At 36.7% G+C, this 115,343-nt stretch carries 105 protein-coding genes and 1 pseudogene (1 of these 106 running past the window's edge); 18 read left to right on the top strand and 88 right to left on the bottom strand.

From position 1 onward, the window contains the following. The 5 genes from hprK to KQI49_RS13175 all read right to left on the bottom strand — a co-directional run. On the bottom strand, positions 1-760 hold a 760-nt coding region (hprK, locus tag KQI49_RS13155), incomplete at its 3' end, for an HPr(Ser) kinase/phosphatase (RefSeq protein WP_216489621.1). A 125-nt stretch (positions 761-885) separates the two neighbouring features. Then, positions 886-1,245, bottom strand: coding sequence for a phage holin family protein (locus tag KQI49_RS13160; RefSeq protein ID WP_216489622.1), 360 nt, complete (start codon positions 1,243-1,245; stop codon positions 886-888). Then, the gene (locus tag KQI49_RS13165) at positions 1,245-1,439 is read right to left on the bottom strand and encodes a PspC domain-containing protein (protein ID WP_216489623.1); all 195 of its coding nucleotides are present in this window, start codon (positions 1,437-1,439) and stop codon (positions 1,245-1,247) included. The genes KQI49_RS13160 and KQI49_RS13165 overlap by 1 nt, the downstream gene beginning before the upstream one ends. 795 nt (positions 1,440-2,234) lie before the next feature. After that, positions 2,235-2,906 (bottom strand): bacillithiol biosynthesis deacetylase BshB2, encoded by a 672-nt coding sequence (gene bshB2, locus KQI49_RS13170; protein WP_216489624.1) that lies wholly within the window; start codon positions 2,904-2,906, stop codon positions 2,235-2,237. Between the two features lie 27 nt (positions 2,907-2,933). Continuing rightward, positions 2,934-3,290 (bottom strand): YojF family protein, encoded by a 357-nt coding sequence (locus KQI49_RS13175; protein ID WP_216489625.1) that lies wholly within the window; start codon positions 3,288-3,290, stop codon positions 2,934-2,936. A 524-nt stretch (positions 3,291-3,814) separates the two neighbouring features. Between KQI49_RS13175 and KQI49_RS13180 the strand changes: the two genes are divergently transcribed. Beyond that, positions 3,815-4,717 carry a cation diffusion facilitator family transporter gene (locus KQI49_RS13180; RefSeq protein ID WP_216489626.1) on the top strand — a complete coding sequence of 301 codons (903 nt, stop codon included), beginning with the start codon at positions 3,815-3,817 and terminating at the stop codon, positions 4,715-4,717. A 54-nt stretch (positions 4,718-4,771) separates the two neighbouring features. On the opposite strand, the gene uvrA is transcribed toward KQI49_RS13180, so the two are convergent. The 31 genes and pseudogenes from uvrA to KQI49_RS13330 all read right to left on the bottom strand — a co-directional run bounded on the left by uvrA (position 4,772) and on the right by KQI49_RS13330 (position 35,688). Further along, the gene (uvrA, locus tag KQI49_RS13185; protein WP_216489627.1) at positions 4,772-7,648 is read right to left on the bottom strand and encodes an excinuclease ABC subunit UvrA; all 2,877 of its coding nucleotides are present in this window, start codon (positions 7,646-7,648) and stop codon (positions 4,772-4,774) included. Positions 7,649-7,655: 7 nt separating this feature from the next. Then, positions 7,656-9,638: an excinuclease ABC subunit UvrB gene (gene uvrB / locus KQI49_RS13190; RefSeq protein ID WP_216489628.1), complete on the bottom strand. Its 1,983-nt coding sequence runs from the start codon at positions 9,636-9,638 to the stop codon at positions 7,656-7,658. A gap of 301 nt (positions 9,639-9,939) precedes the next feature. Continuing rightward, positions 9,940-10,104 (bottom strand): annotated as a pseudogene (locus tag KQI49_RS18925) (cupredoxin domain-containing protein); the annotation flags it as partial. Between the two features lie 5 nt (positions 10,105-10,109). Next, complete coding sequence (locus tag KQI49_RS18930; RefSeq protein ID WP_216489629.1) at positions 10,110-10,322, bottom strand: cupredoxin domain-containing protein; 213 nt, start codon at positions 10,320-10,322, stop codon at positions 10,110-10,112. A gap of 68 nt (positions 10,323-10,390) precedes the next feature. After that, entirely contained in the window at positions 10,391-11,563 is a 1,173-nt protein-coding gene (locus KQI49_RS13200; protein WP_216489730.1) for a PDZ domain-containing protein, read from the bottom strand. A 394-nt stretch (positions 11,564-11,957) separates the two neighbouring features. Then, positions 11,958-13,415: a S41 family peptidase gene (locus KQI49_RS13205; protein WP_216489630.1), complete on the bottom strand. Its 1,458-nt coding sequence runs from the start codon at positions 13,413-13,415 to the stop codon at positions 11,958-11,960. Positions 13,416-13,594: 179 nt separating this feature from the next. Beyond that, positions 13,595-14,959 carry a murein hydrolase activator EnvC family protein gene (locus KQI49_RS13210; protein WP_216489631.1) on the bottom strand — a complete coding sequence of 455 codons (1,365 nt, stop codon included), beginning with the start codon at positions 14,957-14,959 and terminating at the stop codon, positions 13,595-13,597. 42 nt (positions 14,960-15,001) lie between these two features. Then, entirely contained in the window at positions 15,002-15,895 is an 894-nt protein-coding gene (ftsX, locus tag KQI49_RS13215; RefSeq protein ID WP_216489632.1) for a permease-like cell division protein FtsX, read from the bottom strand. Continuing rightward, entirely contained in the window at positions 15,885-16,571 is a 687-nt protein-coding gene (gene ftsE, locus KQI49_RS13220; protein ID WP_216489633.1) for a cell division ATP-binding protein FtsE, read from the bottom strand. Before ftsE ends, ftsX begins: the two co-directional genes overlap by 11 nt. A 300-nt stretch (positions 16,572-16,871) precedes the next feature. Continuing rightward, positions 16,872-17,210 (bottom strand): cytochrome c551, encoded by a 339-nt coding sequence (gene cccB / locus KQI49_RS13225; RefSeq protein ID WP_216489634.1) that lies wholly within the window; start codon positions 17,208-17,210, stop codon positions 16,872-16,874. A gap of 243 nt (positions 17,211-17,453) precedes the next feature. Next, positions 17,454-18,558 (bottom strand): peptide chain release factor 2 gene (prfB, locus tag KQI49_RS13230; protein WP_253286831.1). Its coding sequence is split into 2 segments (ribosomal slippage): positions 17,454-18,485 and positions 18,487-18,558, totalling 1,104 coding nucleotides; the frame shifts between segments, so codons are not numbered across the junction. A gap of 76 nt (positions 18,559-18,634) precedes the next feature. Beyond that, a complete protein-coding gene (gene secA, locus KQI49_RS13235) occupies positions 18,635-21,151 on the bottom strand; it encodes a preprotein translocase subunit SecA (RefSeq protein WP_216489636.1) in 2,517 nt (838 codons plus the stop codon). Positions 21,152-21,390: 239 nt separating this feature from the next. Continuing rightward, positions 21,391-21,570 (bottom strand): hypothetical protein, encoded by a 180-nt coding sequence (locus tag KQI49_RS13240; RefSeq protein ID WP_216489637.1) that lies wholly within the window; start codon positions 21,568-21,570, stop codon positions 21,391-21,393. 321 nt (positions 21,571-21,891) lie between these two features. Further along, positions 21,892-22,449 (bottom strand): ribosome hibernation-promoting factor, HPF/YfiA family, encoded by a 558-nt coding sequence (gene hpf, locus KQI49_RS13245; protein WP_216489638.1) that lies wholly within the window; start codon positions 22,447-22,449, stop codon positions 21,892-21,894. A gap of 137 nt (positions 22,450-22,586) precedes the next feature. Next, positions 22,587-22,940: a flagellar protein FliT gene (fliT, locus tag KQI49_RS13250; RefSeq protein ID WP_216489639.1), complete on the bottom strand. Its 354-nt coding sequence runs from the start codon at positions 22,938-22,940 to the stop codon at positions 22,587-22,589. Continuing rightward, positions 22,940-23,338 carry a flagellar export chaperone FliS gene (fliS, locus tag KQI49_RS13255; protein WP_216489640.1) on the bottom strand — a complete coding sequence of 133 codons (399 nt, stop codon included), beginning with the start codon at positions 23,336-23,338 and terminating at the stop codon, positions 22,940-22,942. The genes fliT and fliS overlap by 1 nt, the downstream gene beginning before the upstream one ends. Positions 23,339-23,360: 22 nt before the next feature. Continuing rightward, complete coding sequence (locus tag KQI49_RS13260) at positions 23,361-24,845, bottom strand: flagellar hook-associated protein 2 (protein ID WP_216489641.1); 1,485 nt, start codon at positions 24,843-24,845, stop codon at positions 23,361-23,363. 15 nt (positions 24,846-24,860) lie between these two features. Then, on the bottom strand, positions 24,861-25,211 hold the full coding sequence (gene flaG / locus KQI49_RS13265; RefSeq protein ID WP_216489642.1) for a flagellar protein FlaG: 351 nt from the start codon (positions 25,209-25,211) through the stop codon (positions 24,861-24,863). Between the two features lie 62 nt (positions 25,212-25,273). Next, on the bottom strand, positions 25,274-25,501 hold the full coding sequence (gene csrA, locus KQI49_RS13270; protein ID WP_216489643.1) for a carbon storage regulator CsrA: 228 nt from the start codon (positions 25,499-25,501) through the stop codon (positions 25,274-25,276). Between the two features lie 2 nt (positions 25,502-25,503). Beyond that, positions 25,504-25,953 (bottom strand): flagellar assembly protein FliW, encoded by a 450-nt coding sequence (fliW, locus tag KQI49_RS13275; protein WP_216489644.1) that lies wholly within the window; start codon positions 25,951-25,953, stop codon positions 25,504-25,506. Between the two features lie 28 nt (positions 25,954-25,981). Continuing rightward, complete coding sequence (locus tag KQI49_RS13280; protein ID WP_216489645.1) at positions 25,982-26,545, bottom strand: DUF6470 family protein; 564 nt, start codon at positions 26,543-26,545, stop codon at positions 25,982-25,984. A 92-nt stretch (positions 26,546-26,637) separates the two neighbouring features. Next, positions 26,638-27,555: a flagellar hook-associated protein FlgL gene (gene flgL, locus KQI49_RS13285; protein WP_216489646.1), complete on the bottom strand. Its 918-nt coding sequence runs from the start codon at positions 27,553-27,555 to the stop codon at positions 26,638-26,640. 8 nt (positions 27,556-27,563) lie between these two features. After that, the gene (gene flgK / locus KQI49_RS13290) at positions 27,564-29,051 is read right to left on the bottom strand and encodes a flagellar hook-associated protein FlgK (protein ID WP_216489647.1); all 1,488 of its coding nucleotides are present in this window, start codon (positions 29,049-29,051) and stop codon (positions 27,564-27,566) included. Positions 29,052-29,084: 33 nt separating this feature from the next. After that, positions 29,085-29,573, bottom strand: coding sequence for a flagellar protein FlgN (locus tag KQI49_RS13295; protein WP_216489648.1), 489 nt, complete (start codon positions 29,571-29,573; stop codon positions 29,085-29,087). Positions 29,574-29,618: 45 nt separating this feature from the next. Then, positions 29,619-29,882 (bottom strand): flagellar biosynthesis anti-sigma factor FlgM, encoded by a 264-nt coding sequence (gene flgM, locus KQI49_RS13300; RefSeq protein ID WP_216489649.1) that lies wholly within the window; start codon positions 29,880-29,882, stop codon positions 29,619-29,621. A 97-nt stretch (positions 29,883-29,979) separates the two neighbouring features. Continuing rightward, complete coding sequence (locus KQI49_RS13305) at positions 29,980-30,393, bottom strand: TIGR03826 family flagellar region protein (RefSeq protein WP_216489650.1); 414 nt, start codon at positions 30,391-30,393, stop codon at positions 29,980-29,982. A 77-nt stretch (positions 30,394-30,470) separates the two neighbouring features. Beyond that, positions 30,471-31,145, bottom strand: a complete 675-nt coding sequence (locus KQI49_RS13310) for a ComF family protein (RefSeq protein WP_216489651.1) — start codon at positions 31,143-31,145, stop codon at positions 30,471-30,473. Further along, a complete protein-coding gene (locus tag KQI49_RS13315) occupies positions 31,142-32,278 on the bottom strand; it encodes an ATP-dependent helicase ComFA (protein WP_253286832.1) in 1,137 nt (378 codons plus the stop codon). Before KQI49_RS13315 ends, KQI49_RS13310 begins: the two co-directional genes overlap by 4 nt. 429 nt (positions 32,279-32,707) lie before the next feature. Then, positions 32,708-33,550 carry a DegV family protein gene (locus KQI49_RS13320; RefSeq protein ID WP_216489652.1) on the bottom strand — a complete coding sequence of 281 codons (843 nt, stop codon included), beginning with the start codon at positions 33,548-33,550 and terminating at the stop codon, positions 32,708-32,710. Between the two features lie 210 nt (positions 33,551-33,760). After that, the gene (locus KQI49_RS13325; RefSeq protein WP_305852333.1) at positions 33,761-34,453 is read right to left on the bottom strand and encodes a response regulator; all 693 of its coding nucleotides are present in this window, start codon (positions 34,451-34,453) and stop codon (positions 33,761-33,763) included. Positions 34,454-34,533: 80 nt separating this feature from the next. Continuing rightward, positions 34,534-35,688, bottom strand: coding sequence for a sensor histidine kinase (locus KQI49_RS13330; protein WP_216489653.1), 1,155 nt, complete (start codon positions 35,686-35,688; stop codon positions 34,534-34,536). Positions 35,689-35,929: 241 nt separating this feature from the next. Here KQI49_RS13330 and KQI49_RS13335 point away from each other — a divergent pair, with 241 nt between their 5' ends. Beyond that, positions 35,930-36,571, top strand: coding sequence for a YigZ family protein (locus KQI49_RS13335; protein ID WP_216489654.1), 642 nt, complete (start codon positions 35,930-35,932; stop codon positions 36,569-36,571). Positions 36,572-36,746: 175 nt separating this feature from the next. Here KQI49_RS13335 and nagB read toward each other — a convergent pair whose 3' ends face one another. From nagB to KQI49_RS13375, 8 genes are all read right to left on the bottom strand, one after another. Next, positions 36,747-37,475 (bottom strand): glucosamine-6-phosphate deaminase, encoded by a 729-nt coding sequence (gene nagB, locus KQI49_RS13340; RefSeq protein ID WP_216489655.1) that lies wholly within the window; start codon positions 37,473-37,475, stop codon positions 36,747-36,749. Further along, a complete protein-coding gene (gene nagA, locus KQI49_RS13345; protein ID WP_216489656.1) occupies positions 37,475-38,656 on the bottom strand; it encodes an N-acetylglucosamine-6-phosphate deacetylase in 1,182 nt (393 codons plus the stop codon). Before nagA ends, nagB begins: the two co-directional genes overlap by 1 nt. 233 nt (positions 38,657-38,889) lie before the next feature. After that, a complete protein-coding gene (locus KQI49_RS13350; RefSeq protein ID WP_216489657.1) occupies positions 38,890-39,054 on the bottom strand; it encodes a hypothetical protein in 165 nt (54 codons plus the stop codon). A gap of 252 nt (positions 39,055-39,306) precedes the next feature. Then, complete coding sequence (locus tag KQI49_RS13355; RefSeq protein ID WP_216489658.1) at positions 39,307-39,636, bottom strand: helix-turn-helix domain-containing protein; 330 nt, start codon at positions 39,634-39,636, stop codon at positions 39,307-39,309. A 465-nt stretch (positions 39,637-40,101) separates the two neighbouring features. Then, positions 40,102-40,617 (bottom strand): signal peptidase I, encoded by a 516-nt coding sequence (gene lepB, locus KQI49_RS13360; protein WP_216489659.1) that lies wholly within the window; start codon positions 40,615-40,617, stop codon positions 40,102-40,104. A 38-nt stretch (positions 40,618-40,655) separates the two neighbouring features. Next, positions 40,656-41,291, bottom strand: a complete 636-nt coding sequence (locus tag KQI49_RS13365) for a hypothetical protein (RefSeq protein ID WP_216489660.1) — start codon at positions 41,289-41,291, stop codon at positions 40,656-40,658. 55 nt (positions 41,292-41,346) lie between these two features. Continuing rightward, positions 41,347-42,123 (bottom strand): hypothetical protein, encoded by a 777-nt coding sequence (locus KQI49_RS13370; protein ID WP_216489661.1) that lies wholly within the window; start codon positions 42,121-42,123, stop codon positions 41,347-41,349. Between the two features lie 36 nt (positions 42,124-42,159). Continuing rightward, a complete protein-coding gene (locus KQI49_RS13375; RefSeq protein WP_216489662.1) occupies positions 42,160-42,600 on the bottom strand; it encodes a hypothetical protein in 441 nt (146 codons plus the stop codon). 459 nt (positions 42,601-43,059) lie between these two features. On the opposite strand from KQI49_RS13375, the gene KQI49_RS13380 reads away from it, so the two are divergent. Together KQI49_RS13380 and KQI49_RS13385 are read left to right on the top strand one after the other, a co-directional pair. Beyond that, positions 43,060-44,004 carry an LCP family glycopolymer transferase gene (locus KQI49_RS13380; protein WP_216489663.1) on the top strand — a complete coding sequence of 315 codons (945 nt, stop codon included), beginning with the start codon at positions 43,060-43,062 and terminating at the stop codon, positions 44,002-44,004. Between the two features lie 94 nt (positions 44,005-44,098). Further along, positions 44,099-46,117, top strand: coding sequence for a penicillin-binding transpeptidase domain-containing protein (locus KQI49_RS13385; protein ID WP_216489664.1), 2,019 nt, complete (start codon positions 44,099-44,101; stop codon positions 46,115-46,117). Positions 46,118-46,237: 120 nt separating this feature from the next. On the opposite strand, the gene KQI49_RS13390 is transcribed toward KQI49_RS13385, so the two are convergent. The 12 genes from KQI49_RS13390 to KQI49_RS13445 all read right to left on the bottom strand — a co-directional run bounded on the left by KQI49_RS13390 (position 46,238) and on the right by KQI49_RS13445 (position 59,231). Next, positions 46,238-46,678 carry an IDEAL domain-containing protein gene (locus KQI49_RS13390; RefSeq protein WP_216489665.1) on the bottom strand — a complete coding sequence of 147 codons (441 nt, stop codon included), beginning with the start codon at positions 46,676-46,678 and terminating at the stop codon, positions 46,238-46,240. Positions 46,679-46,822: 144 nt separating this feature from the next. Continuing rightward, complete coding sequence (locus KQI49_RS13395) at positions 46,823-47,272, bottom strand: hypothetical protein (protein WP_216489666.1); 450 nt, start codon at positions 47,270-47,272, stop codon at positions 46,823-46,825. Positions 47,273-47,422: 150 nt separating this feature from the next. Continuing rightward, positions 47,423-48,460 (bottom strand): hypothetical protein, encoded by a 1,038-nt coding sequence (locus KQI49_RS13400; protein ID WP_216489667.1) that lies wholly within the window; start codon positions 48,458-48,460, stop codon positions 47,423-47,425. 303 nt (positions 48,461-48,763) lie between these two features. Continuing rightward, positions 48,764-49,129, bottom strand: a complete 366-nt coding sequence (locus tag KQI49_RS13405; protein WP_216489668.1) for a DUF779 domain-containing protein — start codon at positions 49,127-49,129, stop codon at positions 48,764-48,766. A 65-nt stretch (positions 49,130-49,194) separates the two neighbouring features. Further along, the gene (gene exaC / locus KQI49_RS13410) at positions 49,195-50,715 is read right to left on the bottom strand and encodes an acetaldehyde dehydrogenase ExaC (RefSeq protein ID WP_216489669.1); all 1,521 of its coding nucleotides are present in this window, start codon (positions 50,713-50,715) and stop codon (positions 49,195-49,197) included. A 216-nt stretch (positions 50,716-50,931) separates the two neighbouring features. Then, positions 50,932-52,728 (bottom strand): ABC transporter ATP-binding protein, encoded by a 1,797-nt coding sequence (locus KQI49_RS13415; protein ID WP_216489670.1) that lies wholly within the window; start codon positions 52,726-52,728, stop codon positions 50,932-50,934. Continuing rightward, a complete protein-coding gene (locus KQI49_RS13420; RefSeq protein ID WP_216489671.1) occupies positions 52,725-54,461 on the bottom strand; it encodes an ABC transporter ATP-binding protein in 1,737 nt (578 codons plus the stop codon). Before KQI49_RS13420 ends, KQI49_RS13415 begins: the two co-directional genes overlap by 4 nt. Continuing rightward, entirely contained in the window at positions 54,458-54,922 is a 465-nt protein-coding gene (locus tag KQI49_RS13425; RefSeq protein ID WP_216489672.1) for a MarR family winged helix-turn-helix transcriptional regulator, read from the bottom strand. Before KQI49_RS13425 ends, KQI49_RS13420 begins: the two co-directional genes overlap by 4 nt. A gap of 403 nt (positions 54,923-55,325) precedes the next feature. Continuing rightward, positions 55,326-55,508, bottom strand: coding sequence for a cold-shock protein (locus KQI49_RS13430; RefSeq protein ID WP_216489673.1), 183 nt, complete (start codon positions 55,506-55,508; stop codon positions 55,326-55,328). Between the two features lie 299 nt (positions 55,509-55,807). Then, the gene (locus KQI49_RS13435; RefSeq protein WP_253286833.1) at positions 55,808-56,542 is read right to left on the bottom strand and encodes a Cof-type HAD-IIB family hydrolase; all 735 of its coding nucleotides are present in this window, start codon (positions 56,540-56,542) and stop codon (positions 55,808-55,810) included. 32 nt (positions 56,543-56,574) lie between these two features. Beyond that, on the bottom strand, positions 56,575-57,750 hold the full coding sequence (locus KQI49_RS13440) for an MDR family MFS transporter (RefSeq protein ID WP_216489675.1): 1,176 nt from the start codon (positions 57,748-57,750) through the stop codon (positions 56,575-56,577). A 272-nt stretch (positions 57,751-58,022) separates the two neighbouring features. After that, entirely contained in the window at positions 58,023-59,231 is a 1,209-nt protein-coding gene (locus KQI49_RS13445) for a CynX/NimT family MFS transporter (RefSeq protein ID WP_216489676.1), read from the bottom strand. A gap of 162 nt (positions 59,232-59,393) precedes the next feature. Here KQI49_RS13445 and KQI49_RS13450 point away from each other — a divergent pair, with 162 nt between their 5' ends. Beyond that, the gene (locus tag KQI49_RS13450; protein WP_216489677.1) at positions 59,394-61,454 is read left to right on the top strand and encodes a methyl-accepting chemotaxis protein; all 2,061 of its coding nucleotides are present in this window, start codon (positions 59,394-59,396) and stop codon (positions 61,452-61,454) included. Between the two features lie 398 nt (positions 61,455-61,852). Here KQI49_RS13450 and KQI49_RS13455 read toward each other — a convergent pair whose 3' ends face one another. The 15 genes from KQI49_RS13455 to KQI49_RS13525 all read right to left on the bottom strand — a co-directional run bounded on the left by KQI49_RS13455 (position 61,853) and on the right by KQI49_RS13525 (position 80,088). Next, positions 61,853-62,692 (bottom strand): STAS domain-containing protein, encoded by an 840-nt coding sequence (locus tag KQI49_RS13455; RefSeq protein WP_371817572.1) that lies wholly within the window; start codon positions 62,690-62,692, stop codon positions 61,853-61,855. Between the two features lie 246 nt (positions 62,693-62,938). Then, on the bottom strand, positions 62,939-64,918 hold the full coding sequence (locus tag KQI49_RS13460) for a TRAP transporter permease (protein ID WP_216489678.1): 1,980 nt from the start codon (positions 64,916-64,918) through the stop codon (positions 62,939-62,941). Between the two features lie 184 nt (positions 64,919-65,102). Next, complete coding sequence (locus KQI49_RS13465) at positions 65,103-66,098, bottom strand: TAXI family TRAP transporter solute-binding subunit (protein ID WP_216489679.1); 996 nt, start codon at positions 66,096-66,098, stop codon at positions 65,103-65,105. 739 nt (positions 66,099-66,837) lie between these two features. Continuing rightward, a complete protein-coding gene (locus tag KQI49_RS13470; protein WP_216489680.1) occupies positions 66,838-68,463 on the bottom strand; it encodes a zinc ribbon domain-containing protein in 1,626 nt (541 codons plus the stop codon). A 317-nt stretch (positions 68,464-68,780) separates the two neighbouring features. Next, positions 68,781-69,854 (bottom strand): DUF871 domain-containing protein, encoded by a 1,074-nt coding sequence (locus KQI49_RS13475; RefSeq protein ID WP_371817573.1) that lies wholly within the window; start codon positions 69,852-69,854, stop codon positions 68,781-68,783. Between the two features lie 192 nt (positions 69,855-70,046). Further along, a complete protein-coding gene (locus KQI49_RS13480) occupies positions 70,047-71,426 on the bottom strand; it encodes a PTS transporter subunit EIIC (protein ID WP_216489682.1) in 1,380 nt (459 codons plus the stop codon). 15 nt (positions 71,427-71,441) lie between these two features. After that, the gene (gene murQ / locus KQI49_RS13485) at positions 71,442-72,332 is read right to left on the bottom strand and encodes an N-acetylmuramic acid 6-phosphate etherase (protein ID WP_216489683.1); all 891 of its coding nucleotides are present in this window, start codon (positions 72,330-72,332) and stop codon (positions 71,442-71,444) included. 186 nt (positions 72,333-72,518) lie between these two features. After that, entirely contained in the window at positions 72,519-72,992 is a 474-nt protein-coding gene (locus KQI49_RS13490; RefSeq protein WP_216489684.1) for a flavodoxin, read from the bottom strand. Positions 72,993-73,356: 364 nt separating this feature from the next. After that, on the bottom strand, positions 73,357-74,520 hold the full coding sequence (gene rodA / locus KQI49_RS13495) for a rod shape-determining protein RodA (RefSeq protein ID WP_216489685.1): 1,164 nt from the start codon (positions 74,518-74,520) through the stop codon (positions 73,357-73,359). Positions 74,521-74,613: 93 nt separating this feature from the next. Continuing rightward, positions 74,614-75,729, bottom strand: coding sequence for a putative lipid II flippase FtsW (ftsW, locus tag KQI49_RS13500; RefSeq protein ID WP_216489738.1), 1,116 nt, complete (start codon positions 75,727-75,729; stop codon positions 74,614-74,616). 231 nt (positions 75,730-75,960) lie between these two features. Beyond that, a complete protein-coding gene (locus KQI49_RS13505) occupies positions 75,961-76,317 on the bottom strand; it encodes a hypothetical protein (RefSeq protein ID WP_216489686.1) in 357 nt (118 codons plus the stop codon). Between the two features lie 75 nt (positions 76,318-76,392). Beyond that, positions 76,393-77,823, bottom strand: coding sequence for a phospholipase D family protein (locus KQI49_RS13510; RefSeq protein WP_216489687.1), 1,431 nt, complete (start codon positions 77,821-77,823; stop codon positions 76,393-76,395). Positions 77,824-77,950: 127 nt separating this feature from the next. Beyond that, positions 77,951-79,207: a DUF438 domain-containing protein gene (locus KQI49_RS13515; RefSeq protein WP_216489688.1), complete on the bottom strand. Its 1,257-nt coding sequence runs from the start codon at positions 79,205-79,207 to the stop codon at positions 77,951-77,953. Positions 79,208-79,607: 400 nt separating this feature from the next. Next, positions 79,608-79,871: a type II toxin-antitoxin system RelE family toxin gene (locus tag KQI49_RS13520; RefSeq protein ID WP_216489689.1), complete on the bottom strand. Its 264-nt coding sequence runs from the start codon at positions 79,869-79,871 to the stop codon at positions 79,608-79,610. Further along, entirely contained in the window at positions 79,864-80,088 is a 225-nt protein-coding gene (locus KQI49_RS13525) for a hypothetical protein (protein WP_216489690.1), read from the bottom strand. The genes KQI49_RS13520 and KQI49_RS13525 overlap by 8 nt, the downstream gene beginning before the upstream one ends. A 170-nt stretch (positions 80,089-80,258) precedes the next feature. Here KQI49_RS13525 and KQI49_RS13530 point away from each other — a divergent pair, with 170 nt between their 5' ends. Further along, positions 80,259-82,328 (top strand): thioredoxin domain-containing protein, encoded by a 2,070-nt coding sequence (locus tag KQI49_RS13530; RefSeq protein WP_216489691.1) that lies wholly within the window; start codon positions 80,259-80,261, stop codon positions 82,326-82,328. Positions 82,329-82,361: 33 nt separating this feature from the next. Here the strand turns inward: KQI49_RS13530 and KQI49_RS13535 are convergent, their stop codons facing one another. Beyond that, complete coding sequence (locus KQI49_RS13535; protein WP_216489692.1) at positions 82,362-86,630, bottom strand: S8 family serine peptidase; 4,269 nt, start codon at positions 86,628-86,630, stop codon at positions 82,362-82,364. 383 nt (positions 86,631-87,013) lie between these two features. Here KQI49_RS13535 and KQI49_RS13540 point away from each other — a divergent pair, with 383 nt between their 5' ends. Further along, a complete protein-coding gene (locus KQI49_RS13540) occupies positions 87,014-87,151 on the top strand; it encodes a hypothetical protein (RefSeq protein ID WP_216489693.1) in 138 nt (45 codons plus the stop codon). 238 nt (positions 87,152-87,389) lie between these two features. Here the strand turns inward: KQI49_RS13540 and KQI49_RS13545 are convergent, their stop codons facing one another. The 3 genes from KQI49_RS13545 to KQI49_RS13555 all read right to left on the bottom strand — a co-directional run bounded on the left by KQI49_RS13545 (position 87,390) and on the right by KQI49_RS13555 (position 90,512). Beyond that, on the bottom strand, positions 87,390-87,629 hold the full coding sequence (locus KQI49_RS13545) for a DUF362 domain-containing protein (RefSeq protein ID WP_216489694.1): 240 nt from the start codon (positions 87,627-87,629) through the stop codon (positions 87,390-87,392). 336 nt (positions 87,630-87,965) lie between these two features. Next, positions 87,966-88,292: a CHY zinc finger protein gene (locus KQI49_RS13550; RefSeq protein ID WP_216489695.1), complete on the bottom strand. Its 327-nt coding sequence runs from the start codon at positions 88,290-88,292 to the stop codon at positions 87,966-87,968. A gap of 48 nt (positions 88,293-88,340) precedes the next feature. Continuing rightward, positions 88,341-90,512 carry a DNA topoisomerase III gene (locus KQI49_RS13555; RefSeq protein ID WP_216489696.1) on the bottom strand — a complete coding sequence of 724 codons (2,172 nt, stop codon included), beginning with the start codon at positions 90,510-90,512 and terminating at the stop codon, positions 88,341-88,343. A gap of 229 nt (positions 90,513-90,741) precedes the next feature. On the opposite strand from KQI49_RS13555, the gene ytaF reads away from it, so the two are divergent. Next, positions 90,742-91,362, top strand: a complete 621-nt coding sequence (gene ytaF / locus KQI49_RS13560; protein ID WP_216489697.1) for a sporulation membrane protein YtaF — start codon at positions 90,742-90,744, stop codon at positions 91,360-91,362. Positions 91,363-91,446: 84 nt separating this feature from the next. Here the strand turns inward: ytaF and KQI49_RS13565 are convergent, their stop codons facing one another. Then, the gene (locus tag KQI49_RS13565; protein ID WP_216489698.1) at positions 91,447-91,974 is read right to left on the bottom strand and encodes a GNAT family N-acetyltransferase; all 528 of its coding nucleotides are present in this window, start codon (positions 91,972-91,974) and stop codon (positions 91,447-91,449) included. A gap of 618 nt (positions 91,975-92,592) precedes the next feature. Here KQI49_RS13565 and KQI49_RS13570 point away from each other — a divergent pair. Continuing rightward, the gene (locus KQI49_RS13570; protein ID WP_216489699.1) at positions 92,593-93,453 is read left to right on the top strand and encodes a CvfB family protein; all 861 of its coding nucleotides are present in this window, start codon (positions 92,593-92,595) and stop codon (positions 93,451-93,453) included. A 45-nt stretch (positions 93,454-93,498) separates the two neighbouring features. Here the strand turns inward: KQI49_RS13570 and KQI49_RS13575 are convergent, their stop codons facing one another. Then, positions 93,499-93,786, bottom strand: coding sequence for a hypothetical protein (locus KQI49_RS13575; protein ID WP_216489700.1), 288 nt, complete (start codon positions 93,784-93,786; stop codon positions 93,499-93,501). 289 nt (positions 93,787-94,075) lie between these two features. Here KQI49_RS13575 and KQI49_RS13580 point away from each other — a divergent pair, with 289 nt between their 5' ends. Continuing rightward, positions 94,076-94,858, top strand: coding sequence for an HAD family hydrolase (locus KQI49_RS13580; RefSeq protein ID WP_216489701.1), 783 nt, complete (start codon positions 94,076-94,078; stop codon positions 94,856-94,858). Positions 94,859-94,893: 35 nt separating this feature from the next. On the opposite strand, the gene KQI49_RS13585 is transcribed toward KQI49_RS13580, so the two are convergent. From KQI49_RS13585 to queF, 3 genes are all read right to left on the bottom strand, one after another. Then, positions 94,894-96,219 carry a uracil/xanthine transporter gene (locus KQI49_RS13585; RefSeq protein ID WP_216489702.1) on the bottom strand — a complete coding sequence of 442 codons (1,326 nt, stop codon included), beginning with the start codon at positions 96,217-96,219 and terminating at the stop codon, positions 94,894-94,896. Between the two features lie 368 nt (positions 96,220-96,587). Further along, positions 96,588-98,081, bottom strand: coding sequence for a glycerol kinase GlpK (glpK, locus tag KQI49_RS13590; RefSeq protein ID WP_216489703.1), 1,494 nt, complete (start codon positions 98,079-98,081; stop codon positions 96,588-96,590). Between the two features lie 129 nt (positions 98,082-98,210). Further along, on the bottom strand, positions 98,211-98,705 hold the full coding sequence (gene queF, locus KQI49_RS13595) for a preQ(1) synthase (RefSeq protein ID WP_216489704.1): 495 nt from the start codon (positions 98,703-98,705) through the stop codon (positions 98,211-98,213). 264 nt (positions 98,706-98,969) lie between these two features. Between queF and KQI49_RS13600 the strand changes: the two genes are divergently transcribed. Further along, positions 98,970-100,094, top strand: coding sequence for an amidohydrolase (locus tag KQI49_RS13600; RefSeq protein WP_216489705.1), 1,125 nt, complete (start codon positions 98,970-98,972; stop codon positions 100,092-100,094). 286 nt (positions 100,095-100,380) lie between these two features. Here the strand turns inward: KQI49_RS13600 and KQI49_RS13605 are convergent, their stop codons facing one another. The 5 genes from KQI49_RS13605 to KQI49_RS13625 form a co-directional block, all read right to left on the bottom strand. After that, positions 100,381-100,584 carry an alpha/beta-type small acid-soluble spore protein gene (locus KQI49_RS13605; RefSeq protein ID WP_216489706.1) on the bottom strand — a complete coding sequence of 68 codons (204 nt, stop codon included), beginning with the start codon at positions 100,582-100,584 and terminating at the stop codon, positions 100,381-100,383. A gap of 373 nt (positions 100,585-100,957) precedes the next feature. Next, the gene (locus KQI49_RS13610) at positions 100,958-101,122 is read right to left on the bottom strand and encodes a hypothetical protein (RefSeq protein ID WP_216489707.1); all 165 of its coding nucleotides are present in this window, start codon (positions 101,120-101,122) and stop codon (positions 100,958-100,960) included. A 112-nt stretch (positions 101,123-101,234) separates the two neighbouring features. Further along, the gene (locus KQI49_RS13615; protein ID WP_216489708.1) at positions 101,235-102,182 is read right to left on the bottom strand and encodes a dipeptidase; all 948 of its coding nucleotides are present in this window, start codon (positions 102,180-102,182) and stop codon (positions 101,235-101,237) included. 11 nt (positions 102,183-102,193) lie between these two features. Then, positions 102,194-102,907 (bottom strand): gamma-glutamyl-gamma-aminobutyrate hydrolase family protein, encoded by a 714-nt coding sequence (locus KQI49_RS13620; RefSeq protein WP_216489709.1) that lies wholly within the window; start codon positions 102,905-102,907, stop codon positions 102,194-102,196. A 21-nt stretch (positions 102,908-102,928) separates the two neighbouring features. Beyond that, positions 102,929-103,960, bottom strand: a complete 1,032-nt coding sequence (locus KQI49_RS13625) for an asparaginase (protein ID WP_216489710.1) — start codon at positions 103,958-103,960, stop codon at positions 102,929-102,931. A 247-nt stretch (positions 103,961-104,207) separates the two neighbouring features. Between KQI49_RS13625 and pflB the strand changes: the two genes are divergently transcribed. The 3 genes from pflB to KQI49_RS13640 all read left to right on the top strand — a co-directional run bounded on the left by pflB (position 104,208) and on the right by KQI49_RS13640 (position 108,367). After that, the gene (gene pflB, locus KQI49_RS13630; protein WP_216489711.1) at positions 104,208-106,445 is read left to right on the top strand and encodes a formate C-acetyltransferase; all 2,238 of its coding nucleotides are present in this window, start codon (positions 104,208-104,210) and stop codon (positions 106,443-106,445) included. A gap of 96 nt (positions 106,446-106,541) precedes the next feature. After that, complete coding sequence (gene pflA / locus KQI49_RS13635; RefSeq protein ID WP_216489712.1) at positions 106,542-107,300, top strand: pyruvate formate-lyase-activating protein; 759 nt, start codon at positions 106,542-106,544, stop codon at positions 107,298-107,300. A gap of 20 nt (positions 107,301-107,320) precedes the next feature. Next, complete coding sequence (locus KQI49_RS13640; protein WP_216489713.1) at positions 107,321-108,367, top strand: 2,3-butanediol dehydrogenase; 1,047 nt, start codon at positions 107,321-107,323, stop codon at positions 108,365-108,367. Between the two features lie 102 nt (positions 108,368-108,469). Here the strand turns inward: KQI49_RS13640 and KQI49_RS13645 are convergent, their stop codons facing one another. Next, positions 108,470-109,090 (bottom strand): DUF3298 and DUF4163 domain-containing protein, encoded by a 621-nt coding sequence (locus KQI49_RS13645; RefSeq protein WP_216489714.1) that lies wholly within the window; start codon positions 109,088-109,090, stop codon positions 108,470-108,472. A 389-nt stretch (positions 109,091-109,479) separates the two neighbouring features. Between KQI49_RS13645 and KQI49_RS13650 the strand changes: the two genes are divergently transcribed. Then, positions 109,480-110,343 (top strand): Cof-type HAD-IIB family hydrolase, encoded by an 864-nt coding sequence (locus KQI49_RS13650; RefSeq protein ID WP_216489715.1) that lies wholly within the window; start codon positions 109,480-109,482, stop codon positions 110,341-110,343. 167 nt (positions 110,344-110,510) lie between these two features. Here KQI49_RS13650 and KQI49_RS13655 read toward each other — a convergent pair whose 3' ends face one another. Continuing rightward, entirely contained in the window at positions 110,511-111,893 is a 1,383-nt protein-coding gene (locus KQI49_RS13655; protein WP_216489717.1) for a leucyl aminopeptidase family protein, read from the bottom strand. A gap of 111 nt (positions 111,894-112,004) precedes the next feature. Beyond that, a complete protein-coding gene (locus KQI49_RS13660) occupies positions 112,005-112,925 on the bottom strand; it encodes a helix-turn-helix transcriptional regulator (RefSeq protein ID WP_216489719.1) in 921 nt (306 codons plus the stop codon). A gap of 390 nt (positions 112,926-113,315) precedes the next feature. Between KQI49_RS13660 and modA the strand changes: the two genes are divergently transcribed. The 3 genes in view from modA to KQI49_RS13675 are tightly spaced (at most 54 nt apart) and all read left to right on the top strand, a layout consistent with a single transcriptional unit that may run on beyond the window. Further along, positions 113,316-114,116 (top strand): molybdate ABC transporter substrate-binding protein, encoded by an 801-nt coding sequence (gene modA, locus KQI49_RS13665; protein ID WP_216489721.1) that lies wholly within the window; start codon positions 113,316-113,318, stop codon positions 114,114-114,116. Between the two features lie 5 nt (positions 114,117-114,121). Next, a complete protein-coding gene (modB, locus tag KQI49_RS13670; protein ID WP_216489740.1) occupies positions 114,122-114,799 on the top strand; it encodes a molybdate ABC transporter permease subunit in 678 nt (225 codons plus the stop codon). Between the two features lie 54 nt (positions 114,800-114,853). Then, a protein-coding gene (locus KQI49_RS13675; protein ID WP_216489722.1) for an ATP-binding cassette domain-containing protein crosses the window boundary here: on the top strand, positions 114,854-115,343 show its 5' portion. 140 nt of this gene lie beyond the right edge of the window; the window shows 490 of its 630 coding nt (coding positions 1-490); its start codon is at positions 114,854-114,856; the stop codon falls past the right edge of the window.

Below are 115,343 nucleotides of genomic sequence, written 5' to 3' on the forward strand. Positions count from 1 at the left end.
TTTTTAATGTTTCATCTTCTAAACCTAGTCGATCATACTGTTTTTTCTGATCCCATAATTCCAAGTTAATGATCATTGATATTTTCTTAAAGTTTCGGACCGCTCCAGCACCAAATAACGTCATCACATTAATGATGCCTAATCCACGTATTTCCAATAAATGCTCAATCAAAGGAGGTGAATTACCTATAAGTGTATCATAATCTTCTTGGCGAATTTCTACACTATCATCAGCCACAAGTCTATGTCCTCTTTTGACTAACTCCAAGGCCGTTTCACTTTTACCAACACCACTTTGGCCAGTAATCAATACACCTACACCATAAATATCTACAAGAACACCATGTATGGCAGTGAAAGGCGCAAATTTAATTTCCAAATAATTTGTCAACCGACTAATGACTCTCGTCGTTTTTCTAGGTGATTGTAAAATTGGAACGCCCGCATAATTAGCGGCTTCAATCATTTTTTCTGGGACTTCCATACCTCTGGTAACAACAATTCCAGGAGTCACGTCTGTGCATAATTGATGAGCCCTGTTATGCTGTTCTTCATCATTTAAATCCAGAAAGTAAGCCATTTCAGTCCGACCTATAAGTTGGAGACGTTCTTTAGGATAAAATTTAAAATACCCCGTCATTTCTATACCCGGACGGGAAATATCGCTCGTCAGTATTTCTCTATGTAAACCATCTTCTCCTGCTATTAGTGTCAAGGTGAAGTTTTCTAGTAGATCTTGCGTTCTTACGATTGTAGACATTCTCTTACCTCCAATTTGCAAACTAACTGTTATTTATTGTAGCATATTTTCACAATATGAAGTAAACCAAAGTTTAAGTCATTGGAGATTCAGATGCTAAAAAAATAAGAACGTAAGTCAACTACTTACGTTCTTAATGTTTCTCTGACTAATTGATTTAATAATAAATTTAGAACTGAAATAACAATCGCTGCAACAATAGCAACGCCAAATCCATCGATAACAAATGTTGGCCCCATGACACTTTGTGTAATCATTAACGTGACAGCGTTAATCACAAATAAGAAAAGTCCAAGTGAGATGACCGTGATAGGTAATGTGAAGAGGACCAATATTGGTTTAAGAAAAGTATTGAGAATGGATAAGATAAAGCTTGCGAGTAAGGCAGTTCCAAAGCTCTCTATATGGAAAGATTCAAAAATCTGTGCTACGGCTATGAGTGCAACAGCATTTAGCACAATCGATAAAAACCAGCGAAGTAACATTAATGCACCTCACCTTCACTTGGTATTATAAAGGTCGCTACTAGATACACGATACTTACTGTAAAGAAACTAATAAACAATAAGATTACAAATAGCAACCTGACAACAGTTGGGTCTATATTAAAGTATTCCCCAATTCCAGCTAAAACCCCAGCAACCATCCGGTCTTTAGTCGAACGATATAAGCGTTTCAAAACAGTCGCCTCCTTTTCCTCAATCATCTTACCAAGAATTAAATCCTGTCTACCCTCATTCTATTCCCCAATACCCATTGTATTATTCAAATAAATAACTGGTTCTTAGCAGATCATCCTTATTCTATAAAAAACTTAGTCGAACAACCAGGTCAGTAGCGTAATATCCATAAACTGCGCAGTAACTAATGGGCTGTGTTCAAAGCAAGCGTAATCACGACCGTCTGGGATCGCTCCGGGCGGATGCTTTCCGCGGTGCCAGGAAGAATTGAAGTTCATTCTTCCCACCTCAGCCTCCTCAGAAGCAAAGAACGCTTCTTGCGGGGTCTTCGGACTCGTGGGACTGCACTATCGTTCGTCCCATCGAAAACCATTTGCTTTTCCCGCAGGACAAGAAAAACTTCGGCAGCTTTGCATCGCACGAAGAAAATGGTTTCAAATTTTCGAGGAGTCACCGCCCTGCGCTCACCCATACTATTAAAGTTGTTTGATGCTATTATTAAATGTTTTTACACAATGATGGTGCACTGAAATCAGCGGAGGAAATACACGGAGACTCCTAGGGGAGCTATGGTTTTCGGTGGTGCGAGCATTCACGCGCAGTTCCAGAGGCACGGTGAGACCCCGAGATGCGTTAGCATTCGGAGGCTCACCAGCCGCCCTTGGAAAGCGATGTGTATTTCCGTAGCGAGGGACTAACACTTACCAATTGTTTCAAAGTGCCGGCAGAGTTACTCCACATTATATATCTATTCTGACATTATTTATAATCTACTATCATAATTACCAAGTTTATTAATCATTATATTCCCAGATATAAAATTGTTCTTTACTCATTCGCTTTTGAAATGCTTTTTTCTCTTCAATCGCGTCGGGAGTTTCGCCGCTGAATGTGTTTATCATTCCGCCGGCTTGAGACTTATGTTCAAATATCGCTTCTAACTTTTTGTCAAAGACCTCTGTCACGTCATAAGTAATATCGGGTGAACCCAACTCATCCACGAATCCTTTTGAAATAGCTTGAGCCCATACTTCTGGACGTGATTCTTTATCCATTAATTTTACAGCTTCGATTGTTGCTGCACCAATAGCATTATGATCAGGATGAACCGCGTAGTCAGGATAATGTGTAATAATAAGAGTAGGTTTAATATCTTCTAAAATACCTTTAATATGACCAGCCATTTCTTGAACATCTTCATACTCCATCGTTTTGTCCCGATAACCTAATAATCTATAATCTATATCTAAAACCTTACATGCGTTTGCTAATTCCTTTTCACGGATAAGAGGTAGTGTTTCTCGATTAGCAAAAGGAGGGGTTCCCATGTTTCTTCCCATTTCACCTAGAGTACCACATAAATAAGTAACGGGGATCCCTTCATTTCTAAGTTTAGTAATTGTTCCTGCCGCTCCAAAAGATTCATCATCTGGATGTGGGTATACTACAACAACATTCTTTTCCATTTATAAATCACCAATCCTTAATTATCTCTAATAATCAAATGGTGTTTCACTAATTTGTAAAGCCACCATGAGTCGTCCCTGATTATCGTGTCCAGCTAAAAGCAACTTAGACTTATCGTATATCTCCCAGTCCGTCAGACCTTCAGCATAAACCCAACCTTTTTCAAGTTTTAATCCAACGCGGTAGGCCTTGCTATTGTCGCTTACGATTTTTGCTTGGGTAAATTTTGTAGTTATATTGCGTGCATAAACGCCCACATTATATGCTTTATCATTTACATGACTTGCATAAGCACCATTGGTCGTTTCTATATGCATATAAACATCTTTATTAACATATTTGTCTAATTCTTCTTGAACATTTTTTATGTCAATTGGTTCCATTTAATTTAATCCCCCTATTTCTCTTTATTTTAACATTACCTAAATGATTCAAAACCGTCAAAAGTTTCATCTTATACTCTCAATCTTTCTCGGAAATCTTAGATTATGAATACGGGATAAAATACATAGCACCAGTTTACTTTTTGACGCACTGCTCCAGAGAAAACTGGATTATCAAGCCTTCAACAAAATTTATTACTACGTATTTGATATAAAGTGACACCTCCATATTGGGCTATTCTCTTTCATTTCGACCTATGCTTCTTCGTTTCGAACTATGAGTCTTTATCTCCACCTATGCGTCTTTATCTCGATTTATGTGTCTTGGTCTATGCATCTTCATCACGAACTATGCACCTTCGTTTCGAACTATGCGTTTTTCAAGGTAGTTTATACCTTTTATGTATCAACTGCTGTCTTCAAACATTTATATGCAATGTTTGAAGATTCAATAAGAATTGGTTGTAGTAGACGGGGTAATATAATGTTTGTTAAGATTAAAACGACATAAGGTAGGTGAGATAATGAGAGAAAATACTCGGGCGGTAATGATTGCTACATGGGTTGGAATTATTGTAAATACCCTACTTGCTATTATGAAAGGTATAGGTGGCTTTATTTCTGGCAGCCGAGCTTTATTGGCAGATGCCCTCCATTCAACTTCAGATATTGTTGGCTCAATTGTTATTTTATTCGGAGTCAAGATTGCCGCGAAACCCCCCGATAAAGAGCACCCATATGGCCATGGCAAAGCTGAAAATATTGCTTCTATTATCGTTGCACTGCTGCTTGTCGTTGTGGGGATTGAAATAAGTCTGTCATCGGCCAAAGTTTTTTTCGGAGAGACGCCTATAGCTCCTGGCAAACTTGCATTAATTATTCTGGTTATTTCACTTTTAGTTAAAGAAATACTCTTTCATTATAAATATTATCTAGGTAAGAAGTACAATAGTGCCGCCTTGATTGCTGAAGCCTGGCATCATCGTTCAGATTCACTTTCATCTCTTGCAGCCTTAATTGGAATTATCGCTGCCATGGTAGGTGAAAGATACGAATTAACATATCTCATCTATGGAGATGCCGTAGCTGGAATATTAGTATCATTTATCGTTATTAAAGTAGGATATGACTTGGCCAAAGATTCTTCACTTATTATGATGGAAAAAGTCTTAGACAAAAATGAAATCTCGGATTATAAACAGACCGTATCAGAAATTAATGGTATCTTAAGGATCGATGAAATCCTTGCCCGAACACATGGTAGTTATGTCGTTATGGATATAAAAGTAAGTGTAGATCCAGATTTAACAGTTAAGCAGGGACATGATATTGCAAAAAATGTGAAACAATATTTAATGAAAAACTATAAAGAGATTGCTGATGTCTTTGTCCATGTTAACCCTTTTCTTGAAAATGATGATGATTAAAAAATCCCCCAATCTTTGTAAGATGGGGGATTGCTTGTATCTCATATACCACAATTATTTTGCCGACATTTCTTCTTTAGTTTGTAGTAATTTTTTCATTCTTTCCTGGTCGCGTTCCAAAACGGGTTTCAAATAATGTCCCGTGTACGAGATGTCAGTAATAGCTATTTCTTCAGGTGAGCCTGTAGCGATGATTTGACCGCCACGATCACCACCTTCTGGACCTAAATCAATAATGTGATCGGCTGTTTTAATCACATCAAGATTATGCTCAATAATTAAAACGGAGTCACCATTATCCACCAATCTTTGCAATACATTTAGCAACCGTTGAATATCATCCATATGAAGTCCTGTAGTAGGCTCATCCAAAATATAAAATGACTTACCATTTGATCTTCGGTGAAGTTCACTAGCTAATTTTACCCGCTGCGCTTCCCCGCCAGATAAGGTTGTTGCGGGTTGGCCCAACTTAATATACCCTAGCCCTACATCAAAGATTGTTTGTAATTTCCGCTTGATTTTTGGGATATTTGTGAAAAAGTCAAGAGCCTCTTCAATAGTCATATCCAACACGTCGGCAATGTTCTTCCCTTTATATAGAACTTCCAAAGTCTCTCGATTATATCGCTTACCATGACATACTTCACAAGGGACATAAACATCCGGCAAGAAATGCATTTCAATTTTAATTATTCCATCTCCACGACAAGCTTCACAACGGCCACCCTTTACATTAAAACTAAAGCGTCCTTTTTTATAACCGCGAACTTTCGCTTCATTTGTTTGAGCAAACACATCACGGATATCATCAAAGACTCCTGTATATGTTGCTGGATTCGAACGTGGTGTCCTACCTATCGGTGACTGATCAATTTCAATCACTTTTTCAATATGCTCGATGCCTTTAACTTCTTTATACTTCCCTGGTTGATGTTTACCACGATAAAGCTCTTTGGCGAGAGATTTATACAATATTTCATTTACCAATGTACTTTTTCCTGATCCAGAGACGCCTGTCACAACAGTAAACAGACCAATCGGAAACTTGGCGGAAATGTTTTTTAAGTTATTTTCTTCAGCTCCAATAACCTCTATATATCTATCGTCACTCTTACGACGGATTTTTGGTAAAGGAATAAACTTCTGACCCGATAAATACTGTCCAGTTAAAGATTTTTTCGTCTTCATTATTTTTGCTGGGGTGCCGCTAGCGATGATTTCACCACCATGCTCTCCAGCTCCAGGTCCGATATCGATTAACCAATCTGCCGCAAGCATCGTATCTTCGTCGTGCTCAACAACGATAAGTGTATTATCTAAGTCTCGCATTCCTTTTAAAGTTTCTATCAAACGATCATTATCGCGTTGATGGAGACCGATGGACGGCTCATCAAGTACATATAAAACACCAGTAAGTGCAGAGCCAATTTGAGTTGCCAGCCTAATCCGCTGAGCTTCTCCACCAGAGAGGGTACCAGAAGACCGGGACAGCGTTAAATAATCGAGTCCTACATTATTTAAGAAGTCAAGACGATCACAAATCTCTTTAAGAATTAACCTAGCTATCTGCTCTTCTTTTTCGGTCAATGTGAGATGACTAAAAAAGTCTTTCGCCTCATTGATTGAATAATCGGTTACTTGGCTAATGTGTAGACCATTAATCAACACAGCCAGTGCTTCTTCGTTTAATCGATAGCCATCACATGTAGGGCAATTTTTTACAGCCATGAATTTTTCTAAAGTTTCTCGGATAAAGTCTGATGTCGTTTCGCGATAACGACGGCCAATATTATTCATAACACCTTCAAAATGAATCATACTATCGCGTGATTTGCCAAAATCATTTACAAAATAGAAACGTATCTTATCTTTCCCACTGCCATATAGAATTTTATTCATTTGCTTTTTGGGAAGATCTTTAACTGGTATATCCATATCAATGCCATAATGGTCACATACACTCTTTAGTAATTGAGGGTAGTATTGTGAACTAATAGGCTTCCAAGCATCGATTGCATGTTGATTTAAGGTCAACTCCCAATCCGGGATAACGAGATTAAGGTCAACTTCTAGGTTGGTGCCTAATCCATCACACGTTGAACATGCGCCAAAAGGACTGTTGAATGAAAATAGACGTGGTTCGAGTTCACTAATTGAAAAACCGCAAATTGGACAAGCATGATTTTCACTGAACAGTAATTCCTCTTGATCTATAACGTCGACAGCGACCGTTCCTTCACCTAATCTCAAAGCGGTCTCCAATGAATCACTAAGACGGCTGGATACACCTTCTTTGACAATGACTCGATCTACAACTACATCAATGGAGTGCTTTTTATTCTTTTCCAACTTTATATCTTCCGTTACTTCACGCATTTCTCCGTCAACACGTAATCTTACGTAACCTTCTTGCTTTAAATCTTCAAGGACTTTAACATGTTCTCCTTTACGTCCTGAAATTACTGGTGCAAGAATCTGTAATCGCGTTCGTACGGGATATTCTAAAATACGGTCAACCATTTGTTCTACAGTTTGTGAACTAATTTCGATGCCGTGGTTAGGACATGTCGGTCGGCCAATACGCGCAAACAATAATCTTAAATAATCATAAATTTCCGTAACTGTTCCTACAGTAGAACGTGGATTTTTACTAGTTGTTTTTTGGTCGATTGATATGGCTGGCGATAGCCCTTCAATAGTGTCAACATCTGGTTTATCCATCTGTCCTAGAAACTGCCGGGCATACGCCGATAAAGATTCCACATATCTTCGCTGTCCTTCCGCATAAATCGTGTCAAAAGCGAGAGACGATTTTCCTGATCCTGATAAACCAGTGACGACAACGAACTTATTTTTTGGTATTTTCACATCTATATTCTTTAAGTTATGTGCTCTAGCTCCTTGAATTTTTATTGATTTACTTGGCATTAATATGTCATCCTTCCGCTTTAAGTGTGAATATGATGTCACGGAGTTCAGCTGCTTTTTCAAAATCAAGCGATTTCGCTGCTTCTCTCATTTCTTTTTCCATATTCTCCAGTGTCTTTTCCTTTTCCTCTTTTGACAGTTTGGTTAAACTCTTTGCCTTACCGTCGTAAACTTCATCATCTTCAGCTGCTACAGTTGCACGAATGACGTCACGCACATCTTTTTTAATTGTCTTAGGTGTGATACCATGTTCTTGGTTATATTCCGTTTGAATAGTTCGACGTCTATTTGTTTCATCAATTGCGACGCGCATTGAGTCCGTTATCTTATCAGCATACATGATGGCTTCTCCTTTTTCGTTACGGGCTGCGCGCCCCATGGTCTGGATAAGTGAGCGTTCAGACCTTAAGAAGCCTTCCTTATCAGCGTCTAAAATAGCAACCAAGGACACCTCAGGGATATCAAGCCCCTCACGTAAAAGGTTAATACCTACGAGTACATCATATTTTCCAACTCTTAAATCACGGATAACCTCAATACGTTCCAGGGTTTTTATTTCAGAATGCAAATAAGCGACCTTCATACCAAGTTCCTTTAAATAATCCGTTAAATCCTCCGACATTTTCTTAGTTAACGTCGTGATTAATACGCGCTCATTTCTTTCAGTTCTCTTATTAATTTCACCAATGAGATCATCAATCTGCCCTTCAATAGGGCGAACCTCTATTTTAGGATCAAGAAGTCCTGTCGGTCGAATAATCTGTTCTGTCACGTCAGGAGCATGTTCCATTTCATATGGACCAGGAGTTGCTGAAATATATATTAGTTGGCTCGTTTTTTCTTCAAATTCTCCAAACTTCAGAGGCCGGTTATCTAGAGCAGACGGCAGGCGGAATCCGTGATCAACCAGTACCTGTTTCCTCGCTTGGTCTCCATTATACATGCCGCGGATTTGCGGTAGTGTCGCATGTGATTCATCCACAACACATAAAAAGTCGTCTGGAAAATAATCAAATAACGTATAAGGCGTTGCACCCGCTTCTCTCAACGTTAAATGCCGGGAATAGTTTTCAATGCCTGAACAAAAGCCCATTTCTTGCATCATTTCAATATCATAATTTGTCCGTTGCTCAATACGCTGTGCCTCGAGCAACTTACCGTCTTCACGTAATACTTTCAAGCGTTCTTCAAGTTCTTTTTTTATATTTTCAATCGCAAGTTTTAATTTATCTGCACGAGTAACGTAGTGTGAAGCTGGGAAAATAGCAATATGTTCACGGTCTCCTACTATTTCTCCAGTCAATGCATCTACTTCTCGAATACGATCAATCTCATCACCGAAGAATTCAATTCTCACACAATGTTCTTCCCGAGATGCTGGAATAATCTCAACGGAATCCCCACGAACCCTAAATGTTCCGCGTTGAAAGTTCAAATCATTACGCGCATATTGAATATCGACAAGATCACGTAATAACTCGTCTCTATCTTTCTCTAAACCGGTTCTAAGAGATAAAACATGGCTCCTGTATTCTTCAGGAGAACCTAGACCATAGATACATGACACACTAGCAACGATTAAAACATCGTTCCGCTCAAACAGCGCTGATGTTGCGGAGTGACGTAGTTTATCAATTTCATCGTTAATACTAGCATCTTTCTCAATAAACGTGTCTGTCGAAGGCACGTAAGCTTCTGGTTGATAATAATCATAAAAACTAACAAAATATTCTACAGCATTGTTTGGAAATAGTTCCTTAAATTCACTATACAACTGTCCAGCCAACGTTTTATTATGAGCGATTACAAGGGTAGGGCGGTTAATTTCTTTTACGACATTGGAAACAGTAAAAGTTTTACCCGTTCCTGTTGCTCCTAATAAGGTTTGATGTCGTTGATTTGCCCGTACCTTTTCAACCAACTCTTTAATGGCTTTAGGTTGGTCACCACTCGGTTGATATGGCGAGACTAGTTCAAACTGGTTTTCCATCGTATGACCTCCGTTCAAGTAGTCCTTTATCTATAAAAAGAGATTTGTTCTCTATTGGTATACTTCAGTCTTTAAGTTAACGAGATAATTCTATTTTAACATAACAACGAACAGATATTCGATTATTTTGCACATTACTTATATTATACCCGTTTCTGCTCACTAGAAGTCAATTGTCTCAAGTTACTCATAATAAAAGACCCTCTTACACTTTGAAGAGAGTCCTCGTTATTTAATAGATTAGCTTCTTATTCGTTACTTTAATATTTCCTACAGCTCTTTTAGTGGCATGATTGAACTAAAGGGTCACAAAAGAGTAATCCCCTGGATCTTTTACAGTAAATTCTACAACCGCTCCAACACTGGCTGGTAACATCACCGTCTGCATGCCTTCCATATGGTTAGCTGGATTACCATCCATGTATACGTCTTTCATAATTGAACCGATAACATGAAATGAACTGACTACAATTAATGACCTGGTACTGCCCCATTAAACGTCCAAGCTTTGTAAGTATTTCCTGGTTCAATTTCAATATCAGTTATTTGAGATATCAATTTCACATAAACGTCAGTTCCATCCCGTTCCATTTCCAGAGGGACAGGAGGTTGGTTCAAATCCTGATGTGGTTCGATGAGATTTGCGTCAGTCTTTTCAGCATTAGTAGTTTCGTTTGTTAACATATCACATAAAGGGAAAATAATAGTGAGCTTTTGGCTCACTAGCTAAGGAAAATTAAAATTTAAAAGTTTTATTTTTCTCTATAAGGCTTATTTGTAAAAATAAGACCTAATTTATAATGTTCGCCTTCGTAAAACGCACTTTGAATAAAACGAACTTCCCCATTAACGTCTAAGATTTCAATTTTGAAAAAGGATCCACTATTTTGCAACGCTTCATAGAATTCATTACTGTTAAGAATTAGTGTATCATTTACTTTTATAATCTTTTCCCCTACTTGGATACCCAGTCGATCTGCTGGAGTATTAGGAATAACACTAAGCACTTTCAATCCATTGTCTTCTTGATAAAAGTAAGGGTGATTGTTTTTATCTTTCATCCGTTCACGATAATTAATAATTTCATGACCGACAATAGCGGCCAACACTGCAGCTAAGGATAACCAAGACACATAGTAACTAAAACCTGCCAATAAAATAACAAAAATGGCTAATAATAATACTCCTCTACCGATTCTCTTAGAAACGACTCTAGGTAATTCTGTTCTTAATTTAATATCATATCCAATTAAAAATGGAAATAAAATGATACTAAATGTTTCGTCGCCAATTGGTAGAATTGGCCAGTATGGTTCAACCGGTGTAATTAGTCCACTAGGTATTAAAGCAAAAAATGGAATGAGACTTAGCCTCTTTATCTGTTGTTGTCCTATCCATCCCCCCCGTTTCCCCTGAATAAGTGAAGGGAAATTATCATTAGGTCTGCTGTTAATAATCATAAGAGCTTCCACAATTAGAAATAGGCCTATTAAAATAGCTAAACCTGTAAAATTTATATTAGAAAATAAGTTTTTATTAAAGTAGGATTGCTGATCCCAAAACGCAGGTATAAATAACAGTACTAAATATGTAATACCTATCGTATAACTCGGTGATAACATAGTGAATCGAAGCGATAAACTTAATAAAATAATTATAATACATAAAACTATTAACGTTTCATAGGAAAATACAATCCCTATACCAACTAATAAAATTGATATGATAAGACCAGATATGAGCGAAATTCCCCACGTATTTTTCCATTCTGAAAAAACATCAAACACGCGGGAACCGAAATCAACGCGTTCCTGGTGTATTCTACGGTAACCTGCCAGCAAAGTTAATAATAAAAACCAGTAAAATAAGGGATTAATAAAAAACCGACCAATTCCTATAAAAAATTCAATTAACCACGACTCCATCACTGAATTCCCCACCTCAATATCAAAAAGCTATGATTATACGTCACATAATAGATTATCATTCTACTAGTATACTTGATATAGCCTGAAAATGCTCGATTTATTTAACTAAATAAATTATCGTCATTGTAACATAATGCTTAATCGTTACCTCGCCTAGTTTGTGTTTTCAGTCGAGGCTATGCGCCTTTTTCTGGTCTATGCCTCTTCATCCCGGGCTATGCGCATACATATCAATCTATGCGCCACTTTTGGAAAGAGGAGCGTATTTACTGCATTTTTAAAAAACTTGTCCATAGATTCTCTTTATAACATGGTGAATTTAATTTATACCAGTATTGGTGAAGTTCAAAAATAAACCCCATGTTCACTAAACATAGGGTTTATTTAATATTTAATATAATGTGTCGAGTGCTTTCTCTAATTGTTCATCGTCTTTACCCTCGCGAATATTTTCAATAAGTTTTGCTTCGATGACGCCAGCTGTCTCTTCATCAATTTCACCAGTTTTCTTTAAATCATTATCCTGTTGAAACTTTTCCACAGCTGTTTGTGTTTCTTTATTAAAATAGCCATCTGTTCGTCCAGGATCATACCCTAATCCTTTTAGCATAACTTGAATATTTTCTAAATTATCACTTGCTGTATCTAGTTTTAATGTTTCTTCCAATTGCACAGGATTAGCATAATAATAGTCTGGTTGATCTATTTCGACTGTCGGCTCTACACCGTCTTCATTAATCCAATTACCTTCAGGAGAAAGCCACTTATAAAATGTTAATTTCACCGTACTTCCATCACCAAGTGGAACAGCTTGTTGAACTGTGCCTTTACCAAAGCTAGTAGTTCCTACAATATCATAGCCTATTTCTTTCATTGCTACTGCAAGAATTTCAGAAGCGGATGCACTACCTTCATTAACTAGTACATTGATTGGATAGTCTTTCTTTTTATCTAATTCAGTATAATACTTCTCTTTATTGCCTTCTTTGTCTTCAATTTGAATATAAGGAATATCTTTAGGTACAAAGAGTTCCAAAATATCCTCAACTGAATTTAATAACCCACCCGGGTTTCCTCGAACGTCTATGACAAGTCCATCAATTTTTTTACTTTCAAGTTCTTCCAATTGTTCATTAAATTCTTCAGCAGTATGTTCTGAGAAATTGGTGACTTCAAGGATACCAGTTTTCTTACCGTTACTCTCATCAAGTTCTGAATACACTGTCTCGATTGGAATTTTGTCGCGAACAAGTGTAACTTCAAATGGTTTACTTGCCCCAGAACGTTGAATCGTCAACACAACTTCTGAACCTTTTTCACCTCGTATTTTATTAACTGCTTCGTTTAAATCATATCCTTCTAAAGCTTCTTCATCTACCTTTAAAACCTCATCATTTGGTCTAAGACCTGCTTTTTCCGCTGGTGAATCTTTAATGGGTGCGACGATAGTAACATTGCCATTTACCATACTAACTTCAGCACCAATTCCTTCAAAAGAAGACTCAATTTGTTCATTAAACTCTTCCATTTCCTCTACATCCATATATGTACTATACGGATCATCAAGCGAAGTTAACATGCCTTGTATAGCACCTTCAATGAGGTCTTGATCACCGATGTCCTCGATGAAATGCTCCTTTATTAAACTATAGGCTTGTGAAACCTTTTCCATGTCCTCTGGTGAGTCACTATTTTTCTCATTTGAAAATGGTATTTCTTTACCAGGTTGTCCTCCTGGATTTGCTGACTGATTACTCTGTGCTAAATTAACACCTAAATAAGCCCCTATAAAGCCTAATAATAGGGCTGATATCAAAACAATTCCTATTTGCTTTTTGTTTAGCTTCATTCTTTCACCCCAAACGTATGTTAGACACAATTATTACTAATACTGAAAAGCATATCATGTTATCGGCCTAATGACTATGGATATATTCTAAATCAGGATATATCTTTCAAAAAAAGACATCTCACTTTTTTGTGTGATGTCTTTTTTATTTTATGCTTAAAATTTTAGGACATGTGTAATTAATTAATAAAACCCATAGGATTGGATGGATTTCTCCAGCCACCTGGATGAATTTCAAAGTGTAAATGTGGTCCTGTTGAACGGCCTGTGTTTCCAGTGTGACCTATTATCTGTCCTTGTTTTACAGATTGTCCAGACGAGACAGATGTAGAGCTTAAGTGTCCATATAATGTTGTATACACTTTACCATCTATATAATGGTCGACCATGATTGTTGTCCCATAACCGCTCATCGTTCCTGCAGTTCTGACGTTTCCTGATGCCGCTACCTTTACAGGAGTTCCAATTGGCGCACCAAAGTCTACCCCCGCATGAAGTCTTCCCCATCTATGTCCGAATCCGGAAGTTATACCATTGCCGACTGGTCTAATAAAATCCCCACCTCCACTTGGAGTTTCAGCAGGAGTTGCTTTTCCTTCAGATCCAGAGTTATTGGAAGTGTTATTTGACTTAGCTTGTGATTGTTTTCTTGCTTTTTCTGCTGCTTCTTTTTCAGCTTTTTCTTTTGCTAACTGCTCCAACTCTTTCTTTTCACTTTCTGCAAGTTCTTTTGCCTTTTGAATTGAATCTGATTGAGCATCAACAAGTTTTTGTTCTTCTTCCAAGGTCAAGTTATACTCTTCCAACTCATCATATTCTTCTTCAAGTTGAGCCATCAATGTTTCTTTTTTATCTAGTTGACCATCTAAATCTTCTTTTAAGGCAACCAATTCTTTTTTCTGATCCTCTAAAGCTACCTTTTTATCTTCTACTTCTGATTTTTTTGTTTCAACGGATACTTGCTTTTCTTCTAAATCCACCTTATCCGCTTCATGTTCTTCCATAATCGTTTTATCTTGATCCATGATTGTGTTGACCGCGGAAGATCTATTTATAAAGTCGCTGAAGCTTTTAGAGCCTAAAATAACCTCTATGTATTTCATGCTTCCACCATTTTTTTGAATAGCTCTCAATCTATTTTTCAATAAATCATCTCGCTTGGCAATCCGTTCCTTTAATGTTGATATTTCTTTTTTGAGTTTATCAATTTCATCACCAAGTTCGGTGATTTTCTTATCTGTAGTATCAATTTCCTTTTCTTTTGAATCAATATTTTTTCTTGTTTTTGTTAATTTATCGTCAATCTCATCTATTTCACTTAAGACGTTATCTTGTTCATCTTTATTATCGTCCATTTTACCTTTTGTACTTTCTTTGTCTTTCTCTAGGTCACCTTTTTTATTTTGTAATTCACCATGTTCTTTCTCTAGTTCATTAATCTTTTCATCTAAATCTTTTTGCGAAGCTGCCTTGGTAATATTGCTACCCCCGAAGACAGATAATGTTAAAACAGCGACAAGAATAAATAAATATCGTCTTTTCAATTACTAGTTCCCCTTCCCTCTGTAACATATTATCTTCTTTTTTTATACTCTTAAGAACTTGCGGACACTCATCACGCTTCCCCAAATCCCAATAAATGCTCCGATTGAGATGATTAAGAGAGAGAGCTGCCATGCAAATGGATTGAATGGTAATAATTCTACAAAACTAAACGTTATCTGATGGCTTAAATTCGTATCAATATAATAATAGCCGCCTATGATGACAGCTATAGGTAACAGTGAGCCGAAAACACCCAGTAACATACCTTCTATAAAAAATGGCCATCTAATAAACCCGTTTGCTGCTCCTACAAGTTTCATAATCCCTATTTCTCTACTACGTGCCATAATTGTCAGTTTAATAGTATTGGAGATTAAAAAGATAGCAGTAAATACAAGACCAATGATTAGAACAACACCAATCGTTCTAGCATATTTATTAAATTCAAAAAGTCTTTTTACAACGTCTTTTCCGTAGATGACCTCATCAACACTATCAAATGTTTCTATTTTTGAAGCGACCGTTTCTGTTTCATTAGGATGTTTAGCTCGGACAATAAAAGCGTGGCTAAGAGGGTTATCTTGTTCAAATAACTCCCAAGACTTTCCTTCTTCTCCCATACTCTTTATCAGATTTTTAAGCTCGTCCTCTTTAGATGAGAAAACGACAGTATCTACTTGATCTATTTGTTCAATTTGCTTACCAAGGACTTTAATTTGTGCATCATCTGCCGTTCGGTCAATATGCACACTAATTTCTACATCTTCTTCAATATTTTCAGCCATTTGATTTAAATTCAGCATTAATGCCAAAAAGGCACCGACCAAAATTAAGGTCACTGTAACTGCAGCTATAGAAGCTACTGACATCCAACCGTTTCGAAATACATTTTTAAATCCTTCTCGTAAATGTCTCTTTATGTTTCTAAATTTCATAGCCGTATTCACCTCGGTCTTGGTCCCTTACTATTCGACCGCCCTCGATAGCAATTACTCGTTTTTTTATAGTGTTTACAATTTCTTGGCTGTGCGTTGCCATAATAATCGTTGTTCCTCGCGAATTGATTTCTTCAAATGTACGCATAATCCCCCATGACGTTTCAGGATCAAGATTCCCTGTTGGTTCATCCGCAATGACAATCTTCGGTTGATTGACTATTGCCCGGGCAATAGAAACCCTCTGTTGCTCACCACCGGATAATTCATCAGGGATAAAACGTGCTTTATTTTTCAGACCGACAAGTTCCAATACGTCCATAACTTTAGTGCGGATGACTTTCGGATACTCACCGATGACTTCTAGAGCATAGGCGACATTTTCGTATACAGTTAACTTGGGGAGTAATTTGAAATCCTGAAAAATGACACCCACATTTCTTCTTAAGTATGGTACATCTTTTTCTTTTAACTCGCTTAGATTAGTGTTGTTTATTATTATGGTGCCTGATGTGGCTTTCTCCTCGCGATAGATCAATTTAACAAAGGTTGACTTACCTGCACCACTCGGGCCAACAATATAAACAAATTCTCCTTGATCAATTTGAACATTAACACCTTGGAGAGCAGTAACCCCATTCTCATATTTTTTATGTATGTCTTTCATCAAAATCATTTAATTATCACCTTTAATTATATTTGCTGATTTTTTAAGCATTATTAGTAACTATCTTTCTAAGTTTCTATAAGTAACTATTAACTAGTATAACATCTTTCGACTACTTTTTTAGACATAAAATTATTACATTTTCATTTCAACTCAATGGATTTTAGTCGGATTTTGTTACACGCGGAAACATATGGGGATTTTTGGTAATTATTTGCTGAAAGAAGGTAATCTATGTGGAAATATAATTCAAGATAAAAAAGACTTGTCCTTTTATGTGGACAAGTCTTTTACTTGCTGCATATCAAGTTATTTTTTCTCTGCTAGCCAATCTGATAGTGTCTCTGTATCTTCGTCAGAAACCTGTGATTGAGCTGGCATTCCGCCTGTACCTTCTTGGATGATATCGGCGATTTCGTCAGCATCATATTTAGATCCTACATCGGTTAAATCTGGACCATTATTTCCTTCGAGATCTGCGCCGTGACATGCTGAACAGTTATTTTCATAAATTTCTTCAGCTGCTGATGCTGTCTCTCCACCTGTATCATCGCCGCCTTCATCTGTTGCATTGTCGTCTCCACCGCCACCACATGCACCAAGTACAAGGACTGCACCGAAGAGAACTGCCATTAACCATTTCTTCATTAAGAAATCCCCCTAACAAATGTTGTTATAATTAAGCTGTCACTCACTATTATAACCCAACAACAAATATTTTAAACAAATATGAGGGGGAATTTCTTCCTGATTCTCTGATGAAAATCAACACAACTATTGACACATCAAAGCTAAAGACACTTTTTGTCTTTTTCATGAATTTGCCAGTTTTACCAAGTGATAAGCAATTTAACGGGTATTATAAAACTTCCCGCATTTAAAAAGGATGCTTTATGATTGCATTGTTGATCTAAGGTATGCATCAATAAATGGATCAAGCTCTCCATCTACAACACCTTGAGCATTACCGGCCTCTACATTTGTCCGATGATCTTTTACCATTGTATATGGGTGGAAAACATAAGAACGAATTTGACTGCCCCAGCCAATTTCTTTTTGCTCTCCTCGTATTGCTGCTAATTCTTCTTGTTGCTTTTCTATTTCTAATTGATATAACTTAGATTTAAGCATTTTCATAGCGGCTTCTCGGTTTTTAATTTGTGAACGTTCATTTTGACACGTCACTACTACATGTGTCGGAATATGAGTTATTCTGACAGCTGAATCCGTTGTATTAACATGCTGTCCACCAGCACCACTTGCACGGTAAGTGTCAATTTTAATGTCTTCATTTTTAACTTCTATATCAACATCATCTGACATCTCTGGTGTCACGTCGCAAGAAACAAAGGATGTGTGACGTCGTCCAGATGAATCAAACGGTGAAATGCGTACAAGGCGATGAACACCTTTTTCGGATTTTAAATAACCATACGCGTTGTATCCTTTTACAAGGAGGGTGACACTTTTTACGCCCGCTTCATCCCCTGGTAAGTAATCTAACGTTTCTACCTTATAGTTTTTATGTTCGCACCATCTCTGGTACATACGGAGTAAGATACTAGCCCAGTCCTGTGATTCCGTCCCACCGGCACCAGGGTGCAGCTCAACAATCGCATTATTAGCATCATAAGGCTCATTTAGGAGCATTTCTAGTTCATACTCACTTATCTCTTCCTGATAATCGCTCAATTCACGATTAAGCTCATCTAAAAGTTCTTGGTCTTCTTCTTCTTTAACTAGTTCATAGGTCGCTTCTAAATCTTCATACTTGCTATTGATTTCTTCAAAGCGATTAACCGTATGTTTCAAGTTATTGTTTTCATCTATGACAGTTTGTGCGTTCTTTTGGTCATCCCAGAAGGATGGTTCTGTCATTTCTAGTTCAAGTTCATGAATCCGTTTATTTTTTGCATCGAGGTCAAAGAGACCCCCTGAATTTTTCGATTTGCATTGCGATTTGATTTAGTTCGGTTTTAATTTGTCCTAATTCCATTAAAATTCACCTCTGTATAGCCTTTACAATAGATTTAAATTTGATTCAAAAAGCTCCCGGTAAACGGGAGGCTTTTTTAGTTTTTCCCATGACAGTTTTTATATTTTTTGCCGCTGCCACATGGACATGGATCGTTACGACCTACAGTGTCTTTTTTGACATATGGTCGTCTTTTCTTAGGTTTTTCCGATTGGTCACCTGATACAGCTTGGGTATCTTTTGCAACCTCTTCTCTTTGAAGGTTATCTCGAATTTGAGCTTTCATAATGTATCTTGCTACTTCATCTTCAATGTTTGCGATCATTTCCTCAAACATTGAGAATCCTTCCATTTGATATTCGCGTAATGGATCGTTTTGCCCATAGGCTCGTAAATGTATTCCTTGGCGTAATTGTTCCATTTGGTCGATGTGATCCATCCACTTTGTATCAACCGTACGTAGTAAGATAACTTTTTCAAACTCATTCATTTGTTCCTTAGATAGTTCTTCTTCTTTTTCATCATATCGATATTTTACTTTTTCCATGATGAGCTCTATCATTTCTTCTGGATCTTTGCCTTTAATGTCATCAACAGAAAGATCTTCTTGCTCAAGCAAATTCCCGTGAACATATTCAACAATCGTTTGTAAATCCCAGTTATCATCGTCATCATCTTGTGTATGCGTATGAACGACACGTTCAAGGGATGATACAATCATATTTTCGACGATTTCACGCAAGTCATCTTCTGCATTAATGACATCGAAACGTTGTTTATAAATAATTTCGCGCTGTTCACGTAACACATCATCATAAGAAAGAACAGTTTTACGAGCATCAAAGTTGTTTCCTTCAACTCGTTTTTGAGCTGATTCTACAGCACGCGAAACCATCTTACTTTCAATTGGCTGTGAGTCGTCCATTCCAAGACGTTCCATCATAGCTCCCAAGTTTTCAGAGCCAAATCGACGCATCAACTCATCTTCCATTGATAAATAGAATTGCGACATGCCCGGATCGCCTTGACGACCAGAACGTCCACGCAACTGATTATCAATACGACGCGATTCGTGACGTTCTGTACCGATAACAGCCAAACCACCTAGGTCTATGACACCGTCTCCTAGCTTTATGTCTGTTCCACGTCCAGCCATGTTCGTTGCTATTGTTATGGCACCTTTTTGCCCAGCATTTTCAATAATTTCAGCTTCCCGATAGTGGTTCTTCGCGTTTAAAACATCATGCTTAATACGAGCTTTTTTCAATAAATTAGAAATTAACTCCGACGTTTCAACGGCGACAGTTCCAACTAACACAGGTTGTCCTTTTTCGTGTTTCTCTCTGATACTGTCAACAACAGCATGAAATTTACCTTCCATCGACTTATAAATCATATCTGGTTTATCATCTCGAATAATTGGCTTATTCGTCGGGATGGCAATAACATCCATATTGTAAATATTTCTAAACTCTTCTTCTTCCGTTTTTGCTGTACCTGTCATACCCGCTAACTTGTTATACATCCGGAAAAAGTTCTGAAAAGTAATTGAAGCAAGTGTCATGCTTTCATTTTGAATCTGCATACCTTCTTTTGCTTCGATTGCTTGGTGTAGTCCGTCACTATAACGACGGCCTTTCATCAAACGCCCAGTAAATTGATCCACAATAACGATATCACCTTCTTCAATCACATAATCGTCATCTAGGTGCATTGATACATTCGCCTTTAAAGCCTGATTTATATGATGTGTAAGTGATACGTTATCTAAATCAAATAAGTTTTCAATGTTAAAATAACGTTCTGCTTTGTTTATTCCTTCCTCAGTTAACTGAACACCTTTTGTTTTCTCATCATACGTGTAGTCAGTTTCATTATTTAATGTTTTCACAAAGGAATCGGCCCGTTGATAAAGGGAGGCAGACTTTTGAGCAGACCCTGAAATAATTAACGGTGTTCTTGCCTCATCAATTAAAATAGAGTCCACCTCATCAATAATCGCGAAGTTTAATGGACGCTGAACCATTTGTTCCTTATAAAGCACCATGTTGTCACGTAAATAGTCGAAACCAAATTCATTATTCGTTCCGTACGTAATATCAGCTTCATAAGATTCTCTTTTTTCTTCTTTTGATAAGCCGTTTCCATTTAAACCAACTGTGAGTCCTAGAAAATTATATAATTCACCCATTTCAGTAGCGTCACGCTCTGCCAAATAATCATTGACTGTAATAATATGGACGCCTTTACCACCAATAGCATTTAAATAAGCAGGCATGGTTGAAGCTAAAGTTTTACCTTCACCTGTTTTCATTTCCGCAATATTTCCTTCGTGTAGAGCAATGGCTCCAACAAGCTGCACTGGGAATGGACGCATATTAAGTATCCGCTTAGATGCTTCCCGTACGACAGCATACGCTTCGACTAACAGGTCGTCTAAGGTTTCACCATTTGCAAAACGCTCTTTAAATTCTTCTGTTTTTTGTTGAATCTCTTCATCTGACAATTTTTCATAGTCAGGTTCTAATGCTTCAATTTGATCGACTCTTTTTTGAATACGATTTAATTGTCTTTGATTTCCGTCTCCGAAAATTCGTTTTAACAGTCCTACCATTCGTAACGCTCCTCTATATTTAAAAGAATGCAATCTTAGATTGTACATAAAAATTGAAAGGAATCCAATATTTATGATAACACTTATATGCTAGTCATGACAACTTTCATACGTTAATAAACTAGAGTTACATCAACTTTTCTTATTCTCAATAAAAAACAAAAAAGCAGCCTGAGGCTAGACTACTTTTTTGTTCTAAGTATGTTTTGATATGTTTAAAACGAGGATTAGTGAAGATTCTAATGCGGGGAAATAGTATGATTCTGAGGTGCTTCTTTCGATGATGCTGATTGTAATTTTGCAAGATCTGTAAGTCGTCGATTAGTTAAAGCGATAATTTCAACCAATTGAGTGATTGTTTGTTCATGCTGATTTAACTTTTTTATTAATTGATTTATTGTTTTTGCTTGGTCATTCATTTTTTCACTCCTTATTTTCTAGTACCTATTTTATAACATATTTTAGGACTAAATGACTAATGACCATTTTTGAATTATAGCTTGTAATTCGACATGATTCTTCGCTTTTTTAATCGGATTCAGTGTGAAACACCTCTTAAAATTATAAAATCAGCATCCATTTTTTAATTTCAGACATCTAGTCGTCAAAATTCGACATGCCTTTATTGATAGGGCCTTAAGTCCTTCTCGCAAGGATTTGTCAGTATTATTAAAAAAAAACATTAAAAGACGGCCTCAATCGTGAGACCGTCTCTTATTGTTAGTTAATTTTAAATAGACTTAGCTATTTGGTTCGATTAAACCGTACTTACCATCTTTTCGGCGATAAACGACGTTGGTATTACCTGATACTGCGTTCGTGAATACAAAGAACGCATGTCCCAACATATCCATTTGAAGAACTGCTTCTTCAGAATCCATTGGTTTTAAATTAAATCTTTTTGTTCTTACGATTTCAATTTCATCAGAATCTGCTTCTCTTTCAGCTTCAACAGCTTCTTTTTCAAGTTCTGCAAAAATATGTTTCGGTGCGCCTTTTTGGCGGAATTTACGATTCACTTTTGTTTTGTGTTTGCGAATTTGTCTTTCCAACTTGTCTACAACTAAATCAATCGCTGCATATAAATCATTATGTTGCTCTTCAGCACGCAACAATAAGTTTGTCATTGGAATCGTAACTTCAATTTGTTGCTCATCATTATAGACACTTAAATTCACATGTACCTCTGAGGTAGGTGGTGTATCGAAATATCTTTCCAATTTATTAATCTTCTTTTCGACGTAATCCCGGATAGCTCCTGTTACCTCAATATTTTCACCACGAATATTATATTTCATAAAAGTGTCCTCCTTTAAGCTTTGTATCTATAGTATACTATGTTATCCCAAAAAAGCATACCCAAAGTCATTATCTTTACCTATTATATATTAGAAAATACACTCTCTTGCTTATGGGACGCCGTTTCATTAGTTTATTATTCTTTTAAATCCATAAACATACCGTCTATTGCTTCCATTTTTTTATAGGGATTAGAGTACGATTGATTTGATTTCTTTTGTTTTTTAACTTGTTTCATCTCATCTTTTAAATCCTCAAATAGAACATTTAGTTTTTCTTGAATATGGTGATTTAAAACTAGTAGCTTTTCCCCCATCGCTTTTTCAGATTCCGAATATGGTGGCACTAAGTCCTCCATATATTTTCCTCTTTTTTCAACAAGTGTATTAATTTTTTCAATAACTTGTTCGCGATTATTCACGTTAACATCTTTACTTAAAAGAGTTTCAAGTTGCTGTGTTGCTTCATACAATTCTTCTAATCTATTCATTATACTTGAGCGCCTTGAGTTGCAGATTGTTTTCTTGTCTTAAGTAAAACTTCTTTCCAAGTATCTCTGAAGTCAATAGCTAGACTTAATGCATCTTCAAGATTTTTAGTTTCGTTATTAACGTTGGCTTCAGTTAATTGGAAGTACATAAAATCATATAACGGAAGCATTTCTTTCGATATAGCTATGTCTTGGTCTAATGTTAACATTAATTCTTGAATAATACGCTGTGCTTTTTGTATATGTGTGTTTTTCTTTTCAAAATCTTTGGCCTCAACATCTTTGATAGCTTGTCTGATAAACTTAATACAACTGTTATAAAGCATTAAAGTCAATTCTCCACCAGACGCCGTATTCACCGCATTATTTTGGTATGCTTGATACTGTTTTAATGACATTGTTTATACTCTCCTTTGAAACTTACATTTGGCCAAATTGGGACATCAAGTATTCTGATTGCTGATTCATACGTTGAATAGCCTTTTCCATCGCTGTAAATTGACTCCAATAACGATCTTCTACTTTAACTAACCGATCTTCAAAGTCTGAAATGCGTTTATTTAGATCTTTCATTTGTTTACCAAGTGTATAATTATCTAATGAGGCGCTTGTACTATTACCTGCCCGACTTTTAATACTATCCATCGTTGTCGTGAGTGAATCTTCAAGACGATTGACCAAGCCTCTTGATTCATCTTTAGCGCTATTTGAAAATAGGTTTTGAACACCTTCAGGATCATCATTTAAAGCTGCTCGCAACTTATCTTCATCAACAATTAACTTTCCACCATCCATATAGGACTCAGAAGTTTTTATACCAATTTGTGTTAAAGATTGGATGTCACCATCTGTTTTAACATTAGAATACCAACTATTACGCATTGAATATAAACCATTGGTGATCGTTGATTCTCCACGCAGAAGACCACTTTTGGCTTTTTCTTCCCAGAGTTCAATTTCCTTTTCGGACATTTCTTTTTTCTGTTCTTCCGTTAAGGGCTTGTAGTCACGATGTTTCTCTTCTCTTTGTGAGCCATTCATTGCCTCAACAACCTCATTGTACTTGTCGACAAATTCCATGATTTTATCGAAAGTAGCTTCAGTGTCATTTCGAACACTTAGGGTTGCTGATTCATTGTTAGTTGTTGCATTGAAGTTAAATGTTATATCGTTTAAGGTGTAGCTGTTGTCTTTTGAATGTATTGTAAGACCATTATATTCGAATTCTGCGTTGGTTGCTTCTTTTTCTCGATTCATTCCAAATAGAGTTGCAAGGGAATTGTCTTCCTCACCAAAAACGATTTCACTAGTCCCTTCTTCATTATAAATACCTGTTCTATTTGTCTCCATAATAATCTGATTGGATTGTTCGTCATAAAATGCGCGGACATTATTATCTTGATCATTAATTTTTTTGAGTACATCTTTAATAGTATCATCTTCATCAATTTTTATTTCGTGAGTTTTCATCTCTTTTTCTTTTTCATCATACGTTGCAAGTGTAACTGCTTTAGAAAAATCAAATGTACTATCAATTTCAGAAATTTTTTGATTGATGCCTTCAAATCCCTGGTCTTTTTTGCTTTGCCATATTTCTGAAGTAGCCAGTTCATTAACTTTTATTTGATAAGTCCCTTCAGGTGCTCCTGTTCTAGCCGTTGCGGTAACGGCATTTTCCATTGAAGATGTAACTGTTTTGGATTGATATGTTTTACTTAATTTCATATCAAGCATCATGTTTTTTAATTCTAAAAGCGTCTTGTTTATATCTCGGAATCCATCACGTTTCCATTCGAGTGTCGTTCGGTCTTGTTCCATACGATCTAACGGCATCCGTTCAGCCGTCATCATTTTTTCAACGATTTCATCGATATCCATACCTGTTGCTAAACCACCTATACGCAATTTGCAACCTCCTTATCAAGCCTTTTTGTCTATAATTAATCCCATTAACTCAGCCATTTCCGCATACATATCCAGCATTTCTTTTGGTGGGATTTCTTTGATAACTTCTTTAGTTTGCGAATTAACGACTTCTACATAATATTCGTTAAGTTTTTCATGTAATTGAAATTTCAAGTTTGTTCTTAAGGGTTCAATAAAATCATTCAACTTATCAACCATGTTCTCTACATGCTTATTATTCTCCGTATTATCGGGAGTCTTTTTTCGAACTTCTGTTGTTGATTTTTCTATTTCATTTTTTATATGTGTCGTTTGATTGCTGGGCGCTAAATTAATAGAATCATTGTTTATATTCTCTAGTCGCATGCTCTAGCAACTCCTCTTCCTTTTTTATTTATATCGACATAAAAATAAAAAAGTTAAGGATCCTACCCCTTATTTTGTTGATTTAATAGAGAAAGTAAATCAGAAGTCGCGCCAAGCGCTTCGTTATTTTGGTTTTGAATTTCCAAATAAATTTCTTTGCGATGAACATCTACGGATTTAGGAGCGTCGATGCCAAGTTTGACTTGATCCCCTTCAATACCTAATATTTTCACTTCAATCTCTTCGCCGATCTGGATAGCTTCATGTTTTTTTCGAGTTAATACTAGCATCGTTATTCTCCTTTCAATTCGGTTTTCTCTTCTGTTAAGATTGAAGCTTTAGAAGGATATTCATCGATATTCAATATATACTGTTTCCCATATTTACTGTTGGGGTTAATAATAATCGGCGCTTTTAAGTTCATAGTACTGTTGGCGAAAGGCTGTTGCAGGGTTACAATACTCATAACTAATACATCATTTTCACTCTTGATAGCTAGTGATTCTAGGGTGTTATCATCTAATTCAAATGAATAATTTTTATAAAAATGATACGGATCCGTTAGTATAAAAGCTATATCACGAGTTTGAATGGATTGTAAAATATGGAATAAAGGATTTCCAGGTAATTCAAGCAAGACAAATTCTGTTTCATTCAAAAAGCCTGGAATCCCCTTTGAGAACTTAATAATTGTCGACTCGTCAATAGTGATTTCACCCACATATTTTGTTTGTATTTTCATTTTCTTCATCCTTTCAACTCAAGTTTCATTATGTATATAAGTTGATAAAATCAATTTGTAAATCAGCATCCTGCTTCATTTCAACATTGACCGTTCCTGGTTGATAATCGTGTTCAGGTTTATGTGGGTTTGCTTGAATAATAGGTTTATTTTGTCTTACAGAAATATTTACTTCACTCGGCCGATAATCTGTTTTAACAGAGAAAGGTGATGGAATAAATTTCACATTAATATCTTTCTTGTCTTTACTACTATTTTCAACAGCTTGACTTATTAAAGGATCGCCCTGTTGCTCGATTCGCATCAGTTCTCTGCCTTGTCTAGCCCGTCTTGCCATTCCCTTAAACAAAGCTTGACTACCTTCTTTGGCAAACTTGGTGTTTCTCTTTAGGATCGACATGAGATCTAAATCTTCCCAAGCCTGAGTTTGGTCAATTGTCAGTTTTGATGGTGTTGTGTGAATTGATAGTTCAGCGGAGGGCTGTTCTATTGACATATCCGCTTTTCGTTGAGTGATTTGCTGACTTGCTGGTGTTTGAGTAATATTTATTTTTGCCATTTGTGATTGAAGTCGAATCTGTGGCAGACGCATGAGAGCTCTCCTTTCATCTGTAAAATTTAAAACCCTGAACCCTTATAATGGGTCAGGGTTTTAACAATTAGATTCATCGACTCTAATTTAAATTATCGTAAAAAATCTATAAGTGATGGTTGTATCATTCGAGAACCTGCGGAAAGTGCTGCCCGATGGACACTTTCTTGAGTAATTAAATCTGTGATGACTTTTTCGAAGTCAACATCCTCGTTATCGGACATAATCTTGGTGGCGACAATTTCTTGGTCTTCAAGTCTATCTTCAATTAAATCTAATCGATTCATACGTGCCCCCAGATCTGCCCGGGCGTTAATGACATCGTCAATACGATCATCAAGACTTGATATATTTGCACTTATATCAGCGTCTTTTTCGCCCAGATCATCAATTAAAGCTTGAATATCTGCTAAAACACCAAACACCTTATTATCTTCATCAGTGCCTCCAGCGTCTTTAAGTGCCCCAAAGACATTTTCAGGATTAACGTTAGCTTGTATTTTTGTTCCCGCAGCGACTTCAATAACAACTGAGCCTTTATTAATTGTATCTCCTTGAAAATTACCGTCTTCATCAATCGGGGGATTGCTTGTATTTGTTCCATTAAAAATATAGTCACCATTAACTTTTGTATTTATAATATCAACAAAATGTTCTTTAAGTTGCTCAGCTTCCTTTTGAACATTCTTGCGTTCTTTATCGCTATATGAGTCATTACTTGCCTGTACAGCCAACTCTCTTAACTTTTGTAAAGTCTGTGTTGCTTTATCAAGTGCCGAATCGGTATTATCCATCCAGTTATGGACTTCTCCTGTATTACGTTTATACTGATTAATTCGACTAACTTCACTTCGGTAGTTCATACCTTTCATTACAGTAACTGGATCATCAGAAGGTTTGTTCACTTTCTTTCCTGTGCTCAATTGATCCATATAGGTATTCAATTTGGAGTAACTATTTGAAATGTGGCGTAAATTATTATCTGAAATCATACCTTGAGTGACTCTCATTTGTTAACCTACCTTCCCACTAAACCCATACTATTAATAATTCGATCAAGCATTTCATCAATGCTTGTCATACTCCGTGCTGCTGCATTATAAGCATGTTGAAATTTAATCATGTTTGACATTTCTTCATCCAATGAAACGGAGCTTACAGATTGTCTTTGATTATCCACTTGTGATAGAAGTATATTCGTGTTATCAGCCATCTTATTAGATTCTTGGATGTTAACTCCCATCTCTCCAACAAGTGATTGATAAAACTTATTGACTGATGTGTTTTTATCACCTATTTTAATAGGTTTATCAAAAAAGTCTGCTAATTGGTTTGCAATTTTTCCATCTTCTTCGCCATCTTCTGAGTTAACTACTACCTTTTCAGGATCTTTAATAATTTCCCCGTCAACTTTAATTGTGGCTGCAGTTGAATTCTCTTCATCAAAGAAATTCTGCCCATTCACTTGTTTATGAATATTATTAAACTCTTTGACAAAGGATTTTGCCATATCATCCAAATCGTCAAGCATTTGGGGAAATTCCCCCTGTACTTTACCGTCTTCAGTTGTGAATCCATATGAATGGATTAGAGCACTTAACGAACCACTTTTTGAAGTTAAAGTGATGTTTTCGGATGAATTTTCAATAGTAATTTTTGATACAGCATTATATCCTTTCGTTTCATCACCTTCATAACCAACGTTTAGTTTATTGTACTGACCTTCCTCTACGAGGTTTATTCCCAATCCTTTACCATCTTCACCAGCGAGTTCGATAATTGCAATGCCGTCCTGAATACCAGATGAATTCTCACTCGTTTTTTCATATTCAACATTAATATTAACAATATCAGATAGCTCGTCTATTAAACGATCGCGATCATCGTACAAATCATTTGGTACATAACCATGCGGTTCGATCTGCTTAATCTGTTCATTGATATTATGTATTTGTTTAAGTAGCGAATTAGTATGATCCACCTTATTATCAATTTCAGCTTTCAAGTCAGAACGAACATTTTCCAACGATTTCGAGATATGATTAAACGTATCAGCTAAGGCAACACCACGTTCCACAACAACTGATCTAGCACCAGAATTGGTTGGATTTGTAGCAAGGTCTTGTAAAGAGTCCCAAAATAGACTCATCGATTTTGATAGACCTCTATCTGTCGTTTCATTCATTATATTTTCCATTCGTGCAAGGGCTTTGGATTTTGTTTCCCAATAACCTTTTTTACTGTTTTCGCCTCTAAATTGGACATCAAGAAACTCATCGCGGACGCGTTCAATGGAACCGACTTTAACCCCAGTTCCCATTTGCCCTGGAATTTCCGGACGGTTTCTAGAGGCTGTCGGATAAGGTGACTGAGTTTCAAAATTGACCCGCTGACGAGAATAGCCTTTAGTATTGGCATTTGAAATATTATTTCCAGTTGTATATAAAGCTGATTGTTGAGCGAATAAAGCCTGTTTCGCCATTTCTAATCCATGAAAAGTACTCATCTGCTTACTCCTTTTAGTTAAAGTAATGGTCTCTTATGCTTTTGAATCAAATACTGAACGTTCTACTTGTTTTGTTGCTTTTTTAGCACTATAGTTCATGTTTCCGATTGACGGATTTAATAACTCAAGTGAGAGTTGGATAAATTGCATGGACTGTTGGATAAGCACTTGATTCAATTCTTCCTGCTGTTTTATTTTAACTATTCCTTCGGTTAATTCCGTTGCCGAAGCTTCAAGATTATTCTTTTCTTCCTCATTTGATAGAAATTCAAGCATTCCCGTTAGTGTTGCTTGTTCTTCCGGTATGGAATTTTCCGCACACCATTGATTCACTTCTTGAATTCGCTTTTTTTCAACTTGTTCTATCGCTTGAACGGCTTTTCGTTCTTTGACTAATGTAGATTGAAAATGATCTATTTGACCTTCTTTAACATCTACTGTTTTTTGCTTAGATATTTCTAAGAGACTTTGTTGTAATCCAACAAGTTTTTCAAGTGTCTTAAGAATGTGTTTTATGGACAAAGTTCAGTCCTCCCATCATGTCCCGTATACGCGAGACTCTAACATTTATTTACCCGACCAAAAATCAATCATCTTTTTAGCCGTTTTTTCGTAATTAATTTTATAGTCACCTGATTGTACAGCTTGTTTTATTTTATCAACTTGCTTTTCTCTCTCTATAGTTGCTTTATTTTTTTGCTGTAAATGTTTCGCCTGATTTGATATTTCTATACGGTCTTCACGCTCAACTTCATTTTTTATTTTATCTAATTTATGTGCTTGGTGTTTGTATGGATTAAAATTAGTTTGATTCGGACCGTGTATTTTCAATTTACTTCACCCCTTTTGCTGTCAGGATTTATATTTTCATAGATTATATCGTTATTCTCTAATATTCTTATCGGTTTATCCAATGAAAAAGTTTAGACTATTTCTTACCTTTATTGAAGGTGTAATAAACATTTGATTTTTTATTTTGTTGTTCTGACATTTTTTTATTTTCCTCAGAATATTTAAGGTCTGCAAGTAATTTGTCAGAGCACGGAGCACAAATTTTTCCCGATACAATTGGAGTCCCGCATTTTTCGCATGGGTAAGCTAACTTTGGAAATTGCGACGTTCGTAATCGGTTAGTTTTTATGAATTTAATAATTATTTCTTCATCAACTTCTGTCGCCTTAACAATTTCCTGTAACGTTGCTTCTCTATTTTTTCGTTGCTTTAAAAAATTATAGACTGTTTCAAAATCTTTTTCTTCTTGTCTATAACATGACTCGCAAATATCACGAATGGTTTTCACAAAGACCGCTTCACAACGAACGCAATTAGCTAATTCAGCCATTATAATACCCCTTATCTGTTTTGTTAATTATATCATAAGTCAAAACCCAAAAGCATTAAGTGTTAGCTATGATTTGTTTATCCTCGAATAAGTGTGTAACCAAATACTTCCGGACAACCTGATTGTTTAAGTTTTGCAGCCGCAAATCTTAAAGTGGCTCCTGTAGTATATATATCATCGACAAGAATGACCGGTTTGTTTAGGGATTCTATTAATTCAAATGGATTATTTGCAGTCATTCGCTCTTTACGTGTCTTTTTCGACTGTTTCTCCCCATGAATTCGTGTTAATAAACGTTTTGGATGTGGGGTAATAAACTTCGCTAGCATATCGGATTGATTAAACCCTCGTTCTTTTAATCGTTCCTCACTTAAAGGAATTGGAACTACGGCATAATTTTTCATTTGCTTAAACTGTTGCTTAAACGATGTTATGATAACTTGTTGGAATGCTTTACCTAATATATAATCGCCACGGTATTTCCACCTAGCGATCATTTCTTGCATTCTATCGTTATAAGCATAGACAGAATAATTGTAGGTAAGCGGATCATTACTTTTATTCAACCAATCCTTACAGTCAGCACAAACCTTTTCGTTAGTCACTCTACTACATCGCACGCAACGCTTTCCGGATAGTGTTTCTAATTCCCCTTTGCAATCCGCACAGAGATGATGTTTTTCTGAAGGGATAAATAAATTACTCCAAGTCGTTTCGATTACTATTTCTTTATCGCACCATAGACAAATCATCCTCCGACTCCTCCCCTGAGATTCATTTTCTTAATAGCTGATATTGCTTGAATCATTGCTTCAGTTTTTCCATCGTGGAAAAAGACAACTTCTCCCGTTGGATCATCAGCACTTCTTCCAGCTCGCCCTGCAATTTGAACAAGTGCTGCTTGATCAAATACATCGTGACCTGCATCAAGAATAACAACATCAACAGAAGGAAAAGTGACGCCTCTTTCTAAAATAGTTGTTGTAATAATGACTTTTAATTCTTTGTTACGGAACTGTTTGACTTTTTCTTCTCGATACTGATCTTCGGCGTGGACAAAATCGATAGCGCTGTTTTTTTCTATTATTTTTTCTTCTAATAAAATTCGCCTAATACTTTTTGTGATTTGCTCTGCTAATGAAATACTAGGGACGAAAATAAGTAATTGTCTGTGTGAATTTTGTCGTTTGTTTACCCAGGTGATGAAAGGCGTTGGCGGTTGATTGTTTTGGAAATCTTTTTTAAGAGAAAGCGACATTTTCATTTGAGGTACAGGTAGTGGGTGGCCGTGATAACGAATGGGAAAGAAAATATGTGGGAGCTTCTTTCTGGTTATTAATGATTGCTGCTTTTTTCGTGGGGTGGCTGTTAAGTAGATTGTTGTGCAAACGGGATTTTTAGCACGACTTGTTGCAAATGGTAAAGATGGGTCTGCATGATAGGGAAAAGCGTCAATTTCATCAATAATCATGACGTCAAAGGCCTCTTTAAAACGCAATAATTGATGCGTAGTAGCTAAAATGAGCTGTGCTGTCGCATCTTTATCTTGACTCCCACCATATAACGCCTGAACTGATACATTTGCGAATGCTTGTTGGAAGCGTGGTTTGAGCTCTCGTACAACATCAGCTCGTGGGGTGGCAAGACATATTCGTTTGCCTTGTTTAAGTGCTGTAGTGATGCCTTGAAAGAGCATCTCAGTTTTCCCAGCTCCACAGACCGCCCATACCAAAAGTTCTTCTCCTTCTTTATTAATAGATTCGACAATGCGACTGGACGCTTGTTGTTGAGGTTTTGTCAGCTCGCCTTCCCACGTGCATGGATTGTCATGCACTTTCCAAGATGGAGCTTTACCTATCCATCTATAAAGACGTTCACATTCCATCACTCGTCCCATTTCTATACATTTTCGGCAATAAAGATGTGTTCTTTGACAGTTTAAACAAGGAATTTCTCCTAAAAGAGAGTGTTTCGTATTGCCACAACGTAGACACTGCTTTATTATAATTTTATTTTTAAATGAGGGGGTGCTTTCGAATATCTTTTCTTTAATGAGGTAATTTAATGTCTTATCATTAAGTGGTATTTCATGTCTAAGAAGGAGTTTTCCTGTATATCGATAGGCTTGATTCTTAATCCAAGTGGACATTTTAATTGAAGTAGATTTCGGAGTCATTCCATTCGTTCACTCATTTCTATATTTTTATAAATATTATATTGAGGTAAGGAGGTGAATACAATAAATAAGTATGTAGAAGCTCACCAAATGCATTTAAGCAGCACTGGATGAGCTCTTTAGCTGAATAAAGTAAGGTTACTTTTCATACCAGCACATACCGATAGCGCCTTCTCCTAAATGAGTACCAATCACTGGACCAAAGTAGCTGATTGATAAATCAAGATCTGGATGTTTTCCAACTAAGTTATCTTTAAACTTAATAGCAGAATCCCTAGCGTTCGCATGGATGATGACTATTTTTAGATCTTTATCTTGTTCTAAATCCTCTTCAAGTAGACTGACAAGACGGTTTAAAGCTTTTTTGCGAGTTCTGATTTTTTCGAATGGCACAATGAGCTTATCAACAAAATGCAATATAGGTTTTACTTGAAGTAAGCTTCCCACCAGAGCTTGTGCTCCGCTTAGTCGACCTCCACGTTGAAGGTTCGTCAAATCGTCCACCATAAAGTAAGCTCTTAAGCCTTTCTTCATTTCATCAAATCTTGCAATGATTTCTTCAGGTGTCTTCTTTTCTTTAGCCATCTCTATACCTTCATAAACGTAAAATGCTTGGGCACTGCAGCTGATTTCTGAATCATAAGGGTACACTTTAATCCCTTCAACCATCCTTCCAGCACTCATTACAGCCTGATATGTTCCACTAATCCCACTAGATAAGTGAATGGAGATGACAGCATCATAATCTTTAGCCAGTTCTTCTAATTTTTCAGTTATATAACCAATGGATGGTTGGGATGTTTTTGGTAGTTCAGGAGATGCCTTGACTTTTTCGTAAAATTCTTCTGTTGTTATGTCTATTTCCTCCCGGTAAGATGCATCTTCAAACACAACACTTAACGGTACCATATGTATATTAAGTCTATCACGTATTTCTTTCGGGATGTAAGCCGTGCTGTCCGTCATTACAGCGATCTTCATCAAATTCTCCCTCTCTTTCACCGATTTCCTTTATGTGAATTTTTTATTTATTACAGTGTAGTTTATTATATTTTACAATAACAAATATAAAATTGCATTAATTACCTTCATTTGTTTCTAAACATCTGGATAAAAAAAGAATACTCTGGCCTTTTATAGTCAGAGTATTCACAGGAACGTCAACCTTTTGTTAGTCATCTTATGTAGTGATTATATGACGTCTACCCAGCCTTTTTTAATTGCGGAAACAACTGCTTGGGTACGATCATTCGCCCCCATTTTTTGTAATATGTTACTTACATGGTTCTTAACTGTTTTTTCACTAATATATAATGTTTCAGCTACAGCGCGATTACTCTTTCCTTCTGACATAAGCTGCAGAACTTCACATTCTCTCTTGGTTAGGAGGTGTAATGGCTTTCTATGTTCTATAATGCCATTGACGACATTTGGAATATTCTCTTTGGCAAGTCGGCGATACTCGCGGACAAGGTTATGGGTAATTTTAGGATGTAAATATGAGCCTCCCTCATACACTACCTTGATAGCTTCTATTAAGGAGTCTGCATCCATTTCTTTTAATAAATACCCTTGAGCACCTGTTTTAAGTGCATGGGTCACATAGCTTTCATCGTCATGTATAGACAATATAATAATTTTAGTTCTCGGATAATTACGAACGAGATTGGCTGTTGCTTGAACGCCATTCATATGTGGCATATTGATATCCATTAAAACAACGTCGGGTTTATATTCTTTAACAATTTCTATGCCGGCTTCACCATCATCACCTTCTGCCACGATGTTAAAATCCGCTTCGTAATCAAGTATACGCTTTACTCCCTCTCTAAAAAGGATGTGGTCATCGATTAAAGCTATGTTGATAGGCTTACTCATATTCATCATCTTTTCCTCCCGAATCTATTTGAAAAGTATTACCCCTATTATATATATCTGTTAATCTATTTTATTTCTCTCTATAGTTATTTAACTTGATCGTTTGGTGTGTATGGAACGTTGATGTATATGCGTGTTCCCTTTCCCTTGGTAGAGTCGATTTTCAGTTCTCCATTAAACATCTCGACTCTCTCTTTCATTCCTATTATACCAAATGATGACTCACTTCTCTCTTTTGGATCAAATCCATCACCATTATCTTTAACAGACATTGCTAAATTTTTATTGGTAATCTCGAGTTTCACCTGAATAAGTGTTGCATTAGCATGTTTAATCGCATTTTGTAGTGATTCTTGAAGAAGTCTAAAAAAAGCAATCTCATACTGACTTTTTAATCGTTCATCTTTTCCAATCGAATCAAATTCTATGTTAATATCATTATAATCCGAAATAGTCGAAATGTATCGTTTAATGGTCGGCAGTAAACCTAAATCATCAAGTGCCATTGGGCGTAAGTCATAAATGATACGCCTAACTTCGTAGAGTGAGGTGCGAATCATTTTACGGACACTTTTTATTTCTTGTAATGCCATATCAGTCCCCTGGTCACGTAAAGCACGGTCTACAAGTTCTGAACGAAGAAGAATATTAGCCAGCATTTGAGCAGGACCGTCGTGAATTTCACGGGATATTTTTTTACGTTCTTCTTCTTGTGCTTCAATAATTTTAAGACCGAACTCTTGTTTCTCTTTTGCTTCCTCTATCATATTATTAACGTATTTAAAATCATCGTTAAGATAGTTGAGAACAACAGCCACTTTACTAGCTAGTCCTTGAGCTCGCTTAATCATGTGATCCAAGGATATGATTCGCCGTTCTATGTCGTCCCGTCTTTCCCTTAATACTTTCTCGTCTTGTCTTAGGACAGCTAATCTAGTCTGTAGATCATGCGTTTTCTCATAAACTTCGCGAATGTCACTTTCAGCATATTTATGAAACTCTTTACTAACTTGAGAGAGTCGTCTACGAGAGAATCTCACCCGCTCTTCCAGTTCGTCTCCATCCTGTATATGTTGGATGACTTGCTCTTTCGTATTCTTCAATTCTTGTATTAACTGTTCGTGTTCTTCGCGAGCTTCTTCGCTAATATGAAATATTTCATCTTTACTATTTTCCACAACACCAATCATGTCATTGATGATGTAATCCAATGATTTTTCTTTAAATTTTAATGTAGTCATCGTTATACACCAACCTATGTTATAATTATACGCAGAAATCCCTAATTTTTATAGGGTCTTTTAGCATAGTTTTTTAAATAACTGCGATTTTTTAGGAAATAAGACTTTAGAACTACTGTTTTTCACACGCTTGGCATTAGAAAAGGTTTCTTCAACACTATATACATGTTATTAAGTAGATATATTACAGGTTTGTTTGTCCATTATATACTATAATCTATCATTAAAGGAGCTATTATTCATGTTATCTAGCTATTTAACTGTAAAAACTGAAGGTTCGACGGAAATAATAATACAAAAGTCTCGCTTTATTGGTTATATAAGAAGAGTTGAAACTGAAGAAGCAGCACAATCTTTTATACAGGATATCAAGAAAAAACACCACGATGCAACCCATAATTGTTCAGCTTATCTGATTGGCGAACATGATCAAATCCAAAAAGCCAATGACGATGGTGAACCAAGTGGTACAGCGGGAGTCCCTATACTTGAAGTATTGAAAAAACAGCGATTAAAAGATACAGCTGTTGTAGTCACTCGTTATTTTGGTGGTATTAAACTCGGAGCTGGTGGTTTAATTCGTGCTTATGGCAATACAACTTCAGAAGCTATCCGTGCGACTGGAGTGGTTAAAAGACAATTGATGCAAGGTTTCTCAGTCATTGTCGACTATACACTTCTAGGTAAACTAGAAAATATGTTAAGAAATTCTGATTACATCTTAAAAACAATTAATTACTTAGATACAGTGGAATTTGTCGTTTATGTAAAAGATGGCGAGGAAAAATCTTTCTGCGAATGGATTGTTGACGTGAGCAGTGACCAAGCGAAAATTAAAGATTTAGATCAGGCGTATATTGAAATTGATGTGGAAGCTAATTAACAAATAAAAGGTTGGGACATAAGTATTTTAGTTAATATAAAAGTGGCCGTTTTAAAATATATTTCTATAAATACACACTTTTAAAAGTAGCGTAGTTTTTTCGAAGCGAATAGCACTCATTTAAAATTGCCACTTAGTTTTGTCCCAACCTCTTATTCTTAAAATGTAAAAAGAATTATTTCACTTTTCTTAAAGCAGCTTCATCTGCAATAATTGTAACATTTTTATGTTTTTGAAGTACAGTCGCGGGATTATCTTCTGTTATTTCCCCATTGATTATTTGAGCTAGAGCCTCTGATTTATTTTCTCCTGAAACAAGCATGACAATTTCATCACTTTCCAAAATACTACCAATGCCCATTGTCACTGCTTCTGTTGGAACATCGTCTTTGTTTTCAAAGAATCTTGAGTTAGCTTCAATGGTTGACTCTGTTAAATTAACCACCTGTGTTCTGCTTTCAAAGGACGTACCTGGTTCGTTAAAAGCGATGTGTCCGTTCGTACCAAGACCTAGAAGTTGTATATCAACTCCGCCTGCCGCTTTAATCAATTGCTCGTACCTCTCGCATTCTTCCTTTAAATTTTCAGCATCCCCCTTTGGTAAATGTGCATTTTCTTCTTTGAGATCTATATGCTTGAATAAACGATTGTACATGTAATAATGATAGCTCTGTGGATCGTCTTTCGCTAAACCAACATATTCATCAAGATTAAAGGTTGTTATATTTTCAAATGTTATGTTTCCTTGCTCATAGGCTTCAATAAGTCGATCATAAAAGCCTTCAGGAGTTGAGCCTGTAGCTAAACCTAGTACTGGTTTTTCATTCCCCTTTAGCTTACTAATGATCAACTCGCATGCTTTTTCACTCATCTCATCATAATTTTTCACTTTAACAACATTCATTATTCTTCCCCCTCAAAAGCAATTTCGCCACGACAAATTGTGTACTGAATATTTAATTCGTCATCAACTAACAATAAATCAGCATCTTTTCCCCGTGCGATGCTACCTTTCCTATCAATAACATTTAATTGTTTTGCTGGATTTACAGAGGCCATTTCGACAATATCGCGAATAGAGACCTGTTTTAACTTCAGCATTTGTTTTGCTCCATTAATTAACTTAAGAATACTTCCTGCTAGTGATCCATTCTCAAGTTCTGCACGATCCTCAGTAACTACAACAGGTTGGCCACCTAATTCATAGTCTCCTGGCGGTAGGCATTTAGCCCGCATGGCATCCGTTATCAAAATCAATCGCTCACTACCCATGTTACGATGGATAAGCTGCATCATTTCAGGGACCACATGAATCCCATCAGCGATAAGTTCTGCTCTTAATTCTTTAATTTCAAAAGCACCACCAACAGCTCCAATTTCCCGGTGATGAATCCCATTCATGGCATTGCACAGATGTGTCAATTGACGAACACCGTGAGATACAGCCTTTTTGAGTCCTTCAAAGTCAAGATCAGTATGTCCTGCGGAGACATTGACTCCTGATTCTGCAAGAGCTTCAATGAATGATCCGTCTTTATCATGCTCTGGCGCCATCGTTATAGTTTTAATTTTGTTTCCGGATAAGGTTTGCCATTTATTAAAAATTTCAAAGTTAGGTTCTAAAATATACTGTTCCGGCTGTGCACCTTTCTTACTTTTTTCTATAAATGGACCTTCAAGGTGAATGCCAAGCACCTCAGCATGTCCCTCTTTTCCTTCATAATTAGCAACATTTTTTAATGCTTTTTCTATATTTTCAGGTGACTGAGTAATCGTTGTTGCTAGAAAGCTTGTCGTTCCTTCCTCAGGCAGCACTCCTGCCATCGTATCCAATGCTTCTTCAGTTGCATCCATGACGTCTGCTCCAGCTGCCCCATGAATATGTCCGTCTATAAACCCAGGAATAAGATTCATCTGATTCCCTTCAATTATTTTAAAGCGAGCAGGATAGCTTTCCGGTTGCTCGACTTCTTTATAAACTTCTTTTATTATCCCATCTTCAATAAGTACATGACCATTTTTAACGACATTATCTTCCATAAAAACATTCACATGTTTAATGTATAAAGTATTAGCTTTATTCAATTTCACACAATCCTTTCAACCTATAATTTTATAAAATATCTTACAGGACTTCTTAGTATTTTACGTTCAAAAAGTCTTTTTTTGCTCAATCTGTAACATAGTTTTCTATTTTTAACTAGCCTCATTATTATTATACGCTTAAGTATATAAAAGTGAAATAAATCACTATATAAAGGCAAGTAAAAGTTAAAGCAAAAGAATGTTTAAAAGGGCAAATTTTATATCTTGACAGGTTATTGAGCAAAGGATTGCGATGGTGCTTTTCCAACTTGTTTGCTATTATTTTTTAGTTCATAAACTAAAGTTTGAATTAATTCTTCGGATGTATTAATTTTATTATTTTCAGTAGCTTCAATGACTTTTTTCAACAAAGTCTTGTATTGTTCTTGTTCTTTCATTTCTATCTTCTCCTTATAATAGAAATCACACACTAACAATTAAATCATAATCTATCAAACTATTTTTTACCAACATTTTACGGAAAACACCTAAAACAGCGATCTATTTTTCACTTACTTATTGAATAAGAAAAGGGGGGGGTGCCACTAGCGTTTAGGTTAATACCTTTCATTCATCATATGTAAACATCATGAAAGTGGGATTACCGCTTATAATATCAAAAAAATAAACCGTAAGCTGAGCTTAACGGCTTAAATGGATATCTTTTCTTTTTGTTTATTTCTCCATTTATTAAATTCCAAATACTCTTTAAACTGTTGTTTTGAAATTCCCGAGTTCATTGCTTCTCTCACAATTTGAATCCAGTCTTGATCTAACTCTGATTTTTCATCGTTTATTAATTCGTTCACGCTTATTTCTAACACATGTCCTATTTTTTTAAGAAATTGTAGCGATGGGTTAACTTGAAGGTTTCTCTCGATTGAGCTTAAGTATGACTTAGCAACCTTGGCCTTGTCTGCTAGTTCTGATAATGACATCCCTTTGTCGAGCCGTAATCGTTTAATCTTATCTCCAATCAAGCTTTTCACCTACTTTCATCATGCATTATAGCATAAACTAGGTGGAAAGTTCTATTAGAGGCGTGACTTTAAGACTAATATTTTTAATAATTTGTTAAAAATAAAAAATGACCTAACTCATAGTCACTTTAGTTCCATGCAAGTGGGAAGGATGAAGCATTCTCCATGGAAAGCCAGTATTTTTCCGTAGCGCTGGAACGAGCACAAACCCCACCTTTGCTGAATCTATGTTCCTATCACACTATATGGAAGAAGTTTTGGCCAAAGCCAACCGATATTCACGTCCCACCTACTCGTTGAGCTATCGTCCTTCACATTCCTTGAGTATGGGAGAATTCTTTTGGGAAGCCGTTAAAATAATAAACATAAGAAAAAGGCTGTGACATGACTAATTTCTCGTTTCGAAATAGCAAGAAATTAGAGTTTATAGTTAATCATGTCGCAACCTCAATTTGGAATTTTAGATTAGAATGGATAAAGTTTAAATAAGTATCTACCTTTAATATCAGCTTTAGCTATTGTTCCTACAGACTCATTTCTACTATCTAGACTTTCACCTGGGGATCGGTTATCCCCAAGAACAAAATAACTATTCTCATCCACTACTACTTTAGACATATCTTGTGATACACCTGTTTTATATTCTTCCTGTAACGGTTTCCCATTCACTTTAGTTACGCCGTCCTTGATTTCTACATGATCATTTTCTGTTGCAATAACTCTCTTAATCACGTCAAAACCGTTTTCGTCGCGATACAAAATGATATCACCTTTCTCTGGTGAGTAAAATAAATTGGTCGTCATTATAACATTATTATTGCTGAAAGTTGGCGACATGGATTGACCATTTATAACGGTGATACCAATCACAAACCGAAAAATAAGAAATATTCCAACTAAAATAAGTATGAATTTTATCCAGCTGATTATTGAATTTCTTTGTTCTTTCTGAGTAGATTTCTCATCTTCTATCCCAATCACTTCCCAACTATTTCGAAACCAATAGAAATTTACTTTTCTTAGCCTTCTTTTTCATCTACAGGCGGCTGTTCCTCTTCTTTATCGTTATTCTTTTCAGGTGCTTCTTCGTTATTATTTCCTTCATTATTTCTCAAGTTATCGTCATCTTTATTGGACTCTTCGATATCCTTTTCATCTTCTTTAGGTTCTTCTTTTATCTGAGTTTCGTTGGATGCTTCTTCATAGAGTTCAATATCAATCGCATTCATTTTTTCTTTAGCTTCTGTTAATATTTTATTTAAAGATGCTTCGATGTCTTCTCTTTTTTCTGCGTCATTAATATTGGATGAATTAATTAAATTGTCTACATGCTTCTTTAATTCGGATGAAACTTTGTCTTTCTGATGTTCGGTAAATTGTGCCAATTCCTCTTCTGCCTTTTCTACTTCTGATTGTAACTCTTCCTTTAATCGTTTTGTTTGCACGTCCTTTTCTTTTTTTACTGACTTTTCTAGTTCATCTACGGCCTCTACTTGGTTTTCATGAAACCAATTTGATAATAACGATTCAATATCTTGATCGGCAAACACAACCGATACACTGCTGCCAATTAACGCGATTAAAAGAACAGTTCCAATGAGTATTTTTTTAAAGGGCAGTTTTTTTCTCTTATGAGTCTCTCTTCTGCTTTTCACGGTATTCCCTCCAACTTATCATGATTAGGGTCTCCGTGATGGAGACCCTAATTATTTACTCGTTAATACCCGAAACGACATCATCCAGACTATTTTTTGCATCCTCTTCAAGTTCTTGTGCTTTAGCAGTAATAATTGTTTGCTGCTCTTCAACAAGCTCTACTTTAAGATTTGTGACAGTTTCTCTTACTGCGTCAACAGCAAAATCAATTTCCTTAGTTAAGTTATTTGTTAGTTTATCCGAATGGAAATCAAGACCTTCAGCTAGCTCTTTCTTAGCTTTTTCAATTTCATCTTCAAGTGCTTGTACGGCACCATCTTTTGCTGATGTTAATTCAGTAGTTACATGCTGAAGTGACTCTTCACCTTTTTCACCTGTTAGACTCTCAAGTTCTGAACCTGCATTGGCAGCAGCTTCACTAGCCATGTCTTGCATTTCAAGCCAATTATCCATATAAACATCGAAGAACTGTTGTTCCATGTATCCTAAAATTTCACCGTGTTCTGCAGTAAGCGCCTCTAAATGTGCTTGTTTCGCTTTCTCAATTTCACTTAATGAACTATCCGTCTCAGCATCCCTTGTGTCAAAAATGGAAGTAGTTGCATCATCTTTCAGCCCCTCCAATTCATCATTTAAACCGGGTATTAAACCTTCAACATACTCGTCCACTTCTCCTTCAGAATCTGCAACCGCTTGATTAAACATGCCGTCATACCAATCTTTTAATGCTTCTCCAGCGTCCGTGTTTGCAAATGCAAATCCAGTTCCTGATATTAATCCAACAGCAACGGTTCCTGCAATAATTTTATTCTTCAACGATTTCTTTTTCATTAATATATTCTCCCCTTCAATTTAATTATTTTTAGATTATTCAGTCAATATACCCTCTAAAAATTCTGCTGCGTCTTCCTCAATTTCCTTTTGAATTTTTTCTGTTTCTCTTTTTTCATCCACATTAAATTTAAATGATTCTATTAATGATTCTTTTGTAGATTCTAAAATTTTTTGGTAGTGTTTTTGGTGGTTTATAATATGTTGTTCTGTTTGCTTATTAGTTAAAAGAGCAAAGTCTCTTAAAACTAAGTCCACAAAATTTAAATTAAGATTATAATCAATCGATGAAGGGTTTTCTAAGATGGAGAATCGTTCTGATAGGTTAAAGGATTTATCCTTAATTTGGGTATTAAAATATATGTATAAGTTCGGATGTTCACCCTTAGTTATTCCTGAGATAGGAATAGATGAAATCGCTAATACTATGCAACCTATAAGTAAGGCAGTTAGTATTTTTTTCATTTGAGATAACATCATCAACCCACCTTCAGCTTTAAATGTTTTGAAATAAAAGTAGGATTTTAATTGAATCTTTCGTTCGTTTTAACAAACTCTTATTAATCATAAATTCGCCCCCTAACCTGTAAACTGAACTTATTGACTATGTTTTTAGTACTATATAACGAACACACTAATAGAATTATAAGCAATTTAATATATTTTGAAAAACAGTGAAAACCGTCATTTGTTCTATATAAAGAACGATTCCCTCCAAATATCTGACGAAAACTCTTTCTATCTTAATTTTTTAACTATTTTTAATTTCTTTAATATATGACCTTTTCTATTTAATTTAAACTGACTCTCATTTTAATTCACAAATGATTAAAATTCTACGCTTATAAGAGTAATTTGATTAAATAAGATTAGACTATAATATAAGACTTTTTACAGCCCGTTTTATCTCGTAATAACCATGAAGGAGAAATTAACATGACAACCAGAACAGAACAAAGACACAAGCATAAAAAAAGAAAGGGATTCAAGTGGGTCTTAAGCACTGTTATTGTTCTTGTAATCATTGGAGGCGCATCTCTCTTTTTTATGTGGAACAAAATTAGCGGTACATTTGACGCGATGCATAGTCCTTTAGATAGGGATCAAAGCCTTAATCGTCAAAAAGCATTGGCTTCCCTTTTCAACAATAATCAATCCATTAACATTCTGTTACTTGGAGTAGATGAACGGTCAGGTGATAAGGGCAGATCTGATACAATGATTTTAATGTCGCTTAATCCTAAAACAAATTCAGCTATGATGCTAAGCATTCCACGAGATACGTATGTAAACATTCCGGAGCATGGCATGGATAAAATTAATCATGCATACGCTTATGGAGGTGTACCTCTTTCAGTGCAGACGGTGGAAGACGTGTTTGATCTACATATGCACTTTTATACCCGGATTAACATGGAAGGATTTAAAGATGGCATTGATACACTAGGTGGGATCACGGTTCATAATAGGCAAGCTTTTTCTCAAGATGGCCATCAATTTAATGAAGGAAATTTACACCTGAATGGAGCTGAGGCATTAGAGTATATTCGCATGCGAAAACAAGATCCCCGCGGCGATATTGGGCGAAACGAACGCCAACGTGATGTAATCAAAGCAGCAATGGATGAAGCTGCCAGCTTTTCAAATGTGATAAAAGTTGGGGAATTATTAACTATTCTTGGTGGAAATGTACAAACAAACATAAGCCCGCAAAATGTACGGCAGCTTTTCTCGTCATATCGAGGCACTAGACAAAATATCAAAACTTTAGAATTAAATGGTTCTGGTAAAAGAATTGGCGGTATTTGGTACTATATTGTATCAGATGAAGAATTTAATCGAATCACTACAGAATTCAACAAACATATGAATGCAAAATAACCACTATTTTTTATAATTATAATTGGTATGCAGATTTATGCTAATGTATAATGTTATAATAGATTAAAAGATAGTTTGATGGTGGGGGTTACGTATGAAAAAAAGTTTATTATTAATACCGCTCTTATTTTTTGCATTCATGACTGCTTGCTCATCTAACGATGTAACACCAAATGAGCAATTCAGCGTATTCACGCAAGAATGGAATGAAGAAAACTTCGGCAAAATGTACGAGATGGTTTCTTCAGATTCACAACAGGACTTCCCAAAGGAAAAATTTGTCGATCGCTATGAAAAAATATATGAAGATCTGGCAATTTCTGAATTAAATATTACCTTTGATGAACTTTCAGATGATGACATAAAAAAGGCTAATAAAAATGGAACGGCTCAAATAAAATTCAAAGCTGAAATGACAAGTGTAGCTGGGCCTATCTCTTTTACAAAAGAAGCAGAATTAGTTAAAGAAGAGAAGAATGACGATGAAGAAACCTGGTTTGTCGATTGGAATCCTGGGTTTATCTTCCCTGAATTGGCTGACGGTGGAGATATTGGATTAGAAACAACACCTTCTGCTCGTGGTGAGATCTTAGATCGCAATAAAATGCCATTAGCTTTAAATGATACTGTACGAGAAATCGGCATTGTTCCAGAAAAAATGGGAGATAATGCGGAAGATGGTAAAAAAGAACTTGCTAGTCTGCTTAACATGTCGGTTGAAGATATCGATGCCAAGTTAAATGCAAACTGGGTAGAACCAGATCTTTTTGTACCGTTAGCAACAGTGCTCCCTTCTAATACGAGCCTCCTTGAGCAACTTGGAGCTATTGAGGGTGTTCAGGGTAATGAATCAACAGGAAGAGTATATCCCTTAGGTAAAGCGGCAGCTCATCTTGTTGGATACGTCGGGCAGATTAATGCAGAAGAACTTGAAGAAAGTGAACCTGGCATTTATACAGCAAATGATTCCATAGGTAAGCGAGGCCTCGAGCAATTGTTTGAGAAACAACTACGAGGGGAAGCTGGAGTAAAAATTATTATTAAAAAAGAAGATAAGGACGATATTGTCTTAGCCGAAAAAGAAGTGAAAAATGGGAAAAACATTCAATTAACAATTGATGTTAATATCCAAGAAAAAATATATGACACTTATGATGGTGATGCTGGCACAGCAGCTGCTATCGACCCTAAGACAGGTGAAACACTGGCGCTTGTAAGCAGTCCGTCCTTTGACCCTAATGAATTACTATATAGTACTAATGAAAATATGTGGGCAAATCTTGAAGAGGATCCCAAAACACCTCTAATTAACCGTTTTAATGCAACTTATGCTCCAGGTTCGGTCATGAAACCAATTTCGGCCATGATTGGACTCAAAGATGGAGCCATCAAACCTGACGAAGGTGTGGAGATTAACGGTTTAACATGGAGTAACGGAAAGGGTTGGGGAGACTATAAAGTTCGCCGTGTTTCTGAAAGTAGTGGACCAGTTGATTTAAAAGATGCATTAATCCGTTCAGATAATATTTATTTTGCAATGAAAGCTGTTGAAATGGGAGCAAAATCCTATACGAAAGGCTTGAAAGAGTTTGGGATAGGCGAAGATTTACCATTTGAATATCCAATCTCAAAATCAACCATTTCGTCTGAAGACAAAATTGACAACGAAGTATTACTTGCAAACACAAGTTATGGACAAGGTGAAATTCAACTGAGCTCTTTACACTTAGCTTTAGCCTATACACCTATCTTGAATGATGGCAAACTACTTAAACCGACTTTGTTGCTTGATGAAGATGATGGCCAAATTTGGAAAAAAGAGATTATCTCTTCAGAAGAAGCAGAGCTTATGCAAGATATATTAAGAGAGGTCGTCACAAAAGGAACGGCTAAAAAAGCACAGAAAGCTGAATTCCCTATTTCAGGCAAAACAGGTACAGCTGAACTGAAATTAAGTTCTGATAGTAAAGGTGAAGAAAACGGATGGTTTGTCGGCTATCCGACTGATGATCAGGATATCCTCATTGCCATGATGATTGAAAAAACAGAGGATAGAGGCGGAAGCAGTTATACAGCTGAGAAGGTAACAGATGCTTTAATTGAAATTAAATAACTGCTAGAGGGCTTACTGTTAAATTCAACTATCTACACAAAATTAATCCCAACAAGTTTCGATTCGCTATCAATTCGACTTCTTGTTCGGATTAATTTTTTTGTTATATGATGTCAATAATCAAAGTGTCTCCAATAATTTATAAAATAATTCCTCATCACGCTCATCTAGAGCCTTATCAATGAGTCGTTTTTTATTTTCATGCTCTAATTCATCAATAATCAAGTCCACCTCGCTTTTATCAATCAAAGTATCTTGGAAGTCTTTATAATAATACGGTTTAGCAATCCGATACACTTGATTAAGAAAATCGGGATGGTATATTAATTTTGCCATTGAAATATAGACAACATCTTCTCCTTTTTGAAATGCAAATTTAGCATCGACATTATCAATTTTCTTCGTTTCCCTGTCCACTCTAATTTCCTTAGCTTCGATCGGTATAAATTGATATTCTTCTCCATTAAGATAAATAGTGAAAAATTGATCTTCCAACCTTAAATGTACATATTTTTCATTTACTTTTATATGATAAGGTCTTAATATTTTTAGAGTTACCAATCCAGTTACCTCCCGATATATCATTTATCCGTCCGATAATTTATAATATCTTGTGATATAAGTTTTAATACCCTTAATATTTTACTTTTAAACCTTTAAAACTTATTTATGTAAAAAGAAGCATACCAAAGATATGCTTCTGCACTAAGAATTATAATGTTTAGGTAAAAGTGGATATAGTTCATGTAACGTTTTATAGTCACGGTGATCCAGAGCTTTATCAATTAATCGTTTTAAATTTAACATTTCCAACTCGTTAATCAGTGCCTCCTGTTCCTCATTTAAAGAATCGGCATCATCTTTGAAATAAGGCTCAGCAATAGAATGGAGTTGGTCTATAAAATCGGGAAGTGAAATGAGTTCAGTCATAGACATATAAACAATCTTCTTACCTTTTTGAAACGCAAAACGGGCGTTGATGTTTTCGATTTTTTTATTGGTTCGATTAAGTCGTATCTCCTTGGCTTCAACCGGTATGAATTGGTAAACGTCTTGATTGATCACGACAGAGAAATACTGGTAAGCTAATACAACGCGAACATGCTGAGCGTTAGCTTTAATATAGTAAGGTTTAAGCATCTTGACAGTTATCATTTATTCCACCTCCTTTAATATATCTAAATTTTCAGTTAAATAATGATACAATAAAAATCGAAAAATGACAAGTGTATCAACTACTGTTACTTGGGAAAAATTTTAGTTGAAGTGAGTGTTAAGGAGTCGCCATCGTTTTGAGGCGACTACCTAAGATATCTGTCTTAACACTTCATTCACTATTTTGCCTTCCATCTCTTTTGTCAATTCATATTTACCCTCAATTTTTTCGAGAGATTGGTCTGCTTCTTTTAATAGGGCAATCCCTTTTTTCATGTATGACTTATAGTGGGACGTCACAGATGCAATTTTATCTGCATATTTCTCATCTGTTCCAGGAGTGACTGTTTCTTCATACATGTCAATCACCTTATGTCCCTCTTTTTCTGGGAAAAACTCATGGGGATCGGTACTGTCGAAAATACAAAAACTCAGTTCTCGGACAAGAACCATATCAATACTTTTAGGATCAAAACTACAATGGTAAACTTCGATATCAAAACCTAAATCCTTACAAACTGCGAGAACTTTTTTCATAAAAGTTGATTTACCTGTTCCGGCCCGACCTTTGATAAAGTAAGCATGATTAATCGTTGAGAGAAGTTCTGGAACAATATTTACTGCCCCTTCAGGTGTATTCGTTCCAAATAATCGTTTATAAATTGTAGATGTATTTTCTTTCTTGTTTATATCAGTAAATAAATCGTATATAAATTCATTTGCTATCTCATCTGCACGCTCAAAATTCATTTCATTAACGTAAATTGATTCCAGCTCGTCATGTATTTTCAATCCTTGTGCAAATTGATCATAGGATTCTTCAGTGAGAGATTTGAAAGTCTTTTTAGCTTTTTTTACATCTTGATTGGAAGACTCGTGTAAATAGTTAGTTAAGTCAAGCTCAATGGAATTTAGATCAGGAAACGATATTCTATCAGAAATGATTGCAAGGGATTTTTCTCTGACTATGATTCCGTCTAAATAATCATCTCCCAAAGAACTTAACAATGCTTCTATGGTTATGTTTTCATCAAAATGATTCATTAAATTCCTAATAACTTTTGTTTTGATTTTATTTGATTGATGTTTTAAAACGACAATCTTTTCAATACCTTGAAGGTTCTCATTTAAATAGTTAATAAATCCTTCTGCTGTATTGCCTGTGACATAATAATTCAACTGGGACACATAGACACATCCTTTTTACATAGTAAAATTAGATACAATTCGGTTTCTAATAGATTATGGTGACCACAACTTAATTGTGACTTCTTTTCTTATATATAGTATACCAATAGTTGTTATATTCATGAAACAAACCATTACTTTTGATTTACAGTAGAAGTTATTAAAAAGTGAAGAAACTGGAGCAACAAAACGTACTACGTTGTTTACTGCTAATATAAAGTGATAAAAAACAACCCGAACAATGACTTTTATTATAGGCTGCTCATTGTTCGGATTGTTAACGTATGTCCCAATCTCATTATTTTATGATGGTGTGTTAGCTAGTTGATTCTTTTCGTCTTCAGTAAAAACTCGGGAACGCGTTAAAAACCGTTTTCCTTCAGGCCCTTCCAAAGAGAACATCCCTCCTCGCCCCTCAATCACATCAATAATAAGTTGGGTATGTTTCCAATAGTCATATTGATCTCTTGCCATATAGAACGGAGTGTCCCCTATTTCACCAAGTTTTACGTCTGAATCACCTACCCTGAATTCACCACGTTCAAAACACATGGGTGAACTGCCATCACAACATCCACCTGATTGATGAAACATTAAATCGCCGTGTAGTTCCTGCAAATGCTCAATCAATTCAAGTGCTTCTTTAGTTGCAGTTACACGCTTTACCATATTTACACCCTTTCTATACAGATATAAAATCAACCCATTACATGAGTGGACTTAACCGACCAAGACTAGAATAAACCAGCATTCTCTTCGCTATAACTAATTAACAGGTTTTTGGTTTGCTGATAATGATCCAACATCATTTTATGATTCTCTCTTCCAATGCCTGATTTTTTATATCCTCCAAATGCTGCGTGTGCTGGGTACTGATGGTAACAATTAGTCCACACACGTCCCGCTTGGATTCCCCGTCCAAAACGGTATGCCGTATTAATATTACGCGTCCAAACACCAGCCCCTAATCCATATAAGGTATCGTTTGCTACATCCATCGCTTCCTCTTCGTCTTTAAAGGTAGTTAACGATAATACTGGACCAAAAATCTCTTCCTGGAAAATCCGCATGTCGTTACTCCCTTTAAATATTGTCGGTTCGATATAATAGCCGTTCTCAAGCTCGCCTGTCAACTCGTTGACATTTCCACCTGTTAAGACTTCCGCTCCTTCTTGTTTACCGATATCCAAGTAGGAAATTATTTTTTCCATTTGCTCTTTGGAAGCTTGAGCACCCATCATTGTTTCCGAATCAAGCGGGTGACCAATCTTAATTTTCTTCACACGTTCAACAGCTTTTTCCATGAATTTATCATAAATCGATTCATGAACAACAGCACGTGAAGGACAAGTACAAACCTCACCTTGATTAAGAGCAAACATGACAAGCCCTTCAACAGCCTTATCCAAAAAGCCATCATCTTTATCCATCACATCTTCAAAGAATATATTAGGAGATTTTCCTCCGAGTTCTAAGGTCACTGGAATGATATTTTCAGAAGCATACTGCATAATTAAGCGTCCTGTCGTTGTTTCTCCTGTAAAGGCAACCTTTGATATTCCATTATGTGAAGCTAGCGGTTTACCCGCTTCTACACCAAAGCCGTTTACTATATTCAGGACTCCCCCCGGTATTAAATCTTTAATTAAATCAAGCAATACATGTATGGAAGCTGGCGTTTGCTCAGCTGGTTTTAAAACAATACAATTCCCCGCTGCCAGTGCTGGTGCTATCTTCCAAGTGGCCATAAGTATAGGGAAGTTCCAAGGGATAATTTGACCAACTACGCCTAATGGTTCATGAAAATGATAAGCTACAGTATCATTATCAATCTGACTTACGCCACCCTCTTGAGCTCGTATAACACCTGCAAAATAACGAAAATGATCAACAGCTAATGGTAGATCGGCAGCAAGTGGCTCCCGAACAGCTTTCCCATTATCCCACGTTTCAGCTACAGCTAACATTTCTAGATTATCTTCTATCCGATCAGCTATCTTATTTAAAATATTCGCTCTCTCGGTAACGGATGTTTTTCCCCATTCTTTGAATGCTTCCTCAGCTGCTTCAACAGCGGCATTCACATCATCTTTTGTAGATCGTGCTATTTCACAAAAAACTTCACCGGTGACTGGGCTGACATTTTCAAAGTACTTTCCCTTTACCGGCGGCTTGTAGTCTCCTCCAATAAAATTATCATATTTGTCCTTAAAATTGACGAGTGCTCCTTCAGTATTTGGATTTGCGTACCTCATTTAACCTTCCTCCTCATTATTTTGTAATCGCTTACAATCTATTGATGAAGATTCTAGGTGTCATTAGTATTTTGGATTTCTAAGAAAGCCCTATAACTAATGTATTTATTATACTAACTATTATGATTAATTCAAAATATTCCGCTTATGATTGTTGAAATACTGTTTCTATACTAAATAAAAAAAGCCAGAGAAGTAATCCCCAGCTTTTGAATATTAACCAGTCTGCTCATCAGCAAACTGGCTATTGTATAGATCAGCGTAAAATCCTTTTTGTTCAAGCAATTCTTCGTGTGTACCTTGTTCGATGACATCACCTTGGTTCATGACTAAAATATTATCTGCATCCTGAATTGTGGAGAGTCTATGAGCAATGACGAAACTTGTTCGCCCCTCCATAATCGAATTCATTGCTTCCTGAATAAAGACTTCGGTGCGCGTGTCAACACTTGATGTAGCTTCATCAAGAATCATAATAGGCGGATCCGCGAGTATCGCCCTGGCAATTGTAAGGAGCTGTCTTTGTCCTTGAGAAATATTTGAAGCATCCTCATTCAAGACCGTGTCATACCCATCAGGTAGTGTGCGAATGAATTGATCAGCTCGAGCTGCTTTAGCCGCTTTAATCACTTCGGTTTCTGAAGCATTGGTTTTTCCATAAGCAATATTGTCTCTTATAGTACCTTTAAACAACCAAGTATCCTGCAACACCATGCCAAAATGACTTCGAAGTTCATGGCGTGACATAGCTAATATATCAGTACCATCTAGTTTAATAGAACCACCCTTAACTTCATAAAAACGCAGTAGCAGATTAATTAATGTCGTTTTTCCAGCTCCAGTCGGCCCAACAATAGCAACCGTTTGGCCGGGTTTTACATTAATATTCAAGTCTTTCATTAACAATTCTTCATCATAACCGAATTCAACATGTTCGAAAGTCACTGCTCCCTCAACAGCCTTCACTTTTCCAGTAGGAGTTTCAGGAATTTCTTCCTCCTCATCAAGTAAAGAAAACACTCGTCGAGCTGCTGCGATAGTTGATTGAATAATATTAGCAATGTTAGCCATCTGATTAATCGGCTGATTGAATTGTCTTGTATACGTAATGAATGCCTGAATGTCACCAATAGCAATCACTCGTTGAGTTACTAATATACCACCGACAATACTAATTAGTACGTAAGTTAAATTCCCTATAAACATCATAATTGGCATGATAATCCCTGATATAAATTGCGCACGTCGACCAGCTTCATATAACTCATCATTTACATTATTGAAAGTCTTAAGTCCTTTAGCCTCCTGACCAAATGCTTTTACAACATCATGACCGGTATACATTTCTTCCACATGTCCGTTAAGCTCACCAAGAGTGTCTTGTTGTTGACTGAAAAATTTCTGTGATTTTTTCAAAAATGGTTTAATCACAAAAAATGATATTGGCAAACTAACAAGGGCAATTATTGTCAGTAATGAATTGATCGTAAACATCATAATCAGAATCCCAGCAAGTAAAACAACTGAGCGGATAAACTGGGTTATACTTTGTTGCAATGTATTACCAATTGTGTCTAAATCATTGATCACTCGGCTAAGAGTATCTCCGTGAGAATGACTATCATAATAATTAAGTGGTAGTTTCTTTAACTTATTAAAAATATCTGTTCTTAAGTCATAAACTGTATTTTGCGCTACACTGGCCATGAGATATTGCTGCAGAAACGTAAACAAACTGCTAAAAATGTACAAACCACCTAATAATAATAGCAATTGGCCAACTTTTCCAAAGTCAATACCTGCACCCGTTCCGGTGAGTGCTGCATAGGCTCCTTCAAAAACAACCGTAATTGTGTCTCCCATGACCTTTGGCCCTAAAATGGTGAATAAAGTGCTTAATATGGTCGCCATAAGGACAACTATGAGCCGCTTACTGCGAGGAGCTAAATAACCGAGAAGACGCATCAGTGTTCCCCTGTTATTTTTATCTTGGTCTATATTTTGCTTACTCATGCAGTTCCCTCCTCACCGTGTTGTGATTTAACAATTTCCTGATAAATATTACTGGATTCCAATAACTCTTCATGTGTCCCTATGCCTCTTATATGGCCTTGATCAAGGACAATAATTCGGTCTGCATCCATGACAGAACTCACTCTTTGAGCGACGATTACAATGGATGCATCAGTAACTTCTTGTTTTAATGCTTGACGGAGTTTGGCATCCGTTTTAAAATCAAGTGCTGAAAAACTATCGTCGAACAGATATAAATCAGGTCGTCTAACAAGTGCTCTCGCTATAGCTAGGCGTTGTTTCTGCCCGCCTGAAAGATTAGAACCACCTTGATCAAGTTTTGTGTCATAGCCATCTTCCATACTGGAAATAAAGTCATCCGCTTGTGCAATTTTGGCTGCCTTTCTAATTTCATCCATAGTGGCATCTTCTTTTCCATACCGAATATTTTCTGAGACTGTTCCTGAAAATAAAAAGGCCTTTTGTGGGACTAAACCAATAGCTGAGCGGACTCTAGCTTGTGATACTTTACGTATATCTAAACCATTAATACGAATAGTTCCGTCGGTTACATCATAGAAGCGTGGAATCAAATTGATTAAGGTAGACTTTCCAGATCCTGTACCACCAATGATTGCCGTCACTTCACCTGGACGGGATTTAAATTCAATATCAGTCAGTGCTGACTCCTCAGCACCTGGGTAATAAAATGTGACATGATCAAATTCTAATGTACCTTTTTCATCCGTAACAGGGGTAGTTTTGTCTTCTGTCTTTGGATTATTTATGGACGGCTCTGTTTCGAGAACCTCTTGAATACGATTCGCTGATACCGCTGCACGCGGTAAAATAACAAACATCATGGATGCCATAACGAGGGCAAACATAATCTGCATTACGTACTGGATAAATGCCATTAAATCGCCAATTTGCATATTACCACTATCTATTCTGACCCCACCGAACCAAATGATAGCGACGACAGTCAAATTCATAAGCAACATCATCAGTGGCATAAGAAAAGCCATAAGCTTGTTAACTTTTATTAATGTATTGGTCAAATTAGTGTTCGCATCTTTTAACCTATTTGATTCAATGTCTTCCTTGTTGAAAGCTCGAATGACACGAACCCCAGTTAAGTTTTCGCGCATTACAAGATTCAATTTATCTAAACGTTTCTGGACTGCTTTAAATAATGGCATGGCTTTTTTCAAAATAAACAAAACCGCCCCTACCAAAATGGGCATCACACCGAGGACGACAAGTGATAATTTTGCATCCTTTGAAACGGCCATAATGATTCCCCCGATCATCATGAGGGGTGCCGTTAGTACCATACGTAAAAGCATCATCATTACTTGCTGTATTTGTGTAATATCGTTTGTTGTCCTCGTGATGAGGGAAGCTGTTCCAAGCTGATCAAATTCTCTAAAAGCAAACTTTTGGACATGACTAAACACTTCCTTACGTATATCCCTTCCATGTCCCATGGCAATCTTAGAAGAAAAATAACTGGCCATAACTGCAACAATTACAGTCAACGCCGCAACGCCTAGCATGACGCCACCAATTTTCCAAACATACGGAATATCTCCTTCTACTACACCATTATCCACGATAAAGCCCATTAATGTTGGTAACAATAGATTGGATAGAGCTTGGATAAAAACAAGGAGAAAAACAAGTGCAAGCAACCATTTATAAGGTGATAACTTTTTAAGAATACTAATCATTTCATCTTCCCACCTTCAAAAAATGCTGCTATCTGTTGATGTAAATTTAAAAGGTCGTTAAATTGCTCTTCCGAAAATGAATTAACGGCATTTTTGAATCTCAGATGGACACCATTTTCTTCGTTTTTCATTTTCTTTAGTAGAGCTTTCCCTTGTTCACTCAATATAAGGTCGACCTCACGTCGATTTCCTTCAGCATGTTGACGATTTAAAAGATCGTCCTGCACAAGCCCTTCTATCGCATAGCTTAATGTACTTTTAGGATAGTGCGTTCTTGCCTGAAGTTGTTTCTGAGCTATTTTTTTATTATGTTGCATCATAACAATGATAGCAAATTGAGGAACCGATAATTCGTGTTCCAACGCCGTTTGTTTAACTTGACCCATAATTGACTTTTGTAAATGCCAAAACGATTGCATAAGCATTGTTGGACGATTTGTTCCATATGTCTCTTTTACCATAACTACACACCCACTTCTATAAAAAATCATTCTTTTTTAGTCTTCTCTATTCGCTAATGTCTAAGAGTAAACAGTTCAAAATTGAACACCTATAAAATATTATACCTGTTAAACTTCAATGTCAAGAAAAGAAAATGTAAATAAACAAAAGCGCTGGGCACTGAAGCTAGACGTGAACAATTTAAGTATAAAGTTATCCATAAAAGTTTTAATGTTATAGTTTCTAAGCAAAAACAAAAACCTTAGTGGTTTACTCACTAAGGTTTTTGTTTTATTATACTTATGAAGTTCATAGGATGTTTTAATTCATTAATTTAAAGTTAATGTAATAAATAAAAAATGTCCTGAGAGACATTTTCAACAATTATTATAAGATTAACTTTTTCACTTCCTGAGTTTGATTTTATTTCAATTCAGGTAAAACTCGCATTTCTTGTTTCATTGAAGACTTACAAAATGGACATTTAGGATCTTCTTCAAAACTGTACGACTCACGCATCCAGCCATTACAGTCATCATTGGTACAAACCCAAACATTTGTCTCGACTTCTTTAACGGGCTCTTTAGGGCCACGAGAAAAACCCATATCAGCATCCCCTTTCATAATACTATCCTTATTATACTCCTTTTTAAGGTACAATGAAAGGGGCATCCGCTTTGATATGGGTTTAAGGTAGTTATTATATTACACTTGCTTTGAATACATCCCATTAATTAGTGCGCAGATTTATATCAATTTTACGATAATAAAGATTTTGTGGGCTTGATAATCCAGTTTTCTTGGGTCACTTAGGTCAGTTCATCAAAAAGTTAACTCGTGCAATGTATCTTATCCTACCGCTATGATCCCAAGGGTTATATTTCATTCCGCGAAAGTTGAATGATTTAAAAAAGGACAAATTTTTCAATTGCTTTGGCTACACCGTGATTATCATTTGTTTCCGTCACGTAATCAGCGACTTTTTTAATCGCTTCCTGAGCATTGCCAACTGCCACTCCTACACCAGCTTCTTGAATCATTTTAATATCATTTAAACTATCACCGCAAGCAAGGACTTGATCCATGGTAATCCCAATATCTTGACAAACTTTTCTTAAAGCACTTGCCTTGTTAACTCCTTTAGGATTCACTTCAATGTTTGTTGGGAGTGAGTTTGTGAGTTCGAGACCACCGATATGCGAAAGTTCCTCTATAATTTTATCGAGTTTATCTTTGTCCTCTGTTTCACATCCGAATTTAAGCCATTTATGATCATAGAAATTATCTGGTCTTTGATTATAATAAATATCTTCAGTGGACACTAGCCAAGTAAACACATCATATTTTTCAGCTAAGTGCCACATATTTTCAATTTTTTCTTGTGTTAATAAATGTTCTTCCAAAAGATTCTTATCAATTGTCCAAATCTGACCACCATTACATGTTACAAGAAAAGATTTCAACTTCAATTCTTCCGCAAATGGATAACAAGAATTCAACCATCGTCCTGTGCTAAGAACGACATGAACATCATTTTCCAAAGCTTTAGCAATAACACCTTTTGTGTAATCTGATACTTTTTCCTGTGATGTAAGTAGAGTACCATCCATATCTAATGCAATTAATTTAATTTTACTCATGTCAATCTCCTTCATTTAATATTAATCCAGTGCTAGTTAGTCTCTTTTACCCTTGTTCCTTTATCAAAAAGACTCGTCGTTATAAAAGGTATGATAAACAAGGCCAGTAAAATATAAAACAGCAACTGAATATTGTATAAATCCACAATCAATCCACCTACTACAGGCCCCAACATTCGACCAGCTGCAGCCACACTATTTACGAATCCTTGGTAAAATCCTGCTCGGCCTGGAGGAGCTAATTCATTGGCTAGGGAAGGGACTGCTGGCCACATAAGCATTTCCCCCATCGTCAAAATAACCATACCTACTGCGAACATAGTGAATTCACCAGCCACCATTGCGATGATGTAGGAAAACACCATGATACCCGCTCCGATAAATATATGAGTTTTTTGTGATGTCACTCTTTCCGTAACCCATTTCACCAATGGTTGACCTAGCACGATAAGAAAACCGTTGATCGCCCATAACATACTATATTGCTCAAGAGGGATTCCTATATCTTGTGTGTGAGATGCAATGGTGGACTGCCACTGACTATAGGCAAACCAAGCTATTAAAAAGCCTGTCGATAAAATAAGTAACGCTTTGAAAGAGGATTTATTTTTAATTTCCCCGCTTTGCTCAATAACTGACGTATGCATTTGTTGGTCTCGTTTTTCATCCATGTCACGATAGAAAAAGAAAGCCATAATAAAAAACAAAGTAAATAACGTCGCATTGGCCATAAATATATAATTAAATGAAATACTGGCAACATATCCGCCAAGTGTGGCACCAAGCGCTACTCCTAAATTTTGAGCAACATAAATCGCATTAAAAGCTCTTCTTCCACCATCGGGCCAGACAGATCCAGCCATAGCAAACATCACCGGCCAAGTGATACCTGTTCCAAAACCAATTAAGACAAGTAAAACAGAATAAGTCCCGATATTATGGAAAAATGAAAGAGTAATAGCTGACAGCATCGCTAACCCTGTCCCATATAAAATTGTTTTATAGGCGCTATATTTATCGAACAAGATTCCACCAATCAAGTTACCAGTAATCGTTGCAGCCTGATTAAACATTAAAATCATCCCGGCAAAGGCGAGACTTTTTCCTAATTCATTATGCATATAAATTGTATTTAAGGGCCACAAAAATGAACCACCGGTGACACTTATTGTTGTTCCAATAACTAATAACCAGATATATCTTGGCATTTTTCATCATCTCACATTCATCAATCCATTAGATTATTTTAATACAATTTATATCTCAGGACAATCTCAATGTTTATGTGTGTTTATTTTTGAAACACCGTCTCCAGTTAAAGACACTAATATTTAAATTCAAAGTTGGTCTTCATCAGTGGCATGAACGACAACTTTTAGCAATTTCACTCGGTAGTTGGTCTTCATCAACGCCATGAACGACAACTTGCAGCAATTTCACTCCGAAGTTGGTCTTCATCTACGGGGATGAACATCAGCTTTTAGTCTAGCACATAGCGATCTCGCCCTGCACCAAGTCCAAACAAAATCACAAATACAGATATTACCATCAACACGATCAATGGAACTGTCCATGTCTCAGTCAAATCATATAGATATCCAATCAGCATCGGACCGACAGCGGCAAGCACATATCCAAATGATTGAGCCATACCCGAAAGTTCTGCCGCTTGCTTAGCTGTACGAGCTCTCAAACTAAGAAGAGTCAAAGCTAGCGGAAATGTTCCACCTAAAGCTTGGCCGTAGATGATTAAGCTAATCATCATAACAGAAAAAGAACTTCCTAATAGCAATCCTGTAAAACCACTTATAGCACAAATACCTAAAACAGCAACTAAGACTTGCTGAGATCTAAACTTATCAGCTAAAACAGGAACAATAAAACCTGCTGGTAAACCAATCATTTGAGTGAAGAACAATAGCCATCCTGCCGTTGCCATATCAACTCCGTAGGCATGCAATATTTCTGGTAGCCATGTTATTGAGACATAAAAGAGAAAGGATTGGAACCCCATAAAAAGAGCCACCTGCCATGCGAGCGACGATTTCCACATTCTATTATCTTCAGATTTAATAATTTCTACGTTCACGTCGCTTTCCGACTTGCTTTTCTTTACAAGATATATCCAAACAATAATTCCTATGAGAGCTGGTATTCCCCAAGCAAGTAAAGCTTTATTCCATCCAAGATTAAGCCCCTTAGCAAGTGGGATACTAACCCCTGATGCTGTTGCAGCAAAAATCCCCATAATCGTAGAATAAACACTGGTCATTAGACCAACTTTAAATGGAAATTTCTCTTTTATTACACCTGGTAAAAGCACATTACATACTGCAATCCCCACTCCAATAATGAACGTTCCTAAAAAGAGAAGGAAGATATTTGAGATAGAGCGCAAACCTATGCCAAATAAAAGTACAAATAATCCAGATAAAAGTGCTTTTTCATTTGTATATCTGTAACCAAATTTAGGAATAATCGGTGACATAATAGCAAATGCGATTAGTGGAAGACTTGTAAGTAAGGCGACATTCCAGTTTGATAATCCGATATCATCCCGGATAATTCCCATTAAAGGGCCGACAGAAGTAATCGCTGGACGCAGGTTGAATGCCACAGTTACAATGCCAGCGACTAACATAACTTTATATAATTGATTTGTTTTTTGTTCCAGATTTGTATCTTCCATAAAACGCGCTCCTTTTTTCATTACTATCACACTAATATAACATATAGAAAGACTTTTATTCAGTGAAGGAGCAAACATGACTACAATTTCCTACAATTTAACCGATATAACTATCAGATGGCTTGTTCAACTTGATCTAATCGAAAATACAGGGGGATACAAATGAAAAGAAAGAAAAAGGAAAACCAATCAAAAAAAACAAAAAAAGCAACAACCCCAACTCTAATAAAAAAACTAACAAACCGGCGTAAATCAATGCAACATCAAATCTTACTCCCTTTTTTAATATTAATTATCCTTACAGGAAGCATTATTGCTTTTATGAACTATCGATTGAGTACAAATGCGATGGTGGATCAACTCGCCGATAATGTCGTCAATGAGGTTGGAAATTTAAATGATACTTTTGATTTGTTTCTAATTAATACTGAAGACGTTTTAGATAGATTTTCAGAAAGTGAAGTATTTACATCCTTTACATTAAAAAAACAAGAAGAGACGCTCGCCTATTTAGAAGAAAGCATATCATCCCATTATCAGATTGAAAATGCTTATGTCGGTTTTGAGGAAACTGCTCAAACCCTCATCCCTAACCATATGGATGAAAGTTACGATCCGCGTTCTAGCAGTTGGTTTCAAATTGCTAAAGAATCAAATGAGGAGATAATCTGGTCAGCTCCTCATATTGATACAATATCAAAAGAAATGATAGTCACAGCTTCAAAAGCCATCTATAAGAAAGACCAATTTATTGGTGTTGTCGCTGTTGACATTCTGGCAGATACTATAATTGATATGGCCAATAATATTGAAGTTGGGGACTCTGGATATGTTGTCGTCATTGATCAAAATGGGAGCTTTATTGCCCATCCGGACGAACAGTTAATTGGCACTGGCGCAGATGATCAGGCTTATTTTAACGCTTTATCAAAAAGTGGCGACAAAGGACTCATCGATTACACTGAGGCCGGGGAAAATAGGGTACTAGGTTATGTGACAAATAATAAAACGGATTGGTTAATTGGTGAAACATCTTCTGCTGAAACATTTAAACACAAAGCAAATAAAATACTCGTTCCTATAGCGGTCACTCTACTTATTGTTATCATATTTGCGGTTATTATTTCATATATAACTACAAAAAGATTGATAAGACCAATTACATATTTACAATCGCTTATGAAAAAAGTTGAAGAAGGAAACCTTTCAATCAAAACTGATATTAAAGCAACAAACGAAATTAATGATCTAGCGCAAAGTTTTGACTTAATGTTACAACAGATGAGAGCAATGATTCAAAAGGTCAAACATGTTAGTCATGAAATTCTAGATGTCTCGCAGACTTTTGTCATAAGTACGGATGAAAATACCACTGCAGCCAATGAGATTTCTTCAACAATGGAACAAATCGCAGGGGGAGCTAGCGAACAGTCTCAGTTAATGGAGCAGAATGCCATTGCTACAGAGAAATTGTCAAATCTAATACATGATATAGAAAATCATAACAGTCAGGTGTTTTCTATATCAAAAGCAATGAATGATGTTGCTGGACAAGGCACTCGAACCCTCAATTTACTAAGAGAACAAACAAGTGAAACAGGGGTCATGACTGAAGACGTGTCTCAGGCAATTCAATCGCTTGAACATAAATCTAAAAACATTAGTGATATCGTCACAACGATTTCAGACATAGCAGGACAAACTAACTTGCTTGCTCTTAATGCCGCTATCGAAGCCGCACGTGCTGGTGAACATGGGAAAGGTTTTGCTGTGGTCGCTGATGAGGTTCGGAAACTAGCTGTTCAGACAGACCAAGCGTTAGGCGATATTGTCAATATAATAAATGAAATACAACATGAAACAAATCACACTGTCTCACTTATTAGCAAAACAAAAGAAGTATTTGAGACCCAAACTTCCTTTGTTAATGAAACAGATGATGCTTTTTCTAAAATTAATCAGGCCATTCAAACGAACACAAACCATATTGAAAAAGTAATGAATGTGATGAGTTCTATTTTACAACAAGAACAAACAATTTCTGAAAACACACAACATATCGCATCAATCAGCGAAGAAACGGCAGCAGGAACAGAAGAAATTTCTGCATCCATTGAGGAACAATCCACCTCCATGGACCAATTAAACCAGATGGCAGGTAACCTGGGGACAATTTCCAAAGAAATGGAACAGGAAGTAGATCGATTTAAAATAGAAAATTAAATACTAAAGAGGTTGGGACATAAGTATTTTAGTTAATTTAAAAGCGAACGTATTAAAGTATATTTATATAAATATACACCTTTTCAAGTCAGCGTAGAAAAAATACGTAGACTCTGGGACTGCAGCAAGCTTCGTCCCACCGAAAACCTTTGTGGGAGATGAGGCCAGACGTGCCCCCACCGTGCGTCATGAATGATGGAAGGATAAATTCGCGACGTCCTGTGAGGGCGCCTTCATGACCAACATCCTGTTGGCCCGAGGCTCATCAGCCGCCCACGGAAAGCGAAGTATTTTTCCGAAGCGACTAACGCTTACTTAAAAATGTTCGTCGTTTAATAACCAATACTTATTTTTGTCCCAACCTCTTATTAAGAAATTTGATTTACAAAGTTGTTAGACTAATTATAGTGAATATGAGCTTTTAACGCTTGCTGCAAATTAGCCATTGGTTGTGTGTCTCCTTCAAATTGAATGCCTGCTTCAATCAAGATATGAACAATTTTAGGCCTAATTCCAGTTGTGACTGTTTTTGCTCCCATCATACTTATCCCGTCAATCAGTTTCAGAAATTGTCCGACTGCATTTTGTTCTATTTTAGCAACACCGGATAAATCAATAATCAATGTTTCAATCCGCTGATCGCCAATACCAACCAAAATCTTTTCTTCAATAATAGAGGCACGATACATATCAATCGTTCCTGTGAGAGGGACAATGCTAACGGAAGAGTTTATCGGAATAATCGGTACACTTAACTTGTCCACCAAAGTTTTTGTCTCTTCAATCAGTTTATCTTTATACTCTGAATAACTTAAAAAGAAACTATTTAAAAATTGATCAATCATATCGTTGTTCGATTTTTCCATATTATAAAACTCTGTGCTCGTTCTTTCTATATCATTCATGCCATCGTATTGCTCTAAAAAGTTCCATAAGGTACGACGGATTGCTTGAATCCACTCCAACTTAAATGAGAGAGTTAAAGATTGTTTCGCCCAAGCAATTCCCTCCTGATGTGCAAAGGTTTTTACACTATCTTCATCTTCTTCCATAACATAGTGAATTAATTTGACGGCGTTCTCAATAAGATTAATATTACCTATCATATGTATTTCTTCTATTTTATCTCTAACATTCACTGCTTTTTTAAGAAGTGCTTCCTTAAACTGCTTTTTATTAGCAGTAAAAAAGTCGTGCATATTGTCTGCTTGCTTAAATCTGTTTTTCAATGTTACCACCCTTTAAATACAATGTTCTTAGCTTTTTTATTAATAGTAATTTAGATGAATACATTATAATAACTTATAATAAATGACATCAAAATTTAATCTCCATAAAAAGCGATAGCCTGCAATGTAATTAATGGGATTTGGCTATCGGTTATTATTGGGTCTTCAAGTTAATTGTTTTCATGACCAATATAAAAGGTTAAGCTAAGGTATTATAATAGTTTACCCTATAGCTTAACCTATGAAACCTCTCTACTAAACTTGCATCTGGGGAGTGGGTCGTTGTCCTATATCTCCTCCGTCATCCTTCCGTTGTTTTTGTACTAACCATACTAACATAATTATTCCTAAACCAATAAGGTTTGTATATAAACCTGGAGTGATCATTAATAAGCCACCTACTAACAGCGCTCCCCGTTCCCAAAGTTTCGAGTTTCGGATAAAGTATCCAATCATCGAACTGCTCACTGCTGCCATACCAAGAAGAGCAGTAGCAATAACTATGATGAGATTCACTACAGTAATATCTACACCTACTAAAATAGGACTATAGATAAATATATACGGTATAATAAATGCTGCAATTGCTAATTTTACAGCATTGACGCCTGTTTTGAACGGATTTGCACGAGCTATTCCAGCTCCGGCATATGCTGCCAAGCATACCGGTGGAGTAATATCCGCTACAATTCCAAAATAGAAAACAAACATATGAACTGCAATTGGCTCTAGACCAAACTCATTAATTAAAGCCGGCGCAGCGACTGTAGCAGTGACAACATAGTTTGCCGTTGTAGGGAGTCCCATACCAAGCACAATACAAGCAATCATTGTGAAGAATAGTGCTAACGGAAGAATTCCCGATGATAGAGCAATAATACCTGTAGCAAATTTTGCGCCTAGACCAGTTATACTTACAACACCTGCAATAATTCCTGCAGTTGCAACAGCTGCGATGACTGGAAGTGCTACCCTCGCTCCTTGCTCTAATACATTAATTGTTTCACGTAGGGACATGCGAGTTTCTTTTCTAACTAAACTTACTAGAAAAGCAGCAGCAATACCCATTAATGCAGCACGCTGTGGTGTGAATCCGATAACAATTGTTCCAACAATAATTACTAATGGCAGTAACATAAATCCATTTTTAATCATTAACTTTTTAAAACTAGGTAGTTGGGCTTTAGGTAAACCTAAAATCCCTAATTTTTTTGCTTCAAAATGTGTACCGATAAAAATTCCAGTGAAATACAGTATGGCTGGGACTAATGCAGCCAGCATAATCGTTGAATATGGAACACCAAGATATTCCATCATAATAAAAGCAGCAGCACCCATTAATGGTGGCATAATCTGTCCACCTGTAGAAGCAGATGCTTCTGTAGCTGCAGCAAATTCTGGTTTAAACCCTGCTTTTTTCATCATTGGAATGGTAAATGATCCGGACGCTACTGTGTTACCAACTGAGCTCCCTGACACCATTCCTTGGAGTGCACTTGCGGATACAGCTGCTTTTGCGGTACCACCTGTATAACGACCTGTAAGAGCAAAAGCTAAGTCATTAAAAAATTGTCCGATTTTCGTATGCACAAGGACGACACCAAAAAATAGAAAGAGGAATATGAACTTAGCGGAAATTTGGATGGGCGTACCAAATACCCCACTTTCTTGGAACCAAAGATTTGGTGCAAGCCGCTTTACAGAAAAGCCTGGATGCGACAGAATTTGTGTCGGAATATACTTACCAAATAAAGCATATAGAAGTGTAATACTCGCTACAATAACAATAGGAAGGCCGACTGTACGCCTTGTTGCTTCAAGTACAAGCAAAATTCCTAAAACAGAAATGATCACCTCAACTGTGTCATACCCAGAAATTCTGCTTCGAATGATTTCTTCATAAAAGAATACTTTATGGTACGTAACATACATGGCTATGAAGGCCAATACAACATCATACCAAGGAACTGATTTTTGCTTTCGATGCAATCCTTTTTTTGCCGGGAAAAGTAAGAACATCATACCTATTGCTGTCCCAAGATGGATTGCTCCCTGTTTTTGGGATGGTAATGTACCAAAAAACCCTGTATATAAGTGGAAGAGTGTTAGGTAAATACCAAGGAAAGCTACAATCCAACCCCATTTACCTATATTTACACGAAATTGATTTTCTCTATCGTACTTTTCTAGAATTTCTTGTGCCTCGTCTTGCTGTTTATGATGATCTTTTTTCATCTGACCACCATCCTCTCATTAATGAATATAGAAGAGGCTGAGACATTAGTATTTTTACAGGAAAATTCGAACTATATTTTGCTTATCAATCGCTTCAGAAATATATTCACTAAAGTTGCAAAAAAGTTCGTATTTAAAATTATGTCCCAACCTCTTCTTATTAACTATAACTGCTTATCTATTTTTACTTAATATCATCTAAACTATCAATATCTGCCTTTTCCCGTGTAATAAGTTGGACAACCTCTGGGTAAATATGTCCAATAAAGGCAACGTTAGTTACTTCTCCATCTTCAAAGTCACCTTCTCCATTGATAGCTTCGAGTGTTGGTACATGAACAGCCATACCTAGATCCATATCGCCATCACGGATTGTTGCTAAGTTCTCAACAGAAGCTCCAGTTTCAGTGTTGGTTACGCTAACATTGTCTAAGTGATTATTCCAAACGTTAGCCATTTCTCCGCCAAGAGGGTAGTACGTACCACCTTGACTTCCAGTTCCTAAAACCAATTCAGATTTGTCTTCTGATACATCTACTTCAGCAATTGGATTATCAAAATCTAAACCTTGTTCTTCATAATATTTAGCTGCACCTGGGTGGATTGGAATTCCTTCTGCTCCGTTAAGCGCGTTTTCCAGTGTCATATGCTCAGCTTGAGCATGTGTGTTTTCATCTGCATTTTCAACCATAAGTTTAGCAAGTTCATATCCTAGTTCCTCGCTAATTGTATCTGTGTTCCCAACAAGAACTGCATAGGCTGCTACTGTTTCTACATCTTCATCTAAAAACTCATATGTGTCTGCTGGAATAGTATAACGCTCATAACCTGCATGTTCCTCGATGTAATCAATCGCATCATCGGAAAACTCCATCATTTTTACGTCACCTACTGATGCCTGTAAGCTTTCAATGCTTCCAGCTGGTAGACCTAAAATACCAAGAGACATGTCGATGTTTCCATCTTGAATACCGTCCGCAGCGTCACCGAAGCCTTCTTGATATTCTTTATAATCGTCGTCACCAATATCATAAGCTTCAAAGATATACTTAGATAAAGTGTTTGTTCCACTTGCTGGTGGTCCGATTGCTATGCCTACTTTATCGCCGCCACACGCTGAAAGTAAAAGTAACATACTCAGCAGAATTGATGAAAAAACTATCAATCTTTTTTTAACCATGTTATTTCCCCCTATATAATTTTTATCTCTTTGCTAGCGCTTCCATCTAAAGAATGGGTGCAGTTAATATAATTATACTTTATTTTGAAGATTTAGCAACAGTCCATCTTATGTTTTCAGATAATTTTTAATTTACTGCTAGGTAGGAAGCTATTTTAAAACTTATGACTTTATGAAATATAACATTATATTTCTTTTTTGTCATATTTATGTCGAAATACATCAATATCCTGTTGCTGATTAACACTCTTATTGTTGTTTTCTATAGAATATAATATTCTTACATAATAAAAAATCCGAACACAACTCGAATAACGTTCAGTTTCGAATTGGTTCGGATATTATTACATAAGCGAAAGCGCTTTATCCTCAGGCACAGGACAACTTAAGAAGGAAAACGTAGTGGCGGGTTTTGTCACGTAAATTTACTGTTTAAGACCTCGAGTGGCTGAGCGCTTACGCTGGACGAACAAAAGTGCAAACGCCCGATTAGCAACGTACAAGTTGGAGAAGGCCTGACGAGATAAAGGAGACTTGAAGAGCGAAGCGATTCAAAGTCGACTTATCGTAGGAAGGCATTCGAAACTTGATAGTTGCTGGACGATTGCGCTGGACGAACAAAAGTGCAAACGCCCGATAGCAACGTACAAGTTGGAGAAGGCCTGACGAGATAAAGGAGACTTAATGTTATTGTTTCCTTAACTATAAAAACATTTTTAAGCTCATTTAGATTAGTCTATTAATCTTTATCTTTCTTACCTTTTTTCTTCTTTTTATCCCATTCAGATGTATGCATAACTGGATCATCTACCTTGTAGCGTTCCATTTTATCTTCATCCATGGAACCTGCATAGCCTAAATTTGCAACTACCCATTCTTCCAACTGTGGATCAAAAACCATTTCATATCTAATTTCTTCCTCTGTTTCTTGCAAGTTTTCTTTATCTCCAGCTAAAAACATATCTTCTTCAGTATAAGTTATTGTGTCAACGTTAATTTCCCAAAATTCATCATATGACATTTTTAGGTCGAAAGAATCTTGATAGAAATCAATCCCGTGGAAAGCACCTTTAAACACGATATCTTGCTCTTTATTAAATTCTGCTTCTTCTAAGATGACCTCCTGCAAAGGTATTGTGGTTGTGGTAAACACATCTTCGGAGCCAGTTGTGTATGTTTCTAAAAATTCTTCATTAAATGTAATGATAATATCCATTATTTCTTGTCTAAAATCTTCATTATCTCCAAAATTAAAGTCAATATAGGAATCTTCAATTGGAACATCATCAGTTTTCATAGTTCCCCAAGGAAACTCAGCCTCGAAGGAAGCATTCATCGTTCCATCTATAAGCAACGGTCCTACCCGACTATCTTCCGTTAAATCATAATCGGTTTCTTTTCCATTTATATATAATTTGATCGAACTCAATTGATCGTAATTATTTGTAAGTAGATCAAAAGACACATTATCTCCTTCGAGATGAAGATCAACTAAACTCGCCACCCCTGGATCAGAAGCTTCCACTTCCGCTTCTTTGTCTAAATGAAAGAAACCAGTGTCGTAAACAGCCTTTACTGTGTGTATCCCAGGTGTGAGGGGACCAACTTCATCACTAAAATACTCCTCATCAGCAGTAGCCAATTTGTCTCCATTTACAAAAATCTCTGTGTTTTCGTAAGTCGTAGAAACGTTAATATAAACGGGAAGCAAATTGAGTTTATAATCATCAATAAATAAGAGTTTCTTACCATCTTTAATTAATTCGATTGGATAAATGCTATATCCTGTTCCATGACCTTCTGCTTGACTCTCCAACTGAGCTACCATATTTCTCAAATCACTTTTATTAGAGCCATATAACTTTATAAAAGAATTCATCGTTTCTTCATTAATATCTAATTTTTCTTCATCAGTAGATAGTATTGAGATTAGCTTTTCGCTATCTTCGTCGTTAATGGCCTGTTCAAATTCCTTAACTAAATGAGAGGGTGAATTCATTTTATTTAATATTACAAAACCAATAATAAGTAGTACAATAATACCAAGCCCCGAAAAAATAAGTACATTCTTTTGCAGCACACCTTTTGATTGCACTGGTTGTTTATTTCCTGTTTGCGCCTCATCTAGCGAGTCAGCTCCCGACGTTGCTGAAATCTCTGATTTTGAAGTGACTTCATCTTTAGACACGCTAACCTCTTCTTCATTTTCTGTCTTTTCCTGATTTAGATCCTTATTTAATTGTGTATCTGTGGGATTAGGATTTGACTTATCATCAGTTTTTGATTCTCTTAGTTGTTTTCCGCAATGATTGCAAAATTTAATGCCTTCTTTTACCTCTTCCCCACAGTATTTACAAAATTCCATTAAACTCCCCCTTTTACTTTATCAGCTACTTTTCACTCCCCTATGAATATGTAACTCAAATAAGTTTTCATATTACTTATCTATTAGATTCTTAAGATGAATATGCGCCATGGCAGAGAAATAGCTTGTGCTAATATATCGACATTAAAATACATCATACAACAAATATTACAGGTATTTTACAAATGTTAAGTAGTATTACGAAAATGATTAATAAGACCTACCCTCACAACGTCAATCGATAGTCAATAAGACATATACGTAAACGAAACGAAAATTCCATTATAAAAAAAGCCCTCTACTGAGAGCCTCTCTTACTATATCCATTCAATTTTAAATCTTTTATTCCCTTTAATCCTATTAAGAAGTGGACGATCTGCATCAATAACTCTACCAAGTACATTAACCTTTTCATCAGCTGGCAAGTCGTTAACGGTTATTTGGATTTCACCTTGGTATCTTAAATACTTGGTATTATCAATGGTAATGCTGCCAACTAAACGTTCGACACAATTCTCTGGTTGTAATCCATCTTCTCCAATAGCTGCATAATGTCTTGATTCAACTGAACGAATACAATCTCTTGCAAAGTCTGCACGATTGGTGTGAATCCCGGCTACTTTATCAACAGATTGGCTAATATGTCGACTAGGAATAGCCCTTAAAGTTATGACTCCCTGCTTATAATCTTTAAACTGAGCAAGCGACTCAGAACGAATGCTGTGATCTCCGATTAAAATCTTATCTACAAATGCATCATGTCTCATTTCCAAAAAGGCAGCAAATGGTGATTCGTGACGATGTTTTTCCAATGTTGGTAACTTCATGAAAAGTGGCCCACGTAATGATTCATCCCCTGGGATAAATGCCATTACCGTTATCCCTTCCGCTTTTAGCTTTTTGTTTTGCTCAATAAAATGTGTCAACCCCAATCCAGTCTCAGGTCGTGGATAAAAATTATGCCACGCTTCCACTGATTCAACAACGAGACCATTTTTTTTCATTCGCTTTAGAGAGTCAAAAGGAATTGTGCTGGCATTTATGGCTATTTTCATCTTTTTAGATAAATCTATGATAGTTTGTTCATCGACACCATAATCAATCCGAAGTCCTGTCAAGCCTATATCTCGTAAGCCTTCTGCGTTTTTCCAATTATAGCCTAATGTCTTTAATGAATCTGGAGAAATATCAGCCATCAATTCCATATCCAGTTCTTTTGCAAGATTAGCTAGCTTTTTGAGTTGATCGCCATAGTTTGAATGATCATCTTCCGGAATATGGAGGGAGGTGAAAATAGATGTAAAACCATGCTCACGCATCATTTTAATATAGGCTTTTTGTTGTTCAATCGTTTGTGATAGATAAATAGAGATACCTAACAATTCAATCACCTGCTTAACATTTATATATTTTCTAGAATTTATTTTTTCTATAAAAAAAAGAAGCTGGAACATAAGTATTTTAGTTAAAGTAAAAGCGGACGTATATTTTTCCGAAGCGAATAACGCTCACTTAAAATTGTTCGCGTTTAATAACCAACACTTAGTTATGTCCCAACCTCTTATCCATTACATTTAAAAGACTTAAATACCATCCGCCATTTCTTCTTTGAACCCGAATAAATAAGTGAATAAGAATCCGAATCCATAAGATATAACCAAACCTATGAAATAGCTGAAGTACTTACCATCAGTGATTAACGGAATGAGTGATAAACCGGAAACACCAATTCCTGCTGCAGCTGTCGCCATCACAGCTTGGAACGCTCCACCTACAGCTGCACCAAGACACGCCGTTATAAATGGACGTCCTAGCGGAAGTGTAACCCCGTATAAAAGTGGTTCACCGATTCCAAGAAAACCAACAGGTAAACTACCTTTTATAATATTTTTAAGACGACTATTCTTTGTTTTAACATAAATGGCAATTGCTGCCCCCACTTGACCAGCGCCAGCCATAGCCAGAATTGTTAATAAAGCAGTTCCGCCGTATACGTCAATTAACTCTAAGTGAATTGGCGTTAAACCATGATGCAATCCTACCATAACCAGTGGTAAGAAGAATCCCGCTAAGACAGCTCCTGCCACAACACCACCAACTTCAATGAGTGAAGTTAATCCTGTTGTAATGCCGTCTGCTAATAATCCAGCAACAGGCATAACGGCGTATAAGGAAACAATACCTACAACTAATACTGTAATTAATGGAGTAAAAATAATATCAACAGCTGCTGGTATCACTTTTCTTATGTGCTTTTCAACGAAGGCCATTAACCATGCTGCAAAAATAACACCAAATAATCCACCACGACCAACAACGAGTTCCTCACCATAAAGAGTAATATCTGCAAGTGCTGGGTTAAATAATATCATACCGGCAATGGCACCAAGGACAGGAGTGCCTCCAAATTCTTTTGCCGTATTCCAACCAACAAGAATAGCTAAAAACGTGAAGATACTTCCACCTAAAACTAGAAGAATAGCCATCCATGTTGTTCCTTCACCAATTTCAGCGTTTTTTAGAAAATTCGCTGCCCCATTAATAATTCCTGAAGCCACAAGACCTGGAATTAACGGGATGAAAATATTACCGATTTTACGTAAAAAGTTTTTAAAAGGAGTCCGATTCTTTTGCTTAATATTTTCTCGTTTAATTGCCGCTTTTTCTTCAAATGTTAAATCATCTGTTTCTGGCTCAGAGTCTTCACCAACACCAAGCCCTGTCATTTGACTCATTTCTTCAGCTACGCGATTCACCGTTCCCGGCCCAATCACAATTTGGATTGTTTCATCAGGAACAACACCCATCACACCTTCAACTTGCTTTAATTGATCAAAGTCAGCCTTTGTGTCATCCTTTAATAAAACTCTTAGCCGTGTCATACAATGACCAATTCTTTTTAGATTACCTTCCCCACCTAATGCGGCTAGAATTTCTTCAGCCATTTTTTGTTGCTTGCTCATTTTAATAAACCCCCTTTAGTTTGATAAAGCTGAGCGTACAAAGCCATTTGCCTTGTCTATTCTTTTCAAAGCTTCTTCTTTTGAACAATCTAATAAAATCATAATTATAGCTACTTTAACTTTATGGCCAGACATGTTATAAAATCGACTAGCCGTGTCAAATTCAACGTCTGTTGCTTCCATAATAATTCGCTTTGAACGCTCTTCTAACTTTTGATTCGTTGGTTTTAAATCTACCATCAAGTTTTCATATACTTTTCCAATCCCAATCATCGCAGTAGTAGAAATCATATTTAAAACCATTTTTTGTGCTGATCCCGCTTTTAATCTTGTTGAACCGGTCAAAACTTCAGGTCCTGTCTCCAGCTCAATAGCAACCTCTGCATGCTGACTCATTTTCGCCCCCTTATTACATGATATACTGACAGTTCTCGAGTTTACTTTTTTGGCATAATCAAGCGCACCGATCACGTATGGCGTTCGTCCACTTGCAGCAATACCAATAACTGTATCTTTTTCATTAGCTCCAATATCTTCCAGATCTCGTCTACCGTCATCTATATTATCTTCTGCCCCTTCAACAGCCTCAGTAAACGCTTTCAATCCACCAGCAATAATACCTTGAACCATGTCTTTCGGCGAACCAAAAGTCGGAACACATTCTACTGCATCTAATATTCCCAATCTTCCACTCGTGCCAGCTCCTATATATATAAGTCTCCCACCTTGATTAAAAGATTCTATAGCAAAATTAACAGCTTTATCTATTTCGAGTAGTTGATTTTCAATAACTTTTGAAACGCTTACATCTTCCTCGTTCATTTTATTGAGAATCTCCATCGTGGACAACTCATCCAAATGCATTGTTGTTGAATTACGTGCTTCTGTTGTCAATTTTTCTAGCATCATATCATCTCCAATCTCTGAATCTACCTCTAGTTTAAATCATGATGAAATAAAAAGTCAATATATCTTTATATTATTTAATTATTAATTTTAGTTTATTTAGAAAGGTTTACACTACATATTTTATGCACAAATAAAATAAATAAGACCAAGCATATGTCGCTTGGTCCCTGAGTATATGACTATTTATATTTTTTCTAAAATCGATGCAGACTGTAACTTATCACAAAGCTCTTTAGCAAAAGCCCTACAGCGCTCTATATCTTCTTTGTCAGGTTCTAAATCTGCTTTTAAGCGTTCCGGAAGCACGTTAGCATCTAAGTCTTCTAAACGATCGGCAACTAAGTCAATTGCTCCGCCGAATATATCATAAAAAGAGTCACCAGAACCGAATACACCAAACAGGCGGCCTGATATATCCACCTCTTCTACCTCTTCATAAAAGTCTTCCACTTCATAAGGCATCGCTCCATCATCCCATGTATGAGTTCCGATTAACACGGCATCATACTCTAATAATTCTTCCGGCTCAACCCAATCGAAATCAAATGTCTTAATAATAACATCACAGGACTCTGCTTTAAGGTAATCTACCATTGCTTCAGCCATTAGTTCTGTGTTCCCTGTTTGACTTGCATACACCACTAAAACTCTGCTCATTCAAATCGCCTCCACTCACGATTCTTTATTGCTGTCTTTAGTATAATTGATAATGATTCTCATTTTCAAGTGTTAAGTTTAGAGTATTACATGCTCAGCCGGTTGGTTAGTATTTACTAAATCAAAAATCGAACAATGAGTTAACGTTAACTATCATTGTTCGATTACTTTGAGCGTATGTGGAGACTCCAGCAGGAAAATGAGCATAGGTGAGACCCCATATGCACAAAGGGGCTACAGCTAAGAAGAATCAACTACAATTCTTCTCCCCTGCGAAAAGCGAAATGTTTTTTCCTAGCGAATGAGAAAAGATATATTCATTTTTAATAGTTCACAATCTGTCTTCTTTCTAGATTTTTTCCATCTAATCATTATCAAACATATATTGCCTTGTATTAACATGAACATTGAGAACCAGACCTATCGCTATCATATTCGTTAAGAGTGAACTACCCCCATAACTGATAAACGGTAAAGTAATACCTGTGATTGGCATAAGACCAATCGTCATACCAATATTTTGGAATATCTGAAACGTAAGCAAGCCAATGACACCTGTAACTAAGACAGTACCAAAAATATCACGACAATTTATAGCAATAATAATCATACGATAGATCAACATGAAGAATAAGATTAGTACTGTGGCAGCCCCAATAAAGCCAAATTCTTCTCCGATTACTGTGAAAATAAAGTCAGTATGAATTTCAGGGACCCTTCCACTTTGTGACATGGCGCCATCCATAAAGCCACTACCAAACAAGCGGCCCGACCCTATTCCCATTCGTGCTCCACTTAATTGATATCCAAACGAACCCGAATACATATCAGGTTGAAGCCAACCATAAATTCTGTCTAATTGGTGGGACTTAAAAAGTAGATTAAAGATGTCTATTTGATAGACAAATAAATAACCGAGCAACAATACAAATAATAATACAACTGAAAAGATGATAATAATGTACCAAACTGAAATCCCTGAAATAAAAAGAACGGTCCCCATGGTTGCTGCAACAGCTAAGGATGTCCCTAGATCAGGCTGTGAGTAAATCAAATAAAGCGGAATTAAACCTAATAAGCTTATGCTTAATAAAATTTTAATATTTTTTCCCCGATTTGTTTTTGCTTTCTCAGTAATCCTATAAATCGCTGTTGCCAACATAATAATCAATATTATTTTTACAAATTCTGATGGTTGTAGTTTTATCCCCGCAATATTAATCCATCTCTGAGACCCTTTTTCCATGACTCCAAAAAAATGAACATAGAGCAAAGACAAAACACCAAGTACATATAAAGGTATAGCTAGTGAACGATAATGCTCATATTCGAGTGCAAGGATGAAGACAATGGCAACTAATCCGACAACAAACCAAACAGCTTGGCGGGTCAAGTAATGGGTGGGGTCTTCGTTGTATTGACCAGCTGCACTATAAATCGAAAATAAACCAATAATAAACAACAAAATAACTATAGAGATTAACACATAGTCCAATTTATCTAATGTTTTTTGAATACTATTTTTCATATTCTTGATACCTCTGTCATCAAGCAAATCACTTGATATAATATAAAATCTAAAACAAACCTATTCCATTGATTTACAATAACTTCTATTAACTTATTTTTTCAAGTGATAATTATTTGCATGCATAGATATATTGTTAAGTATCCCCATGGATATAAACATCACTAGAATGGAAGTTCCACCATAACTAATAAATGGTAAAGGAATTCCTGTGATAGGCATCAGACCTGATACGGAAGCCAGGTTTAAAACAGCTTGGAACGAAATAAGGATAATCAAACCAAAAGTTAAGAGTTTTGCAAAATAATCGGGTGTTTTTTTAAATATCGAAAATCCTTTCAACAAAAGCAACACATAGAAACCAATAACTGCAATCACACCAAAAACACCAAGTTCTTCAACTATAATAGCCATAATAAAATCAGTGTGGGCCTCTGGCAGATAACCTAACTTTTGCACACTATTGCCAAGTCCTAAACCAGTAAATCCACCACTTGAGATAGCAATATATGAATTAATCAACTGAAAGCCTTCTCCTGCTGGATCAGCAAATGGGTTCGTAAACGAGATAATCCGATCCATACGATAATCAACGGTTAAAGCTAGAATCAGAACACCTGACACTGCTATTGTGAGTAGCCCTGTTAAATGATACCATCTTGCCCCGGAGATTAATAATATAGCGCCACATGCTACGATTAAGGAAAGAGCCGTTCCAAGATCCGGCTGCTGAGTAATCAAAATAAACACAATCCCCAACATAATGAGTGGCGGCATTAATCCATGACGAAAGTCGTGGATTTTATCTCGTTTATTTGTATACACCTTGGCAAAATAAACAATCATGACAAGTTTGGCGATTTCAGAAGGCTGGAACAATAATGGGCCCAGCTTCAACCATCTTGTTGCAAAGTTCCTCTCTACCCCAACTCCTGGAATTAAGACCAGTAGCAATAATATAATTGAGATGAAAACCATATATGCTACATACTTACCATATAATTTATAAGGAAAGAAACTTGCTATCATGAATAAGACGAAGCCTACTATTATCCATGTTAATTGTTTTTTAAAAAAGTGAGTTGCATTCCCGTATTCTAATATAGAAAATGTAAAACTTGAGCTATATACCATCATTAAGCCAAAAAGGCTAATAAGCACTAAAAGAATAATTAAATCAAAATCCCATATACTGCGAAGTTTCTTCATATCAACACCATCTTTTTCTCTTGTTTGAATATAATCTTTTAAGCCTGCCAAAGATAGACTATTCCTCAATGGTTGATATTCGCTTAATATATAAACTTTACCATGTTTTAAAACATTTTTCTATGATTAATAATAGAAATTCAACTGTCCGATTAAATTAAATTTTCATCTTAAATATGTAATGCTCAGTGTTAGCTTATAATAACAAAAAGCTAACGATAGAAAGTATCGTTAGCGTTCAACTCTTGTAAAGCAGTCAAATTCATTTAATATATTAACGGCTTTCTCGTAGTCTTCATCAACTACATCCACCTGCAGCATATGAGTTACCTTTTCGTTGTAAGGATTTTCTGTTTCGTCTAACTGATTTCGTTCCGATGAAGCCTCAGCTACATATGCAGGATTAATCATGCCCGGCGTACCGCTTGAACTTGAATTAACTGTCGCAAATGGAACATAATACCTTTCTTCTTTCTCACTTGGCATTTCATCAATGAAGTTATTGCTCACTCTGAGCGTCTTCAATTTTAAACTTGCTGATTCTGCATCATTTTCATTTTTGAAATATACTTCAAGTCGCTTCGTCATTAAGACATCTCCTTTTTAAAGAGTGTTGTTCATACTGTTCCCAAAATCTATGGGACATAAACACCTTTGACTCTTCTAATACGTTGTCAAACCACTTACCTTTTGAACCCAATAAGTAGTTCTCAACAAAGGAGTGAGTGAATCCTCATTTGTTTTATAGCTTGAGGTAAATAGACCATCTTCATTATTCCAAAGACGTTCAAAATATTGATCTACATCTTTCATAACTTGCGACTCTATTGATGAAGTGATTTTAATATTGTTTTCTAAGTTCAAATCATCTAGGTTTCGTGTTGTATGATTGGCAGAACCACCAATAAGAACACCTTCATTTTCTTTTTTGATATAAAGTAATTTAGTATGATATTGGTCTTTGTCAGTTTCGTACCAACGAATTGATAAGTCTTCATTGTTCGCCATTCCCGCAGCCACAGGTATGTTGGGCAGACCTGCTTTTTGATTTCCAAAAGCAACTTTGTTGGGATCTAATATCATCTGGACTTTAGCCCCACGGTCCGATGCATCGTGTAGCGCTTCAATAACGTCTCGATCAGCTATATAAAACATGCCGAGCCAAATCATGTCCCCGGCATCTGCCTGCTTTATTTCTTGCAAGATATGTTTTAAAATCTTTCCTTCTGTTAAATATTGCACGGCTATATTGCCCTCTGTTTGTTGAACTTTTTCAGCGTGGTCTATAATCGTCTTTCCTTCTGAGTAATTAATGACAGCTTGTTCAGCGTCAACGATATCATGAATGATATCTCCTGAGACTTTAAAAGCAATATTGGATGCGAATCCGCTCTCATTATGAGGGTTTGCAGACGATATGATGGCATTTTTTTCAGTTGCGACTGCTTTTCTATGGTTCGCTTTGACGTTAAATAATTCAAGATAAGATCGAGCTGTCATCTTGGGCGCTTCCTCTGCTAGTGCGTTTGGCAGCCATCCTTTTCCTTTTTGGCCAAAAGCTTGAAATAACAGGCGCCATCCAGCCGAATAAAATGTATTTGAATCTCGTAATTCACTAAGATTTGACATCACAACTTCAATATCATTATTTTTCAGTTTTTCAATATGCTTTTCTGTATATGAATGATATCCCGTATTAATAGGATCGGTAATGAAAACGACTTGCAGATTAGGGTGTTTTTTCTTTTGTTCGATTAACGCCTGTGTCAACCTCCCACTTAAATCAGGAAAGTTTCTATCTTGATCTGTGTAATCATTAAATAAAAACATATCGACAACTACAAATTCTTTCGCTTCTAAAATCACATTAAATATCTCTTTAAAGATTTCCTGTTCCGCAGTCATTTCTCCATCAGGTTTTTGGTATGTCAGATCCGACAAAAATTCTACCTCATCTATATAATGAACATCTCCTTCAAAAGATGTCCCGTCCGGAAGTTGTTTCGTTTTATTAAATATAATAATGCCAGTAAGAATTAAAATAAGAACTGTTAAAATCCAAATTGATTTTCTTCTAAATATATGACGTAACATGTTTGGTCTCCTGCTTTTTTAAGAACTCATTCCCTACGTCCTAAAAGTGAAACAATAACAGTAGATAAAAAATCCGACCAATGATTATGTATATCATTGGTCGGATCTTAATTTAAATGTTTTCAGTTCAATGTTCTAATTTGCTAAGTTCTTTTTTCACCTCTCGAGGTAAATCTAGGAAAGGCTGAATATCTTGCACGTATTCCAAAATGCCCAAATACTCGCCATCCTCATCAAATACACCTTTATAAGTAATATGGACGTATTTATCTTTTTTCTTAAACCACATCGTTTCAGAAGCACGTCTCCTCGATTTAAGATCATGAATTAAACTCATCACTTTCTTAAAACTTTTAGGTGGATGACAATTGGCGACATTACGCCCTATCGAACTCGGTGTACGTACAAACATCATCTCGGAGGATTTTACCCTATCATTAAAGTATTTAAAGAAACCATTTTTATCAACAAATGTTATTTCAAGTGGCAAGTTATTAAAAATGTTGTCCGCTTCTTTTACTGTTAAAAAGCCTCCTTTGAATGCCAAGTGGTTCTGTGATGCAGCGGCCTTTTTTTCATTATTCAAATCTGTTTTTTCTTCTAATGAGGCTAGGTTCTGCATCCATTTACCTTCTGGTTCCACAGCAAAACCAAAGGCGTCACTTTCCTTTGCAATCGCTAGCCAATCGTCTTCATTAAAAAGTGACACAACAATCGGTAATAGGAAGGACTCCTCTTCAAACAGCACCTCTCTAAACTTACTTTCAAATAAATCATAAGACTTTTTAACATATTTGAAATCTATATTAGGAACTTTCTCCATCATTTGCTTTGTCCCTTTATATAAAGTACGGATTCGATCGTCATCACCCCACATGATTCTAGAAGGGGTGTAATGTCCGTAACGCTCAAAAATTGGAAAAAAGAGTTTCTCCTTCCGATTATAATGATTATAAAACTGACCTAATAACACCATCTGCTCCTTTAACTGTTCCAGCATTTCTTCCGAAAATTGCTTATCCTCTTCAAATGACTTTACAAGATTATTTATCTGGTCTAAGATCTTTCGAAACACCTTATTTTCTTCTAAAAAGATTTGCACAGGGTGCCCTGGCTCATTGATTTCATTAATATACCAATCATTAATCGAACGGCCATATATTTGAGTGAAAACATTGAAAAACGTCACAACATCCTGAGATGAAATACCATGATCACCGCTCTTTAACTCCTGAATAATTAATAATATTTCTACATCACTTATATGCTTAAAGTTTTGGTCAAAGTCTTTTTGAATTGTTTCTGGTGAATCATCATGACGTAAACGAAGTAGTATATCCTTTAAAATATTGACTAGTTTGGTGTTGAATTGTGCGTTTGCCATTTTCCCACCCCATATCGATAGTTGATAGCGTTAACTATAGAAAGATTTTTTACTGTTGATAATATACACTCTAATAATTAGTATAATAGAATTCCTTTAAAGTATAAGGATATTATAGAAAGATTCATAAATTAGTTGAATTTATTGGGATGATATATCTGCTAGACGTGTTGATGTAAGTTGATTTAATAAATAATCACTAAATAAGAAAAGTAATTGGTACAATGATTAATCACTGAGAAATTACCATATTTACTCAGATAAACCTTTTAACACGTGAGTTGGCTTTCTTACTTAACAAGATTCTGTTCTAGCAATCGGGGAGTTGTACATTTATGGGGATGTAAGAAAAGGATGTTAAAAAGATATTCTGAAAAAGCAAGTTATTCCTTTACCATTTCTATTTGTAAATATCACCTCGGCTATTCAAATCAAACACAAAAATCACAACCTCTTTATCATATACTTTAAATAAGACTCTGCATTTACCTACTCTTAATCTATAGGATTTTTCATATCCAGCTAATCTCTTTATATCTAAATTTTGTGTCCTATTAGGATCCTCCGCAATTTCCAGTAAAGACTTTTTAATTCTGTCTTTTGTTTTTCTATCCAATTCTTTTAAATACTTGCCTGCACCTTTGGAGGAACGGATGTCAAACATAATCTTCATCGTCCTCGAATACCTCATCAAAAGTTAAATATTCTCCTTTTGAATATTCATCCATTGACTTTTCCATGTTGTTTTTTGACTCTTTGTCTAAAACTACCTCTTCATTTTGTTGTTTGTTTAATTTATCTAAGTAATCTTTGATTTTTTGATACTTTTCAACTGGCATATTATCTATTTGCTTGAATAAATCCCATTTTGTTATTCCCATGTTTGCCCCTCCTAGATTGAATATTTCCAAAAATTATATCAAATTGAACCTAAATATTCAGCAAAAGCAAAAGGATACATGCTATTTTTCGGTACAAATTGAATTACTCGTGTCTTTCACAGATCTTAGGGTAAACTATATTAGAAATATAAATATGAGGTGATGGCCTTATGAATTACAAACGAAAACCCAATAGATTAATCACTGAGAAATCCCCATACTTACTTCAACACGCTTATAATCCTGTGAATTGGTTTTCGTGGAATGAGGAAGCATTTGAAAAAGCGAGCCAAGAAAATAAACCAATTTTTCTTTCTATCGGCTATTCAACTTGCCATTGGTGTCATGTCATGGCTCGGGAATCGTTTGAAGATGAAGAAGTTGCTGCCTTTTTAAATGAACATTATGTCTCTATTAAAGTTGATCGTGAAGAACGACCAGATGTTGATTCAGTTTATATGAAAGTATGTCAAATGATGACGGGACAGGGCGGTTGGCCGCTCACTGTCATTATGACACCTGATCAAATTCCTTTTTATGCAGGCACTTATTTTCCGAAAGAAAGTAAATATGGTATGCCTGGATTGATGGAAGTCATCACTCAACTTTATCGAAAATATACAACAGATCCAGATCATATAAGTGAAGTGACGGAAAGCGTGACAAACGCACTTGAAAAAACAGTTCAAGAAAAAAGTGCGCACCGCTTAACCAAACAGACGACCGATGATGCGTTTAAGCAACTGACTCGAAATTTCGATTCAAATCATGGCGGATTCGGACTTGCACCGAAATTTCCCCAACCACAGAATATTATGTATTTGCTTAAATACTATTATTTTACCGGTGAGCAAACAGCACTCGATATAGTTGAGAAATCGTTACATGCTATGGCAAATGGCGGTATTTTTGACCAAATTGGCTTCGGATTTGCACGCTACTCGACAGATGAGAAATGGCTTGTTCCTCATTTTGAAAAGATGCTTTATGATAATGCGTTACTTTTAATCGCCTATACTGAATGTTATCAAGTGACGAACAATCCTTTTTATAAGCAAATTAGTGAACAAATCATCGAATTTATATCACGGGAAATGACCAATTCGGAAGGAGCCTTTTACTCCGCTATTGATGCAGATTCTGAAGGGATTGAAGGAAAATATTATGTGTGGGATTTTGGTGAAATTTTTGCCACTTTAGGTGATGAGTTAGGGGAAATGTTTACCACTGTTTACGGGATGACTCCTGATGGAAATTTTGAAGGGAAAAATATTCCGAATCGAATTCACAATCCACCTTCCGACATTGAAATGGAGAATCCTGATAATGAAAGACGGAGATTGTTGGAGAAAGCACAAAAACAACTTCTCGCAGCAAGAGAAAAGAGGGTTTATCCTCATGTTGATGATAAAACATTAACATCGTGGAATGCCATGATGATTGCTGGATTAGCGAAAGCTGGTGCCGTATTTAAAGAAGAACTGTATATAAATATGGCTGAAAAAGCCGTCCGTTTCATAGAGGAAAGTCTTTTTGATAAAGGTCGTTTAATGGCCAGATTTCGTGACGGAGAAACAAAGCACAAAGGCTATCTTGATGACTATGCCTTTCTCATCTGGGCTTATTTGGAGATGTATCAGGCAACATTTTCTCTAGGGTTTTTAAATAAGGGGAAAACATTAATGAACGATATGCTAGACCTGTTTTGGGACGAAGAACATGGTGGATTTTATTTAAGCGGATCAGACAGTGAACAACTGATTGCTCAAGATAAAGAAGTTTATGACGGAGCACTTCCTTCAGGTAACAGTGTCGCAAGTGTCATGCTCACGCGTTTAGCTTATCTTACTGGTGAAACAGATTACTTGGACAAGGTGGAAACAATGTACTTTAGTTTTTATGAAGATATTAATCGCCAAGCTTCAGCTGCTGCCTTTTTTATGCAGAGTTTACTTTTAACAGAGAATAAAACGAGAGAAATTGTGATTATCGGCGCAAAAGATGACCCAGATCATACGAAATTACTTGATAGCTTGCAGAGTGAATTTTTACCCGGCACAGTCATCCTTGTTGGGGAATCTGCAATGGATTTTAAAAATATTGCTCCCTTTGCAACTGAATATGAGCAATTGGAACAAAAGACAACTGTTTATATATGTGAGAATTTCGCGTGTCAGCAACCGACGACTGATATTGAAGAAGTGATGAGACGTATAAAAGGACAGACACCCAGTGATTGATGCACGGGTCGTCTGCCCTTCTAATTTACACCATTAATTAATTAACACTCTTCCTTCTGCATCCTTTATGACTTCGTTTCCTGATGTATCCATCGCCTTTACTTGAATACTAGCTTTTGAACTTGTTTTAGTCGGCGGTGCGGTCCAGTAACCAACATAATGCCCATCACTCATCTCCATCATTGGTAACTCCGTTGGAAGGCTTACTTGTCGTATACCATCCAGTAATGGCATATTGATCATGAATGTCGCTCTTAGACCAGGTTCACTGTCAAATGTGATTTTGACACTTTCGCCTGTTTCGATAAATACATCCTCGTGCGGAGTGACATTTTCAATCTCAAAAGCATCTTCGGACTGTTCGACAAAGACGACGATTGCCTCTTCTGTTACGTTTCCAGCCAAATCACGAGCGACAACTTCAATTGTTTGCTCTCCTGTTGCAAGGGTTATTTCTTTTGAATAACGATCGTTTTCATCAACACTTGCTTCTTGTCCATTCACTTCAACACGATCTAAATGCTCATCCTGAACAGTTCCCTCAACCATCACCACTTCACTGTCAATTGTTTCTCCATCTTGTGGACTTTCAATAGAAAGGGTTGGTGACTCGGTATCTCGTGTAACAGAAACTGTATCAGATTCAGCCGCCGGTCTACCGTCTATAATAGATGTAGCCACAAGTTTATTTTCTCCTTCTGCCAAAGTGATTGGTATCGTAAATTCGCCCTCTTTACCTACTTTAACGCTGTCTACTTCTTCATCATTATTTTTTAATTGAAGAGTCGTTTCAGGAGTCGCAGTTCCTTCAATATCCATTTCCTCGTTATTGGTCAGCATTCCAGATTCCGGTGATGTTATAACTGGTGCAGTTACATCTGGTTCATCTCCGTAATCGACTTCGGCCCTAATCATATAATTACCTGTACTTTCTTCCGCTTGAAACCATTGACCACCTATATAATCCCAGCTTCTCTCAGCAAAGTTAATTGAATCACCATCTGTCACAAATCCTGGAACATATGGATAATCATCAGCTTGCAGGTAAGCAATATAGAAATCATCCTCAACAAGAATGCCTAAGTGGGATAAATCGACCTCTGTCCAATTATTTAAATCTCGTTTTGCCTTTGCTTCAATAGGACCAGCTAACCTATTACCAGGTGCACCATTTTCACCTGTTGCATCATAAACTGAAATTAGAATATCGTCTCCACCTGGAACAGGAACATGATCAGCCCAAAATTGCAATTTTGCCCCTGTTAACATAGCGGATGTTTCATCTTCGTCGAGAGACATCCTGACCGCAAAACCATTTCCTTGTTTTCCAAAGGCTAAATTTTTACCATAATCACCACTATCATACTTAATCTCTGATGAGTCTGAGTTGTAAAAAGGCTCTAGTTTTAAATCTAAATTAATATCTTCGCCGGGCTGTACAGTAATAGACTCTGTTTTTCCATAATAACCATCAGCATAGACTTTTAATGTGTACGCTCCTTCATACGCCTTTAAATTATAAGTTCCATCTTCGGTTGATTGAGCATGCTCTGCATGTTCATCTTCAAGTAAAAATAGCTTTGCATCTTCAATTGCTTCTCCGGTTGTGCTGGTAACTTGTCCAGAAATTATTTGTTCTGGCAAAGGCGTTAATTGGACCTCTCGTGATACCAATCCTTTTTCATCCAATGTAACCGTTGTTGTTTCTGTTTCAAATCCATAGGCTTCAATAAGTAATGTATATTCACCAGGACTATGGTGAATACTAAATTGCCCATTTTTAGGATTAGTTTCGGTTTTCCAGCCAGTTTCTTCCACAGTGATTGTTGCCTCGGCTGGTAAGTCGCCTGCTTTAGCTGTCTTCTCTGTCTTATCTCGTTGTATAGATTGGCCCATCATTCTATCATCTTGTATAGGTAAAGTTAACGATGCCTTTTCATCGTATAATTGATTAGTGATGTCAGTTTTTGAGTTATCATTTACTAACTGAACGTCATCAATGTACCAACCAGCATTTTCGTTATCCGCTGTCTTTAAATTAAAAGCAATATGAATTTTTTCACCCATATAGTCTGATAAATCAAGACCGATTTCATGCCAACGTTTGTTTTCTTGTCTTGCTTGATAAAGTGGTTCCCATGATTCTCCATCAATTGAAGCAAAAACGGTCCCCATTTCTTCTCCTATTTGACCCAATTCATACCAATTTTTAAAACGTAATATGGTATTTTCTTCAACAGAAACGGGTGGCATCATTAATGTCATATCTGAGTTCATTTCATACTTTCCAAGTAAATCGGTGCCCATAACTTTTTCACCTGAAGCAGCGGATTCTGGGCCAAACTCTGGCACACCCCACTCCCACGAGTTATTCGTCCCATAAGAATACCAACCGTCCGGATAAGCCTCAAAATCCTCAAAATAACCTGAAGTCACTGCTTCTTCAATTTTCACTGTGTATTCGTCGGTTGTTGTTGTATTGCCACTAAAGTCTTCTATAGTCCACCAATAGATTAGTTCATCTCCTACTAAATCTTCCGCAGGTATATTAGTTTCATAGTTTCCATTTAAATGATCTCCATCAACTAGATTGGGGGTGTATGTTTTTTCTGATTCATTATCGAATAAAACAGTGAGAGTTACTTTATTCACGCTGACGTTATCCATTGCTTGAATTGAAAACGCTTCATCCCTATCCGTAAATACAACTTCACGAGGAATGTGTTCATATGTTGGTGGTTCTTCGTCTTGACCTGGCATTGTAATTTGCCCTTCGATTGTACCGATACCTTGTTGAACCGCTTCGACAGCAGCGAAAGCATCAAGAGTTCCATATCCATAACCATTATTCGGTGATTCTGGGTAATCGTCATCTATTTTTGTGTTCGATGTAAGTTTTAGGGTCGTTTCGATTTCCTCAATTGTTAAATCAGGATCTACATCTTTCATAAGTGAAATTGCACCAACAACATGAGGAGCAGCCATCGAAGTTCCACTGGATAGCCCATATTCAAATTCATCAAAGCTTTCTCCGGGCATTGAAGATCGAATAGAAGTCCCCGGCGCCGTTAAATCAGGTTTAATCACTCCTTCTTCAGATGGACCACGTAGTGAAAAGTCAGCTAAATTATCTTCTTCATCCGTTGCTCCAACGGCAATAACCTCCTTATAATTCCCAGGAGCTGAAGCTGTGCCTGGATCAGCATCTTGGAACAACCCTGCATTTCCAACTGAAAAAACGGGAACAATGCCAACAGAACGCCATGCTTCTACCATTGGTAAAAACCAATCATTATTGATTGGGTTACCCCCCCAAGAATTATTAACAACATCCGGTGCTTTCTCTGGATGTGGTGTACCACTCTCATCAGTCGGTGCTAGCACCCATTCTGCTGCGCCTAAAATATATGAATCATGAGTTTCATCGCCAAAAAACGCTCTAGCAGAAATCCATTTGGCACCGGGAGCTACACCAATTTGATTATTATCTTCTTCACCAACCACTGTCCCCATTGTATGAGTTCCATGACCATCAGAATCCATTGGACTCTGTCGGTCTGAAACGGCGTCATACCAATTAAATTCATGTGAGGGATTATCAGGGTCATCCGGGTTAAAGCCACGATATTTCTCTTTTAAAGCAGGATGGTTACCTTCTACACCACTATCTATGTTGGCAACGACTGTTCCTTCTCCTGTCACCTCATTTTCCCAAACCTCTGGTGCTCCAACACGATCAATATTCCACTCAATATCATCAAGTGTTTTTTCTGTATCCTCAAGTTTAGGTAATTTTTGTTTTCCATCTAAAATAACTGATTTTACTTCCGGCAAGTTAGCAATTTTTTTTGCTGATTCTTCCGTCCCCGTGACTGCCAATCCATTCATTATATAAAAGCTTTGATAATCTTGAATGTTATTTTTATCTTTTTTTAGGTAAGATAAGATATTTTTTTGTGTTGCTTCGGCATTAGCCTGTAGTTCGGATACAACGGCTTGTTGTACTGTTTGTTTAACTTCAGTATTTGACAATGATTGCTTATTTGCATTAGATTTCGCCTTATTAGCAACAGTTTTAGTATCCGTTTGATCCTTTAAAATAACGAGATATCTTTCATATTCTTTTTCTTGATAGGCTTCTAATAATTTGGCATCTACTTTATTGGCTATTTTTCCGTTTTGTTCGTCTTTGGATGCTCCATCTGCCATTATATTAGTCGGTATGATTAAAGATAAAATCATCGTAATGATAATTAACGTTGATAATTTTTTAACTAGTCTATATTTACCTAATCCTTTCAAATAACTCACCCCTTATTGGTTTTAGTTACAAACATGTACGGCTACTTTTAAAATGTCCCCCCTTCACAATTTATAATTTTTATCTACAAATTCAATCAAAAATTCATTATTACTGACAATAGCAGATGTGTAGTGCAAGATGTGTCATATTTTGTCGATTTTTTAGTAGTTTTCAGAATTGATAGATAAGTACTAGTGAGCTACTTTTTTATACTAGGTGACAAGAACTATTAATGTGCCTATTAATCCTTTGATTGCTAAAAAATGGAGGTGATCTTTTGGTATAATGGTTAATGATTAATTATGATAGTTTTACTCACTGCTGAATACTTACAGTTCATGGTATAATTATTTTTATTAGATTTAAAAAGGAGCGAATCAGAATGGTTAAAGTTAAGATGAATGTTCAAACGGCATATCATGGGGATTTGTTACGCGCAGGGAAAGTTTATGAAGTGGATGAAGAAACAGCTGAACGATGGATTGCGAGTAAGCTAGCAGATGAGGTCGACGATGAGTAGAATAACATTCGTGAACAAAAGCTCGGGGCACGGATAGCAACGTACGAACTAGAATCAGTAAAGCGAGGTGGATCAATGTTGATGCTCAGGAGCATCGGTTAAGGAGTTCACGTTATCCCTAGTAAGGTTTTGGAACTCTTGGGGGGAGGATTAATTGGCCATACTCAGCTAAAAACCCCCCTTTTGAGTCAACGTGCTTGTCTCATTAAAGGGGGTTTCAATATATTAAGTACCCAGATTATTTGTTTTCAAAGAATTCTTCTGCTTTATCTAGGAAAACTTCTTGTTCTGGAGTTAAATCGTACTCCTCAACAATTGCATCGACCGGGCATACGGCAACACATGCAGCGCAATCAATACAAATATCAGGATCTATATAAAATTGGTCTGGCCCTTCTTCAATACAATCAACGGGGCAAACACTAACACACTCTCCGGATTTTTCACCTTGACATGGTTCTAATATTACAAATGCCATTCTTTATAACCTCCCTTTTTCCTCTAAAACTAAAGTATCATCTACAATTTAATGATACATCATCATAGTAATGTAAGTAAACTGCTTGCAATTATAATTCACGAAAAGTTAACGATTCCGGTATTATTCATATAATAGTACCTATTTTAAAGATGATGGACGGATTAGGTTTAAGAGTATCCTTTGATGAAGATCATACTTTTGAATTTTATCCAGATTTTGTCCTTCATAGCCTCTATGAAAGCCAAGTATGAGTGTTTTATTCTTAATTTGATAATCTTAGCTATTTATAAGATGAAGAATCAGATACTCTCCTTCGCCTTCTGTATTTAAGATTTATACCTCAAAATAAAGATGAGCATGTAAGGAACACCCCGGATTGAAGGCCGCAGCACAGTGAGGACATTGGTTGCTTCCATTTAAATATTCATTAATGGTGATTTCCTGACCACATGTTCCACACATCACTGCTTTTTTATCAAAATGATCTTTTGGCCATACGTCACTCGCACCACATCCATATTCTATATGACATTGGAAACATGGAAAATAAGACTCGCAACAATAGAATTTGAGCGCTACTCGATCTAATTCGCTATGATAATGTTTGCAGCGAGTTTCGTTATCAATGGCTCCCTGTATGATGTGGCCCTGTATCTCCATAGTTCCTCCGTCCTCCAGTAGCTATTTTTTCTACCCTAAAATACTCTTTTATTTTTTCAATTTAGCAAGTGCATCCGCTAAAGCATTATTTTTAAAACCATCATCTTGCTTTTTCAAATATTTATTAACATCTTTTTTAGAGACTTTATGTTTCTTTTCTCTTTGCTTTCTTTCGTTAAATGTAGATAGTTTTTCTCGATGGCCACATTTACAAGTGAACATTTGCCCTTCACCTTCACCACGTAATTCCATACGTTTATGACAATTTGGGCACCGGGCATTCGTGCGTTTGGCGATATTTTTCCGGTGGCCACATGAACGGTCTTGGCAAACGAGCATTCTTCCATTGCGATTATTAATTTCAAGCATCAACTTTCCGCAATCCGGGCATTTTGTGCCTGTCATATTATCGTGTTTAAATGTCGCGTCACTCGTCTTTATTTCTGTCACAACATCTTTCGCATAGTCTTTCATTTCTTTGATAAACGTGTTTTTGTTAAGCTTTCCTTTTTCGATAAGGGTTAGCTTTTGTTCCCATTCCGCCGTTAATGCAGGAGATCTTAAATCTTCTGGGACAAGGTCAAGCAATTGTTTACCTTTTGACGTAATAAAAATATGTTTACCTTTCATCTCCATATATTGTGTATTAAATAACTTTTCAATAATATCTGCACGAGTGGCTACAGTTCCTAATCCACCAGTTTTACTAATCGTGCCGGCTAGATGTTTTTCTTCATCTTGCATAAAACGGACTGGATTTTCCATAGCATGGAGCAAAGCACCTTCTGTAAAACGTTCAGGTGGTTTTGTTTCACCACTTGTTAGTGAAAGTTTAATATTGTTGAACTGGTCACCTTTCTTTACAACGGGTAACTGCTGGTCGTCTGAATCCGTATCATCGTCGTAACGGTTGTTATAAATTTCTTTCCATCCTTGTTTTTTAACTACTTTCCCTTTAGCGACAAATGTTTCATTATCGATTTGGGTAAAGATGGTTGTTTGTTCATATTCATAAGGATCTGCCATGACAGCTAAAAACCTCTTCACAACCAAATCATAAATTTTTCGTTCACGGTCATCTAGCTCTTCTAAAATAACGGATTCCTCGGTTGGAATAATAGCATGGTGATCAGAAACTTTAGAGTTATCGACAACAGACTTCGGTAATCGTTTATCTCCAGCACGCAACAACTTATTAGCAAAACGTGCATACTGATCAACACCACAAGCTTTAATGCGGTCTTTTAAAGTTGGCACGATATCGCTTGAAATCACACGTGAGTCCGTTCGTGGATACGTCAACACTTTATGTCGTTCATAGAGATTCTGCATGATTGATAACGTCTGCTTACCCGAATAGTTAAAAATTCGGTTCGCATCACGCTGAAGTTCGGTTAAATCGTAAAGTTGAGGTGCATGTTTCTTTTTATAAGAACGCTCGACGTTGGTGACAGTCGCTTTCTTATCCGTTAATTGGTTTCGTAGTTTTTCCGCACGTTCTTTTGAGGATATGCGTTGATTATTTTTCTTGTCTTGCCATTTTAAAGTAAGACTTCTTGTCTTAACTTCTAGTCCGTAAAATTTCGTGGGCTTGAAGTTTTGAATTTCTTTTTCTCGTTCGGCAATCATGGCAAGTGTTGGTGTTTGCACACGGCCACTTGAAAGTTGTGCATTGAATTTCGTTGTTAAGGCACGCGTAGCATTTAAACCGACATACCAATCAGCTTCAGAACGAGCAACAGCTGCGTCATATAGATTTTCGTATTTTGCTCCTGGCTTTAATTGATTGAATCCATCACGAATGGCTTTATCTGTTACAGATGAAATCCAAAGACGTTTAATCGGTTTATTGATTCGGGCTTTTTGAATGATCCAACGGGCGACGAGCTCACCTTCACGTCCAGCGTCTGTCGCAATTACGATTTCCTTCACGTCTTTACGGGTTAGCTGAGATTTCACCGTACTGAATTGCTTTCCTGTTTTTTTAATGACGGTTGTTTTCAAATGCTTAGGCAACATCGGTAAATCATCAAGTCGCCATGTTTTATATTTTTCATCGTAAACCTCTGGATCTACGAGAGTCACTAAATGGCCAAGTGCCCATGTGACAATATATTTTGATCCTTCCATATAGCCGTTTCTTTTTTGGTTGCATTTTAAAACTTTGGCAATATCACGACCAACAGAAGGTTTTTCTGCAAGTACTACTGTTTTACTCATTAAAAAATCCTCTCTATACTATCATAAGTGCAATTTACATTTCACATACTTGTTTTTACATTTTAATAAATGACATCTTGTATTAGTTTAACATATATTATTGAAATTGCTTAGGGTGGGTGCTTTAGGAGATTCATAGTTAACTTTAATTAAAACAGTACAAACGCCCACTCACCATAAGCCTCTAACCCATACAATAACCTAGAAATGAAGCAAAGGATATGGTGCTATGCTGTTTTATATGGGTTTACTATTATTAGTGATTGCCGTCAGTTTAGACGGATTTGGTGTTGGTGTAACGTATGGCATGAAAAAGACAAAAGTACCAATTAGCGCATTACTCATTATCATGCTTTGTTCAGGTGTCGTTGTATTACTATCCATGACCATTGGTGATTTTTTAAATTCGTTTATCTCACCTCATCGGGCAGAAATGATCGGTGGGTTAATTTTAATCTTTTTAGGTTTGTTTTCTCTATTTAACGTGATTCGTTCAAAAGTTGATATTGATATGTCTAAATTGAAAAGTAATGAGCGGTTCCATCGTTTTAAGACGGTTTTATCTACTCCAGAACAAGCAGACCTTGATCAATCTGGCATTATTACAACAGGGGAGGCATTTCTACTTGGCACAGCGCTTGCGTTAGATGCCTTTGGAGCGGGACTCGGAGCAGCCATCATTGGTTACTCTCCATTGTTAACTGCTGTAAGTGTCGCATTTATGAGTGGTGCTTTTCTATTCTGTGGAATTCAAATGGGTATACTACTTTTAAGAAATAAGCATATGCAAAAACTATCCTTCCTCCCTCCCATTTTATTAATAAGCCTTGGAGTCTTTAATATGCTGTAAAGCAAAGTTAAAACCCGAGGATGAAAAAAGAACTCCTCGGGTGCTACTTGCTCTTAGCAAAAAGATACTAACGATCTTCATTCATTATTGCTCGGTAATCATTTTATTTAAATACTCATCTTGAAACATACTCATAATCACTGAATTATGATATGATCCATTGACAAAAAATTCATTTTTTAAGACGGCTTCTTTTGTAAATCCTACTTTTTCATAAACATGGATTGCCTTTATATTCGTTTCATCAACTATCAAATAAAGCTTGTTTAGATTCAATGTATTAAAAGCATAAGCCATCGCAAGTTTTGTTGCCTTGCTTGAATAGCCAAATCCCTGATGGATTGGATCAATCATGATAGCGAACTCTGCTTTCCTGTGAATGTAATCTATAGAGAAAAGAGCAACCAATCCAAGTTGTTCATTGCTTTTCTCTAATATAAACAAACGCACATGTTTATTATCTTTGTTTTTCATATAATTATCTTCTAATTCAACCTTTGTTTGATAAGGTTCTTCAAACCAAAAAGACATGATATCTGGATTATTATTCAAACGGTGTATAAAATCCAGGTCTTCCTTTTCTAATGCTCTTAATCCTAGTTTGTCAGTCATTGTTAGTTCCTCCGATAGTAAAATATACTTCATGACACTATTATAAAAGAAATTAATTTACCTGTCACTTATAGTTAATCATCTAAAATTCATTTATCCTTGTTCTTTCCGGTTATTATATATTTCAGTGAAATCATAAAATATATCGCACAATTATAAACTAACCTATTTTTCAAAGGGGAAAGGCACTTAATTTGACAAATGTCTAATTTTGTGAGATTATAAAGAATGCTTCTTAGTGAAGTAACCATTATCGAATAAGCTGGCATTCTAAGGAATGTTTTTCGTGATCTTATTCAAACTGGCGCGACTAAAGGGTCGCAAGGACGTAGAAGCAGGTTGGGTCTACGTTGCTTAAGGGAGAAAACACCCACTAGAACACGTACCGCGGTCTAAGTGAAATTCAATATATTTAACTTAAAACTATAAAAACTCGTTAATCAACACGTTGCTCGAGTTTAAAAATAACGATAATTAACTAAAGAATTTCCCACCCGATTTGATAAAACGGGGATATTAAAAACATCATGTGTTACTTTACTAATAAAAGGGGTACTCTTAAGAGAGTATCCCTTTTCCAATAATAATTTAAAGTACATAAAGAAAGTAGGATAAATAATGAATGAAGAAATCCTTGGAACCATTCAGTCAATGCAGGTCATTGAAAAGATTGAGACTGGATATGTCCTTCAGTTGGACGATATCAATGCTGTTTTAAATGCAGATGAAGCCATGGAAAAACTTGAAATAGGGGATAACGTAGATGTCTTCCTTTATAACAATAAACAGAAGAAATATAATGCGACCATGATAATTCCAAAAATTACCCAAGATGATTATGGCTGGGCTGAAGTGAAAGAAGTCATTCCTAATCTCGGTGTATTTGTTGATATCGGTACAACTAAGGAAATTCTCGTTTCTAAAGATGATTTGCCCCTATATGAAAAAGTTTGGCCTATTGAAGGAGACAAGCTGTTCGTTAGACTAGGAAAAGATCGACGCAAGAGGTTGTTAGCTATTCCTGCAACAGAAGGAATTGTTGAGGTAGAACGTGAATGGTCACCAGAAGATTACATGAATAAACAAGTGAAAGGACATGTTTATTTTACAAGTCGTGAAGGTTCCGCTATCCTCACTGAAGACCATTATCGTGGATTTATCCATTATACAGAGCGGAAAGAAGAACCCCGTCTTGGTCAAGCTGTTGAGGGACGAACTATTGATGTGAAAGAGGACGGTACTATTAATGTCTCTTTGAAACCATTAAAACAAGATAGAATGTCTGTGGATGCTGAATTGATTTTAAATCACATTAAAGAGCAAGGCGGAGCCATTCCTTTTAGTGATAAAAGTGATCCAGAAGATATTCGCGGAACTTTTGAGATGAGTAAAGCGGCCTTCAAACGAGCGATGGGGCGACTAATGAAACAAGGAATCGTTGAACAACGTGAAGGACAGACCTTTTTAAAAGAAAAGTAATTAAATGTAAAAAAGGTATAAAAAAAGAGCGTTAAACGCTCTTTTTTAGTTTGCAACTGGACTTGTATACGTGTCAATAATAGCCGTAATAATGAATCCAATGGCTGAAGAAAATAGTAATGCAATTCCCCATCCACCGAGACCTGCTCCGAAGAATTCAATTTTTCCAGCAATGGTTGCAATAACAATAAGTAAGATTCCTGTTGGGAAAACAACCATACCAGGTATGTATGCAAGATACGGGTTTTTGCCTGATGCTTTTAATAGTATAAAACCTAAAAGTATCATAATTATGGTCATTACTGCCCCAATCATAACTACAGATTGAACCACAAGATCACCTCATAAGTCAGATAATTTTTCTCACTTTCTATATTTTACATATGAACGACAGTAAAGTCAATTAAACAATATCACTGTGGGAATGTTTTTAATTTAGCAAGAAATACGAGAGCCAACCTATCTATTACCTTGCATCATAAGGTGAAATAATATTCAGGGAGATTTCACAAACACAAATGTGACGATTAACATTTCAAACTACAAATGACAAAGACAACAACCCTATGCTATGGTATTAAGGATTGGAGTAAATAAAATTTTAAAAAGGAGTAAGCCAGACATGACATATAAAGCACTTTTCTTAGATATTGATGGAACAATCCTGATGCCCGATCATACATATACAGATTTAACGAAGGAAGCAATTACAAAAGCTAAGCAACAAGGGATTGAAGTATTTCTTGCTACCGGCCGAGCTACTCATGAAATTGAGGATTTAGCTCTGGATTTAGGTGTAGATTCTTTAATCGGTTATAACGGTGCCTATGCAATCTATCAAGGTGAAGTTGTGGTAAACGAACCAATGGAGCCTCAAATGGTCAACGAATTTGTAAAACTTTCTCAAGAACACGGAAATGAAATTGCTTTATTTACAAACGGAAAAAACTTATATTCCTCTTTAAATCATCCTAATATTAAATATTTCATCAGCTTTTTCCAACTTCAACATAATGAACAATTTGATAAGAAATATAATGAAGACATTCTCAGTATGACTTTGCTCAATATGGATTCAGTGAACCCACAGCACTTTCAAATTAACCCAAACATTCATTTAGCACCCGTACATTTGAAAGGCCTTGAACATAGCTATGATGTCATTCGGAAAAATGTGAATAAAGGCATGGCGATCAGTACGATTTTGGATAAATTACAAATTTCAAAGGATGAAGCGATTGCGTTTGGAGATGGTATGAATGATAAAGAGATGCTTCAAGCCGTCGGTCACGGATTTGCAATGGGAAATGCCCACGCCAATCTTTTCGATTATGCAGCTTACCGCACCACCACTGTCGACAAATCCGGCGTTCATGAAGGTCTGAAAAAATTAGGCATTATTTAATTCACATTCTGATTTAAAACGGGAAGGTCTTGACTTTAAGACCTTCCCTTTTCCCCTTCAATCCCATAACGATCCCAGTCAAATAGATTTTCCATTAAAAGAGCTAAAAATATACCTACAAGTAAACCGTTACTTACTAGCGGACGTATGAGTGTTGGTAATGTCTCAAATGAAGTTGCCGGCATCGTCATAATGATAATTCCTACAAAAAGAGGAAGCGCTGCTCGGTACACATTAACCGTATTAAATTTAACTTCTTTGAAAAAGTCCCATGATGAATTAAACATTTGTAAGTAAGCTACAAATAATACAGCACTTCCTACACTAAGTGGAAGCATGGAAAAGAAGTGTCCAACAACCGGGATTAATCCCATCAATAAAAATAAAAAACCGCCAATCATAAGTGGTAATCGTCGTAAATCTTCCGTTTGTCTTAAAAAACCAATTGACGACACATACGGTGCATAAGGCACCAGACCAAGCACCCCTGCAATCATTGTAAATATACCTGTTATGGTAAATGAATTCCTATATTCAGCGTTTGTTGCCTCTGTTTTGTATAATACGTCAGTTCCTTTAAGAGCGCCAAAAGTATTCGCCGTGTTAAGTAGACCTGTCAGCACCACTGTGAGAATAATACTCGTATTCCAGACAGGCTTTCCTAATGGGTACCATTCCACTTTAAATGAACTTGAGCCACTTGTCGCAGACTCCCCCACTCCAAAAGTGACTGTATAAAGGATCCAGCCAACAAAAATACCGATAAGTAAACTATAACGACGAATTCCAGGTGGGGATTTTACACTTATAATAATCACAATGATAGCAATGATAATCGAAATAAGTGATACTGCTGCATCAATATGTCCTGCCTCACTCGCGTTTCCAAAAGGAATGCCCAACATCCCTTTTAAAAAAATCCCGATTAATTGGCAACCGAATAAAAACATAAATACTCCCATGACACTTGGATTAAATAATTTCGACAGCCATGGACCGGCACCTGTTACACCAATCAATATGGTCAGTAAACCTGATATAATCACACCTATAGCTAAACTTCCGCCTAATTCAGTTAACGGCATCCCTTGAGCTGATGCTGTCGTCACTAAGGTTAATATAACGCCCCACCACAAGCCAGACTGCCCCTCCATAACTCCCCTGCCATGACCAAATCGAGCTTGCAAGATACAAGCTATTCCAGTCACAATAAATGAAAGTTGAAGCAAGGAGACAATCTTCTCAGGGGGTAAATCAAAGGCTGCTCCGACTGTAATAGGTATGACGATAATATTTGTAAAAATAAAAAAGAGCCACTGTAAGCCCGCTATCCAGTTGTAAGTCTTTAGTAGTTCTCTCATAAAATAATCACCTATTTTTTCATGAGATATTCGGAATCATCGCTCATGGAATAGACTCGCTTTCCACGGACTAGGAAGAATTAAAGTATATTCTTCTTCAGTGAGCCTTCGTGTGCTACATGCGCCACTACGGGGGCTCGCCTAGCTCTTACTTTCCGTAGGAGTCTCGCCACATTCCATTCAATAAAATGTGGATTTTTGTAATCCCAAACACCCGAATACTCATCTTATGTCTGCTATTTTAAAAGTTTTAAAAGATTTAATTCTTTTCGCAATATAGACTCAGTACCTGCCAAGGCATGTAATTTAAAACGCCGCTCTGTATCAAGGCGGCGTTTTAATATAGTTTTTAAATCGCATTTTAAATATTATTTAAAAGTTCGAGTTGCCTCAATAGCTTTTTGCCAACCAGCATATAGTTCATTTGCTTTATCTTCGTCTAGTTCACGTTCAAATGTTTTTTCGTTTTTCCATTGCTTGGCAATCTCTTTTTTATCTTTCCAGTACCCTACCGCAAGACCTGCCAAATAAGCGGCTCCTAAAGCCGTCGTCTCTTGAACAACAGGACGTTCAACTGGAACTCCGATCATGTCACTTTGAAATTGCATTAAAAAATCGTTTTTTACAGCGCCGCCGTCCACCCGTAAAGTTTTTAACTCAATATTTGAATCGGCAATCATCGCGTCGATTACATCTTTTGTTTGATAAGCGAGTGATTCAAGTGTTGCGCGAATGATATGTTCCTTTTCCGTTCCGCGGGTAATCCCGACAATTGAACCGCGCGCATCGCTATCCCAATATGGTGTCCCTAATCCGACAAATGCAGGGACCATATAGACTCCGTCGGTTGAAGATACTTTATTAGCAAAGTACTCGCTTTGTGGGGAGTCGTGAATGATTTGCAATCCGTCACGCAACCATTGAATTGCTGAACCCGCTACGAAAATACTTCCTTCCAGGGCATATTCAACTTTGCCGTCTACTCCCCAGGCAAGCGTTGTCAATAAACCATGATCAGATTTGACTCCTTCAGAGCCCGTATTCATTAGCATGAATCCACCTGTACCATAGGTGTTTTTTGCCATGCCTTCCTCAAAGCAAGCTTGCCCGAATAAAGCTGCTTGTTGGTCTCCTGCGATTCCAGCGATAGGAACTTCTTGGCCGAAAAAGTGGTAGTCAACCGTGTGAGCGTAAACTTCAGACGATTCATGAACAGTCGGTAACATCGACTTCGGTACAGATAAAATGTCAAGGAGTTCATCATCCCACTTAAGGTCATAAATATTGAACATTAATGTTCTTGAGGCGTTAGAATAGTCTGTCACATGAACTTTTCCACCCGACAATTTATAAACGAGCCATGTATCAATCGTTCCGAATAAAAGATCGCCGTTCTCTGCACGTTCCCTAGTTCCATCTACATTATCTAATATCCACTTTACCTTCGTTCCGGAGAAATAAGGATCAATTAGTAATCCTGTTTTATCTTTAAATGTATCCGTGTAGCCTTGTTCTGTTAATTCTTCACAAATAGCATCTGTTTGACGCGATTGCCAAACAATAGCTTTATAAACAGGCTTTCCAGTGTGTTTATCCCAAACAACTGTTGTTTCTCGTTGATTCGTTATGCCGATTCCAGCGACCTGATCAGCGGAAACATCGGCAAGCCTAAGCACATTGACCATGCATGCTAATACAGACGTCCAAATTTCATTAGCGTCATGTTCGACCCAACCTGGTTTCTGAAAAAACTGTTCAAATTCATGTTGGGCTGTTTCAACAATATCTCCCTCTTTATTGAACAGAATTGCTCGGCTACTTGTCGTCCCTTGGTCGATCGCCATAATATATTTCTCAAGCATATAATCGTTTCCTCCTTTTGCTCTTTTAAAATTTTCCATCGTATATCTTTCTATATACTTAAGTATAACTTTTCAAACTTTTTGTAGCAAAATTAAGGCTGCGATTATATTTGGACGAGACTATATACTCTACCGGTTATCAACTTTTTCCGGATTCATATCATGTTGTTCCATGCGATCTTGTGCCATTTTTTCATATCGAGAGTTTGGACGACCATAATTACAATACGGATCAATAGAAATTCCGCCTCTTGGTAAGAATTTTCCCAAAACCTCAATATAACGAGGATTTATTAGTTTGATAATATCATCCATCATCATATTAACGCTTGCCTCATGGAAACCACCATAATTTCGATAACTGAATAAATACAGTTTCAATGCTTTACTTTCGATAATTTTTTCATCCGGTATATAGCTGATATACAAAGTTGCAAAATCAGGTTGGCCAGTCATCGGGCAAAGTGTTGTGAATTCAGGGCAGTTGAATTTTATAAAATAATCGCGGTCGGCGTAATCATTATCCACCGCTTCCAATATATCTGGGTTATATTTAAACTCATATGAAACATCTTGATTTCCAAGCAATGTTAAATCAGTCAAACTTTCATTATCTTTCTTCATCAGTTGTTCCCCCCCCTATTTTTGGAGCATTTAATTAAATTAAAAAACCACGCACCTAAGGGTACATGGCTAATTATTATTGCATGCTTCCTTAGTTTTTAGAGGGTGCGCTAAGAACCTCGTGGCAGTCCATCCAATTATACGTTTAAGAAAAATAAGTGTCAATATTGCTTTTTTCTAAAAATATAGCATAGTTGTAGTAAACTAAAAGTTATAGTTTTTAAAATCTTCTATAATCACATATTAAATTAAGGGGGAATGTTTATGTTAGCGATTAAAAATGCTACAATCTTCACGGGAAATGGCGATATTTTAGACGATCAAGTTATTTTAGTAAAGGAAGGAAAATTTTCTTTGATTAAGAACAAAGATAAAATCCCTATCGACTATACGATTATCGATGCAAAAGGTAAGGTTGTTACTCCAGGATTAATTGATGTACATACGCATCTGGGTGTTTTCGAAGAAGGGATTGGTGAAGAGGGACATGATTTTAATGAAACTAGCAGTCCCACTACACCTGAAGTTCGAGCGATTGATGGACTCAACCCAAATGACAAAGGGTTTGCTGATGCGAGAAAAGCTGGTGTTACCACTGTTCAAGTGATGCCTGGCAGTGCGAACGTGATTGGTGGTGAGATGTCAGTTTTAAAGACTACTGGAAATATTGTTGATGAAATGGTGATTATTCCAACCTCAGGCATGAAAGCTGCAACAGGAGAAAATCCTAAAAGAGTTTACGGCAAAAATGGAAAAAAGCCTGTTACCCGCATGGGGATTGCGTCTTTACTTAGGGAAAAGCTAATGGAGACACAAGATTATATTAAAAACAAAGAAAAGAAGCGAGATCTTGGTCTTGAACAGTTAACTAAAGTGTTGAAAAAAGAAATCCCACTCAGGGTTCATGCCCATCGAGCAGAAGATATCTTAACGGTGCTTCGAATTAAGCGTGAATTTGATATTGACGTTACTATTGAACATTGTACAGAAGGTCACCAGATTGCTGACTTTATCGCTCGTCACAATGTCCGCGTTTCCGTCGGGCCAACCATGTCAACACGCTCAAAAATTGAATTAAATGATAAAGGCTTTGAGACCATTAAAGTTTTGCTCGATGCCGGGATCCCTTGCTCAATCACAACAGATCATCCTGTCATCGGGATTGAGGGTCTTGTGACCAGTGCAATTCATGCGGTTAAAGCAGGAATTACTGAACAACAAGCATTACAAGCGATTACGCTCGATGCCGCGAAGCATATCGGTGTAGGCGATAAAGTAGGTTCCATCGAGGCTGGTAAGGATGCTGATTTTGTTATTTGGAGTGGGAACCCGTTTGATTTACGAAATAAAGTAGAGCAGGTTTATATTGATGGAGAGAAAATTAAATAGTTTTAATGAACACCAAGTTTTGGGTGAATTGCATTTTTATGGTCTTCATAGCCGAGATGAACGACAATTTTTAAAGCATTTACGCTTTTGTGGTCTTCATAGTCGAGATGAACGACAACTTTTTAAAGGATTTATACTTTTATGGTCTTCATAACCGAGATGAACGACAACTTTTTAAAGGATTTGCACTTTTGTGGTCTTCATCAAATAAAAAGCCAGAGTTCTTTGAAAAGAACTCTGGCTTTTGTGCGCTAGGGATTATCATTCCCTCCTTGCGCAAGTACGGCTATTTCCGTCGGTTAGCCATACTTTCTTCGGCAATCTGGATCATTTGTTTGACCATTTCGCCCCCCACTTTTCCGTTATCACGTGCAGTTGTGTCAGCTCCAAGCTGGACATCAAATTCATTCGCGATTTCTGTTTTCATTTGGTCCACCGCGTTATCTGCACCAGGCACTAACAATTCATTTCGGTTATTGTTATTAGCCATCTCTGATCACTTCTCCTTAGTGGGTTTGAACAGTCTTTAACTGTTCATTTATATCATGTGTTAAAACTATAGGATTAAACATGACAAGAGTTGGAAAAGTGTTAGCTTCCCTGGAATGTGGTGCGCACATGATTCAAGAGAGAGTACTCATATTTACCTACCTGGAATATGAGCCGCACATGATTCTGGGTAGTATAAGCGTGTTAGCCTACCTGGAATATGGGCCGCGCATGATTCTGGGGAGTGTAAGCATGTTACCCTACCTAGAATACGGGCCACACATGATTCCAGGGAGGATACTTGTATTTGCCTACCTGGAATGCATTCCTTACACGGTTTCGGGGAGTATATGCCTCCTCCCCCTCCCTACGCTCTAATCTTTATTTCTTCCGTGACGTTTGTTTTTCTTCCCATCTAAATTCAAAAACTCGGTATCCTCTGCTATTTCCATTTCACGCATTTTTTCCTGGTTATTAAACTTATTTCTGTTGTTCTGTCTGCCTTTATCTTTATTTCGATTTTTATTTTCTTCGGACACCTCTTATCCCTCCATAAGCATTTTTTCTTTCGTGTTTAGCCTTCTCTCTTAGTATGTTTTTATCCTTGAAAAATGCTGAGGTACAAAGTTTCGTTCAAAAAAGGTTAACTGTTTATTTCGGTCGATGGTTAAGGAAGTTTTGATAGGCAAATCCTTTGACCTCGTCCTCTGAATAATGTTTTAAAAGTTCATTAATTAAATTTGGATAATGACTAGCATCCTCCAAATTTGTTACAAACGAAGATATCCCGTCAAAATCTGAACCGAAGCCAATTTGCCCCACGCCGCCAAGTGAGCATAAATGATCAATATGTTTGATAACGTCTGAAATGTCTGCATCCTCACTGTCCTTATTAATAAATGGCGGATTGAAAACAACGTGAATTAAACCACCCTTTTCAAACATCGCTTTAGCTTGATCGTCATATAAGTTTCGTCTGTGATCACAAATCGTTCTGGCATTGGAATGACTCGCAAAAGGATAGTCGGCTAATTCAACGATATCCCAAAATCCTTTCACCGTTGCATGTGAGACATCAGTCAAGACATGATGCTCATTGTTGAGCTGAACCACTTCTTTTCCTAAAAGGGTTAATCCACCTCCACGCGGTTCGCCTGCTCCGTCCGCACATAGATTGGCGTTATTCCATGTCATCCCTAGGGATAAAACACCTAAGCGATATAACTGTCTGAGTTTCATTAAATCATTGCCGAATGCGTCGGCTCCCTCAAGCGTCAGCACTGCCCCGATTTCATCATCTTGCAATCGGTCCATTTCATCCCAAGCTTTGATGTGTTTCATGTTTGGATTTTTACCCAAGACTTCTGTGTAAAAAAGATTAACTTGCTCTAAGGCGTGTTGCCACTTTTCATCTGAAGGCACATCTGGATGGATGAATATTGCAAAAAACTGAACAGCGACTCCACCTTTTTCTAAACGTTCGTAACTGCAATCAAGGTCCGTAGCATTTGTGAAATTGAGTAGTTTGGAATGATCATAATTCCGTTGGCTTAGTTGTAACTTTAACAAAGCATCACAATGTGTATCGATGATTCTCAATGTAATCCCCCCTAATCTTTCTTACAAGCTTTAATAAAACCGTTATAAATATTTTTAGCTTCTTCTATATTTTTTGAAGCTAAGTTTTCCGGATGCCATTGTACTCCTAAGTAAAATGTATTGTCTTTACTTTCGATTGCTTCGATAATGCCATCGCTTGCTTTACCACTCACTTTGAAATCATCTGGAACAGTACGATTTGCTTGATGATGTCTACTATTCACTGATATTTTAGATTTTCCAACAAGTTGAAACAATAAGCTGCCTTCTTCTACATAGACATAATGTGAACGGTGCGCTTTCGGTGCTTTTTGACTATGCTGTAGTAATTGTTCATTATTCTGACTGTAAATATCTTGATACATATCTCCACCTATGGCGATATTCATAATTTGACAACCACGACAAACACCAAGTATCGGTTTATTTAATTCACGCATTTTATGAACCATCGCCATTTCAAAGCTATCGCGAATGGGTATGATCGTCCCTAAATCTGGGTGTGGTTCCTCTCCAAATTTTGTTGGATCGATATCATATCCCCCCGTTAAATAAAGCCCGTCGAGACGCTCGGCCAGTTCATCAAGTTCTTTTTCTTCTGATAAAATAGGCATGATGACTGGCATGCCTCCTGCTTCAGTAATCGCTTTTACATTTTCGGTCGCCGTCATGTAATAGGTTTGATCAACTTCCATTGAAGCACTAATCCCAATAAGTGGCCTCATGTTAATTACCCTCCTTAAATTTTAAAGGCTATTTACTACTGTTAACTCGAAGTTTGGTTCAATGACACCAATTTTTTCATCTCTTGCATTAAGTACAGGTGCGTTTGAGTAATCTGATAGTTCCGCGTAGATGGCCTGATTCCCAATTTTAAGTGCTTTTAAAACATGCATTGCTGCTACATTTGTCGCGCGTGCATTTCCATCGTCCACTTTAAGCGCCACACCAATCCCTGTTTTTTTATCGCCAAAACAATGAACCCCTTCTGCTCCGCCTTTTGCAACTATTCTGCCCTGATAGGCTTTCATTAAATCGGTATCAAAGCGTCTTGTTCCAGCAACCATGTCAGGATAATCAGTCATGGCATCACTAACACGATTCAGTGCTTTTTGTCTTGCATCCCCTCCCTGCTTCCAATCAGACGGTTTAGCTAATCGTCCAAAGGCTAATGCCAAATGATAGAGTGGAATTCGATGTACTGGCACACCACAGCCGTCAACAGATGTAGCAATCCTTTCACGTGAATATCCACTAATTTCAGCGATATAATCGATAATTTGCTGCTGGTAAGGATGGTTCAATTCACGATATGTGCGGGTTGCATAGTTTTGAGCGACACATCCTGCTAACATGCCAGCATGTTTTCCAGAACAGTTACTGTAAGAGGGAGTGAGCTCGCCTCCCGATTTAATAAGCTCATGATAACTTTCACGATCTCGTGGTACATGGGTTCCGCATTGTAAGTCTTCTACTGATAAGTTAATTTTTTCAAGTACCTCAGCGACAGTTTGTCTGTGAAACGGTTCTCCGCTATGGCTCGCACAAAACAAAGATAATTCTCTTTCTGTAAGACCAAACATCTCCATAGCACCTGATTCCACAACAGGAAGAGCTTGGAACGGTTTCATTGATGACCTAGCAAACGTAAGGCGATTCGCATCTCCAAAGTAAGCTAATAAATTTCCTTTTGCTGATACAACTGCAATATGTACGTCATGCGTGCTTTCAATATAATCTCCTCGAAAAACTTTAACTGGTTTAGTTGTGTGATCCACTTGATTATCCCCCTGGCTGTTTAACTTTTACTTTAATTCTGACTAATTAATCATATCATAAAGTTAAATATTGTTCACAATGTTGAAGTAATTTTTTATTTCACATAATTTATTTTCGGATAAGAATTTAATTGTCTAAAAATGTTCAACATTTCACAACACATGTTATTAATCTTATGTTATTCTATAATTAGAAAGATTGTTCAACACTTCACATACTATTGAGTTTTATAAGGAGGGAATAATCATGTCACATCAAGCATGGTTAGGGTTTAGAAAAGGAAAATGGGTGTCCGAAATTGATGTACGGGATTTTATTATGCAAAATTTTTCTCCATATGTTGGAGATGAAAGCTTTTTATCTGAACCAACAGAAGCAACAAATGAGCTTTGGGAACAAGTGATGGATCTTACAAAACAAGAAAGAGACAATGGCGGTGTCCTAGATATGGATACAGAAATTGTTTCAACGATTACATCCCATGGTCCTGGCTATTTAAACAAAAATAAAGAAAAAATCGTCGGTTTTCAAACGGATAAACCATTTAAACGTTCCCTGCAACCGTTTGGTGGTATTCGTATGGCTGTTGGCTCTGCTGAATCTTATGGTTTTAAAGTGGATGAACAAATAGAACATATTTTTACTGAATATCGTAAAACACATAATCAAGGTGTTTTTGATGCTTATACGCCTGAAATGAGAGCGGCCCGTCGAGCTGGAATCATAACAGGACTTCCTGACGCTTATGGAAGAGGACGCATTATCGGTGATTATCGACGTGTTGCTTTATATGGTGTCGATCACCTTATTGAAGAGAAAAAAGAAGACCTTTCCATTATTGGTGGGAATGGCGTGATGTCTGATGATGTCATCCGTGACCGTGAAGAAACAACTGAACAAATACGTGCCTTAAACGAATTAAAAGAATTAGCAAATAGCTATGGATATGATATTTCAGGTCCAGCTAACAACGCTCATGAAGCCTTTCAATGGCTCTATTTTGGTTATTTAGCCGCTATCAAGGAACAAAATGGTGCAGCTATGAGTCTTGGACGTGTCTCAACTTTTCTAGATATATATATTGAACGTGATTTGCAAAATGGAATTTTAACTGAAGAAGAAGCCCAAGAGCTTGTTGATCATTTTGTAATGAAACTACGCCTTGTTAAATTTGCCCGGACACCTGATTATAATGAGCTATTTAGTGGTGATCCAACTTGGGTAACTGAATCAATCGGAGGGATTGCAACAGACGGAACACCACTTGTCACCAAAAACTCATTCCGATTTTTACACACATTAGATAATCTTGGACCTGCTCCTGAACCAAATCTAACCGTTCTATGGTCCGAAAAGTTACCCGATAAATTCAAACGATATTGTGCAAAAGTGTCCATTCAAACAAGTTCAATTCAATATGAAAACGATGATATTATGCGTGACATTTATGGAGATGACTACGGCATTGCTTGCTGTGTATCAGCGATGACCATCGGAAAACAGATGCAATTTTTCGGAGCTCGGGCAAACTTAGCAAAAGCATTGCTTTATGCCATTAACGGTGGAATAGATGAGATGTCATTTGCTCAAGTAGGACCAGCCTATGCCCCAATTACATCTGACTACTTGAATTATGATGAAGTCATGGAAAAATATGATCATATGTTGGATTGGTTAGCAGGACTATATGTAAATACTTTAAATATCATTCACTACATGCATGACAAATATAGTTATGAACGAATTGAAATGGCTTTACATGATCGCAACATACTCAGAACAATGGCTTGTGGTATTGCTGGGTTATCAGTCGTCACCGATTCATTAAGCGCGATTAAACACGCCAAGGTAAAAACAATCCGTAATGAGGATGGGTATGTCGTTGATTTTGAAATTGAAGGTGACTTTCCTAAATATGGAAATAACGACAATCAAGTTGATGACATTGCTGTCGACCTCGTTAAAACATTTATGAATAAAATAAAACAACATAAGACCTATCGCGATTCTGAACCAACACAGTCAGTACTTACCATTACATCAAATGTTGTGTATGGTAAAAAAACAGGAAATACACCAGACGGAAGAAAAGCTGGTGAACCATTTGCACCAGGAGCCAATCCTTTACATGGTCGCGACAAGAAAGGTGCGCTTGCTTCACTCAGTTCCGTAGCAAAATTACCTTATGATTACTCACTTGATGGAATTAGTAACACTTTCTCCATTGTACCGAAAGCTTTAGGAAAAGATGAAGACACCCAAAAAAGTAATTTAGCCGGTATGCTTGACGGATATGCTATGAAAGGTGGACATCACCTAAACATTAACGTGTTTGACAGAGAAACACTTCTGGACGCTATGGAGCACCCAGAAGAATATCCACAATTAACGATTCGAGTGTCTGGCTATGCGGTCAACTTTATCAAATTAACTCGTGAGCAACAAATTGATGTCATCAACCGTACTTTCCATGAAAGTCGGTAAAGTAAATCAATATGACTATGTTTGATGTCCAATTGAAACAACACGATTGGACATCAAACAAAAGAGCTTGTATTTATTATCGGGGAGGTTTTCGTTATGAAAGGACGCATTCATTCTATTGAAACATGTGGAACGGTCGATGGACCAGGACTTCGCTATATTATATTTATGCAGGGATGTTTAATGCGCTGCCAATTTTGCCATAACCCTGACACTTGGAAAATGAGCGATGGTAAAGAAGTGACCGTACAAGAACTAGTTGATGATATTGAGTCCTACCTCCCCTTCTTCCAAGCAAGCGGTGGTGGTGTTACGGTAAGTGGTGGTGAACCTTTAATTCAAACAAAGTTTATTACTGAACTATTTAAAGAACTCAAGAAACTTGGAGTCCACACTGCAATTGATACGTCAGGCGGATGTTATTCAAAATCTCCTTCTTTTAGAAAATCCTTGGATGAACTTTTATCGTTGACCGATTTAGTATTAATGGATTTAAAACAAATTAATCCTGAACGACATAAAACATTAACAGGTTTAAAAAATGACCATATACTTGATTTTGCTAAGTATCTCAGTGAAAAACAAATTCCTATTTGGGTTAGGCATGTTCTCGTTCCCGGCATCACTGATTTTGATGAGGATTTATATAAGTTAGCTGACTTTATACAGACTCTTTCCAATGTAGAACGTATCGAAGTTCTACCCTATCATAAACTTGGCGTCTATAAATGGGAAGAACTCGGATATGATTACCCTCTTCAGGGGATAGAACCACCAACTGAAGATCGTGTGAACAATGCGATTGCAATCTTAAATAGGCACCATAGATCAACTGCTAGTGAATCAATGATTTAACAATAAAAGGAGCGATTTAAATGAAAGCAGCACGTTGGCATAATAAAAAAGATATAAGAGTAGAACAAGTGGATGAACCTATCATTGAATCAAGGAAGGTGAAAATTAAAATTGCTTGGACAGGTATTTGTGGAAGTGATTTACATGAATATATGGCTGGCCCTATCTTAATTCCAAATGATGAACCCCATCCACTCACAAATGAAAAGGCTCCGCTTATCATGGGACATGAATTTTCCGGTGAAGTGGTCGAAATTGGTCATGATGTTACGAACGTGGCAATTGGTGATCGAGTCACTGTCGAACCAATTTGGCGCTGCGGTGAGTGTGCCGCTTGCCGATCAGGTCGTTATAATTTATGTGATGATTTAGGCTTCCACGGACTTGCAGGAGGTGGGGGCGGCTTTGCTGAATATACGACTGTCCCTGAAATTATGGTTCATAAAATTCCAGATGAAATGAGCTATGAGCTGGCAGCGCTTGTAGAGCCAGCAGCGGTTGCTCTTCATGCTGTTCGTCAAAGTCATTTAAAAGCCGGTGATTCGGCAGCAATCTTTGGTGCTGGCCCTATAGGATTATTAACTATTCAAGCATGCTTTTTAGCAGGCGCTGAGAAAGTTTATGTCATCGAACTATCTGAAGAACGTAAAAAGCTAGCAGCAAAACTAGGTGCAACAGTCATAGATCCAAATAAAGTCAATACGGTTGAAGAAATTGTTAATTTAACAAATGGTGGTGTGGATGTTAGTTTTGAGGTGACGGGAGTCCCCGTTGTATTACAACAAGCTATTGATAGCACAAAACTTGCAGGTGAAACAGTCATTGTCAGTATTTGGGAATCAAATCCTACGATTGATGCGAATAATATCGTTTTAAAAGAAAAAAACATCATTGGCACGATTGCTTACAGAGATATTTTCCCAGCTGTTATTAATCTGATTGCTGAAGGGAAATTTGATGCAGGCCAAATTATTACAAAAAAAATTGATCTTGATGATATTGTAAATGAAGGATTTGAAGCGTTGATCAAAGAAAAATCGCAAATTAAAATCCTAGTACGACCTTAAAAAAACTTCAATCAATACTAGTTGTATACTCCCTCTAAGGTAAACAGATAAACCATCTAGTTACCTTAGGGGGCTTTTTACAACCTTTTACAATAAAGATCTCTAGGCTCCTATCATTTTTCCAAGTGGACCATTTTCATCTATTATACTCTCAAGCTCATACACTGAAATTGGAAACATTGGCGAACCTATATAATGTGGTGTGATTTCTAAAGGTTGAAAATAAAGAACAAGTGACTTATCCGCAATGTAAAATTCTTGATTCGGTGAAATACCAGTAAAATCATTTAAGGTCGGAATCTCTCGTTCTTTGATTTGTTTTTTCACAATGTCCGAGAGCACGTTGACATAGTCGCTTCCTTGTTTAAATAAATCTTTCAGCTGATAAACTCTCCCAGTTTCCACGTCAACTGTCAATGAATTGATTATCGTCAACCCATTGGCATGTTTAGGTGCGATAGCATAATTACTTAAGGTTAAACTGAGAATTCCCCGTTGATTTGTCTTGACCTCATAAGTCCCAATCATTTCCGCAAAACGATCGACATCCTGTTGTTTAAATTGCTGATTAATAAGATGTTGGGCATGTTGCACTATCATCCGATTAATTTTGTGCTGCACATGTAAATTTTGTAAACCGATAATTTCCGGATAATAAATTGTTATTCCGTTTTGTTTAAAAACCCTCGTTTGGACCAAGACATTTAAAGTTTGATTAGGCATTAGCATACTCCTTTTAAATAGTATTTAATGATATCCTATTCAAACTGTGGGATAATGTCCCTATCAGAGGAATACAACTCTAGCTAATTAAATTTGAAAATACACAACGATAATAGATTAGGCTATTCGGATTTTTTATGTAGAATTTGCAAAGAGATCTTTTACTAGCGAATGGAATATGTGAGACTCCAGTGGGAGATGAAGCCATACGCGCCCCCGAAATGCGCAGCATTCGGAGGCTCATCAGCAAAGAAGAATGAACCCCAATTCTTCCTAGCCCACGGAAAGCGAGTATATTCCGTGAGCGGTGATTTTTTAATATTAAATTTTTCTACACTATTTTCCGAATACCCATAGATTATTATGAAATACAGTCAGGAGAGATATAAATGAAACTTATCGCTACAGATCTTGATGGAACACTTTTAAATGAACTAGGAAAAGTTAGCACAGAAAATGCACAAGCCATTAAAAATGCTCTCGACCAAGGCATCAAAGTCGTTGTCGCTACAGGAAGAGCCTACGAAGCAGCAAATCAACCCCTTCAGGAAGTTGGTCTCACACTACCAATCATCTGTTTAAACGGCGCTATGACCTATACAGAAAATAAAGAATTACTTAAACATATACCAATGGATAGAGATGCCTTGCAAAGAATTCAACAACGATGCAGTGAAGAAAATCTCTACTTCGAAATTTTTTCTCAAGACCTCGCTCATTCTGTTAGCAAGGAAGATTTTAAACGTGTCCTCAAAGACATCGCCGAAACTGCCAACCCACTCGTTCCTGCCGAAGAACTTAGTGAACGTGCTGAACGGAGATTTCAAGAAGAAAACGTACAGATCACAAATGACTTCGAGAAATTACTAAAAAATAAAGATTTGAATTTTTACAAAGTCCTTGCCTTTTCACTAAATAAAGATGTTTTAGCAAAACTCGCTAGCGAATTCCAAGAGGAACCATCTGTTGCTGTGACAGCTTCAGGTGATATAAACATAGAGTTTAATCATATTGACGCACAAAAAGGTTATGCCGTCGAACAATTTTCCAAGAGACTGGGAATAAACATGAAAGACGTGATGACGCTTGGTGACCACTTCAATGATGAAAGTATGATTCGCATGGCAGGTCGCGGAGTAGCAATGGGGAACGCAGATGAAGCTATCAAGGAAATAGCTACTCATACAACAAAATCCAATCTTGAAGATGGTTTTGCTTATGCGGTCGAAAAGATGTTGGAGGACATCTCATAATCATTTTCACCTAATTAGAAGTCATTATTATATATAAGAAAAGAGAACAAAATCCGAACTTTAAGATTAATATCCAACCCAAGTTCGGATTTTGTATTCAATTTGATAGATCTGTCTAATTCCTTTACTTAAAAAATCACTCAGATTAAAAACAAAAGCTATAAATATTACTTAGATACTGCCTCTGCATAATCCGCTAAAAGTCTTGCCCCAAAGCCTGTAGCAGAACTCACGTAGTAGCCAGCTTCCTTACTGCTCATCACGCCTGCCATATCCACATGAAGCCATTTACAAGATTCAGGAACAAAGCGACGCAAAAACAATCCAGCAGTAATGGAACCGGCTTCTCCTTTATTACTAATATTGTTGAAGTCAGCATAATCACTATCAAGATAATTTTCATACGCATCAACAAGCGGCATTGGCCAGTTATGATCGCCATTCTCATCACCTAACTGCTTCATTCTATAAGCCAGCTCTTCATTACCAAATACACCAGCGAGTTTAGAACCGAGTGCATTTGCAATCGCGCCTGTTAAGGTGGCAATATTGACCACATAGTCAGCACCAAGCTCACCAGCGCGAATTAAACCATCAGCAAGAATTAGACGCCCTTCCGCATCTGTATTCCCAATTTGTACCGTTTTCCCATTTTTGTAACGGATGACATCACCTGGAAGAATGGCTTTACTATCAGGCATGTTTTCAACGATGAGAAAGAGTGCGACAACATTAACTTTCGCCTCGCTCTCTGCAAGTAACTTTATGGCACCCGCAACGGCTGCTGCGCCGCCCATATCCATGCGCATATCACTTAAATGTCTACCTTGCTTTAAGTTAATTCCGCCTGTGTCATAAGTCACACCTTTACCAACAAGTGCGACAAGTGGCTTAGACGCATCACCTTGATAACTTATTTCAACCAAAGCAGGTTCATGTTCACTACCTTGACCGACCGTAAGTAAACCATTCAATTCCATTTCTTCTAATTGTGCTTTATCGAATACTTTTACATCAGCGGCTGTTCCCGCCAATTCATCCTGAAGTCGCTTCGGGAACGTTGTAGGATTAAGATCTTTTGGTGTATCGTTCATTAAGTCACGTGAAAACGACATGGCGGCAGCTCTTCTTTTTCCTTGCTCAACCTCAGTCTCTACCTTATCACCATCAATATGCAGCTCTGTTTTATAGCGAGCCTCTTTCGATTGATGTTTAACATAATCATAATTCCCTAAATGCCAGCCTTCCACAAAAGCCGTGACAACCTTGTTTGTATCCACATCAGAAAAAACCCTATCTAGTATTTCTGTACTGACGTTCGCTTGATCAATTTTTAGCTTACCTAATTGTCGTGCTATTTCTCCAGCAAGCATTCTCACACCTTCTGTTAAATGCTCTCCTTTTTGCACATCTTTGATAACAACTAGTAGCTCTCCTTCAACCATATGTAATACTGATTTAGATGTATGACGCTCAATATAATCTTTTAAATCCCTATTTTCACTTATTCTATCGTCACTTACATCGATAATGACTGCTCGTTTCCCCATTTTATTTCCTCCCTATCATTTCGGTATATTATTTCGTATATCGAAACGAAATAATACTATCATAGTAACCTTTATTCAAATTCTTGTCGAATATTCTAAACCTTTCACATTTTATTGCTCCCAAATAATATCTCCCATGTCGTCAACTGTGTAGCCTAGGGTTTTAAGTTTATCCTGGAAACTTTGATCCTTTAAAATATTGGTCACTTGATCAATCAATGATTGGTTATTTTGAGTGTTCAAGATAACAAGATCATAATTTTCCTTCATTTTAGGAATGAAATCCACTCCAACCATTTTAGCTGCATTTTCAATACCAATTCCAACATCGGCTTGTCCATTGGTAATAGCAGAAGCGACAGATAGATGGCTTGTCTGCTCAATGTTATAACCATTAACATTGTTTCTATTTATGTTATGAAGCCTTAATTGTTCATCAAGAAGAACACGAGCACCGGCCCCTTTTTCACGATTAACAATTGATACATCTCCTCGCTTTAAATCTTCCCATGTTTTTATATTTTTAGGGTTATTTTTTGTCACATAAAAACCTGCTTGTCGTTCAATAAACTTAAATACTATAAATGGGTTACTTACTAATATTTTTCTTATATACGGGATGTTATAATCACCTGTATCACCATCAAATAAATGTGTACTGACAATATCAGCACGCCCTTCATACATAGCAATCAAACTATCCAAACTTCCACGATGAGAACGTAGAGGTTGAATGACATTACTTTCTTCAAGAGCGCGCGATAAAATATCAAGACTACTATCTTGTCCACTTATAACAACGGATCGCACGAAGGTTTCAGTCTTTTCAGTATGTCTTTTGGAGGCGAGGGATGTTTTCACTTCCTGTTCACGTATTTTATAATCCTCGAGTTCACTCGCATCAACTCTAATTTGTCTTCCAACCCTGTATGAAATAAGTTCACCTCTTTTAATCAAATCATATACTGTTAACTTCGAAACTTTTAACAATCTTGCAATATCGTCTGTGGTATAAGATTCACCTTTAACCATATCAACACCTCTTATTGTCAAATAGTTGTTAAAATAATAACATTTACTTTTAAATTATAACTAATTATAATTAGATATAATTAGTCATACTTAATATATCAGGCATTCGGAAAATAGTGTGGAAAATTTAATATTAAAAAATCGACGCTCACGAAATATACTCTCTTTCCGTAGCAAAGAAGAATTGTAGTTCATTTTTCGTCGCTGATGAGGCTCCGAATGCTACCACATTTCGGGGGCGCGTTTGGCCTCATCTCCCACAAAGGTTTTCGGTGGTACAAAGCTTACTGCAGTCCTAGAAGTCTCGCATATTCCATTCGCTAGTAAAAGATACCTTTGCAAATTCTATATAAAATCCGAATACCTATTATATCTAATAGGAGGAGTATCATGAAGAAAATCAAACTCATTATACTATTACTTATTTTAGCATTAATTATGGTAGGATGTTCAGATAACTCCAAAGATGAAAATTCAACAAAAGATACAGCTAATTCTGAGCCTATTGAGCTAACTATTTCAGCCGCTGTTAGTTTAACAGACGCATTACATGAAATAAAAAATACATATGAAAAAGAGCACAATGTCGAATTGACATTTAACTTCGGTGGCTCTGGAACTCTCGCCCAACAAATTCAGCAAGGTGCCCCTGCGGATGTTTTTATCTCAGCTAACCAGGATTGGATGGATACATTAGAAAAAGAAGACCAAATAATCGATGATACGAGGAAGAATGTTACTGGAAATAGTATTGTTCTTATCACTCAACAGGATTCAAAACTGGATTATGGATCGTTTGAAGATATTTCAGCCAGTGACATTGATCAGATAGCGATAGGGAATCCTGAAAGTGTTCCTGCTGGAAATTACACAGAACAAACATTAAAACATATTAACATCTGGAATGAGCTTGAAAATGAATTTATATTCGCTAAAGATGTCAGGCAAGTATTGACATATGTCGAATCTGGTAATGCAGACACCGGCTTTGTTTATGAAAGCGACGCCCTCACGTCAGATCAGATTAAAATTTTAGCAACTGCAGAGCCTGATTGGCATGATCCTATTACCTATCCAGGAGCTCTTATCGCTGATACTAAACATGAACAAGAAGCGGCATCTTTTTTGGATTATATGATTTCTGATGAAGCTCAAGAAATTTTAAAAAAATATGGGTTTAAGCAACAATGACAGATATTAACTTATCACCACTTTGGCTCTCAATTAAAACAGCGACCATCGCCACCATTATTGTATTTATTGTCGGAGTACTTCTAGCTAGATTTATTGCTAGACGTTCATTCAGGGGAAAAACTGTCATTGAATCAATTTTCATGCTTCCTTTAGTTCTTCCGCCAACAGTCGTAGGTTTTATTCTACTTTATATCTTTGGTAAAAATGGATTTATCGGACGTTTATTAATCGAATGGTTTGATTTTCAAGTGGTATTTTCCTGGTATGCCGTTATTATCGCCGCGATTGTTGTTTCATTTCCATTAATGTATCAAAGTGCCCAAGCTGCTTTTCAACAATATGATCCAAATGTTGAACATGCCGCTTACACGATGGGGGCTTCTCGATTTAAAGTATTTTGGACGATTTCTTTTCCAATTGCTTGGCCAGGATTATTGGCAGGACTTGTTTTGACATTTGCCAGAGCTCTTGGAGAATTTGGTGCCACTCTGATGCTTGCCGGTTATATCCCAAATGTCACCGATACCATACCGTTAGCCATTTATTTTGCAGTTGAATCAGGGAATATGGAGATGGCAAAGTTTTGGGTTATTTTAATTGTCACATTAGGGTTTGCTGCCATGCTGTGGCTTAATTGGTGGAGTAAAAGAAACATGACAGCACATTCAAACCATAAGTAGCCTATATCCTATAGACTTTTAGGGGGCGTTATTAACAGGTTAGGGGGAAGTGGCATGTTACACGTAGCAATAAAAAAGCAATTATCTCACTTTGAATTAAATGTGGAATTTACATTAAATAATGAAATTGCCGTTTTATTCGGTCCATCCGGATCAGGTAAAACGACTGTTTTAAATAGTATCGCCGGCCTAATTAAGCCTGATCAAGGAATAATTCAATTAAACGGTCAATCTATTTATGAGGCACCTAAAGTCTTTGTACCGATTCAAAAACGGCATATTGGCTACTTATTTCAAGATTATGCCTTATTTCCACATATGACTGTATGGAATAATATTAAATACGGAATGTCTAATATAGAATTTGCCGAGCAGCTGATGGATGAATTAAAAATAAATCATTTATCAGAGCATTATCCACACCAAATCTCAGGCGGTGAAAAACAACGTGTCGCTTTAGCAAGAGCTTTAGCAACTGAACCTAACCTTCTTCTTCTTGATGAACCTTTTTCAGCGCTAGATGATGCTACGCGTGAAGTTAGTC

This window comes from Virgibacillus sp. MSJ-26, from assembly GCF_018918075.1.
Taxonomy (GTDB): Bacteria; Bacillota; Bacilli; order Bacillales; family Amphibacillaceae; genus MSJ-26.

Bases quoted from the DNA above. Each gene is read 5' to 3' on its own strand.
- KQI49_RS13160 (WP_216489622.1), bottom strand. From the start codon at position 1,245: ATGTTACTTCGCTGGTTTTTATCGATTGTGCTAAATGCTGTTGCACTC.
- bshB2 (WP_216489624.1), bottom strand. From the start codon at position 2,906: ATGGAAAAGAATGTTGTTGTAGTATACCCACATCCAGATGATGAATCT.
- KQI49_RS13175 (WP_216489625.1), bottom strand. From the start codon at position 3,290: ATGGAACCAATTGACATAAAAAATGTTCAAGAAGAATTAGACAAATAT.
- KQI49_RS13180 (WP_216489626.1), top strand. From the start codon at position 3,815: ATGAGAGAAAATACTCGGGCGGTAATGATTGCTACATGGGTTGGAATT.
- uvrA (WP_216489627.1), bottom strand. From the start codon at position 7,648: ATGCCAAGTAAATCAATAAAAATTCAAGGAGCTAGAGCACATAACTTA.
- uvrB (WP_216489628.1), bottom strand. From the start codon at position 9,638: ATGGAAAACCAGTTTGAACTAGTCTCGCCATATCAACCGAGTGGTGAC.
- KQI49_RS18930 (WP_216489629.1), bottom strand. From the start codon at position 10,322: ATGTTAACAAACGAAACTACTAATGCTGAAAAGACTGACGCAAATCTC.
- KQI49_RS13200 (WP_216489730.1), bottom strand. From the start codon at position 11,563: ATGGAGTCGTGGTTAATTGAATTTTTTATAGGAATTGGTCGGTTTTTT.
- KQI49_RS13205 (WP_216489630.1), bottom strand. From the start codon at position 13,415: ATGAAGCTAAACAAAAAGCAAATAGGAATTGTTTTGATATCAGCCCTA.
- ftsX (WP_216489632.1), bottom strand. From the start codon at position 15,895: ATGAAATTTAGAAACATAAAGAGACATTTACGAGAAGGATTTAAAAAT.
- ftsE (WP_216489633.1), bottom strand. From the start codon at position 16,571: ATGATTTTGATGAAAGACATACATAAAAAATATGAGAATGGGGTTACT.
- cccB (WP_216489634.1), bottom strand. From the start codon at position 17,210: ATGAAGAAATGGTTAATGGCAGTTCTCTTCGGTGCAGTCCTTGTACTT.
- secA (WP_216489636.1), bottom strand. From the start codon at position 21,151: ATGGTAGGACTGTTAAAACGAATTTTCGGAGACGGAAATCAAAGACAA.
- KQI49_RS13240 (WP_216489637.1), bottom strand. From the start codon at position 21,570: ATGAATGACCAAGCAAAAACAATAAATCAATTAATAAAAAAGTTAAAT.
- hpf (WP_216489638.1), bottom strand. From the start codon at position 22,449: ATGAAATATAATATTCGTGGTGAAAATATTGAGGTAACAGGAGCTATC.
- fliT (WP_216489639.1), bottom strand. From the start codon at position 22,940: ATGAATAGATTAGAAGAATTGTATGAAGCAACACAGCAACTTGAAACT.
- fliS (WP_216489640.1), bottom strand. From the start codon at position 23,338: ATGTCATTAAAACAGTATCAAGCATACCAAAATAATGCGGTGAATACG.
- flaG (WP_216489642.1), bottom strand. From the start codon at position 25,211: ATGCGACTAGAGAATATAAACAATGATTCTATTAATTTAGCGCCCAGC.
- csrA (WP_216489643.1), bottom strand. From the start codon at position 25,501: ATGCTAGTATTAACTCGAAAAAAACATGAAGCTATCCAGATCGGCGAA.
- fliW (WP_216489644.1), bottom strand. From the start codon at position 25,953: ATGAAAATACAAACAAAATATGTGGGTGAAATCACTATTGACGAGTCG.
- KQI49_RS13280 (WP_216489645.1), bottom strand. From the start codon at position 26,545: ATGCGTCTGCCACAGATTCGACTTCAATCACAAATGGCAAAAATAAAT.
- flgL (WP_216489646.1), bottom strand. From the start codon at position 27,555: ATGAGAGTCACTCAAGGTATGATTTCAGATAATAATTTACGCCACATT.
- flgK (WP_216489647.1), bottom strand. From the start codon at position 29,051: ATGAGTACTTTTCATGGATTAGAAATGGCGAAACAGGCTTTATTCGCT.
- KQI49_RS13305 (WP_216489650.1), bottom strand. From the start codon at position 30,393: ATGGCTGAATTAGCTAATTGCGTTCGTTGTGAAGCGGTCTTTGTGAAA.
- KQI49_RS13310 (WP_216489651.1), bottom strand. From the start codon at position 31,145: ATGATTTGTCTATGGTGCGATAAAGAAATAGTAATCGAAACGACTTGG.
- KQI49_RS13315 (WP_253286832.1), bottom strand. From the start codon at position 32,278: ATGGAATGTGAACGTCTTTATAGATGGATAGGTAAAGCTCCATCTTGG.
- KQI49_RS13320 (WP_216489652.1), bottom strand. From the start codon at position 33,550: ATGAAGATCGCTGTAATGACGGACAGCACGGCTTACATCCCGAAAGAA.
- KQI49_RS13325 (WP_305852333.1), bottom strand. From the start codon at position 34,453: ATGAATATGAGTAAGCCTATCAACATAGCTTTAATCGATGACCACATC.
- KQI49_RS13330 (WP_216489653.1), bottom strand. From the start codon at position 35,688: ATGACTACATTAAAATTTAAAGAAAAATCATTGGATTACATCATCAAT.
- KQI49_RS13335 (WP_216489654.1), top strand. From the start codon at position 35,930: ATGTTATCTAGCTATTTAACTGTAAAAACTGAAGGTTCGACGGAAATA.
- nagB (WP_216489655.1), bottom strand. From the start codon at position 37,475: ATGAATGTTGTTAAAGTGAAAAATTATGATGAGATGAGTGAAAAAGCA.
- KQI49_RS13350 (WP_216489657.1), bottom strand. From the start codon at position 39,054: ATGAAAGAACAAGAACAATACAAGACTTTGTTGAAAAAAGTCATTGAA.
- KQI49_RS13370 (WP_216489661.1), bottom strand. From the start codon at position 42,123: ATGAAAAAGAAATCGTTGAAGAATAAAATTATTGCAGGAACCGTTGCT.
- KQI49_RS13375 (WP_216489662.1), bottom strand. From the start codon at position 42,600: ATGTTATCTCAAATGAAAAAAATACTAACTGCCTTACTTATAGGTTGC.
- KQI49_RS13380 (WP_216489663.1), top strand. From the start codon at position 43,060: ATGACAACCAGAACAGAACAAAGACACAAGCATAAAAAAAGAAAGGGA.
- KQI49_RS13385 (WP_216489664.1), top strand. From the start codon at position 44,099: ATGAAAAAAAGTTTATTATTAATACCGCTCTTATTTTTTGCATTCATG.
- KQI49_RS13395 (WP_216489666.1), bottom strand. From the start codon at position 47,272: ATGATAACTGTCAAGATGCTTAAACCTTACTATATTAAAGCTAACGCT.
- KQI49_RS13405 (WP_216489668.1), bottom strand. From the start codon at position 49,129: ATGGTAAAGCGTGTAACTGCAACTAAAGAAGCACTTGAATTGATTGAG.
- exaC (WP_216489669.1), bottom strand. From the start codon at position 50,715: ATGAGGTACGCAAATCCAAATACTGAAGGAGCACTCGTCAATTTTAAG.
- KQI49_RS13415 (WP_216489670.1), bottom strand. From the start codon at position 52,728: ATGAGTAAGCAAAATATAGACCAAGATAAAAATAACAGGGGAACACTG.
- KQI49_RS13420 (WP_216489671.1), bottom strand. From the start codon at position 54,461: ATGATTAGTATTCTTAAAAAGTTATCACCTTATAAATGGTTGCTTGCA.
- KQI49_RS13425 (WP_216489672.1), bottom strand. From the start codon at position 54,922: ATGGTAAAAGAGACATATGGAACAAATCGTCCAACAATGCTTATGCAA.
- KQI49_RS13430 (WP_216489673.1), bottom strand. From the start codon at position 55,508: ATGGGTTTTTCTCGTGGCCCTAAAGAGCCCGTTAAAGAAGTCGAGACA.
- KQI49_RS13435 (WP_253286833.1), bottom strand. From the start codon at position 56,542: ATGAGTAAAATTAAATTAATTGCATTAGATATGGATGGTACTCTACTT.
- KQI49_RS13440 (WP_216489675.1), bottom strand. From the start codon at position 57,750: ATGCCAAGATATATCTGGTTATTAGTTATTGGAACAACAATAAGTGTC.
- KQI49_RS13445 (WP_216489676.1), bottom strand. From the start codon at position 59,231: ATGGAAGATACAAATCTGGAACAAAAAACAAATCAATTATATAAAGTT.
- KQI49_RS13450 (WP_216489677.1), top strand. From the start codon at position 59,394: ATGAAAAGAAAGAAAAAGGAAAACCAATCAAAAAAAACAAAAAAAGCA.
- KQI49_RS13460 (WP_216489678.1), bottom strand. From the start codon at position 64,918: ATGAAAAAAGATCATCATAAACAGCAAGACGAGGCACAAGAAATTCTA.
- KQI49_RS13465 (WP_216489679.1), bottom strand. From the start codon at position 66,098: ATGGTTAAAAAAAGATTGATAGTTTTTTCATCAATTCTGCTGAGTATG.
- KQI49_RS13470 (WP_216489680.1), bottom strand. From the start codon at position 68,463: ATGGAATTTTGTAAATACTGTGGGGAAGAGGTAAAAGAAGGCATTAAA.
- KQI49_RS13480 (WP_216489682.1), bottom strand. From the start codon at position 71,426: ATGAGCAAGCAACAAAAAATGGCTGAAGAAATTCTAGCCGCATTAGGT.
- murQ (WP_216489683.1), bottom strand. From the start codon at position 72,332: ATGCTAGAAAAATTGACAACAGAAGCACGTAATTCAACAACAATGCAT.
- KQI49_RS13490 (WP_216489684.1), bottom strand. From the start codon at position 72,992: ATGAGCAGAGTTTTAGTGGTGTATGCAAGTCAAACAGGGAACACAGAA.
- rodA (WP_216489685.1), bottom strand. From the start codon at position 74,520: ATGAAAAATAGTATTCAAAAAACATTAGATAAATTGGACTATGTGTTA.
- ftsW (WP_216489738.1), bottom strand. From the start codon at position 75,729: ATGAAGAAACTTCGCAGTATATGGGATTTTGATTTAATTATTCTTTTA.
- KQI49_RS13505 (WP_216489686.1), bottom strand. From the start codon at position 76,317: ATGACGAAGCGACTTGAAGTATATTTCAAAAATGAAAATGATGCAGAA.
- KQI49_RS13510 (WP_216489687.1), bottom strand. From the start codon at position 77,823: ATGTTACGTCATATATTTAGAAGAAAATCAATTTGGATTTTAACAGTT.
- KQI49_RS13515 (WP_216489688.1), bottom strand. From the start codon at position 79,207: ATGGCAAACGCACAATTCAACACCAAACTAGTCAATATTTTAAAGGAT.
- KQI49_RS13520 (WP_216489689.1), bottom strand. From the start codon at position 79,871: ATGTTTGACATCCGTTCCTCCAAAGGTGCAGGCAAGTATTTAAAAGAA.
- KQI49_RS13525 (WP_216489690.1), bottom strand. From the start codon at position 80,088: ATGGGAATAACAAAATGGGATTTATTCAAGCAAATAGATAATATGCCA.
- KQI49_RS13530 (WP_216489691.1), top strand. From the start codon at position 80,259: ATGAATTACAAACGAAAACCCAATAGATTAATCACTGAGAAATCCCCA.
- KQI49_RS13540 (WP_216489693.1), top strand. From the start codon at position 87,014: ATGGTTAAAGTTAAGATGAATGTTCAAACGGCATATCATGGGGATTTG.
- KQI49_RS13545 (WP_216489694.1), bottom strand. From the start codon at position 87,629: ATGGCATTTGTAATATTAGAACCATGTCAAGGTGAAAAATCCGGAGAG.
- KQI49_RS13550 (WP_216489695.1), bottom strand. From the start codon at position 88,292: ATGGAGATACAGGGCCACATCATACAGGGAGCCATTGATAACGAAACT.
- KQI49_RS13555 (WP_216489696.1), bottom strand. From the start codon at position 90,512: ATGAGTAAAACAGTAGTACTTGCAGAAAAACCTTCTGTTGGTCGTGAT.
- ytaF (WP_216489697.1), top strand. From the start codon at position 90,742: ATGCTGTTTTATATGGGTTTACTATTATTAGTGATTGCCGTCAGTTTA.
- KQI49_RS13565 (WP_216489698.1), bottom strand. From the start codon at position 91,974: ATGACTGACAAACTAGGATTAAGAGCATTAGAAAAGGAAGACCTGGAT.
- KQI49_RS13570 (WP_216489699.1), top strand. From the start codon at position 92,593: ATGAATGAAGAAATCCTTGGAACCATTCAGTCAATGCAGGTCATTGAA.
- KQI49_RS13580 (WP_216489701.1), top strand. From the start codon at position 94,076: ATGACATATAAAGCACTTTTCTTAGATATTGATGGAACAATCCTGATG.
- KQI49_RS13585 (WP_216489702.1), bottom strand. From the start codon at position 96,219: ATGAGAGAACTACTAAAGACTTACAACTGGATAGCGGGCTTACAGTGG.
- glpK (WP_216489703.1), bottom strand. From the start codon at position 98,081: ATGCTTGAGAAATATATTATGGCGATCGACCAAGGGACGACAAGTAGC.
- queF (WP_216489704.1), bottom strand. From the start codon at position 98,705: ATGAAGAAAGATAATGAAAGTTTGACTGATTTAACATTGCTTGGAAAT.
- KQI49_RS13600 (WP_216489705.1), top strand. From the start codon at position 98,970: ATGTTAGCGATTAAAAATGCTACAATCTTCACGGGAAATGGCGATATT.
- KQI49_RS13605 (WP_216489706.1), bottom strand. From the start codon at position 100,584: ATGGCTAATAACAATAACCGAAATGAATTGTTAGTGCCTGGTGCAGAT.
- KQI49_RS13620 (WP_216489709.1), bottom strand. From the start codon at position 102,907: ATGAGGCCACTTATTGGGATTAGTGCTTCAATGGAAGTTGATCAAACC.
- pflB (WP_216489711.1), top strand. From the start codon at position 104,208: ATGTCACATCAAGCATGGTTAGGGTTTAGAAAAGGAAAATGGGTGTCC.
- pflA (WP_216489712.1), top strand. From the start codon at position 106,542: ATGAAAGGACGCATTCATTCTATTGAAACATGTGGAACGGTCGATGGA.
- KQI49_RS13640 (WP_216489713.1), top strand. From the start codon at position 107,321: ATGAAAGCAGCACGTTGGCATAATAAAAAAGATATAAGAGTAGAACAA.
- KQI49_RS13645 (WP_216489714.1), bottom strand. From the start codon at position 109,090: ATGCCTAATCAAACTTTAAATGTCTTGGTCCAAACGAGGGTTTTTAAA.
- KQI49_RS13650 (WP_216489715.1), top strand. From the start codon at position 109,480: ATGAAACTTATCGCTACAGATCTTGATGGAACACTTTTAAATGAACTA.
- KQI49_RS13655 (WP_216489717.1), bottom strand. From the start codon at position 111,893: ATGGGGAAACGAGCAGTCATTATCGATGTAAGTGACGATAGAATAAGT.
- KQI49_RS13660 (WP_216489719.1), bottom strand. From the start codon at position 112,925: ATGGTTAAAGGTGAATCTTATACCACAGACGATATTGCAAGATTGTTA.
- modA (WP_216489721.1), top strand. From the start codon at position 113,316: ATGAAGAAAATCAAACTCATTATACTATTACTTATTTTAGCATTAATT.